A 112506-nucleotide genomic window follows, 5' to 3' on the forward strand; every position below is an offset into this window, starting at 1 on the left:
CGCCCGCCGTGTAGGCCGTGTTGAGCGGCACATAGACCATGCCCAGCCGCTGCGCCGAAAGGTAAAGCAGCACGTTCTGCGCGCTCTTTTCCACCTGCACCACGATCCGCTCTCCCGGCGCGCCGCCAAGCGCCTGCAGCCGCGCCGCCAGCTGCGCCGTGCGCGGCTCGATCTCGGCAAAGGAGAGGACGGTGCGGCCATCCTCGATCAGGAGGGGCTTGTTGCCCAGCGTGGCAGCTACGGAGAGGAAGCGGGAGAGAAAATTACCATTCATACCTATTCCCTGACCCGATCGTCCCGTTTAGGCAAGCCGGGCTTGCATCCGGCGGCAACAGGGCCATGATTTGCGCGGCATGACAGGAGCTTAAGGTGCAGGAACTCATCCCGGTCTATCTCGAGCATGATGGCACCGTCCTGACCGGCCAGGCCGCCATGCCCAAGGGCCTTGGCCCCTTCCCGGCGGTCATGGTCATGCACAACGCGCTTGGCATCGGCCCGCACGTGCGCGAGGTCGCGGGCAGGCTCAGCGCGCTCGGCTATGTCGCCGTGGCAACCGACATGTACGGCGGCGGCGCACCGGCAAGCGAATTTGCCGCGAATACCGCCGCATTCGAGCGGATCACCGGCAATCCCGACCTGCTGCGCGACCGGGTCTGCGCCTGGTTCGAGCGGGTTTCCGGCATGGTGGAGGTCGTGCCCGACCGGGTGGCCGCGATCGGCTTCTGCTTTGGCGGAACCTGCGTGCTGGAACTGGCGCGCAGCGGAGCGCCGGCACGGGCGGTGGTAAGCTATCACGGCATCCTGACGAGCGACCGGCCCATGCGCGCAGCCGCGTTCCCCGGCGCTGTCCAGGCCTGGTGCGGCGCGCAGGATCCCTATGCCCCGCTTGACCATATCGAGGGCCTGCGCGCCGAGCTGGAGGCGGCAGGAGCGAACTATACCATCACCACCTTCGGCGATGCGGCACACGGCTTCACCGATCCTGCGGCAGACAGCATGGGCCGCCCCGGCATTGCCTATAACGCCATGGCCGAACGGATCAGCTGGGCGGGCACGGTTGCCATGCTGGACTCGGTGATGAAGGCCTGAGCGCCCGGTCTCAGCCCTTCGGCTGCTGGCGCACCTGCAAGGGGCGCTGGTAGCTCACATCGCTGCGGTCGCGCGCAACCGGCTTTTCTCCCGGCGGATAGGCATCGCCCTGCCCCATGGCGGAGGGCAGAAGCTCGTACTGGCCATCGACGATGCACACGCGGTTGCGGATGCGCCATTCCCCGCCGCGCTTCTCGAAGTGATCGACATAGCGCCCGGTGGCCATGAAATGCGGCGCCTGTGCTGCGTGGGCGGTGAAAATGTAATAGGTCTCGCAGTGCGCCTCGTCGCCGGCGAGTTCGCAGGTGTGGGTGCCGACGGTGTGCTGGCAGCTCTCGAAAGCGCGCGACACGCCATGGGCATAGGCAAGGAAACCCTGCGGCCCGCCGATGAAGTGATTGTGATCGTCGATCGCTTCGGGCCAGTAGCAGGAGAGGCCCAGCTCGACATCGCAGCGATCGAGCGAACGGGCATTGCGCTCTACCACCTGGCGGATGGCATCGCGGTCCAGCAAGTCGCGCAACCGGGATTCGAGGGCGCTGTCCATCGGCATCAGTCCTTGAGAAAATCGAGCACCATCGGCGCGATCAGCGGCCATCGTTCGAAACGGCCGCGGCGGTTGGCCGGGTCTATGGGAAAAGTGGAAACGTAATTCCACTCCTGATCGTCCCACGGCGGCTCGAACATCTGCGAATTAGGCAGCAGGCGCTGCACCCATTCGCTCGTCTCGCGGGTATGCGCCATGTCGCTGCGGCCGGAGCGGAACACCTGCACCGGCATGGTCAGCCGGGCGAAATCCCCCGGCGCCATGCCCGGCACGGGGGTCTCGTCCGAATAGGCGAAGGCCTTGCCCCATTTCTGCATGGTGGCGATGTATTTCCAAGGGTCCTGCGCCAGCAGCGTCTCGCGGATGCGCGGGTTGCGCGCGATCTGGTCGGCCCAGCTGGGCAGCGAGGCCACTGCCTCCATCCCGCCCTTGGAGGCCGCCGCGATCTGGTCGCCGCAGTAGAACCATGCCAGGCCCGCCAGCCCCACCGGGCCGCCGCTGATCCACCAGATGGAAATCCTGCGCACGTTCTGCGGCATCCGCGCCGCCGCCATCAGCGAGATGCGCGAGCCTGCCGATCCGCCCACCAGGGTCACGTCGCGCAGGCCCAGTTCGCGAACCAGCCCGACCAGCGCCTCGCAATTCATCACCGATTCGCTGGGCGCGGTGAAGGCAATGTCCGATGCGCCGCAGCCGGGCCGATCCCAGAGCAGCACGCGATAGCCGTTATTGGCAAAGATCCGGCCCAGTTCCGGCACGCCCGCCGTGTCGCGCGGATAGCGCCCGCCCGGCGTAAGCACCAGCGGCGGGTCCTGCTCCGGTCCGATCAGCTCGTAATCCAGCTCCAGCCCGTCAACCGCAATGCGCGCCATCAGACAGTCGTCTCCGAAAGGATCCGGCCGCCCTGCGCCCCGCCTTCGAAGCGGCCGAGGCCGTAATCCCCCTTGATCGTGGTGCGCTGCATCGTGCGGTCCAGCGCCGGATCATGGCCGGAAACCGAATGCAGCACGCGGGTGTTGTCCCAGATCAGCATGTCGGTAGGCGACCACTTGTGGTGGTAGGAAATATCCCGCGCCAGTTCGTTGATCGTCTGGCAGACCTCCTGAAGCAGGGCATCGCCCTCGGCGTTTTCCATCCCGGCAATGCCCTCGCACATCCAGGGGGAAACGTGCAGCACCTTCTCCCCGCTCTTGCGCGTCCACACCGCCGGGTGCAGCGCGCGGGGCATCCGCGCCACATCGTCGGCAAAGCCCGGCGGCGTGGGCTTTGAGCGCAGGACGCGGAAGTTCTCGGGCAGGCCGAAACGCATCGTCTCGTACTGGACGTTGAGCGTGTAGATCACCGTCTTGTCCTCGATCCGCGCCAGCAGGTCCTTCGGGAAGGCCTTGTACAGCGCGATGCCGTCGCAGAACCCGGTCAGGCCGCCCTCGGGCACGATCTGCGTGGCGCGCAGGACGCCGGCAAAGTTCAGCTCGTCGTTATAGGCGTGATCGAAATGCCAGGGCAGCCAGTGCGACAGCTGCTTGCCGCCAATGTCCACCAGCCCGCCCGAACCGCCGGGACTGTGGATCTTCACCACGCCCGGATAGGCATCGGCATCCACCCGGCTGAGGTTCTTCACCGGATGCTCCTTGAGCGGGCCGAACACGTTGCTCAGCGCGACCTGCATGGCATCGGACGGTTCCATGCCTTCGAACACGATGACGCCATGTTCGTGAAACAGGGCGTTGATCGCATCGCGCGTGGCGGCATCTTCGGTCGCCTCCTGGGTGACACCGGCGATACGGACCCCGAAGGGCAGACCTTCCTTGAGCGGCGAAACGGCAAGCTGGGGCATGGCAATCCTCTTCCTACGGTTACGGCGACCGTATCTCTCGGAACCGATAGTGCTACCGACATAATGAAACGGTCAAGTAGCATTGCTTGCAAGGACCGAAACGAGTTCCCGCACAGGCGATAGAATGCACGTTGCGACGCAATCGCGATTGCGCCACGGCCTCTGCGGTGCGAAAATGCCTCGCATTAACGCCGAAGAGGATTTTCACGATGGCTGACGCCGATCCGAATGAACTGGCAGCATCTGCCCGGAAGTACTGGTCTTCAGAAGGATACACCGCCGGCGGCGTGATCCGTGAAGTGGACTATGCCACCCAGTCGGGCGGGCTCGATCCGATGTTCGCGGGCATCAAGATCGTCGATTGCGATACCCACATCACCGAAGCCCCCGATCTTTTCACCAGCCGCGCCCCGGCCGCACTGAAGGACAAGGTGCCTTACGTGAAGCTCGATGCCGATGGCGTCGAACGCTGGTACGTGGGTGACCGCAACTTCGGTTCGCTGGGCGGAAACGTCATCCGCAAGGACAACAACAAGCTGCTCGGCCGCCTTGCCTTCCCGACGCTCGACCAGGCCCACCCCGGCGGCCACATCATCAAGGACCGCCTGCAGGCGATGGACGACATGGGCGTTCATGCCCAGATCGCCTTCCAGAACTCGGGCGTGACCCAGGCCGGCTCGCTGATGAGCCTGGGCGATCCCGAACTCGCGCTGACCATCGTCAAGATCTACAACGATGCTTCGGCCGAAATCCAGGAAGCGTCCGGCAACCGCATCTTCAACATGATCCACCTGCCCTTCTGGGACAAGATGGAGATGGAAGCCGAACTGAAGCGCTGCATCGACATGGGCCTGAAGGGCCTGGTCCTGCCCGATACGCCCGAACGCGTCGGCGTGCCCAGCTTCATGCACGATTACTGGACCCCGGTTCTCGAAACCTGCGAAGCCACCGGCACCCCGCTGAACTTCCACCTCAATTCGGCGGTCGATCCCAATACGCTCACCTGGGAAGGCTTCCAGTTCGAACAGACCCTGTCCGTCGTCGCCACGATGTTCTCGATCGGCAACGCGGCCACCCTGGGCAACTGGATGGTTTCCGGGCGGCTTGACCAGCACCCCAAGCTGAAGATCGGCCTGATCGAAAGCGGCATGGGCTGGGTGCCCTTCGCGGTCGAGGCGCTGGAGCACCAGTTCAACGAAATGCTGCCGCGCTTCTCCAAGACGCTGACGCGCCGCCCCTGGCAGTATTTCCGCGATCACTTCATGTGCAGCTTCTGGTTCGAAAGCGTCGGGCCGAAGCTGCTGCTGGAAACCATCGGCTTCGACAACGTCATGTTCGAAACCGACTTCCCGCACCCGACCTCGCTCTATCCGGGCGTGCAGGAGCATCTCAAGGACGTCTTCGCCGATCACGGCTACGACGTGGCCAAGAAGGTGCTGCAGGAAAACCCGAGCCGGTTCTACAACCTCGGCCTCTGAGCCAAGGGCTGATCCGAAACGAAGGGGCGGCGGGAGCGATCCTGCCGCCCTTTTCGTTTGCGCCCTTTCGGGGATGCCTGGGGGCCTGTCCTACATCGCACGGGCATGAGATAAGGCGGGCCTCGATCTGCGAGACAGCCGGATGCCTGAACTCGTTTTCGCCCCGCTCTGGTCTATTCCTGCCACGCGGCGGAGCAATGCGCGGCACGGGATTTTTATTTTTCCGCGCAAAACGAGCGCCGGAATCGGTCGCAAGGTCCGGCGAAATAACGGAAATTCGATGTTTGCGCGAGGTTTACACGGTGTCAACCTTGTCAACCTCGCGATGGCATCAGGCCACGCCGCGCACCGGCTCCTCGCCGTTGAGCGTGAAACGGTGGAGCTGGCGGCCGCTGTCTGCCGGATAGGGCATGGCGCGGTGCATGGTGCCGGTGTTGTCCCAGATCAGCAGGTCGCCCATCTGCCATTCGTGGCGATAGACGAAGCGGGGCTGCGTGGCATGGGCCATCAGCCGCTGGAGCAGGTCATGGCTCTCGGCCGGATGCATGCCGACAACGTGGCTGCCCGAGGTGGAAAGCACCAGGCTCTTGCGGCCGGTCTTGTGATGCCAAACCAGCGGGTGCTCGCGGTTGGGGTAGGAATGCCACAGGGCGAACTCCTCCACCGTGCAATCGGGCTTACCGGGGAACAGCGCGGCCTGCATGGTGTGCACGACCTTGAGCGTATCGAGCCAGGCCTTCTCGTCATCGGGCAGCGCTTCGTAGGTTGCGTAGTTGCTGGTGAACTCGGTCTGCCCGCCGGTTGCGGAAAGGACGCGCGGGGTCAGGATCGTGGCGAAGGGCGGCACTTCTTCGTAAGTGCCGTCCATGTGCCACAGCAGGCTGCCGAAGAAGAACTTGGCATAGTCCGGGTTCACCTTCTCGTCGAAGGTCACCTTCTGCAGGCCCTCCTCGCCCTCCTGCTTGACGGTGCCGAGTCGCAGATCGCCCATGGTGCGGGTGAAGGCGCGCTGCTCGTCATCGGTCAGGTGCAGGCCGCGCGCGATGATCACGCCGCGCTGCACCAGCAGTTCGCGGATTGCGGGCGAAAGCGCGCCGCTGATCAGCGCTTCGCGGTCAACGAATATCTCCGATCCGGTGTGTTCGGTCAGCGGTTCGGATTTGATCGTCATGGCATCCCTCGCCTTTGTTGTGTTTATCGACTAGGGTGTATTGTCACCCAGACCGTTTCAATAATCAAGCGTCACGCATGGAAAAGCCCAGGACTGCCACCTTCAAGAGACACCGCAGCCCGGGCCGCCCGACGCGCAAGCAGGCGGAGGCGCGCAACAACGAGCTGCTGGACAAGGCGCTCGACCTGTTCCTCGAAAACGGCTTCGAACGCACGACCATCGAGGCGATCACGGCCGCCGTCGGCATGGCGAAGCGCACGGTCTATGCGCGCTATGGCGACAAGGACACGCTGTTCCGCACCGCGCTGCAACGCGCCATCGACGAATGGATCGTACCGATCGAGCGCCTGCGCGAGGCCGAGGGTGAGGACTTCGAGGCGAGCCTGCTGGAAATCGGCCGCATCCTTGTCGGCAACATCCTCAGCCGCGAGGGCCTGCGCCTCATGCGGATCACCAATGCCGAATCGATCCGCATGCCGGAAATCGGCGAACATTCACTGCGCCGCGGCACCGGCCCGACGGTCGATTACCTCGCGGACCTGTTCCACCGCCGCCTGCCGACGCGGTTCGCCAGTCCGGCCGACGCCCGGACGAGCGCCTATGCCTTCGTCCACCTTGTTGCCGGCGGGCCGGCAAACATCGTCGCCTGGGGCGTGCAGCTCAGCGAGGACGAGGTGGAGCGCCAGACCCGCAACGCCGTGCGGCTGTTCCTCCACGGCATCCTGCACTGATCCTGTCGGAGAGCAGTCGGGCCAGAACGCAACCGGCCCGCCACGCATGGGGGTGCGTGACGGGCCGGAGTTCCTCCCCAGGAACGGATGCTTACCGTCCGGCAGCGCTGCCGAGGCGGTGGTAAAGGTTCGAGAACTTCACCGATTCCGGCTTGTCCTCGATGACCTTGAGGTAGTGCAGCACGGCCTCGCGGATCAGCTTGAAGTCCTCGTTGGAAAGGACGGCGCGGGCGCGGGAAGGTTCGGCCATGATACTGCTCCTTGGCTAGAAACTACTACAGGTTATGCAGCGAACTGGTTCATCGTGTTGTGAATTCCGCCGGCCTTGAGCGCAGCTTCACCGGCGAAGTATTCCTTGTGATCGTCACCGATGTCGCTGCCCGACATGTTCTGGTGCTTCACGCAAGCGATACCCTGGCGGATTTCCGCGCGCTGGACGTTCTTGACGTAGCCCAGCATCCCGGCCTCGCCGAAGTATTCCTTCGCCAGGTTGTCGGTGCTGAGCGCCGCCGTGTGATAGGTCGGCAGGGTGATGAGGTGGTGGAAGATCCCGGCGCGAGCCGCAGCGTCACGCTGGAAGGTGCGGATCTTTTCGTCGGCTTCGGCGGCCAGTTCGGTGCCGTCATAGTCCACGCTCATCAGCTTGGCGCGGTCATAGGCGGCAACGTCGCGGCCTTCTTCAACCCAGCGATCAAACACTTGCTGGCGGAAATTAAGAGTCCAGTTGAAGCTGGGCGAATTGTTGTAGACCAACTTGGCATTGGGCACGACTTCACGGATGCGATCGACCATGCCGGCAATCTGCTCGATGTGCGGCTTCTCGGTTTCGATCCACAGCAGGTCGGCACCGTGCTGAAGCGAAGTGATGCAATCGAGCACGCAGCGGTCCTCGCCCGTACCGGTGCGGAACTGGAACAGGTTGGACGGCAGGCGCTTGGGACGCATCAGCTTGCCATCGCGGGTGATGAGCACGTCGCCATGGCCGATCTCGGTCACTTCCTCGCAGTCGAGGAAGGCGTTGTACTGATCGCCGATGTCGCCCTTCTCACGGGTATAGGCGATCTGCTTGGTGAGACCGGCGCCCAGCGAGTCGGTGCGGGCGACGATCACGCCATCGTCAACGCCCAGTTCCATGAAGGCGTAACGGACAGCGCGGATCTTGGCGAGGAAGTCCTCATGCGGGACAGTAACCTTGCCATCCTGGTGGCCGCACTGCTTTTCGTCGGAAACCTGGTTCTCGATCTGGATGCAGCAGGCACCCGCTTCGATGAACTTCTTGGCGAGCAGGTAGGTCGCCTCGGCATTGCCGAAACCGGCGTCGATATCGGCAACGATCGGAACGACGTGCGTTTCGTAGTTATCGATCGCCTGCTGCAGGCGCTGCGCCTCAACCGCGTTGCCTTCTTCGCGGGCCTTGTCCAGATCGCGGAACATCATGCCCAGTTCGCGGGCGTCAGCCTGCTTCAGGAAGGTGTACAGTTCGGCGATCAGCGCCGGAACGCTGGTCTTTTCATGCATCGACTGGTCCGGCAGCGGACCGAATTCGCTGCGCAGCGCGGCAACCATCCAGCCCGAGAGATAAAGGTAGCGGCCCTTGGTGGTGCCGAAGTGCTTCTTGATCGAAATGAGCTTCTGCTGGCCGATGAAACCGTGCCAGCAGCCCAGCGACTGGGTATAGGCAGCCGGATCCGCATCATAGGCGGCCATGTCGCGGCGCATGATCTTGGCGGTGTAGCGCGCGATGTCGAGGCCGGTGTGGAAGCGGTTCTGCAGCCGCATGCGAGCGACGGATTCGGCCTCGATGCCGTCCCAGGTCTGGCGGAAGGGTTCGATGGCGCCGGCGGCTTCGGTAATCGACTGCTGGTAGGTCACGGTGGCGGTTCCCTTTGAAAGGCGGTATGGAATTGCTGCCCGGGATATGCCGCGATTGTGCACTGCGGAATGGTCCGCAGAGTCGGTTTGTCAATCTTTACAGATTTTCATTGTAAAGATGTGCAGACATGACAAGGTGTACAATATGAGCCAGTCAAAACCCCTCTACCTCGGCCCCCGCCTGCGCCGCCTGCGCCGCGAACTGGGCCTGACGCAGCAGACCATGGCTGACGATCTTGGCATCTCGGCGAGCTACGTCGCCCTGCTTGAGCGCAACTCCCGGCCGCTGACCGCCGAACTGCTGCTTCGCCTGGCCAAGACCTACCGCCTCGACGTTGCCGATCTCGCCGGAGAGGATGCGGAGGACTATGCGCGGCGGCTGACGGACATCCTGCGTGACCCCCTGTTTGCCGATATCGACCTGCCGGGGCTGGAAATCGCCGACCTTGCGACCAGCTTTCCCGGCGTGACCGAAGCCCTGCTGCGGCTTCACGGGGCCTATGCGCGCGAACAACTGGCGCTTGCCGCCCTGCGCGAGAACGGCGGCGATGACGAGGCGGGAGACCCGGTTGGCGAGGTTCGGCGCTTCATTGCCGCCAACCGCAACTTCTTCCCCAGCCTTGATGCACGGGCCGAGGAACTGGCAGGCGAGATTGCCGAAGCCGGCGGGTCGCAGGACTGGCTGAAGCGCAAGGGCGTGCGGCTGCGCTATGTCCCGGCGCACGTCCTCGTCGATGCCGTGCGCCGGTTTGACCGGCACAACCAGCAGGTGCTGATCGCCGATACCCTGCCCGGACCGAGCCGCAAGTTCCAGGTGGCCCTGCACATTGCCTACACCGCGATGCGCGAGGATATCGCCACGCTGCTGCGGCGCGAGACCTTTGCCAGCAAGACCGGCGAAGTGCTGACCCGGCGGGCGCTGGCGGGCTATGCTGCGGCGGCCCTGCGCATGCCTTACGAACGCTTCGCCAGGGCCGCACGGGAGCGTGCCTACGATGTCGAGGCGCTGGCCAACCTGTTCGGCGCCAGTTTCGAGCAGGTTGCCCACCGGCTCACCACGCTACATCGTCCGGGAGCGGAGGGCGTGCCGTTCTTCTTCATCCGTGTCGACCCGGCGGGCAATGTCTCCAAGCGTCTTGATGGCGCCGGGTTCCCCTTTGCCGCGCACGGCGGCGGCTGCCCCTTGTGGAACGTCCATTCCGCTTTCAGCGCACCATCACAAGTGCTGACCCAGTGGCTCGAACTGCCGGATGGACAGCGCTTCTTCGCTATTGCCCGCTCGGTGACGACAGGCGGCCATTCGTGGGGCGAACTTGAGGTGCAGCATGCCGTTGCGCTCGCCTGCGCGGCGGAACACGCGCCGCAGCTGGTATATGCCCGGGGAAGCGACCCGGCATCGACCCCGGCAACCCCGATCGGCGTGACCTGCCGCATCTGCCCGCGTGCCCAATGCACGGCCCGCGCGGCGCCGCCGATCGGGCGCGAGATCATTGCCGATGACCAGCGCCGGGCCCCTGCCCCTTACGTCTTCGTTGACGATTGAAGGCGCAGCTAGCCCTTCGGCCGCATGCCCTGCGCCATCGCCAGCAGGGCATCCCGGCGCGGCATGGCGGTCATGCGCTCGAACAGGGCGCGGTAGTGCGCGTTCGGGCAAAAGGTCGGGCCGTTGGACAGGTTGTCGAGCGCCAGTGCGGCACATTCGCGGGCCGGCTGGACATTCTGCATCAGCGCCGGATCGAAGCCCTGCTTGGCCGCCGCCTCGCTCTCGGTCGCCCCGGGGGTGAGCGTCAGCACATCCACCCCTGAACCCTGCAATTCGCCCCACAGACCTTCGCCAAGCGCAACGACCAGCGCCTTGGTCGCGGCATAGGCCGTGGAGAACGGCCCGCCCATCAGCCCCTCTACCGACGAGACGAGCAGCAGGCCGCCCCGCCCCTTCGCCTTGAGCCCGGGCAGGAAGCGGTGTGCCAGCTGCATCTGCGCGTGGCAGTTGACCATCAGCATCTCGGCCATGACGGAGCGGTCGACGCCCTCGAACCAGCCCTTCGCGCCGAACCCGGCATTGCTGACGACCAGGCCGACGTCCGTTCCCTCGCAGGCTGCAAAGAGGCGCTCCGCCGCATCCGGTTGGGCCAGGTCGCTCTCGACGACCTGCACTGCAATGCCGTGTTCCGCCTCAAGTCGCTGCTTCAGTGCGGCCAGACGGTCCATCCGCCGTGCCGCCAGGACAAGATCCATGCCGCGCGCTGCCAGTTCCTCGGCAAAGCCTGTACCGATGCCAGAGCTTGCGCCGGTGACGAGGGCCACGGGGCCGTAGCGGTCGCGAAAGGGGTTCATCGGGCGCAAGGCTAACCAAATCGTGCGGCGCTGGCTATCGAACCAGCGCCGCCCGGACGATTTGGCAGGCTATGCAGCGTGCGGATCAGCGCAGCGAGACGACGTTGTCCGAAACGCGCGGATCGCGCCGGTCACCGCGGTACTGGCTGGCCATCGGCTCGTCCGTGGTCTCGACCACGGCACCATGCCCGAAGCCGTTGAACTTCGTGCGCATGGCCGCGCCATAGGCGCCGAGCATGCCGATCTCGATCCAGTCACCCGGCTGGACATCGGCCGGAAGCGCGAAGGGCCCTTCCATATAGTCCATGTCGTCGCAGGTCGGGCCGAAGAAGGCGAAGTCCTCTGCCAGCTCTTCCGCGCTGTCGCGCAGCAGCTTGACCGGGAAGCGCCAGCCGATGTGCGCTGCATCGAACAGCGCGCCATAGGCGCCTTCGTTGATGTACAGCTCTTCCCCGCGGCGCTTCTCGACCTTGACGACAAGCGAGTTGTACTCGGCGCAAAGCGCGCGGCCGGGCTCGCACCACAGTTCCGACGAGTAGGACACCGGCAGCGATTCGAAGGCGCGATGGATGGCACCGAAGAAGTCTTCCAGCGGCGGCGGTTCCATGCCCGGGTAGATCGACGGGAAGCCGCCGCCCACGTCGATGATGTCGACCGTGACCGAGGCATCGACGATGGCGACGCGAACGCGCTCCATGGCCTGGACATAGGCAAAGGGCGTCATCGCCTGGCTGCCGACATGGAAGCACACGCCCAGCCAGTCCGCCACCTGGCGCGCAGCCTGGAGCAGCGGGGCGGCATCGGCGAGATCGACGCCGAACTTGGCCGCGAGGCTGAGCTTCGAGTGCTCCGACGATACGCGCAGGCGCACACAGAGGCGCAGGTCCTCGGCCGGCGAGCCGTCTTCCTTGGCCGTCGCGGCGACGATCTTCTCCAGTTCCTCGTGCGTGTCGAGGCTGAAGGTCTTCACGCCATGGTCGAAGTAGGCCTCGCGAATGGCAGAAGCGGTCTTCACCGGGTGCATGAAGCACAGCTCTGCCTCGGGCAGGGCGGCGCGGGCCATGCGGACCTCGGCAATCGAGGCGACGTCGTAATGGGTCACGCCGGCACCCCACAGGACCTTGAGCAGGTCCGGCGAGGGGTTGGCCTTCACCGCATAGAGCGAGCGGCCCGGGAACTTCTCGACAAAGAAGCGGGCGGCGCGCGCGGCGGCGTGCGGGCGATTGATGATAACGGGTTCGTCAGGCGCGAGCGCGCGAACTACAGCCGATGCGTCAGGATAGCTGTGCAACTCAAGGGACCCCCAATAGGCCTACCGGCCAGGTAACACGAAGACGAAGCTGCCTTGCGGTTATTGGAAGTCCCCTTGGGGCAGCGGGGGTGCGCTATACGCCGCTGGATATGAACTGCAAGTGAAAATCAGTTCGCCGGTTTACCCCTCTGTCAAAGGGTCTGAATCGCTTGCATTTCCGGGCGCTTAGCCGGGGTTTTCCGCTGCGATCAGAACTCCACTTTCGGAGGCAGGGCCACGGCACTTTCCGACTCGCCGATTCGCGGCATCTCTGCTGCCTGGAATCCGAAGGCAGAGGCGAAGAGCACCGCCGGGAAGCTCTCCCGCCCGGCGTTGTAGCGCGCAACCGCGGCATTGAGCGCACGGCGCGCGGCAGCCAGCTTGTCTTCCACATCGGCCAGTTCGCCCTGTAGCGACTGGAAGTTGGCGCTGGCCTTCAGGTCGGGATAGGCCTCCGCCAGGGCAATCAGCTTGCCAAGCGCCGCCCCCAGCCCTGCCTCTGCCGCCGGATCGATGCCCCCGCCCGCTTCGGCCCGGTTGCGCGCGGCGATCACCGCGTCGAAGGTTTCCTTCTCGTGCGCGGCATAGCCTTTTACCGAGGCGACGAGGTTGGGGATCAGGTCATGCCGCTGGCGTAGCTGGGCGTCGATGTCCGCCAGCCCCTGGTTCACCGTCTGGCGCATCCCGACAAGCCGGTTATAGATGGCGATCATCATCAGCGCGAGGATGACGACAGCGGCGATGACGATCATCAAGAACATGGCAAAGTCCCCCGAATTACAGCATGATGGCTATCACAGCCGCGCAAGGACGCAAGCCGCATGATCGTTCGACCCGACCCTGACAGCCTGATGGCCGGAGAGCTGGGCCAGTGGCTGGCCACCCAGGATGGCGATCGCGCCGCTGCCCGCGCCCGCGCCGCCGCGATCCAGAAATGGGCAATCATCGCCGCCTGCGTGGTTGCCGTGCTGATCGTTCTGTTCAACGGGCAGGTTTCGGCAGCGCTCCAGGGCGGGTTTTTCGTCGGTGCGGGCGGGTTCGGCATTGCCGAATATTCGAAGCGCAAGGTTACCAACACGATAAAGGGCGGCATTAACGGCGCCATCGCCCGTTCGCTCGGCATGGAATATGCGGTCGAGGTATCGCCGGGTGGCGAGTTCGACCTTGCCCGCAGCTTCGACATGCTGCCCGGGCATGACCGGGCGAGCTTCGAAGACCTGTGGCGCGGCACCCTGGGCCAGCAGGAATTCATGCTTTACCAGGCCAGGCTTGAGGAAAAGCGCAGTTCCGGCAAGTCCTCGCACTGGGTCACGGTATTCAACGGATCGCTGATGCAGATCGGTCTTACCCGGCGCTTCCACGGCGTGACGCTGATCGAGCGGGCCGGCCGGCGGCAAAGCTTCTTCGGCCTTCTGGGCGACAAGGACGAGATCGAGCTGGGCGGCGTGCAGCTTGCCCGCATCGACCTTGTCGATCCCCGTTTCCAGGACCTGTTCGCCGTCTGGTCCAACGATCCGGTCGAGGCGCGCTACCTTGTCCATCCCGAATATGTCGAGCGCCTGCTGGCCGTAGAGGCGGCCTTTGCCGGCGAGAAAGTCCGCGCGCTGTTCATCGAGGGGCGGATGCTGATCCTGCTGGAAAGCGGCAACCTGTTCGAAAGCGGCTCGCTTGAAGCCAATCATGACCGGATGCTGCTGGAACAGACCATCGACCAGTTCGGCACCCTTGCCGACCTTGCCGTGCAACTGAACGAGCGGCCGCGCTGAGGCTTGAGGTTGACAAGGTTGACACCGTGTAAACCTCGGCGTCAACCTCGCGAGCCCGCAGGAACGCTGGGGTTTCCGGCCCGATACGGCACCGGAACGCGCGGAAAATAAATAATTCCGGGCCAGGCGCGCACCGCTTCCCCGCTGGGCGTGAAGCGGGGGCAAGCAAGGCGGGGAAGCGAAGGAGGCCATGCCCCCTTCTCTCATTTCGCGGCGATGTAGGACAGCGCCGGACAGCGCAGCCCACTCCTGCTAGCTCAGCCGGTCGCGGAAGGTTTCCCAGCCGAAGCGCTTGATGCATTCGAGCTGGTCGGTTTCGCTGTCCCACAGCCAGATCGATGGCAGTGGCACGCCGTTGAAGGTCGTGGTCTTGACCATCGAATAGTGCGCCTGGTCAAGGAAGGCGAAGCGCGCGCCCGGCTCGCACGGCACGGGCAGGCGATAGTCGCCGATTACGTCACCGGCGAGGCAGGATGGACCGCCAAGGCGCACGGCCCCGCCCTGCCCCTCATCGACGATCTCCTCGTCGAGCGGCAGTTCGCCAAGCATGGCCGGGCGATAGGGCGCCTCGATCACGTCGGGCATGTGGCAGGTGGCGGAAATGTCGGTCACGGCCACGGGCATGCCGTTGAACTGGGTGTCGAGCACTTCGCCAACGAGGATCCCGGCATCGAGCGCCACCGCCTCGCCGGGCTCGATATAGACCTGCGCCCCGGTATCCTCGGCCATGTCCCTGAGGAAATCCACCAGCTCGTCGCGCTGGTAATCGGCGCGGGTGATATGATGCCCGCCGCCAAGGTTGATCCACGAAAACTCGCCGAAATGCGGCTCGAGGAAATCGAAGACCTTGTCCCAGGTGCGGGCAAGCGGTTCGAAATCCTGCTCGCACAGGGTGTGCATGTGCAGGCCGTCGATCATCGCGACATGCTCTGCCGTCAACTGGTCGATGGGAAAGCCAAGGCGCGAATGCGGAGCGCAGGGATCATAGCGCGGCACCTCGCCCTCGGGATGCAGGGGGTTGATCCGCAGGCCGATGTCGAAATGCTGACCCGCCGCCCGTGCCGCCTCGATGATCGGCTGGAAGCGCTCGATCTGGTTGGGCGAATTGAAGATCACGTGGTCCGAATGGCGCAGGATCTCGGGAAGGTCCTCGGCCTTGTAGGCGGCGCAATAGGTCGCAATCTCGCCATCGTAGAATTCGGAGGCGAGCCGGGCTTCCCACAGGCCCGACGTGCAGACGCCATCAAGGTATTCGCCCACGATCGGCGCGACCGACCACATCGAAAAGGCCTTGAGCGCAGCCAGCACCTTCGCGCCGGACCGCTCGCCGATATCGGCCAGCACGCGCAGGTTCTCACGCAGCTTCGCGGCGTCCACCACGAAAGCGGGGCTGTCGACGCGATTGAGGTCGAAGTGGGCAAAGGCACCCGGATCGCCTGCTCTGGTTTCCATATTAAAGGTCCGATCAGTTCACGCAGAGGCGCAGAGGAAGAAAGGGAGGCGCGGAGGAGTCATTCGGGTTTGTAATCATTCACGATTCTTCGAATGCAGTCTTTCATCGTCTCTTCGGAAAAATTGAGGAGCAGCCCTACAGACTGTTTCAGCAATCTGAGATAGGTTAACACCTGCTTGGCATGGGCCTTGGCTAACCGTTCGACCGCCTTGACCTCAATCACGAGCCGTTCCTCTACGAGGATGTCTACCTTGAACGCCGGATCGTAAGTCTCGCCGTCGAAGACGGCCTTCACTTGAACCTGCCGCTCAACCTTCAGGCCCCGCTTCCTCAAGCGCCCAGCAAGTACCGACTCGTAAACAGATTCGAACAATCCAGGTCCTAATTCCCTGTGAATCGAGATGGCCTCAGCAATGGCCGCGGCGCTGAGTTCATCAATAGCAAGCACAGCCCCTCTGCGCCTCCCTTTCTTCCTCTGCGCCTCTGCGTGAACGAATCCGGGCTTTGCGATCAGAACTCCACCGGCCCCGGCAGTTCCTTGACCTGCCACGGCAGGCCATGCTTGTTGAGCATGTCCATGAACGGATCGGGGTCCATCTGCTCCATGTTGAACACGCCCTCGCCCTGCCACGCACCGGTCAGCATCATGGCCGCGCCGATCATGGCGGGGACGCCGGTGGTGTAGGAGATCGCCTGGTTGCCGGTTTCGGCATAGGCGTCCTCATGGTCGCAGATGTTGTAGATGTAGAAGGTCTTTTCGCCCGACCCGTCGAGCGCCTCGCCGGTGGCGATGTCGCCGATGTTGGTCTTGCCCTTGGTCGTCGGGCCGAGCGTTTCGGGCTTCGGCAGCACGGCGGCGAGGAATTGCAGCGGCACGATCTGCTGGCCCTGGAACTCGATCGGCTCGATGCCGATCATGCCCACGTTCTTCAGCACGGTCAGGTGGTTGATATAGGCATCGCCGAAGGTCATCCAGAAACGCGCGCGTTCCAGTTCGGGCAGGAACTTCGCGAGGCTTTCCAGCTCTTCGTGGTACATCATGTACATGTTCTTCGGGCCGACCGCGTCGAAATCGAAGGCCACCTTCTTCGACAGCGGCGGGGTTTCGACGAACTGGCCGTTTTCCCAGTGGCGGGCATTGGCGGTGACTTCGCGGATGTTGATTTCCGGGTTGAAGTTCGTCGCAAAGGCCTGCCCGTGATCGCCGCCGTTGCAATCGAGGATGTCGAGCTGGCGGATGGTCTTCAGCTTGTGCTTCTTGAGCCACATGGCGAAGACGCTGGTGACGCCCGGATCGAAGCCCGATCCCAGCAGCGCCATGATGCCGCGCTCCTTGAAGCGGTCATGCAGGTCCCACTGCCACTTGTATTCGAACTTGGCGACGTCCTTGGGCTCGTAGTTCGCGGTGTCGAGGTAATCGACGCCGGCGTTCAGGCAGGCCTCCATGATGGTGAGGTCCTGGTAAGGCAGCGCAAGGTTGACCACCAGCTTCGGCCGGATCTGTTCGATCAGCGCGGTGAGCGCGGGCACATCTTCGGCATCGATGGCATAGGTGGCCACGTCCACGCCGCAGCGCGCCTTTACCGATTCGGCAATGGCGTCGCACTTGGCAAGCGTGCGGCTGGCGAGGTGGATCTCGCTGAAAATGTCCGGGTTGAAGGCCATCTTGTGCACACAGACCGAGCTGACGCCGCCTGCGCCGATCACCAGAACCTTGCTCAAAGCCCATCTCCTATTGGGGAAAGCGAAGGGCGGTCATATAGGCTGCTGGCATGACTTCTCAAGGACAACGCAAGCCCACGGCCGAAGGCGTTGCCCGCGCCGCTGCCAAGCTGGCCGGGTTCCTGCCCGAAACGCCGCTGCTTGAACTCGATATCCGCGGCACGACGGTGTGGTGCAAGGCGGAGTGCCTGCAGCCCATAGGCGCGTTCAAGATCAGGGGGGCGTGGCATCGCCTGTCCGACCTTTCGGATGAGGAAAAGGCGCGCGGCGTGGTCGGCGTGTCGAGCGGCAACCACGCGCAGGGCGTCGCATGGGCTGCGCGGCGGCTGGGCATCCGCGCGGCGATTGTCATGCCGGTCGATGCGCCGGCGGTGAAGCTTGCCAATACCCGCACGCTGGGTGCCGAAGTGGTGCTGTACGACCGGCCCGGCGGGGAAGACCGCGATACAGTTGCCGCGCGCCTTTGCGAGGAACGGGGCGCAACGCTGGTCCATGCCTTTGCCGATCCCTGGGTGATCGAGGGACAGGGCTCCACCGGGCTGGAGCTGGCTGCACAGATGGAGCGCCGCGGGATTGGCGCGCCGACGCGGATCGTCACCCCATGCGGTGGCGGCGGGCTTGCGGCGGGCCTTGCCCTCGCCTGCCCCGATGCCGCGATCGTGCCGGTAGAGCCCGAAGGCTGGGACGACGTGTGCCGCAGCCTTGCCGCGGGCGAGATCGTGCCGGTGGCCGATCCCGCGTTCCCCACGGCCTGCGATGCCTTGCAGACACCCGCCACCCGCCCGATCAACTTCGAAGTACTGAAGGCGCGCGTTCCCTTCGGGCTATCGGTCACCCCCGCCGAAGTGCGCGCGGCGCAGCGTCTGGCCTTCGCGCAGCTGCGGCTGGTCGTCGAGCCCGGCGGCGCGGCGGCGCTGGCAGCGGCGCTGGCGGGCAAGGTCAGCCTCGACGGGCGAACGGTGATCGTGCTTTCGGGTGGCAACACCGATGCCGCCGCCTTTGCCGAGGTGCTGGCGAGCGCAGATTAGTTGCAATTGACAATCGATTGACCGGGCCGCAGTCTCCCCCGCAGAAAACAGGGGAGAAACGCGATGCAGGCTCAGATGCTTGCCCCGGCCGCCGTGCTGGTGCTGTGGTCTATCGTCATGCTGTTCTGGATGGGGGGAACCCGCTTTCCGGCAATGGCGAAAGCAGGGATCGACCTGTCGAAGGGCAAACCCGGCGGGCGCGGCCAGAACCTTGAAGGCGTGCTGCCGGATGCGGTCAACTGGAAGGCGCACAACTATGCGCACCTGATGGAGCAACCGACGCTGTTCTATGCCTCGGTCGCGATCATCGCGATCCTTGGCGCAAGCCAGCACGATGTATGGTTCGCCTGGGCCTATGTCGGCTTCCGCATCATCCATTCGCTCTGGCAGGCAACGGTCAACCGCGTCCCGGTGCGCTTTGCGCTGTTCCTGCTTTCAACCCTGTGCCTGGTGGTGCTGGCGGTGGACGCGGTGAAGCTTTCGCTGTTCAGCGGATACTGAGGAGGGGATCATGCAGCATATCGGAATGGAAATCCTCAAGCCGGTGGCCGTGCTGGCCGGGTGGACCATGATCATGTGGATCTGGATGTATGCCACCCGCCTGCCGGCCATGACCGCCGCCAAGCTCAACCCCGATGACCTGGCCAAGAACCCGACCAATTCGCTCGACGATTACCTGCCCGCGCAGATCCAGTGGAAGGCGCACAATTACAACCACCTGCACGAAGCGCCGACCGTGTTCTACGCGGTTGCGCTCGCCCTGGCCCTGATCGGACAGGGTGATGGGCTGAACGCCACGCTGGGCTGGGCCTATGTGGCGCTGCGGGTGGCCCACTCGCTGGTGCAGGCAACGGTCAACAAGGTGCTGCTGCGCTTCTCGCTCTTCGCGCTATCCAGCCTGTGCCTGATGGCGCTGGTGCTGCACCTGCTGATCGCGCTGTTCCACTAATCGCGGACGAACAGGCTGGCCAGTTCCACATGGGTGGACCAGCGGAACTGGCCGACCGGGCGCACCTCTGCCAGCCGGTAGCCGGCATCGATGAGCAGCGCGCCATCGCGCGACCAGCTTGACGGATTGCAGCTGACATAGACCACGCGGCCCACGGTGCTGTCGGCCAGCCGCTCCACCTGTTCGCGCGCACCGGCACGCGGCGGATCGAGCACCACGGCATCGAACTTGCCAAGCTCATCGGCCAGCAGCGGGTTGCGGAACAGGTCGCGGTGCATGGCAAACAGCGGCAATTGCGCCCGCTCTGCCGCCATCTTGCAGGCCAGATGGGCATCGCGCGCGGCCTCTACCGCAAGCACGCGCGATCCCTGCCGCGCCAGCGCAAAGGCGAAAGTGCCAAGGCCCGAGAACAGGTCCGCGACATTCGCCGCGCCTTCCAGCCATTCGCAGGCCGCGCCAACCAGCGCCGCCTCGCCATCGAGCGTGGCCTGAAGGAAGGCCCCGGCCGGGAATGGCACGCTGATCCCGCCCAGCTTGACCGTCACCGGCTCAGGCTCCCAGACCGCTTCGGGTCCATAGCCCTGGTCCAGCACGATGCGGGCAAGGCCCTGTTCGCGCGCGAAATCGAGCAGCAGCTCGGTCGCCGCCAGACCGTTTGCCGACAGTCCCTTGATGCCAAGGTCAATGCCCTGTTCGGTCATGGCCAGTTCGATATCGGAGGCCATGCGCGCGTGCGAATGCTTGCCCTTCGCACCGCGGCGGCCTTGCCGCGGCACCTCCTGTTCCTGCCCCAACCGGATCAGCAGCTTGCGCAAGGGGGCGAGCAACGCGACGAACTGCGGCAGCATGACGGGGCATTCGGCCAGTTCGACCACGCGGTGCGATTTCGCCTCGCGAAAGCCCAGGACGACCCGCCCGCCCGAGCTTTCCGCCCGCAGCGAGGCGCGCCGGCGCGTGTGGGGCAGCGAAAGGTGCGGCGGCGCGAAATGTTCCGCGCCCAGTTCCTGGCTGCTGGAGGCGTTGGCCACCCGCGCCTCGACAAAATCGGCCAGCGAAGGCTCGTCCAGCTGCTGCAACTGGCAGCCGCCGCACTGGCCGAAATGGCGGCAGGGCGGCGTTGCATGATGCGGCCCCGGTTCGATGCGGCCATCGGCGTGCAACAGGTCGCCCGGTGCCGTCCCCCAGGCAAAGCGACCTGACGCGGTTAAGCCATCGCCCTTGGCGGCGATGCGCAGGATCACTTCGGCGGGTTCGTTTTCGGTCTGGCTCACAGGCAGGCCGCGTAGGCGCGGCGCACGGTTTGGGCAAGCTCTGCCGCCGAGAAAGCGGGGCCGCACAGGTGCGCTGCCTCGCCATGCAGCCACAGCCCTTCGCAAGCAGCGGCAAAGGCATCGGCCCCGTTGGCAAGGCGGCTGGCGATTGCCCCGGCCAGGACATCGCCCGTGCCGGCGGTCGAAAGCCAGGCAGAAGCGCGCGGGGCAAATGCCAGGCGACCATCGGGCGCGGCAATCACCGTATCCGGCCCCTTGGCGACCACGACCATGCCCGTTGCCGCTGCAAGCCTGCGCGCGCGATCGGGCTTTGCCCCCTCGCCCGCACAGTCGAACGTGCGTTCCATCGCGGCCAGCTCGCCTTCGTGCGGGGTGGCGATTGCCGGAGCTTGGCGTTCCGACAGATGGCGTTGCGAAAGCAGCACCAGCGCATCGGCATCGATCACGGCGGGCACCGGCGTCGCCAGCACCTCCACCAGCGCCTCGATCCCGCTCGCATGGCGGCCAAGGCCCGGGCCGACCAGCAAGGCGGACCAGCGCTTGTCTGCCAGCGCCTCTGGCAAGGCGCGGGCATCGCCGACGATATCGCGCGGCAGTTGGGCAGTGCCGCCCCCCAGAAGTTTCACATAACCCGCGCCGGCACCCTGCGCCGCCTGCGCCGCCAGCAGCGCAGCCCCCGGCATTTCGCCGCCGACCACGCCCAACAGGCCCCGTCGATACTTGTGCGCGTCTGCCGCCGGAGCGCAAAGGCGCGGCTGCCTCACCAGAATTGCCGCACCTGGCACTGGCGCAACCCCGATCCCGACGAGGCGCATTGCCCCCATCATGGCGCAGGCCGGCATCAGGAAGTGCGCCTGCTTCCATGCCCCCAGCGCGATGGTCAGGTGATAATCGGGCAGGCCTGCGTTCAGAGCCGCGCCGCTGTCGCTCTCGACGCCCGAAGGCACGTCGATGGCGATGCGCATGGCATGGTCGCGGGAAAGGCGGGAAAGCAGGCCAAGGTGCTCCTCGACCAGGGGCCGGGCGAGCCCGCTGCCGAACAGGCAATCGACCAGCACCTCGCCCTTTACCGCGGCATCCGGCCCCAGCACTTCCCCGCGATAGAGCGACCGCGCATTGCGCGCGGCATCGGTGCGCGGCTCGGTCGCGGCAATGACCGTCACCGTGCCGCCACGCTCGCCGATCGCCTCGGCAATCACATAGCCATCGCCGCCGTTGTTGCCGGGGCCGCACAGCACGGTGACCGAACGCGTGCTGCCGGCCATGCGCCAGACCCATTCCGCCGCGCCGCGTCCGGCGATCTGCATCAGGGCATCGACGCTCGATCCCGCGCGGATCAGCGCTTCCTCGGCGGCGCGCATCTGCGCAACCGTCAGGACCTGGTCAGGCGCCGCTGGCATTGGCCTCTGGCGCGGCAGGGAAGCGATAGCGATCGCTTTCCACCCGCACTTCCAGTTCGCCGCCCACCCGCTCGGCGCGCACTTCCTTGTCGCCATCGGCCGTGGCGATGCGGGTGCCGCCCTCGATCAGCACGAAACGGCGAAAGCCGCCGTCCGGGTGGCGGATGATCCACACTTCGCCCAGGTCCTCGCGCGCAATCTCGCGCGTGCAGGTGCGGCCAAAGGTTTTCGCGCCCGCCAGCGCGCAGCCCACCGAATTGTCCTCGGCAACTGCCGCTTCCGCCTCGCCCGAGGCAGCGGCTGCGGCAGTGCCATCGCCGCCTGCCGAACAGGCGGCCAGCAGCACGACCGGCAGGAGGCAGGCGATACGCATCACCTGCCTACCAATCACCCCTTGGCGGGCTTCGTCAACTGCGAAACATCGCGCACCGCCCCGCGCGCCGCGCTGGTGGTGAGCGCGGCATAGGCCTGCAGCGCGGTGGAAACCTTGCGCGGACGATCCTTCGCCGGCTTCCAGCCCTTGGCATCCTGGGCCGCCCGGCGCGCTTCCAGCACTTCGTCCGACACCACAAGGTTGATCGTGCGGTTCGGAATGTCGATCTCGATCAGGTCCCCCTGCTCGACCAGCCCGATCGCCCCGCCTTCCGCCGCTTCGGGAGAGGCATGGCCGATCGACAGGCCCGAAGTGCCGCCCGAAAAGCGTCCGTCGGTGATCAGCGCGCAGGCCGCACCCAGGCCCTTCGACTTGAGGTAGCTGGTGGGGTAGAGCATTTCCTGCATGCCCGGGCCGCCCTTCGGCCCTTCATAGCGGATGACGACGACATCGCCCGTCTTGACCTGTCCGGTCAGGATGCCGGTCACCGCCGCGTCCTGGCTTTCGAACACGACTGCCGGGCCGGTGAACTTCAGGATCTTTTCATCGACGCCCGCCGTCTTCACGATGCAGCCGTCGCGCGCGATATTGCCAAACAGCACGGCCAGCCCGCCATCCTTGCTGAAGGCATGTTCGGCCGAGCGGATCACGCCGGTTTCGCGATCGGTATCGAGGCTTTCCCAGCGACGGTCCTGGCTGAAGGCGACCTGCGTGGGCACGCCGCCCGGCGCGGCGCGGAAGAATTCGCCGACCTGCGCATCATCGCTGCGGCCGATGTCCCACTTCGCCAGCGCATCGCCCAGGGTCGGGCTGTGGACCGTCGGCAGGTCGGCGTGGATCAGGCCGGCACGTTCCAGCTCGCCCAGGATCGACATGATGCCGCCAGCCCGGTGAACGTCTTCCATGTGCACGTCCGCCTTGGCCGGGGCGACCTTGGACAGGCAGGGAACCCGGCGCGAAAGGCGGTCGATGTCGGCCATGGTGAAATCCACCCCGGCTTCATGCGCGGCGGCAAGCAGGTGGAGCACGGTGTTGGTCGAACCGCCCATCGCAATATCGAGGCTCATGGCGTTCTCGAACGCCTTGAAGCTGGCGATGGAGCGCGGCAGCACGCTTTCATCTTCCTGTTCGTAATAGCGGCGGCACAGTTCCACGGCGAGGCGGCCGGCGCGCAGGAACAGCTCCTTGCGGTCGGCGTGGGTCGCCAGCACCGAACCGTTGCCGGGCAGCGACAGGCCCAGCGCCTCGGTAAGGCAGTTCATCGAATTGGCCGTGAACATGCCCGAGCACGATCCGCAGGTGGGGCAGGCAGACCGTTCGATGGTCTTCACTTCCTCGTCGCTGTAGGATTCGTCGGCTGCCGCAACCATGGCATCGACCAGGTCGAGCGCCACTTCCTTGCCGCGCAGCACCACCTTGCCGGCTTCCATCGGGCCGCCGGAAACGAAGACCACGGGGATGTTGATGCGCATCGCCGCCATCAGCATGCCGGGGGTGATCTTGTCGCAGTTGGAGATACAGACCATGGCATCAGCGCAGTGCGCGTTGACCATGTATTCCACGCTGTCGGCGATCAGGTCGCGGCTGGGCAGCGAATAGAGCATGCCGTCATGCCCCATGGCGATGCCGTCATCCACCGCGATGGTGTTGAATTCCTTGGCGACGCCGCCCGCCGCCTCGATCTCGCGGGCGACCATCTGGCCCAGGTCCTTCAGGTGGACGTGGCCGGGCACGAACTGCGTGAAGCTGTTCACCACCGCGATGATCGGCTTGCCGAAGTCCGAATCCTTCATCCCCGTGGCGCGCCACAGGCCGCGGGCGCCGGCCATGTTGCGGCCGTGGGTAGAGGTGCGGGAACGGTAAGCAGGCATGGAAGCGACTTTCTGTTATCTAACTGACATGGCTGAAAGCACGCGCTCCCTAACCCAGCGCGGGCCGCCAGTCGAAGGTAATATTTGCAACGGTTTCAGCGGCAATCAGCAACCAAGTTCGATGGCGACGCGGTTAGCGATGCGCGCCAGCCTTTCCGCCCAGATTGCCTGCCCTTGCGGGTGACATATCTGGTCCTGCCTCACCTCGACACCAAGATAGGGCCGCCCCTCCGCCTCGGCATGGCGGTTCATCGTGTAATTGAGCAGCTGGCCGGAATAGGGCTGCTGGTCGCCCACCATCAGCCCTTCTGCCTCAAGCAGCGGAATGGCGATCCGCGCGGCGCGGTCGTCCTGGTTGTAAAGCACTCCCACCTGCCAGGGCCGCGCCTCCTCGGGATGGGATGAAAGTTGCGGCGTAAAACTGTGCAGGGAAAGGATAAGTCCTGGCGGGCAATCGTCCAGAACAGTGCCCAGTGCACGGTGATAGAGGTGGAAGAAGCGCTCCAGCCGTTCGAGGTGCCCGGCATGGTCGATGGCATTGCCGGGGATCGCGTGGCCGTCGCTGGCGATGGGAATGACGCCCGGCGCGTGCTCCTCGCGGTTGACGTCGCAGACCAGGCGGCTGACCGTGCACTGGAAGGCGGCAATGCCTGCGCGCTGCGCCATCAGTTCCCCCACCTCGCGCACCCCGATGTCCACCGCGATATGCTCGTCGAGCAGCGCCGGATCCACGCCCAGCGCGATATCCGCGGGCACATGGTTTGAGGCATGGTCCGAGACCACGAAAATGCCGCCAAAGCGCGGCGTGCCGAGAAGGCGCCAGGGATCCTCCATCACCGCAGCTTCCCGCCCATCTGCCACCAGGCCGGATGATCGCGGGCAATTGCGCCGGATGCTGCCTGCATGGCGTCATCGCTGTCGAACAGGGCAAAGCAGGTGGCACCCGAGCCCGACATGCGGACTAGCCAGGCCTGCGTTTGCCGCAGCGCCGAGAGCACTTCGGCAATGGCGGGGCAAAGCCGGATCGCCGGTTCTTCCAGGTCATTGCGCCCCTGCAGTGCGATGGTGCGCAAATCGCCCTCGGGCAGCGCGCCGCAATCGACCCCCTCCCAGCCCTTGAACACCGGACCGGTCGCCAGCGGCATGCGCGGGTTGACGAGCAGAACCGGCGTTCCGGCAAGGTCGTTCGCCACTTCTTCCAGCTGCGTGCCCGTTCCGCGACCCACGCAGGCCCGCGAGCGGACGCAGGCCGGAACATCGGCGCCCAGCCTGGCCGCCCGCTCATGCCAGTCCTCGGGAAGCCCCTGCTCGCGCTCGACAAGGCGGAACACCGCCCCGGCATCGGCAGATCCGCCGCCAAGCCCCGCGGCAACCGGGAGCCGCTTTTCCAGCGTCACCGCCCAACCGGTCGGGCGAGGCAGCGCCGTCAGCGCCTTTGCAACGATATTGCCAAAGGGATCAGAAAGTTCGCCGCCAAACTCGCCAAAGCACTTCAACTCGTCAACTGCGGACCTGCGGACCGAAAGTTCGTCCCCGAAATCACAGAAGGCGAATAGCGTTTCCAGCTCGTGATAGCCATCCTCGCGCCGCCTGCGGACATGCAGCGCGAGGTTGATCTTGGCATAGGCAGTTTCGGTGAGCGCCACGCGGCGCTCACATGTTCGGGTAGTTCGGCCCGCCGCCACCTTCGGGCGCCACCCATGTGATGTTGCCGTTGGGGTCCTTGATGTCGCAGGTCTTGCAGTGGACGCAGTTCTGCGCGTTGATCTGGTACTTGGGCTGGCCGTTCTCGTCGGTCAGCCATTCGTAAACGCCGGCCGGGCAATACCGCGTCGAGGGACCGGCATAGACGGCCAGCTCGCTCGACTTCTGCAGTTCCAGATCGGCCACCTTGAGATGGCAGGGCTGTTCTTCCTCGTGGTTGGTGAACGAGAAGGAAACGCTGGTCAGGCGATCGAAGCTGATCACCCCGTCGGGCTTGGGATAGTGGATCGGCTGGTACAGGTCGGCGCGCTGCAGCGTGGTCGAATCCGCGTGATGCTTCATCGGCTTGACCAGCGGCATCTTCAGGTAGCGCAGCCACATCTCGATACCGGCCAGCACGGTGCCCAGCATGTCGCCGTTGAACTTCGCCAGGATCGGTTCGGAGTTCTGGACGAGCTGAAGTTCCTTGGCGATCCAGCTGGAACGGACGGAATCTTCGTACTCGACAAGCGAATCCTGCTCACGCCCGGCGCCAATGGCGGCGGCAATGGCCTCGCCCGCCAGGATGCCGCTCTTCATCGCGGTATGGCTGCCCTTGATACGCGGCACGTTGACGAAACCTGCCGAGCAGCCGGCAAGGACGCCGCCGGGGAACGACAAGTGCGGCACAGCCTGCCAGCCGCCTTCGTTGATCGCGCGCGCGCCATAGGAAACGCGCTTGCCGCCTTCCAGGATGCTGCGGATTTCCGGGTGCTGCTTCCAGCGCTGGAATTCCTCGAACGGGAAGACATAGGGGTTGGCATAGTCCAGCGTGGTGACGAAGCCGAGAGCGACCTGGTTGTTCGCCTGGTGGTACAGGAAGCCGCCGCCGCCCGATCCGCTTTCCGAAAGCGGCCAGCCCTGCGTGTGCAGGACGCGGCCCGGAACGTGCTTTGCGGGATCGATATCCCACAGCTCCTTGATACCGATGCCGTACTTCTGCGGCTGGCAATCACGTTCAAGATCGTACTTGGCTTTCAGCCGCTTGGTCAGATGACCTCGCGCACCTTCGCAAAAGACGGTGTACTTGGCGAGCAGGTTCATGCCGGCCATGAAATCGGGCTTGGGATTGCCTTCGCGGTCCACGCCCATGTCGCCGGTCTGCACGCCGATCACGGCGCCGTTGTCGTCGTAAAGGATTTCGGCAGCCGGGAATCCGGGGAAGATTTCCACGCCCAGTTCCTCGGCCTTGCCGGCCAGCCAGCGGCACAGGTTGCCCAGCGAACCGGTGTAATTGCCATCGTTCGACATGAAGGGTGGCATGACCATGTGCGGGATCGGCATCTTGCCGGTCGGCGTCAGCCACCAGTGCCAGTTGTCGGTCACGGGCGTTTCTGCCATCGGGCAACCGTCTTCGCGCCAGTCGGGCAGCAGCTCGTCAAGCGCCTTGGGATCCACGACCGCACCCGAAAGGATGTGCGCTCCGATCTCCGAGCCCTTTTCAAGGATACAGACCGAAAGGTCGGCATTCACCTGCTTGAGGCGGATCGCCGTTGCGAGGCCCGCCGGGCCGCCGCCAACGATCACCACGTCATAGGGCATCGATTCGCGTTCGATCATCGTAGTTTCCCGTATTTCACCCCGCATAAGGCGCGGTTTGCAGCCTTGCGCCTTGATTGCTGCGCCGAGGCAGGTCAAGGGTCAAGGCAATGCAAGGCGGCTCTCAACAGACTCTGGCAGGCGATATCGCGTCAGCAATAGCCTGGTGGCGCGACGCCGGGGTGGATTGCGCCTTCACCGACGAGCCCAATGCCTGGATCGCACCGCCCGAACCGGTGGTCGATACGCCGGCTGATAATCCGGCGAGACCAGCGGCATACGCACCTCCGCCACCGCCCCCCCTGCCCCGGATCGGCGGCGATAGCGCCGGCTGGCCGCAGGAGCTTAAGGCCTTCCGGCAATGGTGGCTGGAAGAACCCTCGCTTGACAGCGCAGAGGCGGCCGATCGCATCGTCCCGCGCGGAGCGGCAGGGGCCAGCCTGATGATCCTGGTCGAACAGCCGGATGCCCTGACACAGGGACCGCAGGCACGGCTGCTTGCCTCGATGCTCGCGGCCATGGGCAAGAGTGCTGACGAGGTTTACCTGAGCGCCGTTTTCGTGCGTCCCACGCCGGTGCCCGATTGGGCCACGCTCGAAAAGGCGGGCCTAGGCGAGCTTACCCGCCACCACGTACACCTCGCCGCGCCCGAACGGCTGATCGTGTTCGGGGGCAACATCCTGCCGCTGCTTGGCCACGACCCGGCGCAAAGCGCTCAAAGTTTACACGCTTTTAACCATGAGGGCCGGACAATCCCGCTGCTCGCGGCCCATGGCCTCGATGCGCTTGTCCGCCCGAACGCCAAGGCCGCGTTCTGGCGGCGCTGGCTGGAATGGACTGGGGACTGACCCGAGTGACGAATTTCAGGACGATATTGCTGGCCGGCGCGACGTGCCTTGGCGTTCTGGGCACCGCCATGCCCGCGCAGGCAAACAGCGCCGCGATCGAATACTTCCGTAACCGCGCAGACCGCACTGCGGTTCCCAGCCTGCTGAGCGCGGACGAGCGCAGCTATTACACCGACCTGTTCGCCGCGATCGACAAGGCGGACTGGGCGAAGGTGCAGGCGATGCTGGCGCAAAAGCCGGATGGCCCGCTGCACCTCGTCGCCAAGGCCGAATATTACCTCGACGCGAAGAGCCCGAAGATCGACCTTGCCACGCTCGATGCCTGGCTGGCGCAGGGCACCACCCTGCCCTCGGCCGAACAGATCGCCTCGCTGGCGGCGCGGCGCGGATCGGTTGCCGTGCCCCAGCTGCCCGGCGCACAGCCCTTCGTCAGCCTGCCTTCAAGCCCCAAGCGCCTGCGCCCGCGGCCGACCAATGACGGCACCATGCCGGCCTCGATCGCCGCGGGGATCGAAGCCAAGATCAAGGCCGATGATCCGGCTGGCGCGCGCGTGCTGCTCGACGGGATCGACGCCACGCTAAGCCCCAACGCGCGGGCCGAATGGCGCACCCGCATCGCCTGGTCGTTCTACATCGAGAATGACGATGCCACCGCCTATGCCCTTGCCCAGACCGCTGCCGATGGCGCGGGGCCGTGGGTTGCGGAAGGCCAGTGGACGGCCGGCCTTGCCGCCTGGCGGATGAACGATTGCCAGGGTGCCGCCGATGCCTTCAGCAAGGCTGCGGCACTGGCGGAGAACTCCGAACTGAAGAGCGCCGCCTATTACTGGCAGAGCCGCGCCCATGTTCGCTGCCGCCAGCCGGAACAGGCCTCTGCCCCGCTGCGCCTTGCCGCCACGCGCGACGAGACGCTCTACGGCATGCTCGCGGCCGAGCAGCTGGGGCTGAAGATCCCCGAAACCCACGCCGGGGCCGATTTCAGCCAGGCCGACTGGCAGAAGCTGCGCGATGTTCCCAACGTCCGCACGGCCGTGGCGCTTGCCGAAATCGGCCGCGACGGACTGGCCGACGAAGTGCTGCGCCACCAGGCGCGGATCGGCGATCCTTCGCTTTACCAGCCGCTGACCCGCCTTGCGCGCGACCTTGGCCTGCCTTCGACCCAATTGTGGATGGCCTACAACGCGCCGCGCGGCGGCCAGCCCGAGCGCGCGATCCGATATCCCACGCCCAAGTGGACCCCGGCGACTGGCTGGCGCATCGATCCGGCGCTGGTCTATGCCCATACCTTGCAGGAATCGGTATTCCGCGCCCGCGTGGTCAGCCCGGCGGGAGCCAAGGGGCTGATGCAGATCATGCCCGCCGCCGCGAGGGACCGCTCGGCCGAACTGGGCATCCCCGGAAGCTCCGCCGACTTGGAAAAGCCGCAGGTCAACCTCGCCTTCGGGCAGGCGCACTTGCAGATGCTGAAGAACCAGCCCGGCACGCAGGGCCTGCTGCCCAAGGTGATGGCGGCCTATAACGCGGGCATCCTGCCGATCTCGCGGTGGAACTCCGAGATCCGCGACAAGGGCGATCCGCTGCTGTGGATCGAATCCATCCCCTATTGGGAAACACGGGGCTATGTGAACATCGTCATGCGCAATTACTGGATGTACGAGCGGCAGGCCGGCGGCCCTTCGGAAAGCCGCATTGCGCTGACCCAGGGCCTCTGGCCCACCTTCCCCGGCCTCACCGGCAGCGAAGGGCTGCGCATGGCTTCGAACGGGGCGCTGATCCGTGGCCGTTGACCCGAGCCGGACCTTCAAGCCGGTCAACATCGCGCTGCTGACCGTTTCCGACACGCGCACCGCGGCGGACGATACATCGGGCGACCTCTTGGCGGAACGGATCAAGGCGGCGGGCCACGCCCTCGTCTTCCGCGCGATCGAGGTGGACGATGCCCAGCGCCTTGTCGCGCGGATCAGCAACTGGCTGGATGACCGTTCGGTCGATGTCATCATCACCACCGGCGGCACCGGCCTGACCGGCCGCGACGTGACGCCCGAGGCGCTCGAGCGCATCCGCACCTCGAACGAGGGCAAGGACATTCCCGGTTTCGGCGAGCTGTTCCGCTGGATTTCCTATGGCACCATCGGCACGTCCACCGTGCAGAGCCGCGCCATGGCGATTGTCGCGCGGGGCAAGTACATCTTCGCCCTGCCCGGATCGAACGGCGCGGTGAAGGATGGCTGGGACGGCATCCTTGCCGAACAGCTCGACAGCCGCAACCGGCCCTGCAACTTCGTCGAACTGATGCCCCGGCTGAAGGAAGTTTGACACGACCGGCCGCAAGGCGGTTGCGGTATCGTTCCGCTTCTGTTCTCATTATGCAATGTCCTCAACCGCTCCGATTCGCGGTCGCGGCGCGCAATTTGCCGCGGTTCCGCAGCGTTTCGGCCTTGCCGCGCGCGAGGCGGATGGCGACTGGCTGGACGAGCGCCAGGCCATTGACGGAGAGCCGCAGCGCCTGCGCACCCGGGTGACGGAGGAACGGGCCCGCTCGATCATCACCCGCAACACCTCGCCCGACATTCCCTTCGACCGCTCGATCAATGCCTATCGCGGCTGCGAGCATGGCTGCATCTATTGCTTCGCCCGCCCCAGCCACGCCTATCACGATCTCTCGCCGGGGTTGGATTTCGAGACGAAGCTGTTTGCCAAGCCCGATGCAGCCCGGCTGCTGCGCGCGGAACTGGGGCGCAAGGGGTATCGCCCCGCGCCGATTGCCATGGGGACCAATACCGATCCCTACCAGCCGATCGAAGCGCGCTTTCGCATCACGCGCGCGATCCTCGAAGTCTGCCTCGAAGCGCACCATCCGGTGACGATCACCACCAAGAGCGACCGGGTGCTGCGCGATCTGGATCTACTCTCCCAACTGGCGGCGCGGAACCTGGTTGCCGTCGGCGTTTCGGTGACGAGCCTCGATCCCCGCCTGTCCCGCCTGCTGGAACCGCGCGCCGCTGCCCCGGCGAAACGGCTGGAGGCGCTGGGCCGGCTGGTCGATGCCGGCATCCCCGCCCACGTTTCGATCGCACCTGTCATCCCCTCGATCACCGATGCCTTCATCGAGGGCATCCTTGAAGGTGCCGCGAGCCGGGGCGTGCGCTCGGCAAGCTGGATCATGCTGCGCCTGCCGCACGAAGTGGCGCCGCTGTTCCGCGAATGGCTGGACATTCACTACCCGGAGCGCGCCGGCAAGGTCATGTCCATCGTCCAGTCGGTGCGCAACGGGCGCGACAACGATCCCTCGTTCTTCAGCCGGATGAAGCCCAATGGCCCCTGGGCCGACCTGTTCCGCACCCGCTTTCGCCTCGCCTGCAAGCGGCTAGAAATGAACGCGGTGGAGCTGAAACTGGACTGCGCGCAATTCGTGCCGCCCGAAACCGGCGGGCAGCTGCGCCTGATCTAGAGAGGAACTTCGCATCGGCCGAGGCGTTGAAGCTTCCGGATTCTCCAGCGGAGCAAGCAGATGGACGATGAACGCATTACCTCGGTTTCCGACGATGGCTCGACCCATACGACCGTGACGCGCAGTTCGGGGGGCGGCTGGATGATCGGCCTTATTGCGATCCTGCTCCTGGGGGTGGCGATCTATTTCTTCGCCATTCAGTCCGACAGCACGGCAGATCGCAATCGCGCCGTAAGCGAGGCGGCGAAGGATGTCGGCGATGCCGCGCGCAACGTGGGTGATGCCGCCAAGGACGCGGCGGACGAACTCAAGAAGCAGTAACGCTCAGCCCTCGCCGTATCGCACCAGCCGGCTATCCAGCACGGCGGCGGTGCGGTGCGGCACGACCTCTTCCTTGTAATGGGGATCGGTGACCATCGCCAGGAAGGCGTTGGCGCTGGGGAAACCCATGACGAAAACGCGGTCCCATTCGAACTGCGCGGGGCCGGTGATGACCCCTTCGAACCGCCCTTCCCAGATCATGCCGCCGCCCAACGCATGGATCACCGGCACCAGCCGGGTGAAGTATTCGGCAAAGGCGCGCTCCCCACTCCAGCCCAGTGCGGCGCAGGCGTGACCTTCGGGATAGGCGGCAGATTCGCGATAGCGGATCAGGTTGAGCAACTGGATCGGCCTGTCGCGCGGCAGGGCCTTGAAAGCGGCGAAGTTCTCGCGGTCCGGGTTGACGTAGCAGGTCATGCGGTGATCACGCGACCAGCCGCAGGTGGGCGGATCCGCGCCGCGCGCTGAGCGAGATATTGCTCACCCCGTCGATCGAGGACAGGCGATCGACCAGTTCGGAATCGAGCTGGAAATCGCGGCCCAGCCGAAGGATTGGCTCCTTGCTGCCACCGGTACGCAGCACGGCCAGGACCTCGCCCGTTGCCTCGGCATGGCGCGGCAGCAGCAGGGCCAGGTCGGAGATCGCCTCCACCCGGTCCACCTCGAGCCGCAGTTCCATGCGCGCCGCCTGGCGCACTTCCGAGAGCGGCTGGGCGCTGCGCACGGTGACGCGCGGGGGCTCGTCAGGGCTTGGCGCGTCAAGTTCCACCTGCAGCAGGATGCAGGTGCCCTCGCGCGACCAGTCCACGAAGCTCTGCACAAGCGATTCCTCGAAGCACGAGGCAGAGAACTGGCCCGACGAATCGGAGAAATCGGCCATGACGAAGTCCTTGCCGCGCTTGGTCTTGCGCCGCTGCACCCCTTCCACCATCGCTGCCATGGTTGCCGCCAGCCGCCCGCCACCGGGCACCCCGCTCTGCATCAGGCTGGCATAGGTCCGCGCGCCATTGGCGCTTGCGATGGTGCGCCATTGCTCGACCGGATGGGCGGCGAAATAGAAGCCGAAGTTCTCGCGCTCCTTGGCCATCTGCTCGGCGCGCGTCCACGGCTCGACCTCGGCAAGGCGAACCGCCTGATCGGCATGGTCATCGCCGCCGAACAGCGCCGCCTGCCCCGAATTGCGGCTGCGTTCCGCCTCGTCGGCAATCGCCAGCAGCATATCGGCATTGGCCAGCACCTTGGCCCGGTTGGGCTCAAGCTCGTCAAAGGCCCCGGCGGCGGCGAGCCCTTCCAGCTGGCGACGGTTCATCGAGCCATAGGGCGCGCGGCGGAACAGGTCCTCCAGGCTGGTGAAGCGGCCATTCGCCTCGCGCTCGGCAACGATGGCGTCCATGGCCTTTTCGCCGACATTGCGGATTCCGGCCATGCCATAGCGCACGGCCAGGCCTTCATCGGTTTCATCGACCGAAAATTCGGCCTCGGACCGGTTGATGTCCGGCCCGGCCAGTTCCAGCCCGTTGCGGCGCATATCGTCGACGAACACGGCCAGCTTTTCCGACTGGTGCATGTCGAAGCACATCGAAGCGGCATAGAACTCGTGCGGGTAATGCGTCTTCATCCACGCCGTCTGGTAGGCGAGAAGCGCATAGGCGGCGGCGTGCGACTTGTTGAAGCCATAGCCGGCGAACTTGTCGATCAGGTCGAACAGTTCGTTGGCCTTGGCCTTGTCGATCCCCGACACTTCCTTGCAGCCATCGACGAAGCGCTGGCGCTGGGCATCCATTTCCGCCTGCACCTTCTTGCCCATGGCGCGGCGCAGCAGGTCGGCATCGCCAAGCGAGTAGCCGGCAAGGATCTGCGCCGCCTGCATCACCTGTTCCTGGTAGACGAAGATGCCGTAGGTTTCGGAAAGGATGCCGGCCAGCTTCTCGTGCGGGTATTCGATCTGCTCCAGCCCGTTCTTGCGGCGGCCGAACAGCGGGATGTTGTCCATCGGGCCCGGGCGATAGAGCGAGACGAGCGCGATGATGTCACCGAAATTGGTCGGCTTCACCGCGGCAAGCGTGCGTCGCATGCCTTCCGATTCCAGCTGGAACACGCCCACCGTATCGCCGCGCTGCAGCAGCTGGTAGACTTCCGCATCTTCCCAGCTGAGCGCGCCCAGATCGATGGTGATGCCGCGCCGGGCCAGGAGATCCACCGCCTTGCGCAGGACCGAAAGCGTCTTGAGGCCGAGGAAGTCGAACTTGATGAGGCCGGTATCCTCGACATATTTCATGTCGAACTGGGTAACCGGCATGTCCGAGCGCGGATCGCGATAGAGCGGGATCAGCTGCGCCAGCGGGCGATCCCCGATCACCACGCCGGCTGCGTGGGTGGAGCTGTTGCGCGGCAGGCCTTCCAGCTGCATCGCCAGGTCAACAAGGCGCTTCACCTCGTTGTCGTTATCATATTCGCGCCGGAACTCCGCCGCGCCGTTCAGGGCCCGCGGCAGGGGCCAGGGGTCGGTCGGGTGGTTGGGCACCATCTTGCACAGCCGGTCCACCTGGCCATAGCTCATCTGCAGGATGCGGCCGGTATCGCGCAGCACGGCGCGCGCCTTCATCTTGCCGAAGGTGATGATCTGCGCCACGTGATCGTGGCCGTATTTCTGCTGCACATAGCGGATCACCTCGCCGCGCCGGGTTTCGCAGAAGTCGATGTCGAAGTCCGGCATGGAAACGCGTTCCGGGTTGAGGAAGCGTTCGAACAGCAGGCCAAGCTTGAGCGGATCGAGATCGGTGATGGTCAGCGACCAGGCGACCAGCGAGCCTGCGCCCGATCCGCGCCCCGGCCCCACTGGAATGTCGTTTTCCTTGGCCCACTTGATGAAGTCGGCAACGATCAGGAAGTAGCCGGCAAAGCCCATGCCGTTGATGACATTGGTTTCGAAATCGAGCCGGTCGAAATAGGCCTGCCGTTCGGCCGGGTCCATTTCGCCATAGGGTTCCAGCCGCTTTTCCAGTCCGCGCCGCGCGTCCTCCACCAGCATGGCCGCCTCGCCTTCCTTGTCGCCGGCAAGGCTGGGCAGCAGCGCCTTGCGCTTGGGCGGCATGAAGGCGCAGCGCTGGGCAATGACCAGCGTGTTGGCAAGCCCCTCGGGCAGGTCGGCGAACAGTTCGCGCATCATCGGCTCGCTCTTCACCCAGGCTTCGCGGCTGGATCGCGGGCGGTCGGCAGCGTCGATGTGGGTCGAATTGGCGATGCACAGCATGGCATCGTGCGCGGCGTAGAAATGCGGCTCGGCATAATTTGCCGGATTGGTCGCGACGAGCGGCAGGGCGCGGGCATAGGCAAGGTCGATCAGCGCATCCTCGGCCCCTTCCTCCACCTGGTCGTTGCGGCGCGAAATCTCGATGTAGAGACGCCCGGGGAACAGGCGCTCCAGCCGCTCGCACAGGGCCTCGGCATCGTCCTTGCGCCCGTCTGCCAGCAGGCGGGCCAGCGCCCCTTCCCCGCCGCCGGTCAGGGCGATCAGGCCTTCGCCATGCCCTTCAAGGTCCGCCATGGTGACATGCGGATCGCGTTCCAGCGGCCGGTCGAGATGGGCGCGGCTGACGAGGTGGCACAGGTTGTTCCAGCCGGTTTCGTTCTGGGCGAACAGCGCCAGCCAGTCGATCGTCTTGCCATCGCCCCGGCAGACTCCCAGGAACGTGCCGATGATCGGCTGGACGCCCTGTTCCTTGCAGGCCGATGCGAAGGACATCGCGCCATAAAGCCCGTTGCGATCGCACATGGCGATGGCGGGGAAGCCGCGCTCTTTCGCCAGCTTGGCGATGGCCTTGGGATCGATGGCGCCATCGAGCATCGTGTAGCTGGAAAAGACCCGCAGCGGAACGAAGGGAGCAAAGGACGCCATGGTTTCACTATGGGCCTGCACGCTCCCGGTTCAAGGCGCAGGGAACCAAAGCCTTGGGGAAAAACTTGCATTCGCGGCGCGATGTGTTGTGATGCGCCATCGGCAAGGCCCGCGGGCCTGCTCCCCTTCAGCGAGGAGACGACGATGAACGACCTGTCCGGAACCCCCAGCAGCGGCAGTTCACTGGTTGCCCGGGCCAAGGCGATCCTGACCCGGCCCAACGAGGAATGGCCCAGGATCGCGGCCGAAAGCACGAGCATTGCCGAGGTTGCCCGGGGCTATGCCTTGCCGCTCATCCTTATCGGCCCGATCGCCAGCTTCATCGGCTTGCAGGTTTTCGGGCTGAACCTGGTGTTCACCACCTACCGCCCCAGCCTCGGCGCGGGACTGACCATCGCCATGACCAGCCTGGTCGGCGCGGTGATCGCGGTTGGCGTGCTGACGCTGGTTGCCGAGCTGCTTGCGCCCCGGTTCGATGGCGTGGCCGACCGGACGGCGGCTTTCAAGCTGGTTGCCTATTCGATGACCGCCGGTTGGGTGGCAAGCGCGCTCTCCATCATCCCCGCACTTGCCGGTATCGGCGGCCTTCTGGGGCTTTACGGGTTCTACCTGTTCTATGCCGGGGCAACGCCCATGCTGAAGGTGCCGAAGGACAAGGCGGTGATCTTCACCGTCGTTGCCGTGGTCTGCGCCATCGTGATCAACATCGTGATCAATTCGCTGACCGGCGCCCTGCTGCGCCCGCCAACGCCCACGCCTTACCTCTAGGAGGTCAGAGCAGCGCCTCGATATCGGCGGCAATCGCCGCAGGCTTGGCCGTGGGCGCATAGCGGCGCACGACCTTGCCATCGCGGCCGATGAGGAACTTGGTGAAGTTCCACTTGATCTTCCTGGTGCCAAACAGGCCCGGAGCCTCGTCCTTCAGCCAGGTGTAGAGCGGGATTTCCCCCGGCCCGTTCACCTCCACCTTGGCCATCAGCGGAAAGCTGAGGCCGAAGTTGACCTTGCAGAACTGGTCGATCTCGTCGGCCGATCCCGGCTCCTGCGCGCCGAACTGGTTGCAGGGAAAGGCGATCACCTCGAACCCGCGCTCGCCATATTTGCGCCACAGCGCCTCAAGCCCGTCATACTGCGGGGTGAAGCCGCACTTACTGGCGGTGTTGACCACCAGCAGCACCTTGCCCAGCTTGTCGGCCAGGTTCACCTCGGTGCCGTTGGGCAGGCGGGCGGAGAAATCGGCAATCGTCGTCATTCGAGCACTCCGTCATGCAGGCGGACAACGCGGTCCATGGCATAGGCCAGCCGCTCGTTATGTGTGGCAACAACCGCGGCGCTGCCATGTTCGCGCACCAGCCGGACGAATTCGGCCAGCACCTTGTCCGCCGTGCTTTCATCGAGGTTGCCGGTGGGTTCGTCAGCCAGCACCAGCGCCGGGCGATTGGCCAGCGCACGGGCCACGGCAACGCGCTGCTGCTCGCCCCCCGAAAGCTTGCTTGGGCGGTGATCGAGCCGCTCGGCCAGTCCCAGCACGCCAAGCAGTTCCTTCGCCCGCTCCTCGCACTCGGCGCGCGACTTGCCGGCGATCATCTGCGGAATCACAACGTTCTCCAGCGCCGAGAAATCGGGCAGCAGGTGGTGGAACTGGTAGACGAAGCCAAGGTGATCGCGGCGCAGCGCCGTGCGGGCATCACCATCAAGGGTGGAAGCGTCGTTGCCGGCGATGGAAATCCGGCCGCCGAAGCCGCCTTCCAGCAGCCCGATTGCCTGCAGCATGGTGGACTTGCCCGAGCCCGACGGGCCCAGCAGGGCAACGATTTCGCCCTGCCGCACTTCAAGGTCCACGCCCTTCAGCACGTCGATCCGCACCCCGCCCTGCTCGAAGCTGCGGGTCAGTTTCTCAAGGCGGACAACCGGTTCATTCATAGCGCAGCACCTGCACGGGATCGGTGCTCGCCGCGCGATATGCGGGGTAGAGCGTGGCAAGGAAGCTGAGCCCGATGGCCAGCGCGGCAATGGCGATGACTTCCATCGGATCGGTCCGGGCGGGAAGCTCGGTCAGGAAGCGGATCTTGGGGTCCCACAGCGATTGCCCGGTCACCAGTTCCAGCCCCTTCACGATGGGCTGGCGGAAGATCAGGATCAGGAAGCCCAGCACGAGGCCCGAAAGCGCGCCCACCGTGCCGACCACGGTTCCCGCCGTCACGAAGGTACGCAGCATGGATTTGCGCGTTGCCCCCATGGTGCGCATGATCGCGATATCGCGCGACTTGGTGTGGACCATCATGGCAAGCGAGGAGAGGATGTTGAACGCGGCGACGAGGACGATCAGCGAAAGCGCGAAGAACATGGCGACACGCTCAACCTGGATCGCCTCGAACAGGCCGGAATTGATCGTCTTCCAGTCCGAGACGACCGCCTGCCCTTCCAGCCGGATGGCGACGGGTTCCAGCGTTTCGGCGGCCTTGTCGGCATCCTCGGTCTTCACCTCGATCATGCCGATGGAATCGCCGGTAAGCAGCAGGGTCTGCGCATCCTGCATCGGCATGACGACAAAGCGCTCGTCATAATCGTAGATGCCGATTTCGAAGATTGCGTCGACCCGGTAGGCAATCTCGCGCGGGACGGTGCCGAAGGGCGTGGAGCGGCCCTGCGGGTTGATGATGGTGATCGTATCGCCCACCCGAGCGCCGAGGTTTTCGGCCAGACGGGCACCGATGGCGACGGCACCTGCATCCGGCACCAGCCCGGCCAGGTCGCCATCGACGACCTTGGGCTTGATCTTGGCGATGTCTTCCTGCGTGTTGCCGCGCAGCAGGATTGCCTCGACCCGTCCGTTGAAGGTGGTGAGCAGCGGCTGCTCGATCAGCGGCGAAGCCTCGGTCACGCCGGGGGTGGCCTTCACCTGCTTGAGCACGTCCTGCCAGTTTTCCAGCCGCCCGCCATAGGCCTGGACGATGGCGTGGCCATTAAGCCCGACGATCTTGTCCACCAGTTCGGCGCGAAAGCCGTTCATCACGCTCATCACCACGATCAGCAGCGCGACCGAGAGCATGACGACGATGACGCCGATCGAGGCGACCAGCGCGATCATCCGCTCTCCCTTGCCGGGCAGCATATAGCGCTTGGCGATCATCCATTCGAAGGGGGAGAGGATCAAGCTGGCACTCTTCTTCAACGGCGGGGTGTGCGGCGTTTACGGCGCTCGTCCGGCAAGGGCAATGGCGAAGGGCAAACCATGCTTGCCTTTCCCCTGCAAGCGCGTCAAAGCGGCCCCCAAGCAACGGCTGGCAAGAATCCTCATGAACATTACTCACCCGTTTCTCGACGCAGACGGCGACAAGCTGCGCGAAGAGTGCGGCATCTTCGGCGTAATCGGCTCGAAGGATGCCGCTTCGATCGTGGCGCTGGGGCTTCACGCCCTGCAGCATCGCGGACAGGAGGCCTGCGGCATCGTCAGTGTCGATGGTCCTGACTTCTATGCCCGGCGCGGCCTTGGCCACGTGGCACAGGTATTCTCCAGCCCGCAGATCTTTGCAGAGCTGCCCGGCACCATGGCATCGGGCCACGTGCGCTATTCCACAACGGGCGGACAGGGCCTGCGCAACGTGCAGCCGCTGCACGCCGACCTGGCGCGAGGCTCTTTCTCCATCGCGCACAACGGCAACATTTCCAATGCCATGGCGCTGAAGCGCGAACTGGTGAACAAGGGTTCGATCTTCCAGTCGACCAGCGATACCGAGGTGATCATCCACCTGATCGCCACCAGCCGTTACCCCACCCTGCTCGATCGTTTCGTCGATGCCCTGCGCATGGTCGAAGGCGCCTATTCGCTGATCTGCACCACGCCCAAGCGCATGGTCGCCTGCCGTGACCCGCTGGGCATCCGCCCGCTGGTGATGGGCAAGATGGGTGATGCCACGATCTTCGCCAGCGAAACGGTGGCGCTCGACGTGGTCGGCGCGGAATTCGTGCGCGAGGTCGAACCGGGCGAAATCGTCGAAGTCCGCACCGATGGCCGCGTCACCAGCCATCGCCCCTTTGGCGATCACAATGCCCGCCCCTGCATTTTCGAGCACGTCTATTTCAGCCGCCCCGATTCGATCAGTGCTGGCCGCTCGGTCTACGAAGTGCGCAAGGCCATCGGCATGGAGCTGGCCAAGGAATCCCCGGCCGAGGCGGACCTGGTCATTCCCGTGCCTGACAGCGGCGTGCCGGCTGCCATCGGCTATGCCCAGCAATCGGGCATTCCCTTCGAGCTCGGCATCATCCGCTCGCACTATGTCGGCCGCACCTTCATCCAGCCGGAAGACGGCGCGCGCCACGCCGATGTGAAGCGCAAGCACAACGCCAACCGGGCGATCATCCAGGGCAAGCGCATCGTGCTGATCGACGATTCGATCGTGCGCGGCACTACCTCGATGAAGATCGTGCAGATGATGCGCGATGCCGGTGCGGCCGAAGTGCACATGCGCGTCGCCAGCCCGCCGACGAACAACTCGTGCTTCTACGGCGTCGATACGCCGGAACGGCACAAGCTGCTCGCCGCGCGGATGGACGTCCAGGGCATGGCCGAATTCATCCATGCCGACAGCCTTGGCTTCGTTTCCATCGACGGGCTTTACCGCGCCGTGGGCGAAGCCGGCCGCGATGCCGCCTGCCCGAAGTATTGCGATGCCTGCTTCACCGGCGAATATCCCACCCGCCTGACCGACATGGCCGAGAAGGACGGGCCCGACCAGCTCTCGCTGCCGGTAGACAAGGTCGCATGAGCAAGCGGTTCGAGGGGCAGCTCGCGCTCGTCACGGGTTCCAGCCGGGGCATCGGCGCAGCCACGGCAGAGGCGCTGGCGGCAGAAGGCGCCCACGTAATCCTGACCGGGCGCGACGTGAAGGCGCTGGAAGCGGTCGAGGAACGCATCTTCGCAGCGGGCGGCAATGCCACCATCGCCCCGGTCGACCTGACCGAGCCTGACGGCATCGCCCGGCTGGCCACCGCCATTCGCGGGCGCTGGGATACGCTGGATATCCTGGTGCTCAACGCCGCCATGCTGCCGCAGCTGATGGCGGTTTCGCAGATCGAGGCGAGCGGTTTCAACAAGGCGCTGACCACCAATGTCCTGGCCCAGCAGGCGCTGATCGCCGGCTTCGATCCGATGCTGAAGAAGAGCAAGGACGCGCGGGTGATCGGCATCACCTCCACCGTCGCCACGGCCCCCCGCGCCTATTGGGGCGCCTATGCCGCCAGCAAGGCCGCGTTTGAGGTTCTGCTCGATTGCTACGGGCAGGAAGTGAAGAATATCAGCAACATCCGCGTTGCCATTGTCAACCCGGGCGCCACCCGCACGGCCATGCGCGCCAAGGCCTATCCGGGTGAGGACCCCAACACGGTCAAGCTGCCCGAAGTGGTCGCCGCACACCTGGTTGACCTGCTTGGTAAACAGTTTCCCACCTGCGCCCGCGAATCCGTTAACGCTGCTCAATAATCTCCCGGCAACCGCACTCAGGGATAATCCCTAAAGCGTTCGCTGGGGGGTCGCGTACGCTTGTGGCCGGGTTTTCCGCATGGGAATCCGGCGCTTAACGAGCCGGAGCAAGCAAATGACCACGGACTATCTCGCGCCAGACCGCTATCATATCGCATCGCAGGAAGATCGCTGCGCCCCGCGCACGCGCATCCAGATTCCGGGGTCGTTCCGGGCATCGGGCATGCGCAGCTTCAGCACGGTGGTGCATGACCTTTCGCTCGGCGGCTTCTGCTGCTCGGCCATCAACCGCCTGCATGCCGGATCGCTGTGCTGGCTCACCCTTCCCGGGCTCGAGGCCCTGCCCGCGCAGGTCGTGTGGTGGGACAACAGCCTTGCCGGCTGCGCTTTCGAAAACCTGCTGAGCCCGATCGTCCACGACAACATCCTCGCCCGGTGGCGGGGGGATTCGGTCTATCGGCCCATCCTGTAAGCTTCCAGCGCCCGGTTCCGGGCGAAGGCGTGATCCACGATCCTGTAAGGATAGCCCGAAGGTCGCACCACGGGATCGTGGATTTCGCCATCCGACAGCCGCGCCAGCTCCGGCACCCATTGCCGGATATAGCCTGCGGCGTCGAACTTGGGGCTTTGCGTCAGCGGCGCCATGATCCGCACGAACATGTTCGCATCCACCCCGCTGCCGGCCGACCATTGCCAGTTGACCGCGTTCTGCGCGTAATCGGCATCGACCAGCGTATCCCAGAACCACTCCTCGCCGCGCCGCCAGTCGATCAGCAGGTGCTTGATCAGGAAGGATGCGGCGATCATCCGCACGCGGTTATGCATCCAGCCCGTTGCCCACAGCTGCCGCATGCCGGCATCGACGATGGGATAGCCGGTGCGCCCCTGCTGCCAGGCTTTCAGCTCGGCCTCCGCCTCCGGTCCGGTGCGCCAGGCGAAGCCGTCGAATTCGCTCTTGTAGGACCGCGCGCCATAGTCAGGGAATTGCTGGACGATGTTGATGGCATAGTCGCGCCAGCCCAGTTCGCCGAGGAAGGTCTGCGTACTGCCGCCGGCATCGGCGACGCCGTGCCATACGGTTGCGGGCGAGATTTCCCCGAAATGGAGATGCGCTGAAAGGCGCGAAGTGCCTTCCATCGACGGCAGGTTGCGCCGCTCGGCATAACGGGCGGAGAAGCGGGCGAAGCGATCGAGCCGGGCGCGGGCTCCAGATTCGCCCGGTGTCCATTCCTCGCGAAAGCCGGCGGCCCAGTCGGGCCTTGTCGGCAGCAACCGCCATTCGGCCAGGTCGTCCGAAGCGGGCCAGTCCTGCGGCGCAGCGAGGCGCGCAGGCGCAGGCAGGGGCGCGGGCGGCGGCATCCGCTCGCTGAGCGCCCGCCAGAACGGCGTGTAAATCTTGAACGGAGTGCCGCTGCCGGTCAGCACCGAGCCGGGCGGTGCGAGGTAATTGCCGTGATGCAGGCGCAGGTCCAGGATCTTGGCCACGGCCCGTTCGGCATTGCGCCACCAGGGTTCGTGATGATGAAGCGCATGAACCTTGCGCGCGCCGGTTTCTGCGGCAAGCGCGCCCAGTATGTCCTCGCACCGCCCCCGCCGCAGGACCAGTCGCGAGCCCATGGCTTGCAAGTCTGCATCGAGTCTGGCGAGCGAGTGATGGAGCCACCAGCGCGAGGCCCCGCCCATGGCCCTGTGCCTGGGGGTCTCGTCGTCGAGCACATAGACCGGAATGACCGGCGCGCCGCTGGCAGCGGCGGCATGGAAGGCGGGCTGGTCGGCAAGGCGCAAGTCGCGGCGCAGCCACACGAGGATCGGGGCAATCATGACCCCGCCCGCATCGCACTGCGGTGCTGCCGCAACAATCTGTCCTTTGGGTCGTGAGCCTTAGCGCGTCGCAAGCGGCAGGCACTTCACCTGCGGCAGCGAGACCGAGAACTGCCCGCGCGCGCGCCGGTCGTAGAAGCGCGCATCGCGCAGCACGACCGAGCCATCCTCGCCCCGCTCGGCAAAGGGCGCGCGCGTCCAGAACAGGAAGGCCGCCGATTGCGATCCGCTGCTGGCAAGTTGCCGCGCGTCCGGCCAGGCGCAGAAATCGCGCGTCAGCGGAGCCAGGCCCGCCGCGCCATTTGCCGTAGTGACTTGCGACCACTGAAAGGCTTCACCCGCCAGCCCTTGCCGCGTCCAGAAGGCAACGGGCACGGGGTTGGCGATCACCTGCGCGCCCTCCCCGGCGATTGCCTGGAACCGGCGCTCTGCCGCAGATGTGATCGCGGCATTCAGGCCCACATAGCCTGCCATGACCACCAGCGCCGCCCGCGCGGGCCCCGTCCAGTTGCCACCCGCCCGCTCGCGCCGCCGCGAAAGCCAGACGGCAAGGCCAAGCAGCGCCCAGAGCCAGATGTCGATGATGAACAGGATGTCGCCGTGGAACCAGCGGCTCGAAAAGGGTTCGAGCAGGCGGATGCCATAGACGTTGAACCAGTCGAACAGCGGGTGGCTGAGACAACCGACAAGCGCGAGCGCATAGAGCCACCCGAACCTGACCGGCAGCCTTCCCTCCGGCCGCTTTCCCCGCCCGGCCTGCCAGCGATCAAAGCCCCAGAGCAGGCCGGCAAGGAGCAGCGGCAGCAGCAGCATGGCCGGCGGCCCGTGAGTGATCCCGCGCCGGAAGCCCAGGTGCTCGGTACCGTCCAGCCAGAAGAAGCAGGCGGCATCGATATCGGGAATGTTCGCGCCGATGATCAGCGCCGGCATGGCCAGACCGGTGCGGCGCTTGAGCCCGGCCTGGCCCAGCGCGGCACCGATCAGCGAATGGGTGAGATTGTCCACCGGCGCAGGCCGCGGAAAATCAGCCCTCGACCGTCCAGGTCTGCCCCTTGGCGAGCAGCTTGGCGAGATTCGCCTCCTTGCCTGCCGTCAGCTTGGCGTCCTGTTCCAGCACCGATTCCTCGTAGGTTGGCGCGGGATCGTCGTAGATCACGCCAAGCGCCATGGGGAACGGGCCGAACGGCATCTCGACCAGCATGTGCGCGATCGAGCGGTTGGTGACGTCGTGAACGATCACGCCCGCCGCCTGCCAATCGCCGTCAACGACATCGACCACCTTCAGCGTCAGCTTTTCAGCGTCGAGGGCAATACCCTTTGCGCCCTTGTCGAACAGCATCGGCTCGCCATTCTGGAGCCAGAGCTGCTGCGCCTCGGCACCCTTGGGGGCGGCGAAGTCTTCGAAGCGGTCCTTGTTGTAGACGATGCAGTTCTGGAAGATCTCGACGAAGGCCGCGCCCTTGTGGGCATGGGCCGCCTTGAGCACTTCGGGCAGGTGCTTCGACACGTCGAAACCGCGTGCCACGAAGCGGCCGCCCGCACCGAGCGCGAAGGCGCAGGGCAGCGCCGGCCGGTCAACCGAGCCGCCCGGCGTGGTCGGGCTCGACGTGCCGAGGCGGCTGGTGGGCGAATACTGGCCCTTGGTCAGGCCGTAGATCTCGTTGTTGAACAGCATGATCTGCGTGTTCAGGTTGCGACGGATCACGTGCATCGTGTGGTTGCCGCCGATCGACATGCCGTCGCCGTCGCCCGTTACCAGCCAGACGTCGAGGTTCGGGTTGGCCAGCTTGATGCCGGTCGCGAAGGCCGGGGCACGACCATGGATCGTGTGGAAGCCATAGGCCGACATGTAATAGGGGAAGCGGCTGGAGCAGCCGATGCCCGAAACGAACACGGTCTGCGCCGGATCGGCCCCGAGCTCCACCATGGTGCGCTGCACCGCCTTGAGGATCGCATAGTCACCGCAGCCCGGGCACCAGCGGACTTCCTGGTCCGATTCCCAGTCCTTGATCGTGCGCTTGGCGATAGGGGTCATGTCGTTCACGCCAGGGCTCCTTCGATAGCGGCCTCAAGTTCGGCGATGGTAAAGGGTTGCCCGCTGGTCTTGGTCACGGGGCGGGCATCGACCAGATACTGGTCGCGCAGCACGGTCTTGAACTGGCCGGTGTTCATCTCCGGCACCAGGACCTTGTCATAGGACCTGAGCAGCTCGCCCAGGTTCTCGGGCATCGGCCAGATGTGGCGGACGTGGATGTGCGCAACGTCCAGCCCCTTTGCGATGGAGCGGCGCACGGCCTGATGGATCGGCCCGTAGGTCGAACCCCAGCCGACCACGGCCAGCTTGCCGCCGGCCTTGCCCAGCGTGACTTCCTGCGGCGGAATGTCCTGCGCCAGGCCATCGACCTTGGCCTTGCGGGCATCGGTCTGGAGCTGGTGGGTGGCGGGCGAGTAATCGAGGTTGCCGGTATCCGGCGCCTTCTCGATGCCGCCGATGCGGTGCATCAGGCCTTCGGTGCCCGGCTTGATCCACGGACGGACGCCGCGCGCATCGCGCTTGTAGGGCAGCACCTTGCCTTCGGGGCCGTTGGCTTCACCCAGGAACTTGACCGGGAACGGCGCGAAGGTTGCCGGATCGGGCACCTTCCACGGCTCGGCGGCGTTGGCGATATAGCCATCAGTCAGCAGCATGACCGGGGTCATGTATTGCACGGCAATCCGCACCGCCTCTATCGCGCAGTCAAAGCAGTCCGAGGGCGAGCGGGCAGCAATCACCGGCATCGGCGCATCGCCGTTGCGGCCATAGACCGCCTGGTAAAGGTCGCTCTGCTCGGTCTTGGTGGGAAGGCCCGTCGAAGGCCCGCCGCGCTGCGAATTGACGATGACGAGCGGCAGCTCGGTCATGATGGCAAGGCCCATCGCCTCGCCCTTCAACGCGATGCCCGGGCCCGAGGACGAGGTGACGCCCAGCTGGCCGGCATAAGATGCGCCGATGGCCGAACAGATCGCGGCGATCTCGTCTTCCGCCTGGAAGGTGGTGACGCCGAATTCCTTGAGCTTGGCCAGGTTGTGCAGGATCGAGCTGGCCGGTGTGATCGGATAGCCGCCGAAGAACATGTGCAGACCGGCAAGCTGCGCGCCCGCGACAAGGCCATAGGCGATCGAATCCGCGCCGGTGACCGTGCGGTAGAGGCCCGGCTGCGAGGGAACGGGATCGAGGTGCAGCTTCTTGATCTGCCCGCCGATTTCCGCCGTTTCGCCATAGGCGTGGCCAGCGTTGAGCGCGGCGATGTTGGCATCGGCAAGCACCGGGTTCTTGGCGAACTTGTCCTTCAGCCACTGCACCAGCGGCGCGCGGTCACGGTCGAACATCCACAGGGCCAGGCCCAGCGTCCACATGTTCTTGCAACGCAGCGCTTCCTTGTTGCCAAGGCCGAAGGGCTTCACCGATTCCAGCGTCAGGGCCGAAATGTCGAAGGCCAGGACCTGCCACTTCGACAGGCTGCCATCCTCGAGCGGCGAGACTTCGTACTTCGCCTTTTCAAGGTTGCGCTTGGTGAACTCGCCCGTGTCCGCGATGATCAGGCCACCGGGCTTGAGCGCGCCGACATTGGTCTTCAGCGCGGCCGGGTTCATCGCCACCAGCACGTCCGGCTGGTCGCCCGCAGTATCGATAGAGGTCGATCCGAAATTGATCTGGAAGGCCGAAACGCCGAACAGCGTGCCCTGCGGCGCGCGGATTTCTGCCGGGAAGTCCGGGAAAGTGGCAAGGTCGTTGCCCGCCAGCGCGGTAGACAGGGTGAACTGCCCGCCGGTCAACTGCATGCCATCGCCGGAGTCACCGGCGAAACGCACCACCACTGCTTCGGGATTTGCCGCGCCGGGTGCGCTGCCCTGATTGTCGCTATCGGCCAGAACTGTCGCCATTTTCTTCCTCTGCCGGCGGATAGAGTGCCGCCTTGGCCCCTGATATATGCTCTCCCGCCCGGCGCTGCACGACAGAAAATCTGTTGGCGGCCAAAGCGCGCACCTGCAAACGCCTGCAAACCGCTCTAGTCAAGCGGGGATTGCCTGCCTAACGGTGGATCGCCAGAGCGTTCCGCCTCACCGGCAAGCCCCGGAGATATTGCAATGTCTGACTTTTCCGCCCTTCCCTATCGCCCCTGCGTCGGGGTGATGCTGGTCAATCCCGAGGGCAATGTTTTTGTTGGCAAGCGCATCGATACGCGCGGCCAGCCCGACGAGGGCGGCGTTTACTGGCAGATGCCGCAGGGCGGGATCGACGATGGCGAGAACCTGCACGAGGCGGCCCTGCGCGAACTGTGGGAAGAAACCGGCGTCGCGCAGCAGCACGTGGACCTGCTTGCCCAGACGCGCGAGGAACTGCTTTACGACCTGCCAGACGAACTGCTCGGCAAGCTGTGGGGCGGGCGCTATCGCGGGCAGCGCCAGCACTGGGTGCTGGGTCGCTTTACCGGGCAGGACGAACACATCCGGCTCGACGCGCACGATCCGGCCGAATTCTGCGAGTGGAAGTGGCTTCAGCCCGACCTGCTTCCCGAAGTGATCGTGCCGTTCAAGCGCAGCGTCTATCAGGCCGTGCTGGACGAGTTCCGCGGCCTGTTCTGATGCAACCCCAGCCCTCGGGCTGACGGATCAGTTCTCGCTGACTTCGGGATTGGGGGTAACCGCGTCTGCGGTTACCACGCGCGGGGTCGGCCCCTTGGCGATGGCTGCGGAAAGCTGCGTGGCCTGCGCGCAGTTCTTGCCGCACAGCCCTTGCAGGCGGGTAAGGTTGCGCCGCGCCTTTTCCACCGCGCCCTTTTCCACCAGGGCAACGCCTTCGCCGGCAATGGCATCGAGGTTCTGCGGATCGTTGACCAGCGCCTTGCGGTAATAGTGCAGCGCCTTGCCCTGAAGCCCCTGGCGACGGGTCGCCTCGGCAAGATCGAGCGTCAGCAGCACGCTGCCGGGCTGGATGGTCAGCGCCGCTTCATAGGCGTCGATTGCGGCGTTGATATCCCCCGCTTCAAGCGCGGCCCGGCCCTGTGCCTGCAAGGCGGCGGCGCGCGGCTCCAGCACTTGCGGCGGCGCCGAATAGAGCACGCTCGAAGTGAGTGTCAGGGCCAGCGAAAGGGCCAGCGCGGCGGGCGTATAGCGCATCAGGGTCTCCCCAAGGGTGTGCCGGTGTCTGGGCTCAGCCGTGGTCATTTGCGGGGAAGCTAGCATGGCGAAAATAAACTGGCGATGAAAAATCCGTCCGTCCCGTCATGCGCCGGCGTCAGCCGCAGGCCCGGTCCGCGCGGGCGGCCGGCGGGAAGCGCGGGCAACTGGGCGCGCCAGCCGGGATGCTCCGCAAGGAAGGCACCCACCTGCGCCGCGCCTTCGCCATCGAGCAGCGAACAGGTGACGTAGACGAGCCGGCCACCGGGGCGCACCAGCTTTGCCCCCGCAGCCAGCAGGCGGGCCTGCAAGGCCATCAGCCGGTCCAGCTCGCGCGCGGTCAGCCGCCAGCGCGCTTCGGGATTGCGGCGCCAGGTGCCGGTTCCGGAACAGGGCGCATCGACCAGCACGGCATCGGCGCGGCGCTGCCAGCTGTCGAGCGAGGCAAGCTCGCGCCCCGGATCGAGCAACTGGGTGGTGATGATGCTAGCCCCCGCGCGCTCGGCCCTTGGAGCAAGTTGCGACAGGCGGCGGCGATCCGCATCGCAGGCCAGGATTTCGCCCAGGTTGTCCATCGCGGCCGCCAGCGAGAGCGATTTGCCCCCCGCCCCGGCGCAGAGATCGACGATCCGTTCGCCCGGCCTTGCCTGCACCGCCTCGCAGGCGAGCTGCGATCCGGCATCCTGCACCTCTATCGCGCCGGTCTGGAAGGCCTCCCACTGGTCGATCGGGGTGCCGGACGGGAAACGCAGCCCGTTTGGCGCGAGCGATGGCTCGCCCGCTTCCGGCAGGCTGAGCCGGCCCGCCTTCAGCGTGTTGATCCGCACATCGAGCGGCGCGCGATCGAGAAGCGCGGCAATCTCGCCCTCATCAAGGCCGGATGCGGTGAATTCCGAGACCAGCCACTTCGGCGCGGCACCTCCGGCCGCCACCGGCTCGCCCGGTTCCACCGGCGCGGGTGCGTGGCTCGAACCATCGAACAGCGCGGCGATGGCCGGATCGCCCTGCGCCAGCCGCAGCATGGCCGCACGACCGGTTTGCGGAACTTCGCCGCAGGCCCGTATTGCGGCGTAAACCAGCTCGCGCACGGCGCGGCGGTCCTTGCTTCCGGCAAAGCGGCGGGTGCGGAACCAGTCACCGACGATCCGGTCTGCCGGGGCACCGTTGCTGCGGGCAGCGGCAATCACCAGGTCGAGGATCTCGATCGCCGCCTGAACCCTTGCGGCGGGCGCCATCCCGCTCAGCCCGCCTTGTAGTTCGGCGCCTCGCGCGTGATGGTCACGTCATGGACGTGGCTTTCGCGCAGGCCCGCGCCCGTGATGCGGACGAACTGGGCCTTGGTGCGCAGGTCGTCGATGGTGGCGGAACCGGTGTAGCCCATGGCCGCCTTGATGCCGCCGACCAGCTGGTGGATTACGTCCTTGGCCGGCCCCTTGTAGGGGACCTGGCCCTCGATGCCTTCGGGCACCAGCTTCATCTGGTCCTTGATGTCGCCCTGGAAATAGCGGTCGGCCGAACCGCGGCCCATGGCCCCGACAGAGCCCATACCGCGGTACGACTTGTAGGCGCGGCCCTGGTACAGGAAGGTTTCGCCCGGCGCTTCCTCGGTGCCGGCGAGCATCGAGCCGACCATGATCGAGCTTGCGCCCGCCGCCAGTGCCTTGGCCGCATCGCCAGAGGTGCGCAGGCCGCCATCGGCGATCACCGGCACGCCCGACTTGTTGGCTTCCTCGCAGGCATCCATGATCGCGGTGAGCTGCGGCACGCCGACGCCTGCAACGATGCGCGTGGTGCAGATCGAGCCCGGCCCGATGCCCACCTTGACCGCATCGGCACCGGCATCGATCAGCGCGCGCGCCGCTTCGCCCGTGGCGATGTTGCCGGCGATCACCTGGGCCGAATTGGACAGCTTCTTCACCCGTTCAACCGCGCGGGCCACGTCCTTGTTATGGCCGTGGGCGGTATCGATGATGACAACGTCGCATTCGGCGGCCAGCAGCGCCTCGGTGCGTTCGAAGCCCTTGTCGCCCACCGTGGTCGCGGCGGCAACGCGCAGGCGGCCGCTCTCGTCCTTGGTGGCGTTGGGATAGGTCACGGCCTTTTCGATATCCTTCACCGTGATCAGGCCGACGCAGTGGAAGGCATCGTCGACCACCAGCAGCTTTTCGATCCGGCGCTGGTGCAGCAGGCGCATGGCATCCGCCTGGCTCGTGCCGGTCTTCACCGTCGCCAGGTTTTCGTGCGTCATCAGTTCGCGCACCGGCTGGTTCGGGTTCTGGGCAAAGCGGACATCGCGGTTGGTCAGGATGCCCACCAGCTTGCCGCCTGCTTCGACCACGGGGATGCCGCTGATGCGGTTGGCCTGCATGATCGCCTGCGCCTCGCCCAGCGTGGCGTCGGGGGCGACGGTGATGGGGTTGACCACCATGCCGCTTTCGAAACGCTTCACCGCGCGCACGGCGGCGACCTGTTCCTCAACCGTCAGGTTGCGATGGAGCACGCCGATGCCGCCCAGCTGCGCCATGACGATTGCCATGTCGGCCTCGGTCACGGTGTCCATGGCAGAGGAGACCACCGGGATGTTGAGCGCGATCGACCGCGTGAGCCGCGAGCGGGTATCGGCCATCGATGGCAGGATGTCTGACTCGGCCGGACGCAGCAACACGTCGTCAAAGGTAAGACCGAGGGGAATGTCGAGATTTGCCACTTTTACCGTCCGCTGGGAGATTCGTGGCGGCCCATGTAACCAAGGGGGGCGGTTTGGGCTAGTCCCCCTTTTGATGCGCTATTTTTCGAGCCACTCCACCCACGCCCCGTGCGCGTGGGCCTCGCCCAGCAGTGTTTCGCTCGCACCCCCCGGCCAATGGCGGCAGCGCAGTTCGTGGCGGAAGGTCGCCCGGTTGGTTTCGACCGTCACCCAGGCCAGCGGGCGTGAAGGGCTCGCGGCTGCTCCCGCCGCTGCCATGGCCGCCTCGATCCGGGCGCGGCCCTCGGGCGGGACGTATTGCCAGACGATCGAATGGAACAGGACGCGGGTGACGCCTTCCGGCTGCGGCGCAGCGAGGCGCTGCTCCACCCAGTCGGTCGCATCCATCCGGGCGACTTTCGGCGGCTTGTGGCGTGCCAGGGCGATTGCGGCATCGATCCGTTGCAGGCGGAACGGCGTGTCCGGCCAGACATAGCTTTTCAGCCGCAGCGCCGCCTGCGGATCGGTAAGGTCGATCGGCTGGACGTCGCAGCCTGCAATGGCCACGATCTCCACCTGGGCAGCAGGCGGCGGCGGACCGCGCCACTCGGGGCAGATCTGCATCGGCGATGCCGCATCGCCCGCCCTCACCCCGCCAAGGTTGAAGCCGAAGCGCTCCATCATGGTATTGATCCCCGCGCTTGAGCCGATCTCGTTCAGTTCGAAACGCGGGCCCAGCCGGGATGAAAGCCACATAAGCTGCGCCATGATCCCGGCAGAGCGCCCGGCCTCGTTAGTCTGCGGCGGACCGGCGAACCAGCCGGCAAGCTCGCCATCGTGATCGCGCACAATGGCCTGCACGGTGCGGTCGATTTCCGCCTGGTCGCTCAGCGCGCCCGAATAGATCGGCCCCAGGCGCGAGTCCCGGCCGGTCAGGTGCAGGTAATGAAAACCGCCCGCCAGCCGCAGCGGCATGGCATCTTCAAGGCTGAGGCCCGGCCAGTGGCGCATCCGTTGGCCCACCTGCGTATCGCCGTGCAGCAGGGGAATGAAGCCCCGGATCAGCCGCCCGGTACACGGCGCGCTGTTCCTTTCGGCGTGACCGGCCTGCCATTCCAGCGCGCGCAGGACATTCGCCTCGTCCATCGCGATCTCTTCATGGCCTGCCATATGTTGCCCTTTCGCGCTGCTCGCCCTAAGGCGCGCGCCATGTCGAAGCCTTTGACCTTTGCCGTGCCCAAGGGGCGCATCCTTGACGAGGCGCTGCCGCTCATGGCGCGTGCCGGAGTGGTGCCCGAGGCGGAGTTCCATGACAAGAACAGCCGCGCGCTTTCCTTCGCCTGCGAACAGGCAGACATGCGGATCATCCGCGTGCGCGCATTCGACGTGGCAACCTTCGTTGCCCACGGCGCAGCGCAGGCCGGTATCGTCGGTTCGGACGTGGTGGAAGAATTCGCTTTTTCAGATCTTTACGCGCCGGTCGATCTCGACATCGGCCATTGCCGCCTGTCGGTCGCCGAACCGGTGGGCCAGAAGGACGGCGGCCCGGTCAGCCACCTGCGCGTCGCCAGCAAGTATCCCAACCTCACCCGCCGCCACTTCGAGGGCATGGGCATCCAGGCCGAGGTGGTGAAGCTCAACGGCGCCATGGAACTGGCTCCGGGGCTCGGCCTTGCCAGCCGGATCGTCGATCTCGTTTCCACGGGCCGCACGCTCAAGGACAACGGGCTTGAGGAAACCAGCGTGATCCTGCCCGTTTCCGCGCGCCTCATCGTCAACCGCGCGGCGCTCAAGACCGATCCGCGCGTCGGGGCGCTGGTCGATGCCTTCCGGGCCGCGATGGGCGCGAAGGACGCTGCCTGATGCTGCGGCTGAACACGCGCGAGGCCGGGTTCGAGCAGGCCTTCCGGCGGCTGGTGAATGACCGGCGCGAAAGCGACGACGATGTTGCGCGCGACGTGCAGATCATCCTCGACGATGTCCGCAACCGCGGCGACGAGGCCGTGGCCGAACTGACCGAGCGTTTCGATGGCCACGCGCTGGCCACGGACGGGGACTGGCAGATTTCGGCCGACGCCTGCCGCGCGGCCTTCGACGAATTGCAGCCAGACCTGCGCGCCGCGCTGGAAATGGCGGCCAAGCGCGTGCGTGCCTATCACGAGGCGCAGCTTCCGGCCGACCGTGACGAGACCGACAAGCACGGCGTGCGGCTGGGGGCAAAGTGGCGTCCGGTCGATGCGGCGGGGCTTTACGTGCCGGGTGGCCGCGCCGCCTATCCCTCGTCGCTGCTGATGAACGCCATTCCCGCCAAGGTTGCCGGGGTTGAGCGGCTGGTTGTCGTCACGCCCACGCCCAAGGGGCAGGTCAATTCGCTGGTCCTTGCCGCAGCGCACCTTGCCGGCGTGGACGAGGTCTGGCGCATCGGCGGTGCCCAGGCGGTTGGCGCACTGGCCTATGGCACGCGCCGCATCCGCCCGGTGGACGTCGTCACCGGTCCGGGCAACGCCTGGGTGGCCGAAGCCAAGCGCCAGCTTTACGGCGTTGTCGGCATCGACATGGTGGCCGGCCCCAGCGAAATCCTCGTCATTGCCGATGGCCGCAACAATCCCGACTGGATCGCTGCAGACCTGCTCAGCCAGGCGGAACACGATCCCGCCGCGCAATCGATCCTGATCACCGACGATCCCGTCTTCGCCGATACCGTGGCAGACCGGGTGGGCGTGGAACTGGCCATGCTGCCCACCGCCCGCACGGCAAGCGAAAGCTGGAAGTCGCACGGCGTGATCATCGAGGTGGCAAGCCTTGATGAAGCCCCGGCGCTGGCCAATGCGCTTGCCGCCGAACATGTCGAGATCGCCACCGACGATCCCGAAGCCCTGTTTTCGCAGATTCGCCATGCCGGGTCCGTGTTCCTCGGCCGCTACACGCCCGAGGCCGTGGGCGACTATGTTGCCGGGCCGAACCACGTGCTGCCCACCGGCCGCCGTGCGCGCTTCTCGTCCGGGCTTTCCGTGCTCGACTTCATGAAACGCACCAGCTTCATCCAGTGCGATGCGAAGTCGCTGGCAAAGATCGGCCATGCCGCCATCGCCCTCGCCGATGCCGAGGGTCTTCCCGCGCACGCGCGCTCCATCGAAGTGAGGCTCGGAATATGAGCAAGTCCCGTTCCGCAGCCCGCCTTGCCGCGGTGCAGGCCCTGTACCAGCACGCCATGGAAGGCACCCGCCTGCCGCGCCTGCTCGACGAATTCCATCGCCACCGGCTGGGCGCCGAGATCGAGGACGTGCAGTTCGCCGATGCCGAGGTCGCCTTCTTCGATGACGTGGTCGGCGGCGTGATCGCCCGCCACGAGGAAATCGACGGCCTGCTGCAACCGCGCCTCGCCGAGGGCTGGTCGCTGGAGCGGCTGGACAAGACCATGCTGCAGATCCTGCGCGCGGCGACATACGAGCTGATCGCCCGCGCCGATGTGCCGACCGGCAGCGTGATCAGCGAATACCTCGACGTCGCTCACGCCTTCTTCGATGCCCGCGACGCCAAGTTCGCCAATGGCGTCCTCGATGCCGTGGCAAAGGCGGTCCGCTGACCGGCGAGCTCGCCTTCATCGAAGCCTTGCGGGCGCTTGCCGTCCATCCCGGTGCGCGCGGGCTTGATGACGATGCTGCCGTGATCGAGATTGGCGGGGAGGCCCTGGTGCTGACCCACGATGCCATGGTCGAAGGGGTGCACTTCCTGCCCGGCCAGGACCCGGCGGACATCGCCTGGAAGCTTGTCGCAACCAATGTCTCGGATCTTGCCGCCAAGGGGGCAAGACCGTTGGGCGTGCTGCTGGGCTATCAGCTTGGCGCCGACGACATGCGCTTTCTCGGCGGCCTGAAAGACGCCCTCGATCACTACGGTGCGGCCCTGCTGGGCGGCGATACGGTGGGTGGCAAGGGGCCGCAGGCATTGGGCCTGACGGCGATCGGCGTGGCCAGCGTCCGGCCGGTCCCTTCCCGGTCCGGCGCGCGTCCCGGGCATGGCCTGTGGCTGACGGGCCGGCTGGGCGCAGCCATGCTGGGTCTGGAGGCGCTCAGGGCCGGAGGCGGCGACAGCGCCGCCTATCGCCGTCCGCAGGCGCGCCTTGCCGAAGGTCTTGCCCTTGCCCCGCAGGTCAGCGCCATGATGGATGTTTCGGACGGCCTGCTGCTCGATGCGCGGCGGCTGGCGAAGGCATCGCAAGTCACCCTGCGGATCGACAGCCAAGCCGTTCCCGTCGCCACCCCCGCTGACCGGCGCATGGAAGCCCTGCGCTGGGGCGACGATTACGAGCTGCTGTTCACCCTTCCCCCTGGCGTGGAGCCAGCCGCCCCCGCCACCTGCATCGGCACGGTCGGCGAAGCGGGCGACAATCCGGTGCTGCTCGACGGTAAACCCCTCTCGTCCGGCGATATCGGTGGCTTCACGCATTCCGAGGGATAATGCGGTTAATGCCACTTGCGCCTTGGCCAAGGCCACACTAGCCCTCTCTCCGGGTGACTCCGAAAAAATACAGCGGGGCGCTTTCGAGAGGAAATCTTAAAGGAGGGGCAGTCACGTGAGTCTAGTCACGATAGCCATTATCCTGGGGCTGGTAGCCGTCGTTTACGGCGCTTTCACCAGCAGCCAGGTGCTCGGCGCTTCAGCCGGCAACGAAAAGATGCAGGAAATTGCCGCGGCGATCCAGGAAGGCGCACAAGCCTACCTGAAGCGCCAGTACACCACCATCGCCATCGTCGGCGTCGTGGTTGCGGTGATCATTGCCATGACGCTGGGCGGAATTTCCGCTGCCGGCTTTGCTATCGGCGCAGTGCTTTCGGGCGTTGCGGGCTTCATCGGGATGAACATCTCGGTGCGCTCGAACGTGCGCACGGCGGCTGCGGCGCAAACCGGGCTGCAGCAGGGACTGACCCTCGCCTTCCGCGCGGGTGCCATCACCGGCATGCTCGTGGCGGGCCTCGCGCTCCTCGCGATCGCGGTGTTCTACTGGTACCTGACCGGGCCTGCGGGCTATTCGGTGGGCGGTGAAGACCGCACCGTGGTCGATGGCCTTGTCGCCCTCGCCTTCGGCGCATCGCTGATCTCGATCTTCGCGCGTCTGGGCGGCGGCATCTTCACCAAGGCCGCTGACGTCGGCGCCGACCTTGTCGGCAAGGTCGAAGCCGGCATCCCCGAAGACGATCCACGCAACCCCGCCGTGATCGCCGACAACGTGGGCGACAACGTGGGCGACTGTGCCGGCATGGCTGCCGACCTGTTCGAAACCTACGTCGTCACCGTCGGCGCCACCATGGTGCTCACCGCGCTGCTGCTGAAGGGCGTGGGGGCACAGCTCGAAGCGCTGATGGCTCTGCCGCTGCTCATCGGCGGCGTCTGCATCGTCACTTCGATCATCGGCACCTACTTCGTCCGCCTCGGCGGTTCGAAGAACATCATGGGCGCCATGTACAAGGGCTTCCTGGTCACTGCCGTGCTGTCCGTACCCGCCATCTGGTGGGCCATCGGCCACGCGCTGGGTGGCATGGAAACGGCTATCGGCGATACCGGCATCACCGGTCGCACGCTGTTCTACTGCTCGCTGCTGGGCCTGGTAATCACCGGCGTGATCATCTGGATCACCGAATACTACACCGGCACCAACTACCGCCCGGTGAAGTCCATCGCCAAGGCATCGGTTACCGGGCACGGCACCAACGTGATCCAGGGCCTCGCCATCAGCCTTGAGGCAACCGCCCTTCCGACCGTCGTGATCTGCGCAGGCATCATCGTTGCCTACCAGCTCGCCGGCCTGATCGGCATCGCCTACGGCGCCACCGCCATGCTGGCGCTGGCCGGCATGGTCGTTGCGCTCGACGCCTATGGCCCGGTGACGGACAATGCCGGCGGCATTGCCGAAATGGCCGGCCTCGACGATTCGGTCCGTGAAAAGACCGACGCGCTCGATGCCGTGGGCAACACCACCAAGGCCGTGACCAAGGGTTACGCCATCGGTTCGGCCGGCCTTGCCGCACTGGTGCTGTTCGCTGCCTACACCACCGATCTTCGCGAGTTCTTCCCGAACCTGAAGGTCGATTTCAGCCTTGAAAATCCGTACGTCATCGTCGGTCTGCTGCTGGGTGCATTGCTGCCCAACCTGTTCGGTTCGATGGGCATGACGGCCGTCGGCCGCGCGGCCGGCGACGTGGTGATCGACGTTCGCGACCAGTTCAAGAACAACCCGGGCATCATGACCTTCGAGTCCAAGCCCGACTATGCGCGCACGGTGGACCTCGTCACCAAGGCGGCGATCAAGGAAATGATCATTCCTTCGCTGCTGCCGGTGCTGGCTCCGATCGCGGTGTACTACATCGTCACCTGGGTGGCGGGAGACCAGGCCGCGGGCTTTGCCGCGCTGGGCGCCCTGCTGCTTGGCGTCATCGTCGGCGGCCTGTTCATCGCCGTTTCGATGACCTCGGGCGGCGGCGCATGGGACAACGCCAAGAAGTACATCGAAGACGGCAACCACGGCGGCAAGGGCTCTGACGCCCACAAGGCCGCTGTGACGGGCGATACGGTGGGCGATCCCTACAAGGATACCGCCGGTCCGGCCGTGAACCCGATGATCAAGATCACCAACATCGTCGCGCTGCTGCTGCTCGCGGCGCTGGCGGCTCACTGATCCTAACTTCCGCTTCGGCGGGACTGCAAGGGCCCCGTCCGGTTCGCCGGGCGGGGCTTTTGCTTGGGGGCCTTACCGGCGCGCCAGAGCGAGGAAGGCCGCCGCATCCATCGGCTCGGCACCCAGGAACCCTTGCCAGCTGGCACAGCCCTCGGCCTCCACCGCAGCACGCTGGGCGGCGGTTTCGATCCCCTCGGCGGTAACTTCAAGGTCGAGCGCACCGGCCATGGCGACAATGCCGCGCAGCACGGCAAGATCGCGCGGGTCCTCGGCGATCCCCTCCACCATGGCGCGGTCCAGCTTGAGCTTCTGCAACGGCAGCAGCTTCAGGTAGCGGAAATTGCAGAAGCCCGCGCCGAAATCGTCAAGCGCCACTGCCACCCCCGCCCCCACCAGACGGCCCAGCGAGCGGCGGGCAAGTCCGATATCGCCCAGCAATGCCTGCTCCGTCACCTCAAGCACCAGCCGCGAAGGCGCAAGGCCGCTCGCCGCGACAATCGCGCCCAGCTGTTCGGGATAAACTTCTGCGGCAAGATCGGCTGCGGTGACGTTGACCGACAGGCTCAGCCGCTCGGGCCATTGCGCCGCCAGCGAACAGGCCTTGGCGGCAATATGGCGCGATAGCTGGGCAACATGGTCGGCGCGCTCGGCAATGGCGAACAGCGCCCCCGCCCCGATCCGGCCGACCTGCGGGTGCCGCCACCGGGCCAAGGCTTCCGCCCCTGTCAGTTCGTCGCCCGGCAGGGCGAACTGGGGCTGGAACAGGATTTCGATCTCGTCCCGGTCGATAGCCTTCAACAAGTCCGCCTCAAGCCGCGCGACGCTCAGCCCCTTGCGGTTCACCGCACCGTCGACCCAGCCGATCCGCCGCGCCGTCTTGCGCGCCAAGGCGGCCTGCGCCTGCCCCAGCCGGTCGAGCACCGAGACGGCGTCTTCCTCACGCACCGCCCTTAGCAGGGCTATGCGCGGGTACAGGCGCAGATCCTCTCCCAGCGCGGCGATGGGGCGCGAAATCGATTCGGCGAGTCCCTCGGCAAGCAAGGCCCAGCGCTCGCGGCTGCAGGCCTCGCGCGCGGCGATCAGGAAGCTGCCCCCGCCCATGCGCGCCGAGAACCAGGGCGAATCAAGCTCGTCCCCCGCATACTGGACGATCCGGCCGGCCACTTCGGCAAGCGCACCATCCCCCACCGAGCTTCCCCAGGCGAGATTGATCGTATCGAGCCGGGTGATCACCAGCAGCAGGGCATGCACCGGCCCGTCGGCAAGCCAGTTCTCCAGCCGCCTTCGTGCCGCATCCGGGCCCATCAACCCGGTGAGCGCATCCCGCTCCGCTTGCGCCGGTACTACCATCATCAACCGCTTAACCCCGATGGGTTGCGAAATGTTCAACCTGAAGCGATTCGTTGCCAAAGCGCCGCCCGCCCGATACGAGGCGCGAACCATGGCCAAGGACATGAAGCTCGCGCTGGTCGTTTCCGACACGGCAAAGGCGCAGGAAGGCGCTGCCGCCCTGCGCAATGCGCACGATTGGGTGCGCCCTGACAAGGCCGATGCCCTTGTCGTCCTGGGTGGTGACGGCTTCATGCTGCACGTGTTGCACCGCATGCTCGATCATGGCCGGCTGGCTCCGGTCTACGGCATTAACCTTGGCACCGTCGGCTTCCTGATGAACCGCAGCCGCAGCACCCGCCCGATTGCCGAACGCGTCGCGCGTGCGCGCGAGGTGGCCGTGGTGCCGCTGGAAATGCGGGCAGTCACCAATACGGGCCGCGAGCACCGCTATTACGCGATCAACGAGGTATCGCTGCTGCGCGAAACCCGCCAGACCGCCAAGCTGGAAGTGAAGGTCAACGGCAAGGTCCGCATGGCCAAACTGGCAGGCGATGGCGTGCTGGTTGCCACGCCTGCCGGATCGACGGCCTACAACCTTTCCGCCAACGGACCGATTCTCCCGCTTGGCTCGGGAATGCTGGCGCTTACCCCGCTCAGTCCCTTCCGTCCGCGCCGCTGGAAAGGCGCGATCCTGCCCGATAGCGCCGAAGTGTGTTTCTGCGTCCGCGAATCCGACAAGCGCCCCGTCGCGGCGGTTGCGGACCAGAAGGAAGTGCGAAACGTTGCCGAAGTGCACATTTCCGTGGCCCGCGCCCACCAGCTCACCCTGTTGTTCGATCCGGGGAAGTCGCTGGAAGAGAGGATTTTCGCAGAACAGTTCCAGGTGTGAAGTTACCCTGTTGCCAAACGTTCCAGCGCTGCTATAGGCGCACCCCTGCACCGGCTTTCACCGCTTTTGGCCGGTTGTGTTCCCCGATAGCTCAGCGGTAGAGCACTCGACTGTTAATCGAGCGGCCGTTGGTTCGAATCCAACTCGGGGAGCCACTTCTTCCAACATTGCGGCGTTACGACGGGCTCAGTTTCCTGAACCGGGATTCCTGTGCGCCTCGTTCGAAATAGCGAAACAACATTCGCCTTTTCGATCTTTTCTGGACAGTCCCCCCCCAGCCGTGGCAATCCTGCGCGCTTAGGGAGACAGCCATGGCCGAAACGTCGAAAGTCCAGCCCGTCACGGGGACCGACCTTACCCTCAAGGGAGAGGAGCACGTTCGCGTCTATCGCGAAACCAACGGCGAAACGGGCCATATCTGGAACGGCGTGACCACGCTGCTGCTGACCTTCACGGGGCGCAAGAGCGGGCAGCAGCGGACCATCGCGATCATCTATACCCAGGTGGGCGATTCGCCGGTGATCATCGCCAGCAAGGGCGGCTGGCCTACGCACCCGCAGTGGTACCTGAACCTGCTCGAAAACCCGGACTGCGAAGTGCAGATCAAGGACCGCGTGTTCAAGGCGCGCGCGCGCACCGCCGAATCGCCCGAGCGCGAGGCGATCTGGGCGGAGTGCGTGAAAAACTGGCCGAACTACGACGTGTATCAGTCACGCACCGACCGGCAAATTCCGGTCGTGGTGCTCGATCCCGTCTGAAGCCCGGCAGGGCGGCCCGTTCAGGCCGCCGCGCCGTGGCAGTGCTTGTACTTCTGGCCTGAACCGCATGGGCAAGGCGCATTGCGCGACAGGCCGAGCGCGGCATAGGGATCCTTGTCCAGAGCCGCCGTATCCGCCGTAGGCGCAGCCGTGCCCAGCGTGGCGAGCATGGCTTCCGAACCAACCGTCTGCGATGCGGGATCGCCCGATGCGGTAAACGGATCGATATGTCCGGTCAGGAAGTCGGGCAGTTCGGGCAGCTCGGGCGGCGGCGCGAACTGAAGCTGGCTGGTGGAAAGGATGCGCGTCACGTCCTCACGGATCGCTTCCAGCATCTTCTCGAACAGGCCGAAGGCTTCGCGCTTGTATTCGTTGATCGGCTGCTTCTGCGCATAGGCGCGCAGGAACACCACCTGGCGCAGCGCATCGAGCGTGGCGAGGTGTTCCTTCCAGTAATGGTCAAGCCGCTCCAGAAGGACGCTCTTTTCCACCTGGCGCCAGATTTCCTGGTTGTCCGCCATCTTGGCGTCCATCACCTCGTCGGCCAGGCGCGCCACGCGTTCCTCGATATCCTCGGGGTCAATGCCATCCTCGGCGATCCAGTCCTGCACCGGCACTTCGATGCCCAGCACGTCGGACAGGCGCTGCTTCAGGCCCTCGACGTCCCACTGCTCGGGGTAGGAACCGGGAGGACAGGCTTCGCCGACCAGCGAATTGACCGTATCGTGGCGCATGTCGACGACGACATCGTCGATCGCCTCGGCATCCATGATGTCGGCGCGCTGTTCGTAGATGACCTTGCGCTGGTCGTTCATCACGTCATCGTATTCGACGACCTGCTTGCGGATATCGTAGTTGCGCGCCTCAACCTTCTTCTGCGCGGTCTCGATCGCCTTCGACAGCCACTTGGAACCGATCGCCTCGCCATCGGCGAGGTTCGAATTCATCATCCGGCTGAAGAGCGTGTCAGGGCCGAAGATGCGCAGCAGGTCGTCCTCAAGGCAGAGGTAGAACTTCGACATGCCGGGGTCGCCCTGGCGGCCCGAACGACCGCGCAGCTGGTTGTCGATGCGGCGGCTTTCGTGGCGTTCGGTGCCGATCACGCACAGGCCGCCGGCATTGAGCACGGCTTCCTTTTCAGCCGCGACCTCGGCCTTGATCCGATCGATTTCGGAGTCGCGCTTTGCCCCTTCGGGCAGGTCGCGCAGCTCGTCCTCGATCCGGAATTCGACATTGCCGCCAAGCTGGATGTCGGTGCCGCGACCGGCCATGTTGGTGGCCACTGTCACCGCGCCGAGCCGTCCGGCCTGGGCAACGATATGGGCTTCCATCTCGTGGAAGCGCGCGTTGAGCACGGCGTGCTTGACGCCTTCCTTGGTCAGGTAATCGGAGAGCAGCTCGCTCTTTTCGATCGAGACCGTGCCGACCAGCACCGGCTGGCCGCTTTCGCTGCGCTCGCGGATCAGCTTCGCGATGGCCGCGAACTTGTCGTCCGTGTTCTTGTAGAACTCGTCCTCCTCGTCGATGCGCTTGACCGGGATGTTCGTCGGAATGGTGACGACGTTCATCTTGTAAATGTCGAAGAACTCGGCCGCTTCGGTTGCCGCGGTGCCGGTCATGCCGCCCAGCTTGGGGTACATGCGGAAATAGTTCTGGAAGGTGATCGAGGCCATGGTCTGGTTCTCGGGCTCGATCTGCACGCCTTCCTTGGCTTCGACCGCCTGGTGCAGGCCGTTCGACCAGCGGCGGCCTTCCATCTTGCGGCCGGTGAACTCGTCGATGATCACCACCTTGCCGCCTTCGACCACGTAGTCGATGTCGCGCTTGAACATGACCACGGCCTTGAGCGCCTGGTCGAGATGGTGGACAACCTGCGTGTTTTCCACATCGAACAGGTTCGAGCCGACCAGCAGGCCGGCGGCCTCAAGCTCGCGCTCGGCCCATTCGACACCATCCTCGGTGAGGGTGATGTTCTTGGTCTTCTCGTCCTTTTCGTAATGCTCTTCGGACAGGCGCTTCACGACGGCGTCGACGGCAACGTAAAGGTCGCTCTTGTCGTCGGTCGGGCCGGAAATGATCAGCGGCGTGCGCGCCTCGTCGATCAGGATCGAGTCCACTTCATCGACGATGGCGAAGTTGAACGGGCGGTGCACCATCTGCGACCGCTCGTGCTTCATGTTGTCGCGCAGGTAATCGAAGCCCAACTCGTTGTTGGTCGCGTAGGTGATGTCGGAGTTGTAGGCCTCGCGCCGTTCCTCTTCCTGCAGGTTCGGAACGATGATGCCGACGGTGAGGCCGAGGAAACGGTAGATCTGCCCCATCCATTCCGCGTCGCGGCGGGCGAGGTAATCGTTGACGGTGACAACGTGGACGCCCTTGCCCTCGATGGCGTTGAGATAGACCGCCAGGGTGGCCACCAGCGTCTTGCCCTCGCCCGTGCGCATCTCGGCAATTTCGCCGCGATGGAGCACGATGCCGCCGATCATCTGCACATCGAAGTGGCGCATGCCGAGCACGCGCTTCGATGCCTCGCGCACCGTGGCGAAGGCTTCGGGCAGGATATCGTCAAGGCTCTTGCCCTCGGCCAGCAGGCCGCGGAACTTGTCGGTCTGGGCACGCAGTTCATCATCGCTGAGCGCTTCGAGCGTCGGCTCGAAGGCGTTGATCTGCCGCACGATCTTGTCGAGCGACTTGACGTAACGGTCATTGGACGAACCGAAAATGCGCTTGGCGAGTGCGCCGATCATAGGAAATTCCTGATTTAACTGGAGGCGCAACAAGGCGCGGAGATGCAACGGGATTGCGGGAATCGCAGGGGCGCACACGCGCCCCGCCGGAAGCGGTCAGGCTTCAGTAAGGGCAGCTATTCCAGCGCGCGATCGACGCGCAGTTGCACCGAAGGGATATAGACCGGGCGCTTGCGGCTGGATTGCGGAAATGAGCAATCGCGATCCCGGCGTTCGGGGCGGACCTGTGCCGCCACACCCGGCAGGGCCTGGGCGGCGAGCGCCTGGGCCTGCGTGCGAGGACCGGCGACAGCGCCGATCTGTTCGCTGCCGATGCCGCAAATCCGCGCCTGCGCTGGCGCAGTCTGCGCGACGAGCCCGAGCAGGGCAAGGAAGGCGAGGATGATACGCTTCATCGGTTCGTCCTAGATAAGCGTTTGACCGGGCAAGGTCCAGTCCTATTGCCCGGTTAGTCCCCTGCCGCCTTGCCGGGCTTTGCGGTCGGCTGGGACAGTTGCTCGACCGTGGTCGTGTCGGTCATGCGGACAAGGGCGCGCACGATCTGGCCGTTCGCAGCAGCATAGCCGCGCTCGAAGCGTCGCGGGCAATCGTTGGTATTCACCTTGAGCACCTCTGCCAGCGGCCCGGTGACGCTCGTCACCCGGCAGTCGCTGATTGTGCCGTCCGTCTCGACAATCGCCTCGGTCACGCGGGTTCCGGATACCGGCCAGGCCCCTGCCGGACGCAAGGCCCGCACCGTCGCCGGCCTTTCACCCGTTTGGTCGGGCGCGTTGGCTATCGTTATGGTCAGGCTGCGGATCACGCGCAGGGCCGGTTTACCCGCCACCTGCCCGCGGAAATAGTCCGGCCGGTCTCCGCCGCAATCGCCGGGTCCCTTTTCGTAAAAATCCCCCTTGGCGGAGATGACCCTGCAATTTTTGCGCAGCCCGAAATTGTCGACATCGAAGGTTTCGGTGAAGGACCCCGGCGGTGGCGGCATGTACACGGGAATCACCCAGCGCACCGCGTTCCAGTACGTGCCGACCGTGGGGTTGCCCGCCTCGTCCCTGGCGGGATCGAACCGGGCACGGCGCGTGACCAGGTTGCAGGTGGTGGCATCGAGCGCCGCGGAACCGCTCGTCGCCATGATTTCGCACTGGGTCACACGGCCATCGGTACCGACGATCAACCGAAAGCGCGCTACCCCCGAAACCTCTTCACGCAGCGCTTCGGCAGGATAGTCGACCGATGTAACCCAGTAGGCGGGGTTGCCTTTCGGCCGGACAGGCCGCGCATAGGGCGAAGGCGGCGGCGGTGCCGGGGCCAGGATGGGCGGGGCGACCGGCATGACGCGGGGAAACTCGGTGGGAATCGGAACCGGCTCCTGCCCGGCGCTTGCCGTGCCGGCGGCGGATATTCCTGCAAGCGCTGCGGCCCAGAAGTATCGCATTCAGATTCCCCCGAAATTTCTCTCCGCCACGGTGCTAGCACAGCACGGACGAAGGGCAATACTTGCCCACCTAGCCAAGCATCAATAAGGGCAAGGGTCATGTCGGAAACCACCTCTCCCCTCGCCTCGCCCTTCCCTGCCATGCCGCCGGTCGATGGCGTCACGCTGCGCGTCGCGCGCGCAGGCTACAAGGACTGGGGCCGCTGCGACCTGACCTTTGCAGAACTGGCCGAAGGAACGGCCGTGGCCGGGGTGTTCACCCGCAACGTCTGCTGTTCCAGCGAGGTCGAACTGGGGCGCGAGCAGGTGAAGGCAGGCCGCGCCCGCGCGCTGGTCGTCAATGCCGGCAATTCGAACGCCTTCACCGGCTATCGCGGACGCGAGGCGGTGGAACAGATCATCGAGCAGGTGGCGGATCGCCTCGAATGCACGATGGCGGAGGTCTTCGTCTCCTCCACCGGCGTGATCGGCGTGCCACTGCCCAAGGACAAGGCCCGCGCCGGTGTCGCCGCCGCGCTGGAGGCCGAGCCTTGCGGCTGGGAAGACGCCGCCCGCGCAATCGGCACAACCGATACCTTCACCAAGGGCGCCATGGCGCAGGCCGTGGTCGATGGCCGCACCGTAACGCTGTGCGCCATCATCAAAGGCAGCGGCATGATCGCGCCCGATATGGCGACCATGCTTGGCTACATCTTCACCGATTGCGCCATCGCGCCGGGCTATCTGCAGGAACTGCTCAGCGCCGCCAATGCGCGCACGTTCAGCTGCATCACCGTCGATGGCGATACCTCGACCAGCGATACGGTGCTGGCCTTTGCCACCGGCAAGGCCGGCAACCAGCAGATCAACTGCGCCGGCTGCCCCGGGGCCGATGCCTTTGCCGCTGCGCTTGAGGACGTCTGCCGCCAGCTGGCCCATCTCGTCGTCAAGGATGGCGAAGGCGCGCAGAAGTTCATCCAGATCGCGGTTACCGGCGCGGTGAGCGACGAAAGCGCCCGCAAGGTCGGCCTGGCCATTGCCAACTCCCCGCTGGTCAAGACCGCGATTGCCGGCGAGGACGCCAATTGGGGCCGGGTCGTGATGGCGGTGGGCAAGGCCGGCGAACCGGCCGACCGCGACAAGCTGTCGATCGGCTTCGGCGGCACCTGGGCCGCGCGCGACGGGCTGCCGCGCGCCGACTATGACGAGGCCCCGGTGGCCGAGCATCTCAAAGGCCGGGAGGTGACCATTCAGGTCGATCTGGGCCTTGGCGAAGGCCGCGCCACCGTGTGGACCTGCGACCTGACTCACGGCTACATCTCGATCAACGCGGACTACCGCAGTTGAGCAAGGTCCTCACCCGCGACGTCCACGCGCTGATGCGGCGCGCCAGCGAGCAGGCGATCCTGCCGCGCTACCAGTCGCTTGCCGCGCACGAAGTGGATGCCAAGGCGGCTGACGATGTCGTCACCGTCGCCGATCACGAGGCTGAGGCGATCCTTAGCGAGGGACTGGCGCGGCTGCTGCCCGAAGCGGCGATCGTCGGCGAGGAAGCCTGCCACGCCGATCCGGCGCTGATGGACCGCTTGTCGGATGACCTTTGCTGGATCGTCGATCCGCTTGACGGGACCAACAATTTCGCTGCCGGCAAGCCGCCCTTCGGCGTGCTCGTCGCCCTGGCGGAACGCGGCGAAACGATTGCCGGATGGATCTACGATTGCCTCACCGGTCGTTTCTGCCACGCGCAACTCGGCAAGGGCGCCTATGTCGATGGCGAGCGCATCTTTGCCCGTTCCAGCGGGGAAAGCCCGCCGATTGCCGCGATCTCGCTGGTCTTTGCCGACCCGGCCCGGCGCGAGGCGCTGAAGACGGGGATTGCCCCGCACTACACCTGCGTCGACATTCCGCGCTGCGCCGCCGAACAATGGCCGCGACTGGCGCTCGGCATCAACGATGTTTCGATTTTCGAGCGCACGCTGGCCTGGGACCATGCCGCAGGCGTGCTGCTGCTCAATGAAGCGGGCGGCAAGGCTGCGCGCCCGGATGGCCGGCCCTATCGGGTGGACGAGCACCTGCTGCCCGGCCTGCTCGGTGCCTCCAGCGAAGCGCTGTGGGACGAACTGGCCGGGCGCATGGCCGGTCTTTAAAGGACGCTTTCCAGCCAGCCCTTGATCTGGCTCTTCGGTGCGGCGCCCAGCTTGTGAGCGACGACTTCGCCGTTCTTGATCAGCACCATCAGCGGGATCGACTGCACGCCGAACTTCGCGGCCGTATCGGTGTTCTCCATGATGTCGACCTTGGCGATCTTCACCTGGTCGGCCATTTCCTCGGAGATTTCCTCAAGGCTCGGTCCGATCATCTTGCAGGGGCCGCACCAGTCCGCCCAGAAATCGACAAGTACCGGCTTGTCGGACTTGAGGACATCGGCTTCGAAGCTGGCGTCGGTGACGGCGATGGTGGGCATGAAAAGAGACTCCTGATCTGTTTAGGCCAATCTAGGCACTCGGCGTAACGGTGCAACCGCCAAGTGCCGAAAGGATTACTCGACCGTGGACAAGCCCGGCTTGTGCCGTTCAAGCAGCTCTGCCGGAAGCTCGATCAGCATCGGCACCGCAGTGTAGAGCAATGCCGCCTCGACCCGGCGACCGGGGAACGAAACCTCCAGTGCGGCCGCATAGGCCGCCATCTGGCGCACGATTGCGCGCGGCACTTCCTCAAGCGAGCGTGGCGGGCGGCGGGCGGTCTTGAAATCGACCAGCCGCAGGCGCTCCGGCTCGACGAGCAGGCGGTCAATGGTTCCGGCCACGACCTGATCGCCCACCAGCGCGGCAATCGGCACTTCGGCAAGCGCATCCGGCGCGAACAGACCAGCCCAGTCCGCATTCGCCAGCACGCCCGTGGCCGCGCCCGCCATTTCCCGGCGCAGTGCCTCATCGAGGTCTGCGGCATGGCGGGCCAGCCAGCGCAGGGCGGCAGGCTCGCGGTCGGCCTCGGCGAGTTCGGGCAGGCGTTCCAGGAGCTTGTGGATCAGCACCCCGCGCCGCGCAGCATCGATGCCGCTGCCCGGAGGCCACGGCGGATCGGCGGCCGTTTCCTCGCCCAGCGAACTCGGCGCCAGCGGACGCGGCGGGCGCGGCTCGGCTGCGGCGGGCCGTTCGGCCCAGGGCGGAAGCAGGGACAGCTCGCAGATCTGCGCAATGGTGCCTGTTTCCGGCGGCATGGCGGGCAGGCTGCCGAATTCGCGCCGCTTGTGCCAGATATCGTCCGCATATTCGCAGGCATCGCCCATCACCTCGGCCAGCCGGGCATACCAGCTGTCCTCAGCGGGAGCATCCTCGCGCGATCCCAGGGCACCGGTTACGAACAGCGCCTCTTCCGCGCGGGTCATGGCGACATAGAGCAGCCGCCAGTGTTCCTCCATCTCCTCGGCCTTGGCCCTGGTCTCTTCATCGAGCAGGCGACCAAGCTTTTCCTCCTTGCGCAGCGGCGGCAAGGGAATGCGCGGCGGCTGGATCAGGCCGCCGGAAGCCTCGCCCAGCGGATCCGATAGCTCGAGCGGCGTCCCCATGCCCCTTGCCGGATTATCGGCAGCATCGGCCAGGATCACGATGGGCGCCTGCAGGCCTTTCGAGCCATGGACGGTCATCACCCGCACCAGCCCCCCAGCGCCTTCGGCCTCGCGCTTCAGTTCGCCATCGCCGGCATCGAACCAGTGGAGAAAGCCGACAAGGCTGGGCACGTCGGTCATCGAATAGGCATGCGCCGCATTGACCAGTTCGTCGATCGGATCATTCGCCTCGCGCCCCAGCCGCGCGACCAGCCGTTCGCGCGCCGCCCAAGGGCCAACCAGCAGCCATTGCAGCAGGGCCTGCGGCGTTTCGTAGTCCGCCCTGTTCAGCAATTGCAGCAATTGCGAAACCGCCGCCTGTACGCCGGGATCGCGCGAGACACGCAGGTGTCGCCACAGCCGCACACCATCATCGCGATAGCCGTGCTCCAGAAGCTGCTCCTGGCTCCAGCCCACCAGCGGCGAGACGAGAAGCGCGGCAAGGTTCAGGTCATCGAGCGGCTGCACGGCAAAGCGCAGCGCGGCGACAAGGTCCTTCACCGCCAGCGGCGCGCCAAGCCGCAGCCGGTCAACGCCGGCCACCGGCACGCCGGCGGCATGGAGCCGCGCCACGATCAGCCCGGCAAGTTCCTTGCGCTTGCGCACCAGAACCATGACATCACCCGCCTGCGCGCGGCGCTTGCCACCCTTCTCAAGCGGGAAGCCATCGCGCAGCCAGGACTTCACCTGCCGCGCGATCCGGTCTGCCAGCTGGCGGTCGGGCCGGGCAAGCCAGGTCTCCTCGCCCTCGTCCGCATCGCCATTGTCATTGGCAAAGTCGGGCTCTTCGGCATCGCTGCTTTCCATGCCGACCGGCTGCCAGAGCGTGACGATCCCATTGCGATCCTGGCCGACATGCTCCTCGGGCAGGTCCTTGAGCCCGAAGCGGTCATGCCCGATATGCGCGATGGCGCGATCGACGAATTCCAGGATGGGCCTGGCCGTGCGGAACGACTGGCCGAGCCCCAGGTCTTTCAATTCGCGCACCTCGCGGGGATCCCTCAGGCTGACCACATTGCCCGCCGCGCCTTCAAGGTATCGGCGGACGCGCTCCTTCGCGCGTTCGAAGTTTTCCGGACTGGTGCCCTGGAACCGGAAGATCGCCTGCTTGTAATCGCCGACCACGAACAGGGTTCGCATCCGGTCGCCATGCTGGCCAAGGCCAGAGAAGAAATCCCCGGTCAGCGCATCGATGATTTCCCATTGCGCGGCGTTGGTATCCTGCGCCTCGTCGATCAGCACGTGGTCGAAGCGGCGGTCCAGCTTGTAGCGAATCCAGTCAGCCACATCCTGGCGGTTGAGCAGGTCGGCGGCGCGGCGGATCTGGTCGTCGAAATCGATCAGCCCTTCGCGCGTCTTTGCCTCTTCCCAGGCATGGGAAAAGGCGCGCCCGAGCGTGAGCGCGGGGATGAGGTAATCGGCCACAGCGAGCAAAGTGCGTTGCTCTCGGATCGCGGCAATCGAGGAGGCCACGCGCACGATGTAATCGGCATAGTCCGGGTCCTGCTTGCAGATGTTGGCAAGCTGTTTGGGCGATCCATCCTTGTTAAGGATAAGACCCGCCATGTCCTCCAGCGTCTCGTAGCGCGCAGAAGGTGATCGAGGCAGCCAGGTAGCGATGCCGGTCGCTCCGTCCTGCCCGGTCTTTGACTTCCAGCCACCAAGGATTCGGGCGCAGGCGCGCAGCGATTCAACATCGAAAGCCTCGTCACTGCACAGGTCCGCCAGCTTTTCCTCGCTGGCATCCTCGTCCAGCCCCAGCAGGCGCAGCACGCGGGGGCGCAGGTCTCCCACTTCCCACGATCCCGGCCCGAACCATGCCGAACGGGCAGAGGCGCAGCGCAGGAGAAAGCGTTCCACATCCTCGCTGCCCTTCATGCGGATCGCCAGCGTGGCGAGGGCATCGAGGAACGCATCGTCGCCGCGCTCCTCCGCCTCGATCAGCAGGCGCGAAAGGACTTCGCGCAGCAGCAGCAGGCGGTCCCGGTCTTCCATCGGGCGGGTGCCGGGGGAAAGTCCGGCCTCCTCGGGAAAGCCGGCCAGCAACCATTGCGAAAAGGCGTGAATCGTATCGATCCTGAGCCCGCCGCCCGGGCAATCGAGCACCGAGGCGAACAGCGTGCGCGCCCGGTCGCGCGATGCCGGATCGCAGGGCGCGCCGATATTGCCGAGTTCCTTGAACAGGTCCGTGTCCGGCATCCGCACCCAGTCTGCCAGCACCTCGTTGACACGCACGGCCATTTCCGCCGCGCCCGCCTTGGTGAAGGTCAGGCACAGCAATTGCGAAGGGCTGACATCCTCCTGCAACAGCAGGCGCAGCACACGCGCCGAAAGCACCTGCGTCTTGCCGGTGCCGGCCGAGGCGGAAAGCCAGACCGTGTCGGCGGGATCGACCGCCCGCATCTGGTTGCCGACCAGCGGGAAAACCTTGCTCACTTCCCGCCCTCCTCGCGGCCCTGCCATTCATCCAGCCGCATCAGCTGGTCGTAATCGGCATAGCCCGGCACGGCGGGGTTGAGCCGGGCGGTGAAGGGTTCGCTGCCCTTGATCCAGCGATCGATGGCATCGGTCAGGAACCGCTCGGTTTCCGGCAGGAAGTCCTCGCGCGGGATGCCGGACTTCTTCCGGCCTTCGAGAACGGGCTCAGACATTACGCCGAAGCCATTGGCGCTGCCCTTGTCCTTTTGCAGCGACCAGTATTCGAAGCGGGTCGGTTCTCCGGCCACGCCTTCAAACGCGCCGTCCCGCGCCATGAGGCCGATCAGGCCGAGCTGGAGGGCAAAGCCGTTCTGCACCATCGATCCCGAAGGCGCGCCGCCCGTCTTGTAATCGACCACGGCCAGCGTGCCATCGGCCAGGGCGTCGATCCGGTCGGCACGGCCCTTGATCTTCACGCCCTTGAAGGTGATGTGCCCCTTGACCTCGCTGGCCAGCACACGGCGCCCTTCCGCCGATTGCGCGGCAATCCGGGCCTCGATCCATTCGAGCCCGGCAATGAGCCGCGGCCACCACAGCCCGCGCACCAGAGGATGGGCGCTCATCTTTGCCAGCTCTTCATCGGCAATGGCGAGCAGCGATCCGCCCTGCTTGTGCCAGCGTTCAAGGATCGCGTGGACCGCCGTTCCCTTCCAGGCCGCCGTGGGTTCTGCATCCAGCGCGTCAAGCGAACGCAGCCGCAGGATGTCGCTGGCAAAAAACTGGTAGGGATCGCCGCGCAGCCGGTCGAGCCCGGTCACGGCGATCGGCACGTCGCGTTGCGCAGCGGAAGGCATGGGCTGCGGGCGCGGGTGCGGCGGGGTGGAGGCAGGCTCAGTCAGCCGCCGGGCAAGGTCCGGGGTGCGGGTATCGAGATGGCGCTCCAGCAGGTCCGCCCCCAACATGGCCCGCACGCGCAGGACAAAGCGCGAAGGGATTGCCGGTCCGGCAGCATCGCGCCGGGCATAGCTCAGGACCACTTCCGGCGCGCCGAGTGCGGCGGCAAGGTCGTGCGCGGCAAGTCCGATGCGAAAATCCGCGCCGGGAACGCCAAGTGCGCGCAGCACGGGCGGGGCCAGCAGGGCATCGGGCGACGGCGATGCCGGCCAGGTGCCCTCGGTCAGCCCGCCGCAGATGACGAGGTCGGCGCGGCTCATGCGGGCTTCGATCAGGCCATAGACGGCTACGCGCGGGTGCCCGCCCCAGGGCTTGCGAACGGCAATCCGCTCCATGGCGTCGCGCAGCGCGGTGGCAAGGCCTTCGCGTTCGATGCGCGTCCCATTCGCCCGCGCAGCATCGCGCAGATCTTCGACAAAGGCCGAGAGAGAGCGTCCATCGGCCTCGCCCCAGATGCGCCCGCCGCTGATCGCTTCGCCTGCCTCGATCATGGCATCGAGCACGCCGGCGAGCGACAGTTCGTCCCCGCCATCAAGCAGCGGCGACAGCAAGGCCTCGACCGCGCTCCACCAGCCGGCGATGCCCTTGTCATGCGCCTCGCGCCGTTCCACCAGCGCCCGCAGCGGCGCAAGCCCCGGCCCCGGCCTTGGCCCGCGCAGGGCAAGGTCAAGCGCGCGGACATGATCAAGCCAGTCAGCGCGGCCATAGGCCTCGCCAGCATAGGGGTGGCCCAGCAGGGCGAGCAGCGGAACCGGCGCGGCATCGTTTGCCGCCACTTCGGCCAGTTGCAGGAACAGCCGGCCCGCCGGGGTCAGCGGCAGCGGCTCACCCGCCGTATCGTCGGCATCGATCTGCCAGCGGCCAAGATGGGCGATCACCCGCGCGGCCAGCGCCCGGTCCGGCGTGATGAAGGCAACGCGTTTTTCCGCGGTCTCCAGCGCCTCGCGGATGCGCAGGGCGATGGCCTGGGCCTCATGCCCCGGATGATCGCTGACCATCAGCTGCACGCCGGCCAGCCGCCGCTGGTCTGCCGCAAGGCTGACCCAGCGGGCCGAAGCGGCCGGCGGCAGGAACAGGTTGGAGATGGCCTTGCTGCGTTCCGGCGGGGCCGCCGCCATGCCCGCACGGTGCCAGGGCTGCACTTCCCCGCGCTGCACGCCCATGCGATTGAGCAGCAGCTTGAGGTGGTATTGCGGATGCGTCACCGTATCATCGGGCGCAAAGGGGGCATCGCCCGGTGCGTCGCCCACACCGGCCCGCCCAAGCGCATCCCACGTTTCGGCATCGAGCGAGAGATCAAGATCGGGCAGGATCACCGCCCCGCGCGGCAGTTCGCTCACCACCCGCAGCAAGCGCGCGAGCGAAGGCGAGGCGCTCGTCACGCCAGCGGCCACGATCGGCGTTGCCGGCGGCAGATCGCGCCAGCGCTGCGCTGCATGGTCGAACAGGCGATTGCGCCGCGCCGGGGCATCGAGCCGGCCCGCAGCGTTCAGTTCGGCAAGCCACCGCGCCTGGACGCGGGCAAAGGTCAGCGTCGACTGCCGCCAGTGTTCGGCCAGTTCGCCGACCACTTCGATCACCCGCGGCGCCAGCAGCTCTTCAGGGCCAATGCCCTCGACCAGCAGGCGATCCATCGTGCGCCCCAGTTCGAAAGCCTGACGCAGCAGGGCCGGCCCCTTGGGCGCGCGTTCACCCAGTTCATCGGCAAGGATCTGCGCCAGCCGCAGCCAGCGATGGCTTGGCTCCACGGCGGGATCGATCTCGTCCCCCGCGCCCAGCGGATCGAGCAGGGGCCCGAGCGTTTCATCGATATCGAGATCGCCCACTGCCGCCATGCGCGGCAGCAGCAGGCCGCGCCGGTCCTGCTCGCCCGAAAGGCGGACAAAGGCCTCGGTCACGGTGCGGATGGCGCGCTGGCTGGGCAGCAGCAGGGTCAGCCGGGCAAGGCCAAGGTCACCCTCGCCATAACGCGGCAACAGGCCGGCGACGAGCGCATCGGCAAAGCCGCGATGGGCTGCGATGGAATAAACCTTTGGGCCGTGGCCGCCATCCGCCCGGTCCGCCGCCTGTGCCTCAGCCGCCATAGCCAAGCGCCGCCTCGGTCATGCCGATGGCCTCGGGATAGCCGACATCGAACCACTGGCCTTCGTGGACCAGCCCGAAACACCGACCCGCGGCGATCGCCCGGTCCCAGAACACGTTGGTCGAGAACACGGCTTCGGGCGCATCGACGATCAGGCGCTTGGACAGCATCTGCACCCCGGTCCAGACATAGGGACGCGCCCGCTTGCCGCCCTCGCGCGAGAGGCGGCCCTGCTCGTCGAGATCGAAATCGCCGGTCCCCTGCGTGTTGCCGGCCCGCTCGAAAGGCACCACCAGCATGAGCACGTCCATGCGATCGCCGTCCCACATGTCTGCCATGCGGCGAAAGGCATTGTCGCCGCTGTCAGTCCACCAGTTATCGGCGTTGACGCAAATAAAGGGATCGCCCGCGATCATGTCCCTGGCCTGGACAAGCCCGCCCCCGGTATCGAGCAGCAGGGCGCGCTCATCCGAAACGGTCACCGCGAAATCGCCGGCGTGGGCGGCCAGGTGCGCCTCGATCTGGTCGGCCATGTAGTGGACGTTGACGACGATCCGGCCGACCCCGGCATTGCGCAGGTGGACCAGCACGTGATCGAGCAGGGTCGTCCCGGCAACGCGCACCAGCGGCTTCGGGCGGTCCTTGGTCAGCGGCATCATCCGCGTGCCCTTGCCCGCGGCCATGATCATCGCCGTTTCCGGCACGGCTTTCATACCTGCCATTCGCCGCCCAGCGCCTCGCGCAGGTCTGCCGGGATATTGGCCTCGAACCACCGTGCCACGGGACCGAGCGCGGGGTGCTTCAGGTCACGTTCGAGAAGCGCCCAGACGCGCGGGATCAGCGAAAGATAGCGCGGCTTGCCGTCGCGCTTCCACAGCCGAACGAAAATGCCGACGATCTTGGCATTCCGCTGCGCGCCGAGGCGGGCATAGTCAGCCAGGAAATCCTCGCGCTTGCCGGAATGGTCGGCAAGGTAGCGTTCCAGCATCTTGGCTTCGAGTTCGGCGGAAACGTCGCGCCGCGCATCCTGCAACAGCGATACGAGGTCGTAAGCCGGGTGACCAATCAGCGCGTCCTGGAAATCGAGCAGGCCCTGATCGGCAAGGTTGCCCAGAAGCATGATGTTCTCGGCATGGTAATCGCGCAGCACCGTTACACCGGGGCGCTGGTTGGGCAGCAGCGGGCGCAGAACCTCTTCCCAGGCCCCCGCATAGCCGCGGCTGTCGACATAGAGGTTGCGCGCAGGCACGTACCAGTCAACCAGCAATTGCGCCTCGCGCTGGTACTCGGCCAGGCCATAGTCAAGGAACGGCCCCGGCGGCAGGCGGTGCAGATCCTTCAGCGCATCGACCGCGCCGGCGTAGACCTCTTCCTCGTCCGCCGGCCAGTCATCAAGATAGTCGCGCATGCGGACTGTGCCGAAGTCTTCCAGCAACACCAGCCCGCGCTCGGGCTCGGCGTGAAGGATGCGCGGCGCGCGCATGCCGTTGTGATCGAGCCAGCGCGCAGCGCGCAGGAACGGACCGGGATCCTCGTTCGGCGGCGGAGCATCCATCAGCATCGCCGTCTCCTCGCCCCGGCGGATGCGGAAATAACGCCGGAAGGAGGCATCGCCCGGCAACGGTTCAACCACGGCATTCGGCCAGCCGGCAGCGGCGAGGAAGGCATCGAGGCCTTCGGGCAGGGTCACGTCCATGACAGCCGCCCTAGCCAATCCGGCCCGGGACTTACAATGGCAACCCGCCCCATTTCCGCAGATTCCAACATGATGGAAAGACAGGCGGATTCACGCCCGAAGCCGCCCGCATGTTCCGGCCATTCGGCGATCAGGGCCGCACCCTGGCGGTAATCGTCCAGCCCCAGTTCTTCCACCTCGCGCGGATCGTCCAGCCGGTAGAAATCGGCATGGACCAGCGGCAGGCGCACCGCCGGCGGATCGTAGGTCTCGATAATGGCAAAGCTGGGCGAAGGCACCTCGCCCCCATGGCCAAGGGCGGCGATGATAGCCCGGGCCAGCGTGGTCTTGCCCGCACCCAGCCCGCCGGAAAGCGCCACGACATCGCCGGGCCGCAGGGCTTCGGCAATCGAAGCGCCAAGCCGCTGCATCGCGGCAAGGTCTGGCAGCGCGATGTTCAAGGCAGTTCGACCAGCGCCGCCGTGCCCTGTCCGGGCTCGGAGATCAGTTCCAGGCTGCCGCCGTGCGCCGCGATGAGCTGGCGGGCAAGCGGCAGGCCAAGGCCCTGCCGGCGCTCCAGAACGGCACCCTGCGGGCCGACCTTCACCCCGCCCAGGGCGCGGGCAAGCGCGGCGGAATCCATGCCCGGTCCGTTGTCCGATATGACAACGCGGGCATGACCGTTCCTGAGGCGCGACAGTTCGACGAGAATGCGCCCGCCCTTGGGCGTGGCGGAAATGGCATTGTCGAGCAGGTGGCCGATCGCCCGGCCAAGGCGGCGGCGATCCCCCTGCACCCGTCCGGCGCCCTTGTCGCCGCGCAGATCAAGCGAGAGCCCGCCCTGCCGCAGCTTCTCGGCCCGTTCCTCCACCACCCGGGTAACGAAGGGCAGCAGGTCGATCTCCTCCATGGCCAGCGGCAGCAGCCCGGCCTCGCTTTGCGACAGGTCGAGCACTGATTCGATCTGGTCGCCCAGCCGGGCAACCGAATCGAGGATATCGCCGACATATTCGCGGCCCTGCTCGTTCAATTCGCCGCCGATCCCGGCCTGCAGCAGCTCGGCAAAGCCGCCGATGGCATTCAGCGGATTGCGGAATTCATAGGACATGGAGGCCAGGAAACGCGTTTTCACCGCATCGGCCTCAAGCAGTGCGGCATTGCGTTCGCGCAGGGCTTCCTCGGCCTTCTGGCTGTCGGTGATGTCCAGCACGGTCAGCAGGCCATTGCCATCGGGCAGCGGCACGCCGGCATATTCCAGCGTCCGTCCATCGGCGATCTGGACGCGCCCGCTCGTCTGGCGGCGATCGAGCGTCGCGGCGCGAACCACCTCGCCCACGGCCTTGGCCTGAACCGGCTTCTTCAGCCGTGCGCCGATGCGTTCGAGCAGGACCTCGATCTTGGGGTGGGTATCAAGGAATTCGCTGTCCAGCCCCCAGTCGGCGGCGAAGCGGCGGTTCCATTGCTGCATGCGGCCGTCGGGCTGGAACACGGCAATCGATTCGAACAGGCTGTCGAATGTGGCGGTGCGGGTGCGCAGCAGCGTGTCGCGCGCCGAGGAAAGCTGGAGCTGTTCGGTGCGGTCCTCGACGATCAGCAGCAGGCCTCCGTCCGGCATCGGATGGGCAACCACGCGCAGGTGCGTTCCATCTGCCAGGGGCCAGGCTTCTTCCTGCGCTTCCCCGGCGTGGAACCAGCCCGCCTTCTCCTTGCGCCAGGCGGGAAAATCACGTGCTTCGGGAACCCTGCCGCCATCGTGCGCCATGTCCAGCAGCCGCTCGAACGGCGGCGGATCGAGCAGGACGGTGGGCTTGAGGCCGAAGATGCGCTGGAAGGGCTGGTTGGCGAAGGTCAGGTTATGGCGCGCATCGAACTGGGCCACGCCTGCCGAAAGCTGATCGAGCAGCGAGCGCTGCGCCCGGCGGAAGGCATCGAAGGAGCGGGACAGCTCCTCCATCTCCTCGACATCGACGGCATAGCCGGCCACACCATCCTCACCCAGCGGCAGGTCGGAAACCTTGAGCGCGCGCCGCTGCCCGCCGATCGTTGCGGCAACCATGCGTTCGATCGGACGCTTGCGCTGCAAGGCCTGGAGCGCCACCTGCGCCGCGCTCAGCCCGTCAACCGCCTCGACCAGTTCGGTTCCCGCCTCGGCAACCTCGGCGGCATCCTCGCCGCCCACCGCTGCCACGTAGGCGCGGTTGACCAGCCGCAGCCGGCCTTCGCGCGATCGGAACCACATGGGCATCGGCGCGGCTTCGATCAGGCCCACCAGCGCGGCAAAATCCTCCCGCGCTCGGGTTGCTTCAGTGCGCAGCTGGACCAGCTCGCTTTCGCTTTCGGAAAAGTCGAAGATCCACACCAGCGCCGCGCCGCCGGGAGAAACCTGCGGGTCAGCCAGCACACCGCGCAGGGCCAGGCTGCGCATCGAACCTTGCGGTGTCGCGACAAGGCGGAATGGCGCGCCCGTCTTCTGCGTGCGCAGAACCGCGTCGTTGAGCGCCTGCAGGGTTTCGGTGGTAAGGCCCGCACCGTCCTGCGACAGTTCTGTGAGGAACTGCGGCACGGCATCGATGCCCAGCCAGGAGGCCAGTTTCGGCGCAGCTTCGATCCGCCCATCGGTGCGGACCAGCAGCGGGATGGCCGGGCTTTCCTCAACCATTTTGGCAAGTCGCCGCGCGCCGCGCTGCCCGGCCTCGGCCCGCTTCAGCCGCCGGCGCGCCGCCAGCACCGCCCAGGCCGCCGCCAGCGTCCATGCCGCCAGCAGCAGTCCGATCAGCACCAGCGCGGTCGGATTGAGCACCATGGCTCCATCGCTAAGATGCCCGCGCGGCGATTACAACCGGGCGGGCATCCAAAGCTGTGATTTGACCTTGCGGCCGGATCAGTAGCGGTAGTGATCCGGCTTGAACGGACCGCTCACCGGCACGCCGATGTAATCGGCCTGCTTCTGGCTGAGCCGGGTAAGCTTCACGCCCAGCTTTTCGAGGTGCAGCGCCGCCACCTTTTCATCGAGGTGCTTGGGCAGCACGTAGACTTCGTTCTTGTACTGCGCGCTCTTGGTGAACAGTTCGATCTGCGCCAGCGTCTGGTTGGTGAAGCTGGAGGACATGACGAAGCTGGGGTGGCCGGTGGCGCAGCCCAGGTTCACCAGGCGGCCCTTGGCAAGCATGATGATCTGCTTGCCGTCCGGGAATTCGACAAGATCGGTGCCCGGCTTCACTTCGGTCCACTTGAAGTTCTGCAGGCCGGCGACCTGGATCTCGCTGTCGAAGTGGCCGATATTGCAGACGATCGACATCGGCTTCATCGCGCGCATGTGATCGACGGTGATCACGCCTTCGTTGCCGGTGGCGGTGACGAAGATGTCGCAGCGCTGCACGGCCTCTTCCATGGTGACGACTTCATAGCCTTCCATGGCGGCCTGCAGGGCGCAGATCGGGTCGATCTCGGTAACCATCACGCGGGCGCCGCCCTGGCGCAGCGAAGCGGCCGAGCCCTTGCCGACATCGCCGAAGCCGGCAACGCAGGCGACCTTGCCGGCGAGCATCACGTCGGTGGCGCGGCGGATCGCATCGACCAGCGATTCCTTGCAGCCATAGAGGTTGTCGAACTTCGACTTGGTGACCGAATCGTTCACGTTGATCGCCGGGAACGGCAGCTTTCCGTCCTTGGCGATCTGGTAAAGGCGATGGACGCCGGTGGTGGTCTCTTCCGAAACGCCCTTGATATGGGCGACCGACATGGTGAGATAGCCGGGCTTGCGGGCCAGAAATTCCTTGAGCGCGCGGCAGAACTCGACCTCTTCCTCGTTGGTCGGCTCGAACAGCGTCTCGCCCGCCTCGACGCGCGCGCCCCACAGCGCGAACATGGTGGCATCGCCGCCATCGTCGAGGATCATGTTGGCGGTGCGGCCGGTGCCATCGTCCCAGTCAAAGATCGAGCCGACATAGTCCCAGTATTCGGCAAGGCTTTCGCCCTTCACCGCGAACACGGGGATGCCGCGCGCGGCGATGGCGGCGGCGGCGTGATCCTGCGTCGAATAGATGTTGCAGGTGGCCCAGCGCACGTCCGCACCCAGTGCGACCAGCGTTTCGATCAGCACGGCGGTCTGGATGGTCATGTGCAGCGAGCCGGTGATGCGCGCACCCTTGAGCGGCTGGGTCGGGCCGAATTCCTCGCGCAGCGCCATCAGGCCGGGCATTTCGGTTTCGGCAATCGCGATTTCCGCGCGGCCGAAGTCGGCAAGGCCGATGTCGGCGATCACATAGTCGTTCTGGGCGCTGGACACTGGGTCATCTCCTGAATGCGGGGCGCCGACAGCAAAGGGCGGTGCCATTTAATGGACCCGCCCTTAGCCGCTCGCTTCAGGAATATAAAGATGTCTTTATATGTATAATGCCTCAGCGGCGCGCCCAGGCGAGTTGCGCGCTGCTGCCTTCGCTGGAAAGCAGCTGGTCGGCCGCTTCCACCAGGGCATCGGGCCCGCGCATCTTCGCCAGGCTTTTCGCCACGATCTTCAGGTCCGCGCAGCCAAGCCACGGGTGCCCCTGCCCGTACTGGTTGGCCATGGCAGTGCTCATCCGGTCAAGCGCGCGGTTCGCCCCGGTAATGCCGTAGCGCCCGACCATCCCGTCGCGCAGCTGGGTGGCGGCATCGTTCAGCGTATCCATGTGCGCCGCCTCAAAGGCCTGGAAATCGGCCTGGAAATTGTCCGCCCCCATGCGGCAGCGCAATCCCGTGACCATCAGCATGATGTTCAGGCGCCGCAGTTTTTCCGCATCTCCGCTGCCGGCTGCCTGTGATGGCGTACCCATGACCAGCCCCCCGGCTGCCAGGCACAATGCCGCCTTCTTCCATATCGATTGCATGACCCCGTACTCCCTCAAAGCAGTGGTTCCGTCCCGGAGAAAGCATGGTCGCCCATCGGGTTTACCCGGCGTTGAAAGAGCGCGGTAAAGCGGAATTTACCACGAATGGCATGTTGCGATTCACTCGCAACCCGTCCTATTGCATTCGCGTTACGGCCAATTCCGGCCCCTTTTCGAGAGGACTAGCGACATGACCATCGCACAAGGCGAAACCCTTCCCGACGTGAAGCTCACCAAGGTCGGAGCCGAAGGCCCCGAGCCGGTCCAGACCGGTGACTACTTCAAGGGCCGCAAGGTTGCCCTGTTCTCGGTTCCGGGTGCTTTCACCCCCACCTGCTCGGCCAAGCACCTGCCGGGCTTCGTGGAAAAGGCCGCCGAACTGAAGGCCAAGGGCATCGACGAGATCGCCTGCACCGCGGTGAACGATGCCTTCGTCATGGGCGCCTGGGCTGCGCGCGATGGTGGCCCGGAAGTCACCATGCTGGCTGACGGCAATGGCGATTTCGCGCAGGCACTTGGCCTGACCATGGACGGTTCGGGATTCGGCCTTGGCCAGCGCGGCAGCCGCTGGTCGGCCATCGTCAACGATGGCGTGGTCGAACAGCTGAACGTCGAAGGCCCGGGCGAGTTCAAGGTGAGCTCGGCCGAGCACATGCTCGAACAGCTCTGAGGCTGTTGCCATGTGGGGACAGCTGGCAATCAAGGCCGTGGTTTCCGGCCTGATCGTGGCAGCTGCCTCCGAGGTGGCGCGGCGCAATCCCGGATGGGGCGGCCTTGTCGCCTCGTTGCCGCTCACCTCGATGCTCGCGCTGCTCTGGCTGTGGCGCGACAGCCCGGACCCGGCGCGCGCCGCGGATTTCCTTATGGGATCGACGCTTTACGTCATCGCATCGCTGCCCGCCTTCGTTGCCATGGCGCTGCTGCTCCGCCGGGGAGCGGGCATCGTACCTGCGGTGATTGCCGGAGCCCTGCTTGCCATTGCCGGCTATGTGCTCTTGGGCTGGATCGGCCGCCGTTGGGGTTGGCCGGTATGAGTCAATGGTCCAGCACAGCTACCCCGACCCGAAGACAGCCCTGCTGATAACCATCGCCGCGCTCTCCTCGGTCATCCTCGTCACGCTCGATTCGACCATCGCGACAATCGCGCTGACCCGCATCCAGTCCAACCTTGCCGCCAGCCCCGAACAGATCACCTGGGTGCTGACCAGCTACCTGATTGCCGCCGCCGTGATGACGCCGCTGGCCGGATGGCTGGCCGATCGCTTCGGCCGCATCCGCACCATGCGCGCCTCGGTGTTCTTCTTCACGCTCAGTTCGCTGGGCTGCGGCCTTGCCCCGAATCTCGAGCTTCTCACCCTGTTCCGCTTCATCCAGGGCGCCGCCGGGGCAAGCCTCGTGCCGCTGAGCCAGGTGCTGCTGATCGACATCTGGCCGCCGGAAAAGCACGGTACCGCGATATCGGCTTTCGGCATCGGCACCCTGCTAGGCCCGATGATGGGCCCGACGCTGGGGGCATGGCTGATCGAATACATTTCCTGGCGCTGGATCTTCCTGATCAACGTGCCGATCGGGATACTGGCGCTGCTGGGCTTCACGATCTTTGCCGCCGATCATGACAAGCCGCGCGACGTGCGGTTCGACATGCGCGGCTTCATCTATGTATCCATCGCCCTTACCGCCTTCCAGCTGATGCTCGATCGCGGCCAGTTGCTGGACTGGTTCTCTTCCACCGAAGTGGCGATCGAAGGCGCGATTGCCCTGCTGTTCGGCTACTTCGCGGTGGTCCACATCCTCACCACCAAGGATCCCTTCATCAAGCCGGACATCTTCCGCGACTGGAACTTTGCCCTGGGGACCGCGATCATGGCGGGGATCGGCATCTTCATGGTCGGCGCCATTCCCATCATCACCACCATGATGCAGCAGCTGTTCGGCTATCCGGTGATGCTGACCGGCCTGGTCTCCCTGCCGCGCGCCATCGGCAACATCATCACGGTGATGATCGCCGGGCAGCTCGTCGGCAAGGTCGACGCGCGCATCCTGATGATTACAGGCCTGAGCGGTGTCGTCGCCGGTTTCTGGGTGCTTAGCGGCGTAAGCCTGGAAACCGACAGCACAACACTGGCGCTGGTATCCTTCGTGCAGGGCCTGGGATCAGGGCTGATCTTCCTGCCGCTGATGCTGCTGGTGTTCACCACCCTGCCCGAGAAGTACAAGAACGAAGGCGCGACGCTGACTGCGCTGATGCGGAACCTTGGCGGCGCGGTGGGCATCTCGATGATCCAGACCATGACCCTGCGCGACCTTGCGGCATCGCAGGCCCGCCTTTCGGAGAATGTCCGCCCGGAAAATCCGGTGGTCGGCTGGCGACATGGCGAGGTGGACTTCACCGCCCCGCTCGATGTTGCAGCGCAGATGGGGCAAGTCGGGCGGCAGGCGATGATGCTGGCCTACCATCACACCTACCAGCTGATGTTCGTACTATCGCTGTCGATGATCGTCATCTGCCTGATGATGAAGCAGAAGCGCGCGGATACCGGGCCGGCGCATACCGGCCCGATCCTGATCGACTGAACGGCAGCGAAGCCGGGCTTAATAGCCCATCAGGCTCAGCACTTCCTTGCGGCTGCGCGAATCTTCGAGGAACGAGCCGAGCAGGCGGCTGGTGACCATGCCGACGCCCGGAGTCTTCACGCCGCGCCCGGTCATGCAGCCGTGCTGCGCCTCGATCACCACGGCAACGCCATGCGGCTGCAGGTTGTCCCAGATACACTGGGCAACCTCTGCCGTCAGGCGCTCCTGGATCTGCAGGCGCTGGGCAAAGCCGTGCAGCACGCGGGCGAGCTTGGAAATGCCGACAACGCGGTCGCGCGGCAGATAGGCGATGGCCGCCTTGCCGGTGATCGGTGCCATGTGGTGTTCGCAGTGCGACTGGAAGGGAATGTCCTTCAGCAGCACCAGTTCGTTATAGCCGCCCACTTCCTCGAACTGGCGCGACAGGTGCCGGGCCGGATCTTCGCCATAGCCCTGGCAATATTCCTTCCACGCGCGGGCAACGCGCGCCGGAGTATCGAGCAGGCCCTCGCGCTGCGGATCATCGCCCGACCAGCGGATCAGCGTGCGGATCGCCTCCTGCACCTCGTCGGGGACGATCAGCTTGCCGTTTTCGTCAAAGGCTTCGTCGTGGTCGTGGCCGCAGGCCATGGGGCACTTCTCCTCACTTCGGCCGGCGCAGCAGGCTGCCCAGCCGGAACAGGCCACGCCGGTGGCCGATGGGTTCAAACAGCTCTCCCGGCCTTTCGGGATCGAGAAGCGCCGTATCGGCGATCGCTTTTTCGGTTTCGCTCAAGGGCCGCAAGTGAAAACGTTCAAGCCGCTTACCCTTTTTCGCCTCGGCGTCGTCGATGCGGGCCTCGATCATCGCGGTCATGGAGCCATGTTTCTCCACCAGGCGCCCGATATGCTCGGGCTCCATGCCGCAATGTTCGGCAATCAGCCGGTGCCGGATGCGGCGAATGGCGCTGCGCACTTCATCGCGGTCGTTGGCGGGCCGCGCACAGTCGATGAATACGTCTGCTTCGGTATCGAGGCCCATCGAACGGTTGTTCATGTTCGCCGAACCGATCCGCAGGATCTCGTCATCAACGATCATCAGCTTCGAATGGACGTAGATCGGCGTGCCTGCCGTGGTGACGGGGATGAAGATACGGAACCGGTTTTGCGGATCACGCTCGGCAATCGCATGGAGCAACCGCACCCGTGCCCCGTCCATCGCCGTCTGCTCAAGCCACCCGTCCGCGCTCTTGGGGTTGATCAGCACCACCTCGGGCGGGTCCGGCTGCGACAGCCGCTCGGCCAGCGCCTCGGCCACCTTGCGCGAGGCGAAGTACTGGCTTTCGGCATAGATGAACCGCCGGGCCCGACGGATGTGCTCGGCGAACAGGTGCTCGATCTCGGTGATCTCGGGCGTCCCCGCCCATGCCGCCTGGGTGCGCGCGATGCCCAGTTCGACGTCGCGGAATTCGGCGCGCAGCTTTTTCGGCCAGGGGCTTTCGTGCTGAGGCAGGCAGGGTTCCATCTCCCCGCCGCCGGCGCGGCTCCAGCGCATCCGGCCCAGCTCGCCAAGGCTGGCGGCGGCATCGCCCTCGACCAGCAGGGTAATGTCATGCCACGGCCCGTAAGGCTTGCGCCGGGGCCCCATGCGCCGGGGGTCCTCCTCGATATGTTCGGGCGTGTCCCAGCGCTGGGTGGTCATGTCGATGCCGCCGCAAACAGCGAACCGGTCATCGATCACAACGATCTTCTGGTGATGGCTGCACCCCAGCGGATGGGCGGAATCGAACTTGAAATCGATCGCCGGGTGCGCCCACCAGCGGATCAGGTCCAGCACCATCGACCCGCGGAAAATGAACTTGAACGCGCCGAAATTCCATTTCAGCACGCGGACCTGCAGCCCGCGACGGCGGTTGACCAGCCAGACGACGAAGGCCCCCAGCCGCGCCGGCTGGACCGTGCGGTCCGGCCTGTTCCACCAGCGCCTGCCCGGCCCCAACCTGACACGCGTGTCGAAATCCCAGCCGATCAGGTGGATGCGCTGGCGCGCCTGCAGCATGGCATCCTGCATGACCGTGAAATAGGCTGCCGCGTCGATCACCACATGCGCGCGCTGCGCCATGGCGAAACGCCAGGTGCCGGGGGCAACCCCTTGCGCCATGTCTGCATCCTGGTTTCCGGCGCTGGTCATGGCCCGGACATCTCCCGCAAGCAGCCTCCTACATCGGGTGCGCCCGGCCGTTTCGCAAGCAGGTTGATTGGTCAGGACAATTGCTTGACAAAAGCGGGGCAATGTCTGATCCAGAATAGATCAGATTTTGAACTGGTTTAGCGGCCCACCAGCCCATCTTCACCGCGTGACCGGCACCCGGCGCGCTCCATCAGAGAGGAAAGTCCCCCATGCTTCGCACCATCATGATCGCCGGCCTGCTCGCCTCGGCTTCGGTACCCGCCATGGCCGCCGAAGCGGCTGCCTATACCACTGCGGAAACCAGCATCGGCACGCTGCTTGACGATCCCGCCGCCAAGGCCATTCTCGAAAAGCACCTGCCGGGCATGGCCGGCAACGCCCAGATCGACATGGCCCGCGGCATGACGCTGAAGCAGGTCCAGGGCTTCGCACCCGACCAGTTCAGCGATGAACTGCTCGCCAAGATCGACGCCGATCTCGCGAAGCTTCCCGCCAAGAAGTAAGCGCTCCGCAGCGCCAGCAAAGCGCCCGGCCTGCCCCACGGCAAGCCGGGCGTTCTGCTATCTGCGTTCCGCGCCGATCGCCTCGGGCGCAAGATAGCGCGTGGCGGAGATGCCGCCATCGACGGCAATGGTCTGGCCGTTGACCATGGCGGCCTCCTCACCGGCCAGGAAGGCCACCATGTTGGCCACATCCTGCGTCGAGCATTCCCGCTGCAACGGCGTCAGTTCGTGGTTGGTGCGGCGGAAGAAATCGAGATCCCAGTAAGCATCGGTCATCTCGGTGCGGACCACGGTGGGCGCGACGTAATTGGACCGCACGCCCCTTGGCCCGTATTCCGCTGCCATGGTCTGCATCAGCCCGATCTGCCCGGCCTTGACCGTGGAATAGGCGCCGCCGCCCGGAGTGCCGTACAGCCCCCAGGTGGACCCGATGAACACGATGGAGCCGCCTTCTCCCATCTGCGCCAGCGCCTCGCGGCAGAGACGGAACGGCGCGCGCAGCGATATGCCCAGCACTTCATCGAGCATCGCGTCGGTCGTCGCATGGACCGGGCCGAAGTTGAACGATCCGGCATTGTTCACCAGCACGTCCAGCCTGCCGAAAGCTGCGATTGCTGCATTAACAATGGCCCTCGGCGCCTCATCGGCGGTGATGTCTGCGGCGTGGAAGGCAAAGTCCACCGCAGCGCCCAGTGAATCCTCCAGCGCCTGCAACTTTGCCGCATTGCGCCCGGTGCCCAGCACCCGGAAGCCGCTTTCCCCCAGCCTGCGGACGATGGCCTCGCCAATTCCGCCTGCTGCGCCGGTGACGATGGCTACCTTGCCTGTGGTCACGTCTGTCTCCCCTCAGGTCCGGCCGTGGCGCTGGTTGCCCGAGCGCTCGGCAATGTCGTTGGCGGCGATGAAGCCGAAGGTCATGGCCGGGCCGATGGTGCCGCCGGCCCCGGGATAGCAGTCGCCGAAGGGATTTCCCGCGCAGTTGCCGGCAGCATAAAGCCCCTCGATCGGCTTGCCCTTCACATCGATCACCCGCGCGCGGGCGTCGGTCCGCAGGCCGCCCTTGGTGCCAAGGTCGCCGTTGTTGATCGGCACGGCGTAGAACGGCGGCTTGTCGATCGGCCCAAGGTTGGGATTGGGCGTGACGGTGGGATCGCCAAAGAACTGGTCATAGATATTGCCGCCGCGCCCGAATTCCGGATCGACCCCGCTGCGCGCATAGGCGTTCATGTTGCTGACGGTCTTGCTGAGCGCATCGACCGGGACATGGATCTTGCGGGCGAGTTCCTCGATCGTATCGGCACGGAAGATGTAATGGTCCCACCAGTCGGCAGGCACCTTGTGCTCGGGCGTATGGGCCCAGGGCATCAGACCGCCGGCGCTGAACTTGGCACGGAACTTGGCATCGAAAACCAGCCAGCACGGGCAGTTCGCACCGGTCTTCAGGTGATCGTCCACCATGGCCTGCCCGAAGCTGTCATAGCCTGTCGCCTCGTCGACAAAGCGCACGCCATTGCGGTTGACGCAGACCGACCAGGGGCGGCCGACATCGAAGGCCGCCTGGTGGATCTCGTGGAAATTGGATGCCTTGGGCATCGGCAGCGTCATGGTGGGGATCCACCAGCCCTCGCCCACATGCTCGACATCCGCGCCCAGCTTTTCCGCCGCGATCAGCGCTTCGCCGCGGTTGCCGTCCTCGGGCGAAGAGGAATGCCGCGTCAGCCCGGGAACGGGGAAGAAGCGGTCGCGCAGTTCCTGGTTCCATTCGAACCCGCCGGCAGCCAGGACAACGCCGTGCCGCGCATGGATCGTGTAATGCCGCCCGAAGTTCGATACCTCCACCCCGCTGACAGCGCCCGAGGGATCGATGACCAGGTTTTCCAGCCGGGTTTCGGTGCGAAGCTCCACCCCGGCCCTGAACACCGCCTCATAGGTGGCGCCCATCAGCGCTGCGCCCTGTGTGAAGCGCCGGTCCCGTGCGCTCACCCTGCGCGTGCCGCGATCCATCCAGTAGCGGCGGATGATGTTCGCTGCGACCCTGCGCCAGCCCTTCTGCTGCATCATCAGGGCAAAGGTTTCAACAAGATCCATCGAATAGCGGTGAAACAGCTTGAAGCGGTTGAACTGCTCTCGCATCAGCGGATAGCGATTATCGCCAAGCCGCCGGCCGTCATAGGTCGGCACGATCAGCGAACGGTCGGACCGCGCACCGGGCTTGTCGGGAAAGTAATCCGGCCAGGGCGAAACCATCAGCTCCACCCCGCTCTCTTTCAGGTAGTGCGCCATGCGGGGGGCCTGGTCGACATAGGCAGCCAGCTTCTCCGGATTGACCGGCCCGGAAGTGACGCTGGCAAGGTAATCCATCACCTGCTCGCGGCTGTCGTCCCCCTCGCCCAGCCCGTGGTTGGGGATCCACATCACGCCGCCCGAGGTCGCGCTGGTGCCGCCGAACTTGCAGGCCTTCTCGACAATCAGCACCGAGAGTCCCTGCTCGGCAGAGCGCAGGGCGGCCATGCCTCCTGCCGCGCCGGATCCCACCACCACGACATCGAAAGTCTCGCCAACTGACACGCCATTCTCCCCGGCTTTGCGTCCAGCCTTATTCCCCGCGCCTCGCCCCGGCGAAATGACCGCCGCGGCAGGACAAATTGCTTGCGCGCGCGCCTGCCAGCAACCACGCATTGCGCGAGCCCCGTTTCGAAGCCAAAGCCGGACACCGATGAGCGAACCTGCCTATATCCCTGCCGCCAGTGTGGCGGACCTGCCCCCCGGCGCGAAGAAGGCCGTGACCCTGAACGGGCAGGAAGTGCTGCTGTGCCACAATGGCGAGCGCGTCTTTGCCGTCAGCAACATCTGCAGCCATGCCGAAGAACGGCTCGAATGCGGACGGATGCGCGGCGGCTGGATCGCCTGCCCGATCCACGGCGCGCGTTTCGATCTGGAAACGGGCGAGGCGATGAACCCGCCGGCGACGCTGCCGATCAAGACCTATCCGGTGCGGATCGCGGGCGACACGATCGAAATCGCCATCTGATCCGCCGCCGGGCGCGCTTCCCTGCCCGGGCCATACCGCAGGGGAGTCGCTTGGGCGATATTCCCCAAAGTGCTCTTTTCGCCGCGCCTGCGGCAAGGCATTAGGCACGGCGTGACTGACCAAGCATCCCCTGACACGCTGCGCAGCGAACTGCGCAGCTGGCTCGCCGCCAACAAGCCGCAAGGCTGGCGTGACATCACCGATCACAAGGCCTTTGCCGACAGCCAGAAACAATGGTTCCTGAAGCTGGTCGAGGCGGGCTATGCGATTCCGCACTGGCCCAAGGAATGGCCGGGCGGTGGGCGCAGCCTGGCCGAACAGAAGGTCATCTACGAGGAAATGGCCGCGGCCGACACGCCGCGCCTGCTGCTCTCTTTCATTTCCACCTACCACGCCTATGCCACGCTGCATGAATGCGCGAACGATGAGCAGAAGACGCGCTACCTGCCCGGCATCCTGAAGGGTGAAACCTGGTGCCAGGGCTTTTCCGAGCCCGGCGCGGGATCCGACCTTGCGGCGATCAAGTGCAAGGCCGAACGCGACTCGCGCCCGGATGGCGATGTCTATGTGGTCAACGGCCAGAAGATCTGGTCGACCATGGCGCAATATGCCGACATGTGCCTGCTGCTGGTGCGCACCTCGTCCGAAGGTGCCAAGCAAGCCGGCATTACCTACCTGCTGATGGACATGAAGAGCCCCGGCGTCACGGTCCGCCCGATCGAACAGATCCAGGGCGACGAGGAATTCGCCGAAATCTTCCTCGACAACGTCGAGGTTCCGGTTTCGCAGCGCGTCGGCGAAGAGGGTGCAGGCTGGGCCGTGGCGCAGGCCACGCTGGCGTCCGAACGCGGCCTGACCCTGCTCGAACTGTCCAACCGCATGCGCGGTGCGCTTTCGCGCGTTGCCGAACTGATCCGTGAGCATGGCCACGCCGAAGATCGCGGCATCCTGCGCGATTTCGGTGCGCTGGTGACGCAGGTCGATGCCGCTTCGGCCCTGGCCGACCGGTTCCTCGAAAACCGCATTGCCGGGATTGAGCGCGTGGGCGACGCCTCCATCGTCAAGAACGCCTACAGCCGGGCGCTGCGCGCCTATTCGCTGCTGGGCGTGCGCCTGGGCGGCATGGCCGAGCAATACCGCGCACCGATCACCTTCGGTGACCTGAACACCGGCAACTGGATGGCCGATTTCATGAACTCCTACGCCTGGACCATCGCCGGCGGCAGCGAGGAAGTGCAGCGCAACATCATCGCCGAACGCATGCTGGGAATGCCGCGCGAACCGAAGGGGTGGGTACTGTGATCGAACTTTCGGAACTGCGCGATTCCGCGGCAAAGGCCTTTCCCGCCGGATCGATCCTGCCGAACCGCGAGGAAAGCTGGCAGTTGGCCTCGGAAATGGGCTGGCTGCTGGTCGACCTGCCGGAAGACCTGGGCGGGCTGGGCCTTGGCCGTGCCGCCGGGGCCGCGATCATCCAGGAACTCGGCAAGGTGCTTTGCACCGCGCCGCTGGTTCCGGCCCTGCTGGCGCTGCGCGGCATTGCCGGCGCGCCCGATTTCGATGGCAAGGCGCAGCTCGTCGAACGCATCTGCGGCGGGGAATACGTGCCGCTGAACATGCTGCCCGGCTCTGTGCGCGCGGCCCCGGACGGTTCGCTTTCCGGCCTGGTCCCGGGCCTGTTCGAAGCCGACATGGCCAGCACCGTTCTGGTCGGCAGCGATGATGGCTATCGCCTGATCCCCCTCGATGCGGAAGGTGTGACCCTGGTCGAACGCCCCCTGTGGGACGAAAGCCGCCGGATCTTCGACCTTGTCCTTGCCGGCGTCCCCGCTTCTGCTGCCACGCTTGTCGCCGATGGCGAAGCTGCCGCTGCGCTGCACGACGAGATCGCCCGCAGCGCAATGCTCTATGTCGCGGCTGACAGCCTTGGTGGGGCAGCCGCCACCTTCGACCTGACGGTCGAATACCTGAAGATGCGCAAGCAGTTTGACCGGCCGCTGGCAATGTTCCAGGCGCTCAAGCACCGCTGCGCCGATCTCAAGATCGCACTGACCGTTGCCGAAGCGCTGTTCGAAACGCGCGCAGCCGCAGCCGATACCGCTTCGGTCGTCGAACTTGGCGCGATGAAGGGTCATGCGACCGATACCTTCCGGCTTATCGTGGAGGACGCGATCCAGCTGCACGGCGGCATCGGCCTGACGCAGGAATATCCGGTTCACCACTACATGAAGCGGGCAATGCTGAACCTGCAGCTGTGCGGCAGCCTTGACCGTTTGCAGGAAGTGACCGGCCGGGCCGCTCTCGCCGCCTACGCCTGATCGCCGGGTCCGTCGCCCTGCCCCGCGCCTGCGATCAAGGCGCGTGCGGGGCGATCCGCGTCTGTCTGCCGCATTGACAAGCCGATGCAGACACGCAGGCTTGCACGGGCAAGGAGAGCGTGGATGAAAGCGGCATATATTACCGAAGGCGAAGGCATTGATGCGATCGCGGTGAAGGCGGTGGACGTTGCTCCGCCTGCCCCCGGAGAGGCGCAGGTACGGCTGCATTGCGCCACGATCAATTTCCGCGACCTGATCGTTGCAAAGGGCCTGCTGATTCCCTCGATGGGCGGCATCACCGGCGGCGGCCCGCGCATCCCCATGTCCTGCGCCACCGGCGTCGTTACCGCAGTGGGCGAAGGCGTGAGCAGGGTGAAACCGGGCGACCGCGTCAGCCCGATCTTTGCGCAGAGCTGGCTGCACGGCCGCGAACCGTCGATGGACATGCTGGGCGGCATGGCCGATGGCGTGGCCCGGCAACTCGCCAATTTCAGCGCCGAAGGCCTAGTCCACGTGCCTGACGAGCTTGGCGATCTTGAGGCGGCCACTTTCGCCTGCGCCGGGCTGACGGCCTGGAACGCCCTATTCCTCGACCGGCCGCTGCAACCCGGCGAATGGGTGCTTTGCCACGGCACCGGCGGGGTAAGCCTGGCGGCGATGCAGTTCGCCAAGGCGCATGGGGCGCATGTCATCCTCACCTCCTCCTCCGATGCCAAGCTGCGGCGTGGCAAGGCGCTGGGCGCGGACGTGGTGCTCAACTACCGCAGCGATCCGGACTGGGCGGCCAAGGCCCGCGCCGCCTCGGGCGGGGTACATATCGTTGTCGACGTGGCCGGGGCCAAGCAGCTTGACGCCAACCTCCAGACGCTTGCCCCGGATGGCATGATCGCGGCCATCGGCATGCTGGAAAGCGAGTTTTCCTGGGCGCGCATCGGCAGCACCCAGGCGCGGATCGTGCCGATCAACGTCGGCAACCGCGATGAGCACGAAGCCATGATCGCCTTCTGCGTGAAGCATGGCGTGCGGCCGGTGGTCGATGTCGTCTACGATCTCGATCGGATCCGCGATGCCTTCCGCCACGCCGAGAGCGGACGGTTTTTCGGAAAGGTTGGCATCAACCTGCTTTGACGCCTATCTGGAAACAATGGCGGAGCGGCAGACCTTTATCATCCATACCTTCACCATGGCATCGGACCTCAACGAGGACCGGATCCGGCTGCACGCAGTTGATCCGGCTGGCCAGTTCCAGGCAATTTTCCTGACGCGCCGCCTGGCGGATCGCTTCGTTCCGGTTCTGGCGGAGCGCGCGGAAAAGGCGGTGTCGGGGCCGATCCCTGGCGACCTGGTCCTGTCCATCGAGCAGGAGCGGCTGCGCATGGAGCGTGACAGCAACCCGCAACCGCCTGTGGAAGCCGTGCCCGATGCCCTGCCCTGGCTGTGCACGACCATCCACATGAGCGACAATCCGCAAGGCGGCGTGCAGATCGATTTCACCGACGAGCGATCAATCGACGCCTATCTCGGCCTTGACGAGCAATCGCTGCGCGCCATGCTCGACGTGTTCCTGATTACTTACCGCAACCTGGGCTGGAGCGAAGACGCCTTCCCCGACTGGGTCCGCTCGCGCGGAGAGGCCCAGCCGGTGCAGCGCGGCGCGCTCAACTGATCACAGCGAGTTGTCGACGCCCGCCGCGTGCTTGGCGGCAATGTAGCCGAAGGTCATCGACGGGCCGACGCTCGCCCCGGCACCCGGATAGACGCCGCCCATGATCGATGCCGTGGAAACGCCGCAGGCATAGAGGCCGGGGATCGGCTCGCCATCGGCCTTCAGCACACGCGCCTTGGCATCGATGATGGCACCGCCATAGGTCGAAACATCGCTCGGGATGATGTTGATGGCGAAGAACGGTCCCTTGTCGATGCGGCCCAGCGACGGGTTGGGCTGGTTGAACGGATCGCCCAGCCACTTGTCGTATTCGCGCCCGCCGCGGCCGAAATCCTCGTCCACGCCCTTGTCGACAAAGCCGTTCCAGCGCTCGATCGTGGCCTTCAGCACCGCCGGGTCGACCGAGATCTGCGCTGCCAGTTCCTCGATCGTGTTGCCCACCTTGAGGTAGCCGGCATCGACCAGCGCCTTGCGCTGCTCCGCGGTCTTCTGCCACTTGCCGTGCAGCTTGTAGTTCTCAAGGTAATTCTGGTCGAACACCGCCCAGCTGGGCACGGCGGGAACGGTGCGGTTGCGTTCGATCATGCGCTGGCAATACAGTTCGTAGGAGCCGCCTTCGTTCAGGTAGCGCACGCCGCTGTGGTCAACCAGGATCGCGCCCGGCTTGCCGGTGATGCCCTGCCCGCCGGGCTTGACGAAGTCCTTCTCGAAGCCCGGCGTCAGCGACGACTGGTAGCCGACCATCTGGTCCATCTGCGCCATGACGCCGCCAAGTTCCTCGATCTTGCCGAACAGGTCGCCGGTATCGCCCATCGGCACGTTCGACCATTCGGCCTTGGTGCCGGGCATGTACTTGTCGCGCATCGCCTGGTTCTGGGCAAAGCCGCCCGCGTTCACCAGCACGCCGAGGTTGGCGCCGATGCGGCGCGTCTTGCCATCGATCTCGGCAACGACGCCGACAACCTTGCCGCCCTCGACGATGAAGTCCTTCACCGGAGAGTTAACCCGGATGTCCACGCCGGTGGCAAGGGCTGCCTTGAGCATCCGCCCCTGCAGGGCCGCGCCGGAGCTGGTGTAGTTCCGGCCCGTGATCTTGGCCATGACCACGCGCACCGCAATCTTGGCGAACAGCCACTTGTAGGCCCAGCTCTTGTGCGCGTAGTTCAGCACCTTCATGCCGTCCTCCAGCTTCGCCGGGAAAGGCGCGCAGCCGGGGGCGAGCTTGTCCTTCCATTCGCCCAGCTCGTTGGTGTTGAAGTACTTGGCGGTGACGCAGCGGGTGGTCTTGCAGCCGCCCGGCAGGTCGTCATAGTAATCCGGCCAGAAATCGGTCGCCCGTTCCATCGTCACGCCCTGGCCGACGATGAAATCCAGCATCTTGGGAGATTCGTTGACATAGGCCACGCGCTTTTCGTGGCTGGTGCCGGGCGCATCAGTACCTTCGTTGGTGACTGCATCGAGATAGGTGATCGCCTTCTGCGGGCTTTCGTCCGCATCGGTCATGAAGCGGTTGTTGGGAATCCACATGACGCCACCCGACTTGGCCGTGGTGCCGCCGACAACCGGCATCTTTTCAAGGATCACGGCGGTCTTGCCTGCCTTGCGCATGACCATGGCCGAACTCATCGAACCGGCACCGCTGCCGACAACCACCCAGTCGAAAGTTTCGTCGAAACCGGACATTGCAATTCCTCTCCTTGAATGGCGCGCAATTGAGCCCGGAAGCCAGCCGCGATCAAGGGTGGATCGCCACCATATCGCAGGGGCGCGCACCGAGGCGGATTGCGACCACCGTATCGGCTGCTAGACAAGCGGCATGAGCAACCTTCCCACTTTCAGCACCGTCCAACTCGTCCGCAAGGGGCGCCGCCTCGACGTGGCGCTCAACCGCCCCGACGCGATGAACGCGGTCAATCTCGAGCTGCATGACGAACTGGCAGAGGCACTGCAGTTCGCCCGCGTTGACAAGGGTTCGGACCTTGTCGTGCTGACGGGCGCAGGCCGCGCCTTTTCCGCCGGCGGCGATCTCGACCACATCCTGCGCAACGCCCAGACGCCCAGCCTGTTTGATCACGAGGCGGAAGTTGCCAAGCGCATCGTCTATACCCTGCTCGACATCGAAAAGCCGGTGATCTGCCGCCTCAATGGCCACGCCGTGGGCCTGGGCGCGACGCTGGCGCTGTTTGCCGACGTCATCTTCGCCTCGGAAAAGGCCAAGATCGGCGATCCGCACGTCCACCTCGGCCTGGTGGCGGGTGATGGCGGCGCGGTGATCTGGGCAGCGCGGATCGGGCTTGGCCGGGCCAAGGAATACCTGCTGTCGGGCGATCTGCTCACGGCGCAGAAGGCGGCAGAGATCGGCCTGGTCAACCATTGCCTGCCGGCCGAAGAGCTGGACGGTGCGGTCGATGCGTTCTGCGACAAGCTGCTTGCCGGTGCGCAATATGCCATCCGCGCCACCAAGGTGCTGACCAACATGGAACTGAAGCGCGTCGCCCATTCCGTTATGGAAGCAGGCATTGCCATGGAATCGGTCAGCGTGCGCAGCGCCGATCACCTGGAAGGGGTGATGGCCCTGCGCGAAAAGCGGGCTCCGAAGTTCGGGGGCTGATCGCCCCCGCCCCTCTTCAGCCTTCGACGCGTTCGCCGAATTCCTCGAAAATCACGGTGTAGGAACTGGGATTGTCCGCCGCGTCGCTGGGCGTGCGGGGGCTGGCAGCGAAGGCACCCAGCGTGGCGCGCAGGTCATCGGTTTCGATATCGTAGACGGCCAGGTACTTCTTGCCGAGGCCCGAGGGATCCTGCAGCGGCACGGCCATGCGATAACGCTGCGCGCCGACAACGCCCGGTGTGGCGCAGACCTCGGGCAAGTGGACGTTCTGGTACCACTCGTTGAATTCGTCTTCGCGCCCTTCGACGGGGTTGGTCAGGGCGATCATCTTGTAGCGGGGCATGGTTGGTCCTCTCTCCGGGTTTGCCGGCGAGATTAACCGGCATCCCCCGATCGGCAAGGCGGCGCGGCAAGGCCCAGGCTTGTTCCCGCCGACGCGATGCTTGCTCCGGCGGTGTCCGGTCAGTCTGCGGGGAAGCCTTCAGCCTGTCCCTGCCCCGGATCGTTATCGGCATGGCCGCGAAACTCGCGCGGGTTCATGTTGAAAACCCGCTTGAACATGCGGCTGAAATGCGCCGGGCTCTTGAAGCCGACGCCATAGGCGATCTCGCTGATCGAAATGTCGCGCGGGTCGGTGGATGACAGCCACGACTTCGCCTTCTCCAGCCGCTGCTCCCACACCAGCTCGGAAAAGCTCGTGCCCTTCAACCGCAGCAGGAACGAAAGATAGCGCGGCGAAATGCCGCAACCGCGCGCCACCATCGCGGTGGAAAGCTGGGGGTCCGACAGGTGCACCTCGATAAAGCGCAGGACCTCGTCCAGCCGCCGGTCGGCGATGGTCTGGCGCGTGGCAAGCCCTTCGCTGTCCGCCTTCACCGCATTGCCGATGATGTGCAGCGCGCAATCGACCAGCGCGCGGGCGCTTTCGGCGGCGAGATTGCCGTCATCGTCGAACACGTCGGTGAACAGGTTTTCGGCAATGGCCAGTTCCGGCCGCTCCACGTGCATGAACAGTCCGGTATCGAAGTCGCGGGCGATGTGGGCGCGCAGGATGTGCGTGGGGACGGTAACGTGCAGCGTCTCGTTGACGCCTTCCTCGTCGGTGTTGCACTCGATCAGGAAGGGCGACATCGAACGGGTGATGGCAAAATCGCCGGGATGGGCCACCTTGTTGCCGCACTGGTTGGACAGGCCCAGGCTGCCCCGCTTGACGAACCACAGCACCGAAAGATCGGTTGCGTCCTCGCGGATGTGCTGTCGGGTGCGGCGGAAATAGCTCTTCGGGCTGGAGCTAAGGCGGATGATGGAAATAGGCCCGACCGACTTGCGCTCCGCCTTGACCTCGACCGATGGGCCTTCGTCCAGCCAGTAATCGCCCAGATAGTATTCCTGCGACCGTTCGCCGCGAAACAGCTTCTGGCAATCGCTGACGTTGCGCCGGTCTATCGAAAACAGGGTTTCTGCCACGCGTCCTCTCCCAAAGGCTTGCTGCGTCCTAGCCCTTGCGGCCCTTCATCGAGAGGCGCCATTCGGGCGGGTAATTGAGATCGTGATTCTTCACGACCTTGCCGATGCCCTCCTGGAAGGTGGAATCCTTGCCCAGGTTCACGTCATCGCCGCCATCGTCCTTCATCAGCGGCAACATGGCTTCGAGCCAGCCGGTAAGCAGGCTGCCGAAATATTCGCCGCGATACTGCTTGTAGGCCTCGATGAAGGTCTTCTGCGCCACCACCACGTCTGTCGGCCGGGTGATCGAGCAGGCATGGGCGTATTTCGCCGTCTCTGCCTCAAGCCGGTCACGCGGAACGACCGAGTTGACGAAGCCGCCGCGCAGCATCTCGTCTGCGGTGAACGGACGCCCGGTGAACAGCATCTCGGAAAAGCGGCGCAGGCCCACCGTTTCCAGCCATTGCCACATGCGCGGGCCCCAACCGGCGTAGCGGAACGATGGATGGCCGAACAGGGCATCGTCGGCAGAAACGATCAGGTCGCAATCGGCGCACTGGTAGAAGTGCCAGCCATAGCAATAGCCCTTGGCCTCGATGATCGAGATCTTCTTGAACTCCTGCAAGGGCCGGTTGCCCGAGCGCGCCTTGGCATAATAGTCCGTCAGGCCGTGCAGGTAGCGGAACGAACCTGCCGGGGGATACTTCACTTCCGGATCGTCGATCTCAAGGTCTACCAGGAAGCCGTCGCCGGGCTGCGGATTGAGGTAAAGGTCGCCATGCTCGTCAAGGTCGCCGCCGGAACCGAAGTGATCGCCCATGCCGCGGATCACCAGCACCTTCACGTCATCGTCGATATTGGCCTTGTGCACCAGCTCGCCAAAGCGGGCGCGCATGCCGATGGTGGCGGTGTTGTGCTTGTCTACCCGGTCCAGCGTGATCGTGGCGATCTTCGTCGCCTTGTCCTTTTCGTAGCGGACGTGCTGTTCGGCAGCGGCCTTGTGCGCGGCGATGGTCTTGAGCTCGTACATCTGCGGCAGGCTCCCTCTCTCTGACGCGAAGGTGTGCCACAGCGGCGGGTCGATCCACCTGCAATGCGCGCAAGCTGGTCGATAGCAGGCGCGATAGTGGTTGGAATCGGTCCGCAACCTGATAGCCTGCCCGCTTCGGGAGATAGGCCCCGCAACCATGGCAAGCGAACCCTTCTTCAGCCTTGACGGACCGCTCGACGTGTCCCCCGCCAGCGGCCAGGTGCGCGCGGCGAACTTCGCCGGCTTCGCGCAGCTTGCGCGCACCATGGGCCGCGATGCGCGCGGGATCGTGGAGCGGCACGGGATGGAGGCGCGCGTGCTTTCCGATCCGGAAAGCCACATCGCAGCCCAGCAGCTGGCCGACGTGTTCGAATATTGCAGCGCCGCCTTCGACGACAGCCTGTTCGGCCTGCACTTTGCGCAGAACCAGGATCCGGACGTCTTCGGCTGCATCACCGCCCTTGCCCGCGCCGCGCCCGACGTTCGCACCGCGCTGGGCGCATTTGTCGAGTACATGCCGGTGGTCCATTCGCCCGACAGCGAGGTGCTGCTGATCGAAGGGGCGGAAACCGCGGAGTTCTGCTGGCAGGTCAACACCGATCTCGGCGTCAATGACCAGGCGCATTACCAGGCGGCGATGCTCAACGTGAAGCTGCTGCAAATGCTGGGCGGGCCGCAGTTCCGCCCGACATGGATCAGCCTTTCGGCAGAGCCGCGCGCCGCCGACATTCCCGAGATGGAGCGCCTGCTGGGCTGCCGCGTCCACCCGCGCAGTCGCCGCAATTCGGTGGCCTTCCCGATCCATACGCTCGACCAGCCCGTGCCCACCGCGAACCGCCTGCTATATCGCCTGCTCGGCGGATACCTTGAGCGGGTGCGCGATACGCAGAAGGTGGGTCTGGCGGAAAAGGCCGCAAGCTACATTCGCGGAGCCCTGCCGATGGGCAATTGCTCGATCGAGCGCTGCGCCGCCAAGCTGGGCCTTTCGGTGCGGACCCTGCAAGGCAGGCTGGCCGAACAGGGCCTGCGGTTCTCCGAAATGGTCGAGCACCAGCGTGAGGCCATGGCGCGCGACCTGCTGAAGGCCAGCAACCTTTCGCTCGACGAAATCGCCGAGCGGCTCGGCTATGGCGAACAGACCAGCTTCGGCCGGGCTTTCAAGCGGTGGACCGGGATGACGCCGCAGGCCTTCAGGCAGGCCGCCTAGGCCATTTCCAGCACGACGCGCCCTGCTGCCTTGCCCGAAAAGGCCAGTTCCATCGCCGCGACATAGTCCTCCAGCGGGAAGCGCGCGGCAATGGCGGGGTGGAAGTGCCCCTCGCCTGCCAGTTCCATCACCTTCACCCGGTTGGCGGCAGCCTCTTCAGGCCGCGCCAGCGCATGGCCGCGCATTTGCACGCCGACCAGGCTGGCGCATTTGAGCAGCGGCAGGTTCGTCTTCAGCGCCGTGAGGCCACCCGTGAAGCCAATAACCAGGTGCCGCCCACCATAGCCGAGGGTGCGGAAGGCAAGATCGGTCGCATCGCCGCCAACGGGGTCGAAAACGATGTCGATGTCCTTGCCGCCATTGGCCGCCTTTACCTGTTCGCGCCAATCCTCGGCACCGGTCTGCACCACGGCGTCCGCGCCGCCCGCCCGCGCGGCCGCCTGCTTTTCCGGGCTGGATGCAGAGGCGATGACGTGCAGGCCAAGGTACTTGCCCACTTCCACGGCGGCAAAGCCGGTTCCCCCGGCAGCGCCGAGCACCAGCAGGCTCTCCCCCGGCCTGGCCGCCGCCCGGTCAACCAGCGCGTGCCACGCGGTCTGGTAATTCACCGGGAACACGGCTGCTTCGGCAAAATCCATGCCTTCGGGCACCTTGCTGACATTGGCGGCATTGAACAGGCCAGCCTCTGCAAAAGTGTTGCCAAGGCTCGATCCGAAGACCCGGTCACCAACGGCCAGGGCGCTGACGCCCGCTCCCACCGCCTCCACCACGCCTGCGTATTCGCTGCCGGGAACGTAGGGCAGCGGCGGCTTGAACTGGTATTCCCCGCGCGCGGTCAGCACGTCGACAAACGAGACCCCCGCCGCCTTGATTGCCACCCGCACCTGTCCTTCGCCCGGCGCGCCGGGATCGTGTTCGGCAAGGCGATAGCTTTCGGGCGGCCCGAACTGGTCGGCGGTGACCGCGCGGGGCATCAGTGCTGGCCCCCGTCGCAGCGGACCAGCGCCGCCGTGACATTGACCGAGGACGGGCTGGCAAGGAACAGGGCGGCCGTGATGATATCCGAAGGATCGGCCGCCACGCCGCGCGGCGTCGGGATCGGCCCCTCGCCCTTGTCGGGCCAGGCCTGGACGATATCGGTCTTGAACGCGCCGGGCGAGAGCGTGTTCACCCGAACGTGCGGGGCATATTCGTGCGCAAGGCTGACCGACATCGCGTTCAGCGCCGCCTTCGACGAGCCATAAGGCACGACCTGCGGCAGCGGCATCAGCGAACCGGAGGATGTGACGTTGATGATGCAGCCGCCGCCAGCGTCATACATGCGCTTGCCCACCTGGGACGCCAGTCGGAACGGCCCCTTGAAGTTGAGGTTCACGACCGAATCGAACATCGCCTCGGTCACCTCGTGGCTGGGCGAGCGCGGGCTCATGCCGGCGTTATTCACAAGGATATCCACACGCCCGAAAGCGGCATAGGCTTCCTCGATCAGCCGGTCGCATTCGGGCCACTTGCCGACATGGGCCGAGATGGCGAGAGCCCTGACGCCAAGCGCGCGGCACTCTTCGGCCACGGCTTCGCAGTTTTCCAGCTTGCGGCTGGCGATGATGACATCGGCACCCCGCTCAGCGAAGGCCTTGACCATCTGGTAGCCCAGCCCGCGCGAACCGCCGGTGACGAGCGCGACCTTGCCGGTGAAATCAAATAACGGGTCCATCATTCTGCGCTTTCATAATCGGGATAACGGGCAATCGCCGCGGCTCTGCGGGTGGGGATATGTTCGGAGGGGAACAGGCCTTCAGCAGGCTTCGCCTTCTTCAGGTGCGAACGAGCGATCTGGCTGCGATGCACGTCGGTCGGGCCATCAGCAAAGGCCAGCGCCATGTGCCCGGCGTACCAGCTGGAGAGCGGCAGTTCGAGGCTGATGCCCAGCGATCCGTGCAGCTCGAGCGCGCGGCCGACAATGTCGTGATAGACTTGCGCCATCGCCACCTTGCACATGCCGATATGATTGCGGGCCGCGCCGTGCGGCATCCGCCCGGCCTCGATCTCGTCGATGATCCACGCGGTTTTCAGCACCATCAGGCGAAACTGTTCGAGCTGGATGATCGAATCGGCGATCTTGCCCTGAACGAACTGGTGATCGCCCAGCATCCGGCCCTTGGTGCGGCGCGAGACGGCGCGTTCGAGCATCATGTCGATCGCCCGCTGGCAAATGCCGACGGTGCGCATGGCGTGGTGGATGCGCCCGCCGCCAAGCCGCGCCTGCGCCACCTTGAAGCCCTCGCCCGGATTGCCGAGCATGTAGTCCAGCGGCACGCGGCACTGGTCGTAGCGGACATAGCAGGACTGGCCATCATCGATAGATTCGCCCGTGCCGGCGATGCCGGTATTGCGGATCACTTCGAAGCCGGGGGTCTCGGTCGGCACGATGAACATGCTCATCCGCTCGGTCAGCCTGGCTTCCGGATCGGTGACCGCGATGACAAGGCAGAACTTGGCGTAGCGGGCGTTGGAGGAGAACCACTTCTCGCCCTCGATCACCCATTCGTCGCCATCGCGCGTCGCCTTGCAGGTGAATTCGCCCGGGTCCGCCCCGCCCTGCGGCTCGGTCATCGAGAAGCACGAGACGATCTCGCCCGCCATCAGCGGATCGAGGTACTTGCGCTTCTGCTCCTCGGTGCCGAACAGGGCGAGGATTTCGGCATTGCCGGTGTCAGGCGCAGCGGTGCCGAAGATCGTCGGGGCCCACTGCGAACGGCCAAGGATCTCGTTCATCAGCGCCAGCTTGACCTGGCCATAGCCCGGCCCGCCAAGGTTCGGCCCAAGGTGGCAGGCCCACAGGCCCTGCGCCTTGACCTGATCCTGCAACGGCTTCAGGTGCCGGCGCGAAGGCTTGTGCGTGGTGTCGTAGGTAAAGGTCGGCCCCGGCCACAGCAGGTCCATGGTCTGGCATTCGTCCTCGACGAACTTGCGCATCCAGTCGAGCTTGGCCTGGAATTCGGGTTCTACGGAAAAGTCGATCATTTGATCCTCCGGATCTGGGCCGCCGTCTCACGGAAGCAGTTTTCGGAAATGCGGGCGAAAAAGCGGCCAACGTCCTTGGGCAGGTGACCGGCCTCGGCGGCGGCGACCTTGTATTCGAGCAGGCAGCCCGACTTGAACTTGGCGAGCACCGAGATGTACTCGAAATCGCTGTAATCGCGGCCCGTGCCGGCGCAGTAATAGCGCGCAAGCTCCTGCTTGGTCGGGAACAGGTTCGGGTCCTGCAAGGCGGTGGGGAACTCCTTGCCCGGATCGTCCTCGTCGCGCATGCCGCCGGTGAACCAGCCGATGTCGATCATCGGGTCGCCGATGGTCGAAAGCTCCCAGTCGATCATCGCGGCAAGCCTGGGCGGCGGGCCGTGGCGGAACATCATGTTGGGCGTGCCGACATCGCCGTGAATGATGCCGGTGGATTCCTTCGCCGGAACATTGGCGCGCAGCCATTCCTCGGTCTCGGCAAAGCCTTCGAAATGCCGGGCTTCATAGCCGGCATACTTCTCGGGATAGCTCTTGAGCTGGCCGACCCAGCGATCGACCTGCCGCTCGAGGAACTTGCCCGGCTTGCCATAGTCGCCAAGGCCGATCGCCTCGTGATCGACATTGGCCAGCGCGATCAGCCCGTCGACGATGGCGAAGGGAATGCCGTAGATATAAGGCATCCGGTCAAACGGCGGCTCGTTGTGGATCTTCTCGTTCCGCAGGTTCGGCGCCCAGCCGTTGACCTTTTCCATCACATAGAAGCGGCCGCCGACAATGTCGGGATCATCGCAAACGCCGTAGCAGTGGGGGTGCGGCACGTCGGTCTGGTTCAGCGCGGTCAGGATGCGTGCTTCGCGCAGCACGCCCTTTTCAGAACCCGGCGGCGGCACGGCGGGCGGCCGCCGCATCACCATGTCCTGCTCGCCCCGGTTAAGCGTCAGGACCACGTTGGACGTGCCACCCGACAGGATGTTCGTCTGCAGCGGTCCCTTGCCCAGTTCGGGCACGTGGGCATCGAGCCATTCGGTCAGCGGACCGATGGGCGCAAGTTCGTCCAGGTTATGCTCGATGCCCGCCATGGGTTACTTCGCCTCCATCATTGATTTCGCCATGGCCAGGATCGTATCGAGATCGCCCTGCGCCGAAGGAATGGCCCTGCGGAACGTCGCGTAGCCGTGGATGACGCCTTGCGCCTCGTAGTAGTTGACCGGCACCCCGGCCTGGAGAAGCTTGGCGGCAAAGGCACGCCCGCCATCGCGCAGCGGATCGAGCGAAGCGGTTGCCAGCACGGTGGGCGGCAGGCCGCGCAGGTCATTCAACAGGGCGGAATGGCGCGGGCTCTTGAGCTTGGCGCCATAGGCCTTGCCGTAATAGTCCATGTCGGCCTTGGGCAGGCCGTAATTGCCGGTCGAGAACTGCGTCATCGACGGATAGGGCCGCGATGCATCGGTCATCGGGTAAAGCGGGATCATCATGCGCACCGGCACGGCGGCCGGCTTGTCGCGCAGGGCAATCGCGGTGAGCAGGGTAAGCGTTCCGCCGGCGCTGTCGCCGGAAAGGATCAGGCTGTCCGCCTGCCGGCCCAGCTGCGCACCATTGGCGGCGATCCAGCGCGCCGCAGCCTCTGCATCATCGGGAGCGGCAGGCCACTTGTGCTCGGGCGCAAGGCGATATTCCACCGAGACAACAGGCACATCCAGCTTGCGCGCCATTTCCGCAGCCAGCGCGGCATGGGTACCGACGCTGCCGACGACGAAGCCGCCGCCGTGGTAGAACACCAGCACGGGGCCCGGGCCGCGATCGGCGCGCGCATCGAACAGGCGCAGGCTCATCGGACCGGCCGGTCCCTGCATGGTCAGCATGCGATCAACCGCAATCGTGCCGATCGGCGCATCGAGCGTGCCCATCATCTGGGCCATGACCTGCGCCGGGATCTTGCGGACCTGGGCGATGAAGGCATCGTTCATCTGTGGCCGCGGGTTCTTGGCCATGGTATCGAGATAGGCCTGCACATCGGGGCGCACATAGGGGGCCGAGGCGCTGGCCGTGGCAGCGGGCTTGGCCAGCACCGGCACAGCGGTGGCAGAGGCCAGGCCCAAGGCCAGGGCGGCAAAAATCGGCTTGCGCAGGATGGAGCGTTTCATCGGCGGTTCCTCTCGTCGGTCAGTCGCTATCGCCGGCGGTCACGGCCCCTTGCCGCAACTGCGCCTCGATCTGCCGACGGAAGGCTCGCAAGCCGCGCGTCAATTCGCAAGCGCCTGCAAGATCTATATCCTGCGAGAGCGCTTGAGCGATGGCATCGGCGCTTCTGTCTGCCTGCCGTTTCATGGCCACGCCGGCCTCGGTCGGCACCAGCAGCGGCGCGCGCTTGTGATCGGGGTTGGGCCGCGTCTCGATCAGTCCGGCATCGACGAGCGCATTGGCGGCGCGCTGCACGATCTGCCGCGCCACGCCCAGCGACCGGCCGATCTGCGAAACCGTCGGCGGTCGGTCCGCCTCTACCACTGCGTTGAGCGCGAGCATTTCGGAATCGCCCAGATCGACGGTTCGCCGCGCCTCGGCAAATACGCTTTTCAGCCGGCCGGCGAGCCGATGGACTTCGTCCACCAGCGCGATCAGCTCCGGCCGCGAATCGAATTTGCCGTCATTCATGTAACGATCGTGTCATTTTGACATGATCGTGTCAAATGGAGGTGTCAGGCCCTCAGCTTGGACAGGAAGGCAAAGCCCTTGGCCGCTGCCTCCATGCGCGGGATCGCGAAGGGCGGTTCCTGCTCCACATAGAAGTGCTCCACCCCGGCAGCACGGGCTGCGGGTAGCACGCGTGCCCAGTCCATCTTGCCCGAGCCGACCTCGGTGGGTTCCATCGACAGGTGGAAGTTGGTCTTGGTGCTGGCCTTCACATCCTTGACGTGCATCCAGCGGCAGCGGCCCGCATGCTTGCGGAAGAAAGCCACCGGATCGAGTCCGGCAGCGACGATCCAGCCAACATCCACTTCGAAGTGGACCAGCCCGGGGTCGGTTTCCGCGGCAAGGATGTCCCAGCCGGTCGTGCCCTCAACCGGGGCGAATTCGATGTTGTGGTTGTGATAGCCGACAAGGATGCCGAACGGCCGCAGCGCAGCCGCGCGTTCGTTGAGCACTGCCGCCGCCTTTTGCCAGTGCGCCTTGCCGGCCGCCGCGAAGGACCGGCCGATGGCAGCCTGCATCGTTTCACCCTGCTGCGGGCGGAAATTGGGCGGGAAAGGTGCAATCGGCGCCACGCCCTGGAAAATGCCGAGCGCACCGAGATCATCGGCAATGCGCTGCGGCTCGCTCAGCATGGAAAAACCGCTGCCCCCGGGCATGCCCTGCAAAGGCAGGTGAATCGCGCTGAAGCGGAGCCCGGCGCGGTCTGCAGCGGCCTTGAGTTCCGCGGGCTTCCTGCCAAGCAGGCTGGGCAGTTCAAGATCGCGGTAACCGATGGAGGCCAGCTTGGCGAGCACACCATCAAGGTCCTTCGCCGGCTCATCGCCCAGGGTGTAGATCTGCAGGCCGATCGGCTTGCCGATGCGATCGAAGAAGCTCCGCTTTCCTGCGGCGAGCGCACTACCGCCGAGCATCAGGGCTGCTGCACCCGACGCGAATCCACCAAGAAGGGCGCGGCGGCCCACTGCATTCGGCTGACCTTCAAGTTGCACGTTGCCCTCCCGACCTGTAATTGGTCAGGACAATTGCCGAACAGCAGAGGCCAGCGCAAGCGCTAGTTCGCTACATCACCACTTCGATCAGCGCCGGGCCGCTTTCAGCGCAGGACCGGACCATGGCGGCGTGGAAATCCTCTGCCGTGTCAACTTTCACGCCCGGCACCCCCATACCGCGCGCCAGCGAGACGAAATCCAGCGTCGGCCGGTCGATCTCCATCATCTCGGCCGCGCGCGGACCGGGCGTGCCGAAACCCATGTTGGCATATTCCGCTTCGAGGATCTTGTACTTGCGATTGGCGAAGACAACCGTCGTTACGTCCAGCCCTTCGCGGGCATGGGTCCACAGCGATTGCAGCGTGTACATCATCGAACCATCGCCTTCGAGGCAGAACACCCGCCGCCCCGGGGAGGCCATGGCGGCGCCGGTGGCAACCGGGGTACCAAAGCCGATCGAGCCGCCCATGTTCTGCAAGGTATCGTGCGGCAGGGCGCCACAGGTCAGCGCCATGCTGGTGCGCCCGCTGGTGAGCGATTCATCCACCAGGATGCAGTGCTCGGGCATTGCCGCTGCCAGGGCGTGGGCAATGGACGTGGGGTCTATCGCGCCCTGCGGCACCGGGGTCTCGATGCGTTCCTGCCAGGGCACCGCGGCCTGGCGCGCGCCCAGCGCATCGGCCAGCATTTCCAGCGCCATTGTGCCGTCCTCGCCCGGCAGCGCGAGCGAATGGAGCTGCGCCTCGGGGTGCTTCAACTGGCTTGGCAGGCCGGGATAGGCGAAGAAGGCAATCGGCTCGCCCGTTTCCACCGTCACGATGTGGCGAAACGGCTGGAGGTATTCCAGCGCAGCGGCAACGAAATAGGGAATACGCTCAAGCGTCACCCGCCCCGCCCCGCGTTCGATGCGGTTGGTGAAGAACTGGGTGGCGATGCGGCATCCGGTGGCGCTGGCGATCCGGCCGGCCAGCTCGGGTCCGCGACCCCGGCAGGCCCTGTCGGCAAGCACCAGCAGGACCGGACCGTCAGCCTTGCGGATCATCCGGGCGACATGATCCACCCGCTCTGCCGGCGGTGCCGCGCGCTCCGGCTGGCGACGCGGGAACTGCGGCACCTGTCCGGCATCGCCCCAGGATGCATCGCCCGGCAGCACCAGCGTGGCGATCTCTCCCGCGCGCGCCGCCTCGATCGCCTGCAGCGCGTCGTGCGCCAGGGTGTGGGCACCGTCCGTGGTTCGCAACCAGTGGCTGAGCGGACGCGCCAGCCCTTCCAGATCGGAGGTGAGCGGCGCGTCGTATTTCAGGTGGGAGGTCACGTGATCGCCGATCACGTTGACCATGCCCGAGCCGGCGCGGCGGGCGTTGTGGATATTGGCAAGGCCGTTGGCGAGGCCCGGGCCAAGGTGCAGCAAGGTTGCCGCCGGGCTTTCCTTCATGCGGAAATAGCCGTCCGCCGCCCCGGTTGCGACACCTTCGAACAGGCACAGCACGCTCTTCATCGCCGGATTGTCGAGCGCCGAAAGGAAGTGCATTTCCGAGGTGCCCGGATTGGCGAAGCAGGTATCGACCCCCTGGCCAAGCAGCGTGGAGACAAGGGCTTCTGCGCCGTTCATCGGAAAATCCGTTTCAATTGGAACCATTGCCGGTCTTAGCGGGGGTTCGCCCATTCCATCAAGCGGGTCTGCGGCGCTGTTCGTCGATCAGGCAGCGTTCACGCAGAAAATGTATCGGTCAGTTACAAAAAACTGATTGTTTCAAACCGCCCATCCGGGCCATCAGGCTGCCGAACGAATTAGGAGGGTTTCATGACCTACAGGAAGATCATCGCCGTGGCTGCGGCCACCATCGCCCTCGGTGGCGCGGCTTCGGTCGTTGCCGCTCCCAAGGATACGATTGCCGCGCGGCAGGCCAACTTCAAGCTGATCGGCAAGTCGTTCAAGGGCATCAACGATGAAGTCCGCAAGCCGGCCGGAGATATCAATGCGGTTCGCGGTCATGCCAATGCCCTGGCGCAGGCAGCCTCGAAGGTAGGTGGCCACTTCCCCAGGGGCACCGGGCCCGAAGCCGGCGTGAAGACCTCTGCCCTGCCCGCAATCTGGCAGAAGCAGGCCGATTTCAAGGGCTGGACCGCCAAGCTGGTCGATGCCTCGAACAAGATGAACGCAGCCGCCAGGTCCGGCAACATGGCGCAGGTGAAGGCCGCCATCCCCGGCGTAGGCTCCACCTGCAAAGGCTGCCATGACAGCTTCAAGGCCAAGGACTGATGGAAACCGCGCTGCGCAAGACCCGGCTATGGGACCTGCCGATCCGGCTGGTCCACTGGTCGTTCGTCGCCCTGTTGCCGCTGATGTGGTGGACGGGCGAGGAGCATGATGTCGATCTGCACAAGACGCTGGGCTATGTCTTCCTGGCGCTGGTGCTCTTCCGCATCCTGTGGGGCTTCGTGGGCTCTTCCAACGCGCGGTTTTCGCAGTTCGTGAAGGGGCCGGGCGCGGTCGCGTCCTACCTTCGCAAGTCCTTCGGTGGTGGCGAGGTCGAGCCCCATGCCGGCCACAATCCCGCCGGCGGGTGGAGCGTGGTGCTGCTGCTGCTGCTGCTTGCCGCCCAGGTGGGCATCGGCCTGTTCGCGCAGGATACGGACGGCATCGAATCCGGCCCGCTCGCCTATCTTGTCAGCTACGAGACGGCAGACGCCATGCGCGAACGCCACGAACTGGTGTTCAACCTGATCGTCGCCTTCGTCGTGATTCACGTGGCTGCGGTACTCTGGTACGGGCTGGTCAAGAAGGACCGGCTTGTCCCGCCGATGATCACCGGATCGCGCGACCTGCCGGAATCGGTCGATGCCCCGGTGCTCGCGCCCTTGTGGAAGGCGCTGATCGTCCTTGCCATTGCCGCCGCCTTCTCGTGGTGGATATCCAAGGGCGCGCCGACCAGCTGGGAAGCGCTTACCGCCCCGCCCCCGGCGGACATGTCGGAATACATGTAACCGCAAAATCCGGCTGTCTGGCGCGCTGGCACACTTGCCAATGCGCGCCGTTCAGCTAGTGGACAGGCCAATTGCGCAATTGGTTCACAAAACGAATTGTCCTGGAGTCGATGTCCCCCATGCGTATCCGTCTTGCTGCTGTCTCGCTCGCCCTTCTCGCTGGCGCCACCGCCGTTCCGCTGGCCGCACAGTCGGCAGATCCTGGCGAGACGGTGTTCAACATGCGCTGCAAGGCGTGCCACGTGCTGACCCCGGGCGGCGCTCCGGGCCCGCTCGCTCCGAACCTGCGCGGCGTCGTCGGGCGCAAGGCGGCGTCGACCGCCTACAAGGCCTATTCCCCGGCTCTGAAGGCCTCGAAGCTAACCTGGAACGCTGCCACACTCGACAAGTACATTGCCGCCCCGGCCAAGACCGTGCCCGGCACCAGGATGGTCATGGCCGTGGCCGATGCGAACCAGCGCAAGGCGCTGATCGCCTGGCTCACCCGCCAGCGCTGATCTGCCCTCCTCCGGCCCGGCCCCATCAGGCCGGGTCGCACTCAGCGATATTGGGCAAGTCGAGCTATCAGAGCGTTCCGCCAATGAACTGATCGGCCGCAACGGCTTCGAGCAGCGGCCTCGGATTTGCTCCATGTGCGGGAATTCGCGAAGAGCATTCCGCTTTCGGCCGCATTTGACGGCAACGTCAAGGCTGCGAGCACCAACAATTTCCATTCCGCGCGCAAAGGCGCCGCTTTCGCGGGCTGCCTGGAACTCTCTCTGAATGTGCAGAATTTGTGGCGGTGGGAGAGAGGCTGGAATCGAACTCTCTCTGCAAACTAAACCATTGATTATGAGATAATAGATGTGAGTTCGAGTCCCGCTCAGAGCGATTGGCAAACGTTGGATTCGTACAGGTCCTCAACACTGGAGAAAATCAGCCATCTTGAAATGTCTGTCCCCGGCCAGCAGCCTCTCGCGGTTCTTGGTGAAGACTGTCACATTCCAGATCGGCGCATCCATCGTCAGTCCGACGAACCAGCAGAAGAGCAGATTGTACTCCCTCTGCACCATCGTCTGACGTGAAAATCCGTCTCAATAGAATCAATATTCAGCTATTTATAGTGTCCGCCGCACGCAATCGCGCCGCACTTGACCGGGCCGTTGCGTTTGATGTGCTATTCGGGCAACGTCTCGAGCGCTGTATACGTGGACGTCCAAGGCAAATGCAAAACCAAATCCACTTTATCTCAGGCCTTCCGCGCTCGGGATCGACCTTACTGGCGGGAGTCCTGCTTCAAAATCCTCGCTTCCACGCTGGCATGACCAGTCCCGTCGGCTCCATGTACCGAGCTCTTGAGGAATCGATGAGCAGGAAAAATGAAGCTGCTGTCTTTATTTCAGACCAGCAGCGCGAAAACATTCTGCGAGGCCTATTCTCAAGCTATTACAACGAGATGTCGCATAAAGAAGTCATATTTGATACGAACAGGATTTGGTGCACCAAGCTTCCGGCGCTGTCGAGACTTTTCCCAGAAGCGCGCGTCATATGTTGCGTTCGCTCAATCAGTTGGATCATTGATTCGATTGAGAAGCTGGCACGGCAGAACGCCTTTGAACTGTCCGGTCTATTTGGATTTGATGCGAGCAGCACAGTTTACACTAGAGTGAACAGCATTGCTAAAAGCTCCGGCCTCGTGGGCTATGCCTTGGATGCGCTGCGTGAAGCTTACTATGGTGCCGAATCTAGCCGCATTATGCTTCTCGAGTATGATGACCTTTGCCGAAACCCAGAAGCGTCGATAGCGCAACTTTATGATTTCATCGGGCAGCCCCGGTTCAAGCATGATTTCGATAATGTCGAATACGAAGCAGACAATTTCGATCTTCAGCTGGGAGCCAAGGGTCTGCACACAATTCGCCGAAAGGTCGAATGGATTGAGCGTCCCACAATCCTTCCACCCGACCTATTTCAGCGCTTCCAAAATGACATGTTTTGGCGCCGAGCGTAGAGTTAAACGCACCAGATGCGAGGTAACGTCACTGTGCAGCGCCACTCTTCCGTCGCCGAGGTTTAGGTCGCGATGATGGCTTGGTTGGAAGTTGGAAAGCAAGATAATCGGTCTGCCACAAAGACCGGAACAAATCCCTGATGAAGCGGGTGGTGTCGGCAATTACTGGAACTTTCTGCAGGGCATCGCTCGCTTGCAGACTGATTTCAGCAATCGACCGCTTCCCATCAATTAAATTTAGCACCGCTGCCTGCGCCGGACCCAAGCCGCGCTTCCAATTGGGCTTGTAGATTTCTTGGCCATTAAAGCCACAACGGTAACGATAATGCGGGATGTAGCCGGTGTAGTCGCCGCTCTCAAAGCCCACGGCATAGGATTTCACCGGACGGTCGGGACGACATGCTGTGAAGAAGTGGCAGGCGTTGCGGTGATTGATCCGCTCCATGACCGACCATTGCTCAATGTCTGACAGATCAGCGACGGCATTGTAAAATGCGCTCTGTTGACCTTGGGGCGGGTAGTAGGATGTTTTTTGAAACAGATCCTGGAATACGAGGCCTGCTGAAGACGTAAGCTCAAGGCAATCCTTGACGGTATAGCTTCGATCCCGGCCATGAAGAAAAGTGTCAACAAGCCCGGCGTCGTACTGTAAGTCAGGAGCGAGCGAGAGATAGCTGCGTAGCGGATGATCTTGTGGCAATATCTTCAGCGCTTCTCTCACCATGACGAGTGAGGGCTCGCTCTGCCCGAGCCCCATCTCCCGGAACACCGACTGGAGCATTTCTACGCCGCCTCTCCCGAAGCGAGCATAGAGCATGATTGCTGCGACCCCGTCAGGGCGCAGACATGATGCCAATGCGGACATGCCCTTTTCGGGGGAAGCTAGGTGGTGGAGAACGCCCGTCGAGATGATCAGATCAAAATCCTGCCCCAACAGCTTCACGTCCTCAATGGGCAGTTGGTGTAGCTCGAGGTTCTCAAGGGAATGTTTGGCTTTGAGATAGGCGTGATGATCGAGAGATGGCTGGCTCACATCGATCGCTACAACCTTGGACTTCGGATTATTGAAGGCGATGATCGCTGCCTGGTTGGTCCCGCACCCAGCTACCAAGATATCAAGCTCGGGATTGTAATCCCTGTCTGGCCAGAAAAGGCGGTGGGCGTGGCTGGGATCGAACCACTGCCAGTTGTTTTCTGCCCACACGGAAATGTCCAGAATCGGCTGCGGATACATCCACCGCGCGTATTGCTGCGACACGATGTCAGAGGTCGGGTTGCTTTTCATCTGCACTCCTAAGGAACAGCATGATGGTAAAGATGTAAGGCTTTGCGCGAGAAGCCAAAAATAAAAGGGCTCGGGATTTCTCCCGAGCCCGTTTTTATTCGTGTCGCAATCAGAAGCCGACTTTGAAGCCAACCATGATCGTGTACTCAGCCGGGTTTCCGTAGTTGTACTGGCTGACATAGCCATCCAGCGTGAATGCGCTGTTTTCAGTTACAAACGCACTCAGCCCAGCAGAACCATTCACGCGAGTTTCGCGGGGCTTAATCCCGCTAGCATAGGATGACGACCCGAAATCTCCACGCAGCGTAAAACGATCAAGATCATAGGAGAAGTCATGCTCCAACCCAGCGCCAAGACGATAGGCTAGAGTTGGCGTGAAAGTACCATTCAGCCTGATGCCGGCAACGCCCGACGTTTGCTTGGCCGTGAAGCGATC

Annotated in this window: 106 protein-coding genes, 1 tRNA gene and 1 pseudogene (2 of these 108 running past the window's edge); 43 read left to right on the top strand and 65 right to left on the bottom strand. The window is 65.2% G+C overall.

The window, feature by feature from the left end:
• Positions 1 to 274 carry the 5' portion of an AMP-binding protein gene (locus tag C0V78_RS04435; protein ID WP_101796613.1) on the bottom strand. It extends 1226 nt beyond the left edge of the window, so 274 of the gene's 1500 nt are visible here — the first part of the coding sequence; its start codon is at positions 272 to 274; the stop codon falls past the left edge of the window.
• Positions 275 to 369: 95 nt separating this feature from the next.
• Between C0V78_RS04435 and C0V78_RS04440 the strand changes: the two genes are divergently transcribed.
• Positions 370 to 1089 (top strand): dienelactone hydrolase family protein, encoded by a 720-nt coding sequence (locus tag C0V78_RS04440; RefSeq protein ID WP_101796614.1) that lies wholly within the window; start codon positions 370 to 372, stop codon positions 1087 to 1089.
• 10 nt (positions 1090 to 1099) lie between these two features.
• On the opposite strand, the gene C0V78_RS04445 is transcribed toward C0V78_RS04440, so the two are convergent.
• The 3 genes from C0V78_RS04445 to C0V78_RS04455 are packed head-to-tail and all read right to left on the bottom strand — an operon-like array spanning position 1100 to position 3473.
• Positions 1100 to 1636 (bottom strand): nuclear transport factor 2 family protein, encoded by a 537-nt coding sequence (locus C0V78_RS04445; protein ID WP_158241462.1) that lies wholly within the window; start codon positions 1634 to 1636, stop codon positions 1100 to 1102.
• 5 nt (positions 1637 to 1641) lie between these two features.
• Positions 1642 to 2508, bottom strand: coding sequence for an alpha/beta fold hydrolase (locus tag C0V78_RS04450; protein ID WP_101796616.1), 867 nt, complete (start codon positions 2506 to 2508; stop codon positions 1642 to 1644).
• Complete coding sequence (locus C0V78_RS04455) at positions 2508 to 3473, bottom strand: TauD/TfdA family dioxygenase (RefSeq protein WP_101796617.1); 966 nt, start codon at positions 3471 to 3473, stop codon at positions 2508 to 2510. Before C0V78_RS04455 ends, C0V78_RS04450 begins: the two co-directional genes overlap by 1 nt.
• Positions 3474 to 3682: 209 nt before the next feature.
• Between C0V78_RS04455 and C0V78_RS04460 the strand changes: the two genes are divergently transcribed.
• The gene (locus C0V78_RS04460) at positions 3683 to 4951 is read left to right on the top strand and encodes an amidohydrolase family protein (RefSeq protein WP_101796618.1); all 1269 of its coding nucleotides are present in this window, start codon (positions 3683 to 3685) and stop codon (positions 4949 to 4951) included.
• A gap of 331 nt (positions 4952 to 5282) precedes the next feature.
• Here C0V78_RS04460 and C0V78_RS04465 read toward each other — a convergent pair whose 3' ends face one another.
• Positions 5283 to 6122, bottom strand: coding sequence for a TauD/TfdA family dioxygenase (locus tag C0V78_RS04465; protein ID WP_101796619.1), 840 nt, complete (start codon positions 6120 to 6122; stop codon positions 5283 to 5285).
• A gap of 77 nt (positions 6123 to 6199) precedes the next feature.
• Between C0V78_RS04465 and C0V78_RS04470 the strand changes: the two genes are divergently transcribed.
• Complete coding sequence (locus tag C0V78_RS04470) at positions 6200 to 6853, top strand: TetR/AcrR family transcriptional regulator (protein WP_101796620.1); 654 nt, start codon at positions 6200 to 6202, stop codon at positions 6851 to 6853.
• A 91-nt stretch (positions 6854 to 6944) separates the two neighbouring features.
• Here the strand turns inward: C0V78_RS04470 and C0V78_RS15005 are convergent, their stop codons facing one another.
• Positions 6945 to 7103 carry a hypothetical protein gene (locus C0V78_RS15005; protein WP_173843334.1) on the bottom strand — a complete coding sequence of 53 codons (159 nt, stop codon included), beginning with the start codon at positions 7101 to 7103 and terminating at the stop codon, positions 6945 to 6947.
• 32 nt (positions 7104 to 7135) lie between these two features.
• Positions 7136 to 8725: an isocitrate lyase gene (locus C0V78_RS04475; RefSeq protein WP_101796621.1), complete on the bottom strand. Its 1590-nt coding sequence runs from the start codon at positions 8723 to 8725 to the stop codon at positions 7136 to 7138.
• 145 nt (positions 8726 to 8870) lie between these two features.
• Here C0V78_RS04475 and C0V78_RS04480 point away from each other — a divergent pair, with 145 nt between their 5' ends.
• On the top strand, positions 8871 to 10268 hold the full coding sequence (locus C0V78_RS04480) for a short-chain fatty acyl-CoA regulator family protein (protein ID WP_101796622.1): 1398 nt from the start codon (positions 8871 to 8873) through the stop codon (positions 10266 to 10268).
• A gap of 8 nt (positions 10269 to 10276) precedes the next feature.
• Here C0V78_RS04480 and C0V78_RS04485 read toward each other — a convergent pair whose 3' ends face one another.
• The 3 genes from C0V78_RS04485 to C0V78_RS04495 all read right to left on the bottom strand — a co-directional run bounded on the left by C0V78_RS04485 (position 10277) and on the right by C0V78_RS04495 (position 13114).
• Entirely contained in the window at positions 10277 to 11062 is a 786-nt protein-coding gene (locus C0V78_RS04485) for an SDR family oxidoreductase (RefSeq protein WP_101796623.1), read from the bottom strand.
• A gap of 85 nt (positions 11063 to 11147) precedes the next feature.
• Positions 11148 to 12353: a type III PLP-dependent enzyme gene (locus C0V78_RS04490; protein ID WP_101796624.1), complete on the bottom strand. Its 1206-nt coding sequence runs from the start codon at positions 12351 to 12353 to the stop codon at positions 11148 to 11150.
• A gap of 209 nt (positions 12354 to 12562) precedes the next feature.
• A complete protein-coding gene (locus tag C0V78_RS04495) occupies positions 12563 to 13114 on the bottom strand; it encodes a LemA family protein (protein WP_101796625.1) in 552 nt (183 codons plus the stop codon).
• 60 nt (positions 13115 to 13174) lie between these two features.
• On the opposite strand from C0V78_RS04495, the gene C0V78_RS04500 reads away from it, so the two are divergent.
• The gene (locus C0V78_RS04500; RefSeq protein WP_101796626.1) at positions 13175 to 14119 is read left to right on the top strand and encodes a DUF3137 domain-containing protein; all 945 of its coding nucleotides are present in this window, start codon (positions 13175 to 13177) and stop codon (positions 14117 to 14119) included.
• 252 nt (positions 14120 to 14371) lie between these two features.
• Here the strand turns inward: C0V78_RS04500 and C0V78_RS04505 are convergent, their stop codons facing one another.
• The 3 genes from C0V78_RS04505 to C0V78_RS04515 all read right to left on the bottom strand — a co-directional run bounded on the left by C0V78_RS04505 (position 14372) and on the right by C0V78_RS04515 (position 17294).
• Entirely contained in the window at positions 14372 to 15571 is a 1200-nt protein-coding gene (locus tag C0V78_RS04505; RefSeq protein WP_101796627.1) for a carboxynorspermidine decarboxylase, read from the bottom strand.
• 59 nt (positions 15572 to 15630) lie between these two features.
• A complete protein-coding gene (locus tag C0V78_RS04510) occupies positions 15631 to 16020 on the bottom strand; it encodes a GxxExxY protein (protein ID WP_101796628.1) in 390 nt (129 codons plus the stop codon).
• A 62-nt stretch (positions 16021 to 16082) separates the two neighbouring features.
• Positions 16083 to 17294: a saccharopine dehydrogenase family protein gene (locus tag C0V78_RS04515; RefSeq protein ID WP_101796629.1), complete on the bottom strand. Its 1212-nt coding sequence runs from the start codon at positions 17292 to 17294 to the stop codon at positions 16083 to 16085.
• 50 nt (positions 17295 to 17344) lie between these two features.
• Here C0V78_RS04515 and C0V78_RS04520 point away from each other — a divergent pair, with 50 nt between their 5' ends.
• The 3 genes from C0V78_RS04520 to C0V78_RS04530 all read left to right on the top strand — a co-directional run bounded on the left by C0V78_RS04520 (position 17345) and on the right by C0V78_RS04530 (position 19271).
• Positions 17345 to 18322 carry a threonine/serine dehydratase gene (locus C0V78_RS04520; protein WP_101796630.1) on the top strand — a complete coding sequence of 326 codons (978 nt, stop codon included), beginning with the start codon at positions 17345 to 17347 and terminating at the stop codon, positions 18320 to 18322.
• A gap of 63 nt (positions 18323 to 18385) precedes the next feature.
• Positions 18386 to 18823, top strand: coding sequence for an MAPEG family protein (locus tag C0V78_RS04525; protein ID WP_101796631.1), 438 nt, complete (start codon positions 18386 to 18388; stop codon positions 18821 to 18823).
• A 10-nt stretch (positions 18824 to 18833) separates the two neighbouring features.
• Positions 18834 to 19271 (top strand): MAPEG family protein, encoded by a 438-nt coding sequence (locus C0V78_RS04530; RefSeq protein ID WP_254049818.1) that lies wholly within the window; start codon positions 18834 to 18836, stop codon positions 19269 to 19271.
• Here the strand turns inward: C0V78_RS04530 and C0V78_RS14850 are convergent.
• From C0V78_RS14850 to C0V78_RS04565, 7 genes are all read right to left on the bottom strand, one after another.
• Positions 19268 to 20542, bottom strand: a complete 1275-nt coding sequence (locus tag C0V78_RS14850) for a class I SAM-dependent RNA methyltransferase (protein ID WP_101796632.1) — start codon at positions 20540 to 20542, stop codon at positions 19268 to 19270. The genes C0V78_RS04530 and C0V78_RS14850 overlap by 4 nt on opposite strands.
• Positions 20539 to 21942 carry an NAD(P)H-hydrate dehydratase gene (locus tag C0V78_RS04540; protein ID WP_101796633.1) on the bottom strand — a complete coding sequence of 468 codons (1404 nt, stop codon included), beginning with the start codon at positions 21940 to 21942 and terminating at the stop codon, positions 20539 to 20541. The genes C0V78_RS14850 and C0V78_RS04540 overlap by 4 nt, the downstream gene beginning before the upstream one ends.
• Positions 21926 to 22315, bottom strand: a complete 390-nt coding sequence (locus C0V78_RS04545; protein WP_101796634.1) for a hypothetical protein — start codon at positions 22313 to 22315, stop codon at positions 21926 to 21928. Before C0V78_RS04545 ends, C0V78_RS04540 begins: the two co-directional genes overlap by 17 nt.
• A 14-nt stretch (positions 22316 to 22329) precedes the next feature.
• On the bottom strand, positions 22330 to 24186 hold the full coding sequence (ilvD, locus tag C0V78_RS04550) for a dihydroxy-acid dehydratase (protein WP_101796635.1): 1857 nt from the start codon (positions 24184 to 24186) through the stop codon (positions 22330 to 22332).
• 105 nt (positions 24187 to 24291) lie between these two features.
• Positions 24292 to 25020: an N-formylglutamate amidohydrolase gene (locus tag C0V78_RS04555; protein WP_101798197.1), complete on the bottom strand. Its 729-nt coding sequence runs from the start codon at positions 25018 to 25020 to the stop codon at positions 24292 to 24294.
• The gene (locus C0V78_RS04560) at positions 25020 to 25832 is read right to left on the bottom strand and encodes a 4-(cytidine 5'-diphospho)-2-C-methyl-D-erythritol kinase (protein ID WP_101796636.1); all 813 of its coding nucleotides are present in this window, start codon (positions 25830 to 25832) and stop codon (positions 25020 to 25022) included. The genes C0V78_RS04555 and C0V78_RS04560 overlap by 1 nt, the downstream gene beginning before the upstream one ends.
• Before the next feature lie 7 nt (positions 25833 to 25839).
• Complete coding sequence (locus C0V78_RS04565; protein ID WP_101796637.1) at positions 25840 to 27489, bottom strand: electron transfer flavoprotein-ubiquinone oxidoreductase; 1650 nt, start codon at positions 27487 to 27489, stop codon at positions 25840 to 25842.
• An 89-nt stretch (positions 27490 to 27578) separates the two neighbouring features.
• Between C0V78_RS04565 and C0V78_RS04570 the strand changes: the two genes are divergently transcribed.
• The 5 genes from C0V78_RS04570 to C0V78_RS04590 all read left to right on the top strand — a co-directional run bounded on the left by C0V78_RS04570 (position 27579) and on the right by C0V78_RS04590 (position 32088).
• Positions 27579 to 28316, top strand: coding sequence for a hypothetical protein (locus C0V78_RS04570; protein WP_101796638.1), 738 nt, complete (start codon positions 27579 to 27581; stop codon positions 28314 to 28316).
• Between the two features lie 68 nt (positions 28317 to 28384).
• Positions 28385 to 30103 (top strand): lytic transglycosylase domain-containing protein, encoded by a 1719-nt coding sequence (locus C0V78_RS04575; protein ID WP_254049927.1) that lies wholly within the window; start codon positions 28385 to 28387, stop codon positions 30101 to 30103.
• Positions 30093 to 30632, top strand: a complete 540-nt coding sequence (gene moaB, locus C0V78_RS04580; RefSeq protein WP_101796640.1) for a molybdenum cofactor biosynthesis protein B — start codon at positions 30093 to 30095, stop codon at positions 30630 to 30632. The genes C0V78_RS04575 and moaB overlap by 11 nt, the downstream gene beginning before the upstream one ends.
• Positions 30633 to 30687: 55 nt before the next feature.
• On the top strand, positions 30688 to 31767 hold the full coding sequence (locus C0V78_RS04585) for a PA0069 family radical SAM protein (RefSeq protein ID WP_101796641.1): 1080 nt from the start codon (positions 30688 to 30690) through the stop codon (positions 31765 to 31767).
• A 60-nt stretch (positions 31768 to 31827) separates the two neighbouring features.
• On the top strand, positions 31828 to 32088 hold the full coding sequence (locus C0V78_RS04590; protein ID WP_101796642.1) for a hypothetical protein: 261 nt from the start codon (positions 31828 to 31830) through the stop codon (positions 32086 to 32088).
• Between the two features lie 3 nt (positions 32089 to 32091).
• Here C0V78_RS04590 and C0V78_RS04595 read toward each other — a convergent pair whose 3' ends face one another.
• Both C0V78_RS04595 and dnaE read right to left on the bottom strand, forming a co-directional pair.
• Positions 32092 to 32505, bottom strand: coding sequence for a DUF1330 domain-containing protein (locus C0V78_RS04595; protein WP_101796643.1), 414 nt, complete (start codon positions 32503 to 32505; stop codon positions 32092 to 32094).
• A gap of 7 nt (positions 32506 to 32512) precedes the next feature.
• Positions 32513 to 35986 (bottom strand): DNA polymerase III subunit alpha, encoded by a 3474-nt coding sequence (gene dnaE, locus C0V78_RS04600; protein ID WP_101796644.1) that lies wholly within the window; start codon positions 35984 to 35986, stop codon positions 32513 to 32515.
• A gap of 144 nt (positions 35987 to 36130) precedes the next feature.
• Between dnaE and C0V78_RS04605 the strand changes: the two genes are divergently transcribed.
• Positions 36131 to 36754: a Yip1 family protein gene (locus tag C0V78_RS04605; protein ID WP_158241463.1), complete on the top strand. Its 624-nt coding sequence runs from the start codon at positions 36131 to 36133 to the stop codon at positions 36752 to 36754.
• A gap of 4 nt (positions 36755 to 36758) precedes the next feature.
• Here C0V78_RS04605 and C0V78_RS04610 read toward each other — a convergent pair whose 3' ends face one another.
• From C0V78_RS04610 to C0V78_RS04620, 3 genes are read right to left on the bottom strand one after another with little or no spacing between them, the layout of a single operon-like run.
• On the bottom strand, positions 36759 to 37238 hold the full coding sequence (locus tag C0V78_RS04610) for a glutathione peroxidase (RefSeq protein WP_101796646.1): 480 nt from the start codon (positions 37236 to 37238) through the stop codon (positions 36759 to 36761).
• Positions 37235 to 37909, bottom strand: coding sequence for an ABC transporter ATP-binding protein (locus C0V78_RS04615; RefSeq protein ID WP_101796647.1), 675 nt, complete (start codon positions 37907 to 37909; stop codon positions 37235 to 37237). The genes C0V78_RS04610 and C0V78_RS04615 overlap by 4 nt, the downstream gene beginning before the upstream one ends.
• Positions 37902 to 39143: a lipoprotein-releasing ABC transporter permease subunit gene (locus C0V78_RS04620; RefSeq protein ID WP_101798198.1), complete on the bottom strand. Its 1242-nt coding sequence runs from the start codon at positions 39141 to 39143 to the stop codon at positions 37902 to 37904. Before C0V78_RS04620 ends, C0V78_RS04615 begins: the two co-directional genes overlap by 8 nt.
• 142 nt (positions 39144 to 39285) lie before the next feature.
• On the opposite strand from C0V78_RS04620, the gene purF reads away from it, so the two are divergent.
• The 3 genes from purF to C0V78_RS04635 all read left to right on the top strand — a co-directional run bounded on the left by purF (position 39286) and on the right by C0V78_RS04635 (position 41940).
• Positions 39286 to 40755: an amidophosphoribosyltransferase gene (gene purF / locus C0V78_RS04625; RefSeq protein ID WP_101796648.1), complete on the top strand. Its 1470-nt coding sequence runs from the start codon at positions 39286 to 39288 to the stop codon at positions 40753 to 40755.
• The gene (locus C0V78_RS04630) at positions 40752 to 41468 is read left to right on the top strand and encodes an SDR family NAD(P)-dependent oxidoreductase (RefSeq protein WP_101796649.1); all 717 of its coding nucleotides are present in this window, start codon (positions 40752 to 40754) and stop codon (positions 41466 to 41468) included. The genes purF and C0V78_RS04630 overlap by 4 nt, the downstream gene beginning before the upstream one ends.
• A 115-nt stretch (positions 41469 to 41583) precedes the next feature.
• Entirely contained in the window at positions 41584 to 41940 is a 357-nt protein-coding gene (locus C0V78_RS04635; RefSeq protein WP_101796650.1) for a PilZ domain-containing protein, read from the top strand.
• Here the strand turns inward: C0V78_RS04635 and C0V78_RS04640 are convergent.
• From C0V78_RS04640 to C0V78_RS04655, 4 genes are read right to left on the bottom strand one after another with little or no spacing between them, the layout of a single operon-like run.
• Positions 41922 to 43289 (bottom strand): deoxyribodipyrimidine photo-lyase, encoded by a 1368-nt coding sequence (locus C0V78_RS04640; RefSeq protein WP_101796651.1) that lies wholly within the window; start codon positions 43287 to 43289, stop codon positions 41922 to 41924. The genes C0V78_RS04635 and C0V78_RS04640 overlap by 19 nt on opposite strands.
• A gap of 60 nt (positions 43290 to 43349) precedes the next feature.
• Positions 43350 to 44294 (bottom strand): metal-dependent hydrolase, encoded by a 945-nt coding sequence (locus tag C0V78_RS04645; RefSeq protein ID WP_101796652.1) that lies wholly within the window; start codon positions 44292 to 44294, stop codon positions 43350 to 43352.
• 19 nt (positions 44295 to 44313) lie between these two features.
• Positions 44314 to 45333 (bottom strand): 2-oxoacid:ferredoxin oxidoreductase subunit beta, encoded by a 1020-nt coding sequence (locus C0V78_RS04650; protein WP_101796653.1) that lies wholly within the window; start codon positions 45331 to 45333, stop codon positions 44314 to 44316.
• Positions 45330 to 47213: a 2-oxoacid:acceptor oxidoreductase subunit alpha gene (locus tag C0V78_RS04655; protein ID WP_101796654.1), complete on the bottom strand. Its 1884-nt coding sequence runs from the start codon at positions 47211 to 47213 to the stop codon at positions 45330 to 45332. The genes C0V78_RS04650 and C0V78_RS04655 overlap by 4 nt, the downstream gene beginning before the upstream one ends.
• A 204-nt stretch (positions 47214 to 47417) precedes the next feature.
• Between C0V78_RS04655 and C0V78_RS04660 the strand changes: the two genes are divergently transcribed.
• Positions 47418 to 47915, top strand: a complete 498-nt coding sequence (locus C0V78_RS04660) for an RNA pyrophosphohydrolase (protein ID WP_101796655.1) — start codon at positions 47418 to 47420, stop codon at positions 47913 to 47915.
• A gap of 27 nt (positions 47916 to 47942) precedes the next feature.
• On the opposite strand, the gene C0V78_RS04665 is transcribed toward C0V78_RS04660, so the two are convergent.
• The 4 genes from C0V78_RS04665 to C0V78_RS04680 all read right to left on the bottom strand — a co-directional run bounded on the left by C0V78_RS04665 (position 47943) and on the right by C0V78_RS04680 (position 52305).
• Positions 47943 to 48449: a tetratricopeptide repeat protein gene (locus C0V78_RS04665; protein WP_144039834.1), complete on the bottom strand. Its 507-nt coding sequence runs from the start codon at positions 48447 to 48449 to the stop codon at positions 47943 to 47945.
• 59 nt (positions 48450 to 48508) lie between these two features.
• Entirely contained in the window at positions 48509 to 49684 is a 1176-nt protein-coding gene (locus C0V78_RS04670) for an RsmB/NOP family class I SAM-dependent RNA methyltransferase (protein WP_101796657.1), read from the bottom strand.
• A gap of 5 nt (positions 49685 to 49689) precedes the next feature.
• Positions 49690 to 51156: an IMP dehydrogenase gene (gene guaB, locus C0V78_RS04675; protein WP_101796658.1), complete on the bottom strand. Its 1467-nt coding sequence runs from the start codon at positions 51154 to 51156 to the stop codon at positions 49690 to 49692.
• Between the two features lie 78 nt (positions 51157 to 51234).
• Complete coding sequence (locus C0V78_RS04680) at positions 51235 to 52305, bottom strand: DUF2332 domain-containing protein (RefSeq protein ID WP_254049819.1); 1071 nt, start codon at positions 52303 to 52305, stop codon at positions 51235 to 51237.
• A 39-nt stretch (positions 52306 to 52344) separates the two neighbouring features.
• On the opposite strand from C0V78_RS04680, the gene hisG reads away from it, so the two are divergent.
• The 5 genes from hisG (at position 52345) to C0V78_RS04705 (ending at position 57811) form a co-directional block, all read left to right on the top strand.
• On the top strand, positions 52345 to 52998 hold the full coding sequence (gene hisG / locus C0V78_RS04685; RefSeq protein ID WP_101796659.1) for an ATP phosphoribosyltransferase: 654 nt from the start codon (positions 52345 to 52347) through the stop codon (positions 52996 to 52998).
• Complete coding sequence (gene hisD, locus C0V78_RS04690; RefSeq protein WP_101796660.1) at positions 52998 to 54290, top strand: histidinol dehydrogenase; 1293 nt, start codon at positions 52998 to 53000, stop codon at positions 54288 to 54290. The genes hisG and hisD overlap by 1 nt, the downstream gene beginning before the upstream one ends.
• Positions 54287 to 54721, top strand: coding sequence for a transcription antitermination factor NusB (gene nusB / locus C0V78_RS04695; RefSeq protein WP_101796661.1), 435 nt, complete (start codon positions 54287 to 54289; stop codon positions 54719 to 54721). The genes hisD and nusB overlap by 4 nt, the downstream gene beginning before the upstream one ends.
• Entirely contained in the window at positions 54718 to 55596 is an 879-nt protein-coding gene (gene thiL, locus C0V78_RS04700) for a thiamine-phosphate kinase (protein ID WP_101796662.1), read from the top strand. Before nusB ends, thiL begins: the two co-directional genes overlap by 4 nt.
• A gap of 115 nt (positions 55597 to 55711) precedes the next feature.
• The gene (locus C0V78_RS04705) at positions 55712 to 57811 is read left to right on the top strand and encodes a sodium-translocating pyrophosphatase (protein ID WP_101796663.1); all 2100 of its coding nucleotides are present in this window, start codon (positions 55712 to 55714) and stop codon (positions 57809 to 57811) included.
• Positions 57812 to 57883: 72 nt separating this feature from the next.
• Here C0V78_RS04705 and C0V78_RS04710 read toward each other — a convergent pair whose 3' ends face one another.
• On the bottom strand, positions 57884 to 59164 hold the full coding sequence (locus C0V78_RS04710; protein WP_101796664.1) for a bifunctional diguanylate cyclase/phosphodiesterase: 1281 nt from the start codon (positions 59162 to 59164) through the stop codon (positions 57884 to 57886).
• 88 nt (positions 59165 to 59252) lie between these two features.
• Between C0V78_RS04710 and C0V78_RS04715 the strand changes: the two genes are divergently transcribed.
• The 3 genes from C0V78_RS04715 (at position 59253) to C0V78_RS04725 (ending at position 60790) form a co-directional block, all read left to right on the top strand.
• The gene (locus C0V78_RS04715; RefSeq protein ID WP_101798200.1) at positions 59253 to 60032 is read left to right on the top strand and encodes an NAD kinase; all 780 of its coding nucleotides are present in this window, start codon (positions 59253 to 59255) and stop codon (positions 60030 to 60032) included.
• A gap of 80 nt (positions 60033 to 60112) precedes the next feature.
• Positions 60113 to 60187: transfer RNA gene (locus C0V78_RS04720), tRNA-Asn, on the top strand.
• Between the two features lie 156 nt (positions 60188 to 60343).
• The gene (locus tag C0V78_RS04725; protein ID WP_101796665.1) at positions 60344 to 60790 is read left to right on the top strand and encodes a nitroreductase family deazaflavin-dependent oxidoreductase; all 447 of its coding nucleotides are present in this window, start codon (positions 60344 to 60346) and stop codon (positions 60788 to 60790) included.
• 20 nt (positions 60791 to 60810) lie between these two features.
• Here C0V78_RS04725 and secA read toward each other — a convergent pair whose 3' ends face one another.
• From secA to C0V78_RS04740, 3 genes are all read right to left on the bottom strand, one after another.
• Positions 60811 to 63537, bottom strand: a complete 2727-nt coding sequence (gene secA / locus C0V78_RS04730) for a preprotein translocase subunit SecA (RefSeq protein WP_101796666.1) — start codon at positions 63535 to 63537, stop codon at positions 60811 to 60813.
• Between the two features lie 116 nt (positions 63538 to 63653).
• Entirely contained in the window at positions 63654 to 63932 is a 279-nt protein-coding gene (locus C0V78_RS04735; protein ID WP_101796667.1) for a hypothetical protein, read from the bottom strand.
• Between the two features lie 53 nt (positions 63933 to 63985).
• On the bottom strand, positions 63986 to 64966 hold the full coding sequence (locus tag C0V78_RS04740) for an energy transducer TonB (protein WP_101796668.1): 981 nt from the start codon (positions 64964 to 64966) through the stop codon (positions 63986 to 63988).
• A 99-nt stretch (positions 64967 to 65065) separates the two neighbouring features.
• Between C0V78_RS04740 and argJ the strand changes: the two genes are divergently transcribed.
• Positions 65066 to 66292, top strand: a complete 1227-nt coding sequence (argJ, locus tag C0V78_RS04745) for a bifunctional glutamate N-acetyltransferase/amino-acid acetyltransferase ArgJ (RefSeq protein ID WP_101796669.1) — start codon at positions 65066 to 65068, stop codon at positions 66290 to 66292.
• A 32-nt stretch (positions 66293 to 66324) separates the two neighbouring features.
• A complete protein-coding gene (locus tag C0V78_RS04750) occupies positions 66325 to 67092 on the top strand; it encodes an inositol monophosphatase family protein (protein ID WP_101798201.1) in 768 nt (255 codons plus the stop codon).
• On the opposite strand, the gene trxA is transcribed toward C0V78_RS04750, so the two are convergent.
• The 9 genes from trxA to C0V78_RS04795 form a co-directional block, all read right to left on the bottom strand.
• Positions 67089 to 67409 carry a thioredoxin gene (gene trxA, locus C0V78_RS04755; protein WP_101796670.1) on the bottom strand — a complete coding sequence of 107 codons (321 nt, stop codon included), beginning with the start codon at positions 67407 to 67409 and terminating at the stop codon, positions 67089 to 67091. The genes C0V78_RS04750 and trxA overlap by 4 nt on opposite strands.
• Positions 67410 to 67484: 75 nt before the next feature.
• The gene (addA, locus tag C0V78_RS04760) at positions 67485 to 71015 is read right to left on the bottom strand and encodes a double-strand break repair helicase AddA (protein WP_101796671.1); all 3531 of its coding nucleotides are present in this window, start codon (positions 71013 to 71015) and stop codon (positions 67485 to 67487) included.
• The gene (gene addB / locus C0V78_RS04765) at positions 70985 to 74008 is read right to left on the bottom strand and encodes a double-strand break repair protein AddB (protein ID WP_101796672.1); all 3024 of its coding nucleotides are present in this window, start codon (positions 74006 to 74008) and stop codon (positions 70985 to 70987) included. Before addB ends, addA begins: the two co-directional genes overlap by 31 nt.
• The gene (locus tag C0V78_RS04770; RefSeq protein ID WP_371514419.1) at positions 73998 to 74729 is read right to left on the bottom strand and encodes a nucleotidyltransferase family protein; all 732 of its coding nucleotides are present in this window, start codon (positions 74727 to 74729) and stop codon (positions 73998 to 74000) included. Before C0V78_RS04770 ends, addB begins: the two co-directional genes overlap by 11 nt.
• The gene (locus C0V78_RS04775; protein WP_101796674.1) at positions 74717 to 75703 is read right to left on the bottom strand and encodes an aminoglycoside phosphotransferase family protein; all 987 of its coding nucleotides are present in this window, start codon (positions 75701 to 75703) and stop codon (positions 74717 to 74719) included. Before C0V78_RS04775 ends, C0V78_RS04770 begins: the two co-directional genes overlap by 13 nt.
• Complete coding sequence (tsaE, locus tag C0V78_RS04780) at positions 75694 to 76143, bottom strand: tRNA (adenosine(37)-N6)-threonylcarbamoyltransferase complex ATPase subunit type 1 TsaE (protein ID WP_101796675.1); 450 nt, start codon at positions 76141 to 76143, stop codon at positions 75694 to 75696. Before tsaE ends, C0V78_RS04775 begins: the two co-directional genes overlap by 10 nt.
• Positions 76140 to 78485: a PAS domain-containing sensor histidine kinase gene (locus C0V78_RS04785; RefSeq protein ID WP_101796676.1), complete on the bottom strand. Its 2346-nt coding sequence runs from the start codon at positions 78483 to 78485 to the stop codon at positions 76140 to 76142. Before C0V78_RS04785 ends, tsaE begins: the two co-directional genes overlap by 4 nt.
• Positions 78486 to 78563: 78 nt before the next feature.
• Positions 78564 to 79970, bottom strand: coding sequence for an adenosylhomocysteinase (gene ahcY, locus C0V78_RS04790; RefSeq protein WP_101796677.1), 1407 nt, complete (start codon positions 79968 to 79970; stop codon positions 78564 to 78566).
• 112 nt (positions 79971 to 80082) lie between these two features.
• Positions 80083 to 80550 (bottom strand): S-adenosyl-L-homocysteine hydrolase, encoded by a 468-nt coding sequence (locus tag C0V78_RS04795; RefSeq protein WP_101796678.1) that lies wholly within the window; start codon positions 80548 to 80550, stop codon positions 80083 to 80085.
• A gap of 190 nt (positions 80551 to 80740) precedes the next feature.
• On the opposite strand from C0V78_RS04795, the gene C0V78_RS04800 reads away from it, so the two are divergent.
• Genes C0V78_RS04800 through C0V78_RS04810 form a run of 3 tightly spaced genes read left to right on the top strand, consistent with a single transcriptional unit; the run spans position 80741 to position 83124 of the window.
• Entirely contained in the window at positions 80741 to 81220 is a 480-nt protein-coding gene (locus C0V78_RS04800; RefSeq protein ID WP_101796679.1) for a peroxiredoxin, read from the top strand.
• A 10-nt stretch (positions 81221 to 81230) separates the two neighbouring features.
• A complete protein-coding gene (locus C0V78_RS04805) occupies positions 81231 to 81584 on the top strand; it encodes a DUF3147 family protein (protein WP_101796680.1) in 354 nt (117 codons plus the stop codon).
• A 4-nt stretch (positions 81585 to 81588) separates the two neighbouring features.
• Complete coding sequence (locus tag C0V78_RS04810) at positions 81589 to 83124, top strand: DHA2 family efflux MFS transporter permease subunit (protein WP_158241464.1); 1536 nt, start codon at positions 81589 to 81591, stop codon at positions 83122 to 83124.
• An 18-nt stretch (positions 83125 to 83142) separates the two neighbouring features.
• On the opposite strand, the gene folE is transcribed toward C0V78_RS04810, so the two are convergent.
• Together folE and C0V78_RS04820 are read right to left on the bottom strand one after the other, a co-directional pair.
• Entirely contained in the window at positions 83143 to 83754 is a 612-nt protein-coding gene (folE, locus tag C0V78_RS04815; protein WP_101796682.1) for a GTP cyclohydrolase I FolE, read from the bottom strand.
• 13 nt (positions 83755 to 83767) lie between these two features.
• A complete protein-coding gene (locus C0V78_RS04820; protein WP_101796683.1) occupies positions 83768 to 85294 on the bottom strand; it encodes a phospholipase D-like domain-containing protein in 1527 nt (508 codons plus the stop codon).
• A 209-nt stretch (positions 85295 to 85503) separates the two neighbouring features.
• On the opposite strand from C0V78_RS04820, the gene C0V78_RS04825 reads away from it, so the two are divergent.
• Positions 85504 to 85797 carry a hypothetical protein gene (locus C0V78_RS04825; RefSeq protein WP_254049822.1) on the top strand — a complete coding sequence of 98 codons (294 nt, stop codon included), beginning with the start codon at positions 85504 to 85506 and terminating at the stop codon, positions 85795 to 85797.
• A 57-nt stretch (positions 85798 to 85854) separates the two neighbouring features.
• Here C0V78_RS04825 and C0V78_RS04830 read toward each other — a convergent pair whose 3' ends face one another.
• Complete coding sequence (locus C0V78_RS04830) at positions 85855 to 86631, bottom strand: SDR family NAD(P)-dependent oxidoreductase (protein WP_101796684.1); 777 nt, start codon at positions 86629 to 86631, stop codon at positions 85855 to 85857.
• 12 nt (positions 86632 to 86643) lie between these two features.
• Positions 86644 to 88365, bottom strand: a complete 1722-nt coding sequence (locus C0V78_RS04835) for an FAD-dependent oxidoreductase (RefSeq protein WP_256385665.1) — start codon at positions 88363 to 88365, stop codon at positions 86644 to 86646.
• Between the two features lie 148 nt (positions 88366 to 88513).
• On the opposite strand from C0V78_RS04835, the gene C0V78_RS04840 reads away from it, so the two are divergent.
• The 5 genes from C0V78_RS04840 (at position 88514) to C0V78_RS04860 (ending at position 92812) form a co-directional block, all read left to right on the top strand.
• On the top strand, positions 88514 to 88828 hold the full coding sequence (locus C0V78_RS04840) for a non-heme iron oxygenase ferredoxin subunit (protein WP_101796686.1): 315 nt from the start codon (positions 88514 to 88516) through the stop codon (positions 88826 to 88828).
• Positions 88829 to 88939: 111 nt separating this feature from the next.
• Complete coding sequence (locus C0V78_RS04845; protein WP_101796687.1) at positions 88940 to 90130, top strand: acyl-CoA dehydrogenase family protein; 1191 nt, start codon at positions 88940 to 88942, stop codon at positions 90128 to 90130.
• Positions 90127 to 91146 carry an acyl-CoA dehydrogenase family protein gene (locus C0V78_RS04850; protein WP_101796688.1) on the top strand — a complete coding sequence of 340 codons (1020 nt, stop codon included), beginning with the start codon at positions 90127 to 90129 and terminating at the stop codon, positions 91144 to 91146. The genes C0V78_RS04845 and C0V78_RS04850 overlap by 4 nt, the downstream gene beginning before the upstream one ends.
• Positions 91147 to 91269: 123 nt before the next feature.
• Positions 91270 to 92274, top strand: coding sequence for an NAD(P)-dependent alcohol dehydrogenase (locus tag C0V78_RS04855; RefSeq protein ID WP_101796689.1), 1005 nt, complete (start codon positions 91270 to 91272; stop codon positions 92272 to 92274).
• A gap of 16 nt (positions 92275 to 92290) precedes the next feature.
• Positions 92291 to 92812: a hypothetical protein gene (locus C0V78_RS04860; protein ID WP_101796690.1), complete on the top strand. Its 522-nt coding sequence runs from the start codon at positions 92291 to 92293 to the stop codon at positions 92810 to 92812.
• Here the strand turns inward: C0V78_RS04860 and C0V78_RS04865 are convergent, their stop codons facing one another.
• Positions 92813 to 94495, bottom strand: coding sequence for an FAD-dependent oxidoreductase (locus tag C0V78_RS04865; RefSeq protein WP_101796691.1), 1683 nt, complete (start codon positions 94493 to 94495; stop codon positions 92813 to 92815).
• 133 nt (positions 94496 to 94628) lie between these two features.
• Between C0V78_RS04865 and C0V78_RS04870 the strand changes: the two genes are divergently transcribed.
• Positions 94629 to 95423, top strand: coding sequence for an enoyl-CoA hydratase/isomerase family protein (locus C0V78_RS04870; RefSeq protein WP_101796692.1), 795 nt, complete (start codon positions 94629 to 94631; stop codon positions 95421 to 95423).
• 16 nt (positions 95424 to 95439) lie between these two features.
• Here the strand turns inward: C0V78_RS04870 and C0V78_RS04875 are convergent, their stop codons facing one another.
• The 3 genes from C0V78_RS04875 to C0V78_RS04885 form a co-directional block, all read right to left on the bottom strand.
• A complete protein-coding gene (locus tag C0V78_RS04875; RefSeq protein ID WP_101796693.1) occupies positions 95440 to 95766 on the bottom strand; it encodes a DUF4286 family protein in 327 nt (108 codons plus the stop codon).
• A gap of 119 nt (positions 95767 to 95885) precedes the next feature.
• On the bottom strand, positions 95886 to 96890 hold the full coding sequence (locus C0V78_RS04880; protein ID WP_101796694.1) for an AraC family transcriptional regulator: 1005 nt from the start codon (positions 96888 to 96890) through the stop codon (positions 95886 to 95888).
• Positions 96891 to 96918: 28 nt separating this feature from the next.
• Positions 96919 to 97899 carry an enoyl-CoA hydratase/isomerase family protein gene (locus tag C0V78_RS04885; RefSeq protein ID WP_101796695.1) on the bottom strand — a complete coding sequence of 327 codons (981 nt, stop codon included), beginning with the start codon at positions 97897 to 97899 and terminating at the stop codon, positions 96919 to 96921.
• Between the two features lie 157 nt (positions 97900 to 98056).
• Between C0V78_RS04885 and C0V78_RS04890 the strand changes: the two genes are divergently transcribed.
• Positions 98057 to 99106, top strand: coding sequence for an AraC family transcriptional regulator (locus C0V78_RS04890; protein ID WP_101798203.1), 1050 nt, complete (start codon positions 98057 to 98059; stop codon positions 99104 to 99106).
• Here C0V78_RS04890 and C0V78_RS04895 read toward each other — a convergent pair.
• The 8 genes from C0V78_RS04895 to C0V78_RS04930 form a co-directional block, all read right to left on the bottom strand.
• A complete protein-coding gene (locus tag C0V78_RS04895; RefSeq protein WP_101796696.1) occupies positions 99103 to 100080 on the bottom strand; it encodes an NADPH:quinone oxidoreductase family protein in 978 nt (325 codons plus the stop codon). The two genes, C0V78_RS04890 and C0V78_RS04895, sit on opposite strands and share 4 nt — an antisense overlap.
• The gene (locus C0V78_RS04900; RefSeq protein WP_101796697.1) at positions 100080 to 100820 is read right to left on the bottom strand and encodes an SDR family NAD(P)-dependent oxidoreductase; all 741 of its coding nucleotides are present in this window, start codon (positions 100818 to 100820) and stop codon (positions 100080 to 100082) included. Before C0V78_RS04900 ends, C0V78_RS04895 begins: the two co-directional genes overlap by 1 nt.
• Positions 100820 to 102130 (bottom strand): acyl-CoA dehydrogenase family protein, encoded by a 1311-nt coding sequence (locus C0V78_RS04905; protein ID WP_101796698.1) that lies wholly within the window; start codon positions 102128 to 102130, stop codon positions 100820 to 100822. The genes C0V78_RS04900 and C0V78_RS04905 overlap by 1 nt, the downstream gene beginning before the upstream one ends.
• Positions 102127 to 103206, bottom strand: coding sequence for a phosphotransferase family protein (locus C0V78_RS04910; RefSeq protein WP_254049823.1), 1080 nt, complete (start codon positions 103204 to 103206; stop codon positions 102127 to 102129). Before C0V78_RS04910 ends, C0V78_RS04905 begins: the two co-directional genes overlap by 4 nt.
• A 3-nt stretch (positions 103207 to 103209) precedes the next feature.
• Positions 103210 to 104271, bottom strand: a complete 1062-nt coding sequence (locus C0V78_RS04915) for an alpha/beta hydrolase fold domain-containing protein (RefSeq protein WP_101796699.1) — start codon at positions 104269 to 104271, stop codon at positions 103210 to 103212.
• Positions 104272 to 104290: 19 nt separating this feature from the next.
• Positions 104291 to 104779: a MarR family winged helix-turn-helix transcriptional regulator gene (locus tag C0V78_RS04920; protein WP_101796700.1), complete on the bottom strand. Its 489-nt coding sequence runs from the start codon at positions 104777 to 104779 to the stop codon at positions 104291 to 104293.
• Positions 104780 to 104823: 44 nt separating this feature from the next.
• A complete protein-coding gene (locus C0V78_RS04925; protein ID WP_101798205.1) occupies positions 104824 to 105729 on the bottom strand; it encodes a sugar phosphate isomerase/epimerase in 906 nt (301 codons plus the stop codon).
• 148 nt (positions 105730 to 105877) lie between these two features.
• Entirely contained in the window at positions 105878 to 107419 is a 1542-nt protein-coding gene (locus tag C0V78_RS04930) for an acetolactate synthase large subunit (RefSeq protein ID WP_101796701.1), read from the bottom strand.
• A gap of 192 nt (positions 107420 to 107611) precedes the next feature.
• Here C0V78_RS04930 and C0V78_RS04935 point away from each other — a divergent pair, with 192 nt between their 5' ends.
• The 3 genes from C0V78_RS04935 (at position 107612) to C0V78_RS04945 (ending at position 109292) form a co-directional block, all read left to right on the top strand.
• Positions 107612 to 108070 carry a cytochrome c gene (locus C0V78_RS04935; RefSeq protein ID WP_101796702.1) on the top strand — a complete coding sequence of 153 codons (459 nt, stop codon included), beginning with the start codon at positions 107612 to 107614 and terminating at the stop codon, positions 108068 to 108070.
• Positions 108070 to 108795 carry a cytochrome b/b6 domain-containing protein gene (locus tag C0V78_RS04940; protein WP_101796703.1) on the top strand — a complete coding sequence of 242 codons (726 nt, stop codon included), beginning with the start codon at positions 108070 to 108072 and terminating at the stop codon, positions 108793 to 108795. The genes C0V78_RS04935 and C0V78_RS04940 overlap by 1 nt, the downstream gene beginning before the upstream one ends.
• A gap of 119 nt (positions 108796 to 108914) precedes the next feature.
• Complete coding sequence (locus tag C0V78_RS04945) at positions 108915 to 109292, top strand: cytochrome c family protein (protein WP_101796704.1); 378 nt, start codon at positions 108915 to 108917, stop codon at positions 109290 to 109292.
• Positions 109293 to 109730: 438 nt separating this feature from the next.
• Here C0V78_RS04945 and C0V78_RS04950 read toward each other — a convergent pair.
• Positions 109731 to 109856: pseudogene (locus tag C0V78_RS04950) on the bottom strand (transposase); the annotation flags it as partial.
• Here C0V78_RS04950 and C0V78_RS04955 point away from each other — a divergent pair.
• Positions 109856 to 110785 carry a sulfotransferase gene (locus C0V78_RS04955; protein ID WP_216822156.1) on the top strand — a complete coding sequence of 310 codons (930 nt, stop codon included), beginning with the start codon at positions 109856 to 109858 and terminating at the stop codon, positions 110783 to 110785. The pseudogene C0V78_RS04950 and the gene C0V78_RS04955 sit on opposite strands and share 1 nt — an antisense overlap.
• Positions 110786 to 110813: 28 nt before the next feature.
• Here the strand turns inward: C0V78_RS04955 and C0V78_RS04960 are convergent, their stop codons facing one another.
• Both C0V78_RS04960 and C0V78_RS15220 read right to left on the bottom strand, forming a co-directional pair.
• Positions 110814 to 112070 carry a bifunctional 2-polyprenyl-6-hydroxyphenol methylase/3-demethylubiquinol 3-O-methyltransferase UbiG gene (locus tag C0V78_RS04960; RefSeq protein ID WP_101796706.1) on the bottom strand — a complete coding sequence of 419 codons (1257 nt, stop codon included), beginning with the start codon at positions 112068 to 112070 and terminating at the stop codon, positions 110814 to 110816.
• A 109-nt stretch (positions 112071 to 112179) separates the two neighbouring features.
• Positions 112180 to 112506: the end of an autotransporter outer membrane beta-barrel domain-containing protein gene (locus C0V78_RS15220; protein ID WP_158241465.1), read on the bottom strand. 2328 nt of this gene lie beyond the right edge of the window; the window shows 327 of its 2655 coding nt (coding positions 2329–2655); the start codon falls outside the window, past its right edge; the stop codon is at positions 112180 to 112182.

Origin of the sequence: Novosphingobium sp. TH158 (assembly GCF_002855555.1) — a bacterium.
Classification (GTDB): Bacteria; Pseudomonadota; Alphaproteobacteria; order Sphingomonadales; family Sphingomonadaceae; genus Novosphingobium.

Excerpts from the sequence above, each read along its gene's own strand:
- C0V78_RS04925 (WP_101798205.1), bottom strand. The coding sequence starts at position 105,729 with ATGCTCGGCGGTAGTGCGCTCGCCGCAGGAAAGCGGAGCTTCTTCGAT.
- folE (WP_101796682.1), bottom strand. The coding sequence starts at position 83,754 with ATGGCCTGCGGCCACGACCACGACGAAGCCTTTGACGAAAACGGCAAG.
- C0V78_RS04890 (WP_101798203.1), top strand. The coding sequence starts at position 98,057 with ATGGCAAGCGAACCCTTCTTCAGCCTTGACGGACCGCTCGACGTGTCC.
- C0V78_RS04740 (WP_101796668.1), bottom strand. The coding sequence starts at position 64,966 with ATGCGATACTTCTGGGCCGCAGCGCTTGCAGGAATATCCGCCGCCGGC.
- C0V78_RS04900 (WP_101796697.1), bottom strand. The coding sequence starts at position 100,820 with ATGGACCCGTTATTTGATTTCACCGGCAAGGTCGCGCTCGTCACCGGC.
- C0V78_RS04940 (WP_101796703.1), top strand. The coding sequence starts at position 108,070 with ATGGAAACCGCGCTGCGCAAGACCCGGCTATGGGACCTGCCGATCCGG.
- C0V78_RS04870 (WP_101796692.1), top strand. The coding sequence starts at position 94,629 with ATGAGCAACCTTCCCACTTTCAGCACCGTCCAACTCGTCCGCAAGGGG.
- C0V78_RS04820 (WP_101796683.1), bottom strand. The coding sequence starts at position 85,294 with ATGACCAGCGCCGGAAACCAGGATGCAGACATGGCGCAAGGGGTTGCC.
- C0V78_RS04680 (WP_254049819.1), bottom strand. The coding sequence starts at position 52,305 with ATGGCAGGCCATGAAGAGATCGCGATGGACGAGGCGAATGTCCTGCGC.
- C0V78_RS04935 (WP_101796702.1), top strand. The coding sequence starts at position 107,612 with ATGACCTACAGGAAGATCATCGCCGTGGCTGCGGCCACCATCGCCCTC.
- C0V78_RS04960 (WP_101796706.1), bottom strand. The coding sequence starts at position 112,070 with ATGAAAAGCAACCCGACCTCTGACATCGTGTCGCAGCAATACGCGCGG.
- C0V78_RS04540 (WP_101796633.1), bottom strand. The coding sequence starts at position 21,942 with ATGCCAGCGGCGCCTGACCAGGTCCTGACGGTTGCGCAGATGCGCGCC.
- C0V78_RS04450 (WP_101796616.1), bottom strand. The coding sequence starts at position 2,508 with ATGGCGCGCATTGCGGTTGACGGGCTGGAGCTGGATTACGAGCTGATC.
- C0V78_RS04525 (WP_101796631.1), top strand. The coding sequence starts at position 18,386 with ATGCAGGCTCAGATGCTTGCCCCGGCCGCCGTGCTGGTGCTGTGGTCT.
- ilvD (WP_101796635.1), bottom strand. The coding sequence starts at position 24,186 with ATGCCTGCTTACCGTTCCCGCACCTCTACCCACGGCCGCAACATGGCC.
- C0V78_RS04610 (WP_101796646.1), bottom strand. The coding sequence starts at position 37,238 with ATGACGACGATTGCCGATTTCTCCGCCCGCCTGCCCAACGGCACCGAG.
- C0V78_RS04910 (WP_254049823.1), bottom strand. The coding sequence starts at position 103,206 with ATGGCGGGCATCGAGCATAACCTGGACGAACTTGCGCCCATCGGTCCG.
- C0V78_RS04770 (WP_371514419.1), bottom strand. The coding sequence starts at position 74,729 with ATGGCAGGTATGAAAGCCGTGCCGGAAACGGCGATGATCATGGCCGCG.
- hisD (WP_101796660.1), top strand. The coding sequence starts at position 52,998 with ATGCTGCGGCTGAACACGCGCGAGGCCGGGTTCGAGCAGGCCTTCCGG.
- C0V78_RS04495 (WP_101796625.1), bottom strand. The coding sequence starts at position 13,114 with ATGTTCTTGATGATCGTCATCGCCGCTGTCGTCATCCTCGCGCTGATG.
- addA (WP_101796671.1), bottom strand. The coding sequence starts at position 71,015 with ATGGCAGGGCCGCGAGGAGGGCGGGAAGTGAGCAAGGTTTTCCCGCTG.
- C0V78_RS15005 (WP_173843334.1), bottom strand. The coding sequence starts at position 7,103 with ATGGCCGAACCTTCCCGCGCCCGCGCCGTCCTTTCCAACGAGGACTTC.
- secA (WP_101796666.1), bottom strand. The coding sequence starts at position 63,537 with ATGATCGGCGCACTCGCCAAGCGCATTTTCGGTTCGTCCAATGACCGT.
- C0V78_RS04725 (WP_101796665.1), top strand. The coding sequence starts at position 60,344 with ATGGCCGAAACGTCGAAAGTCCAGCCCGTCACGGGGACCGACCTTACC.
- argJ (WP_101796669.1), top strand. The coding sequence starts at position 65,066 with ATGTCGGAAACCACCTCTCCCCTCGCCTCGCCCTTCCCTGCCATGCCG.
- C0V78_RS04945 (WP_101796704.1), top strand. The coding sequence starts at position 108,915 with ATGCGTATCCGTCTTGCTGCTGTCTCGCTCGCCCTTCTCGCTGGCGCC.
- purF (WP_101796648.1), top strand. The coding sequence starts at position 39,286 with ATGAACATTACTCACCCGTTTCTCGACGCAGACGGCGACAAGCTGCGC.
- C0V78_RS04565 (WP_101796637.1), bottom strand. The coding sequence starts at position 27,489 with ATGATCGAACGCGAATCGATGCCCTATGACGTGGTGATCGTTGGCGGC.
- C0V78_RS04875 (WP_101796693.1), bottom strand. The coding sequence starts at position 95,766 with ATGCCCCGCTACAAGATGATCGCCCTGACCAACCCCGTCGAAGGGCGC.
- C0V78_RS04895 (WP_101796696.1), bottom strand. The coding sequence starts at position 100,080 with ATGCCCCGCGCGGTCACCGCCGACCAGTTCGGGCCGCCCGAAAGCTAT.
- C0V78_RS04555 (WP_101798197.1), bottom strand. The coding sequence starts at position 25,020 with ATGGAGGATCCCTGGCGCCTTCTCGGCACGCCGCGCTTTGGCGGCATT.
- C0V78_RS04855 (WP_101796689.1), top strand. The coding sequence starts at position 91,270 with ATGAAAGCGGCATATATTACCGAAGGCGAAGGCATTGATGCGATCGCG.
- C0V78_RS04640 (WP_101796651.1), bottom strand. The coding sequence starts at position 43,289 with ATGATTGCCCCGATCCTCGTGTGGCTGCGCCGCGACTTGCGCCTTGCC.
- C0V78_RS04445 (WP_158241462.1), bottom strand. The coding sequence starts at position 1,636 with ATGGACAGCGCCCTCGAATCCCGGTTGCGCGACTTGCTGGACCGCGAT.
- C0V78_RS04585 (WP_101796641.1), top strand. The coding sequence starts at position 30,688 with ATGTCCTCAACCGCTCCGATTCGCGGTCGCGGCGCGCAATTTGCCGCG.
- hisG (WP_101796659.1), top strand. The coding sequence starts at position 52,345 with ATGTCGAAGCCTTTGACCTTTGCCGTGCCCAAGGGGCGCATCCTTGAC.
- C0V78_RS04660 (WP_101796655.1), top strand. The coding sequence starts at position 47,418 with ATGTCTGACTTTTCCGCCCTTCCCTATCGCCCCTGCGTCGGGGTGATG.
- C0V78_RS04605 (WP_158241463.1), top strand. The coding sequence starts at position 36,131 with ATGAACGACCTGTCCGGAACCCCCAGCAGCGGCAGTTCACTGGTTGCC.
- C0V78_RS04630 (WP_101796649.1), top strand. The coding sequence starts at position 40,752 with ATGAGCAAGCGGTTCGAGGGGCAGCTCGCGCTCGTCACGGGTTCCAGC.
- C0V78_RS04665 (WP_144039834.1), bottom strand. The coding sequence starts at position 48,449 with ATGCGCTATACGCCCGCCGCGCTGGCCCTTTCGCTGGCCCTGACACTC.
- C0V78_RS04865 (WP_101796691.1), bottom strand. The coding sequence starts at position 94,495 with ATGTCCGGTTTCGACGAAACTTTCGACTGGGTGGTTGTCGGCAGCGGT.
- C0V78_RS04500 (WP_101796626.1), top strand. The coding sequence starts at position 13,175 with ATGATCGTTCGACCCGACCCTGACAGCCTGATGGCCGGAGAGCTGGGC.
- C0V78_RS04455 (WP_101796617.1), bottom strand. The coding sequence starts at position 3,473 with ATGCCCCAGCTTGCCGTTTCGCCGCTCAAGGAAGGTCTGCCCTTCGGG.
- C0V78_RS04670 (WP_101796657.1), bottom strand. The coding sequence starts at position 49,684 with ATGGCGCCCGCCGCAAGGGTTCAGGCGGCGATCGAGATCCTCGACCTG.
- C0V78_RS04635 (WP_101796650.1), top strand. The coding sequence starts at position 41,584 with ATGACCACGGACTATCTCGCGCCAGACCGCTATCATATCGCATCGCAG.
- C0V78_RS04750 (WP_101798201.1), top strand. The coding sequence starts at position 66,325 with ATGCGGCGCGCCAGCGAGCAGGCGATCCTGCCGCGCTACCAGTCGCTT.
- C0V78_RS04795 (WP_101796678.1), bottom strand. The coding sequence starts at position 80,550 with ATGCAATCGATATGGAAGAAGGCGGCATTGTGCCTGGCAGCCGGGGGG.
- C0V78_RS04465 (WP_101796619.1), bottom strand. The coding sequence starts at position 6,122 with ATGACGATCAAATCCGAACCGCTGACCGAACACACCGGATCGGAGATA.
- C0V78_RS04805 (WP_101796680.1), top strand. The coding sequence starts at position 81,231 with ATGTGGGGACAGCTGGCAATCAAGGCCGTGGTTTCCGGCCTGATCGTG.
- C0V78_RS04530 (WP_254049818.1), top strand. The coding sequence starts at position 18,834 with ATGCAGCATATCGGAATGGAAATCCTCAAGCCGGTGGCCGTGCTGGCC.
- C0V78_RS04860 (WP_101796690.1), top strand. The coding sequence starts at position 92,291 with ATGGCGGAGCGGCAGACCTTTATCATCCATACCTTCACCATGGCATCG.
- C0V78_RS04715 (WP_101798200.1), top strand. The coding sequence starts at position 59,253 with ATGGCCAAGGACATGAAGCTCGCGCTGGTCGTTTCCGACACGGCAAAG.
- C0V78_RS04735 (WP_101796667.1), bottom strand. The coding sequence starts at position 63,932 with ATGAAGCGTATCATCCTCGCCTTCCTTGCCCTGCTCGGGCTCGTCGCG.
- C0V78_RS04905 (WP_101796698.1), bottom strand. The coding sequence starts at position 102,130 with ATGATCGACTTTTCCGTAGAACCCGAATTCCAGGCCAAGCTCGACTGG.
- C0V78_RS04785 (WP_101796676.1), bottom strand. The coding sequence starts at position 78,485 with ATGGTGCTCAATCCGACCGCGCTGGTGCTGATCGGACTGCTGCTGGCG.
- C0V78_RS04775 (WP_101796674.1), bottom strand. The coding sequence starts at position 75,703 with ATGGACGTGACCCTGCCCGAAGGCCTCGATGCCTTCCTCGCCGCTGCC.
- C0V78_RS04480 (WP_101796622.1), top strand. The coding sequence starts at position 8,871 with ATGAGCCAGTCAAAACCCCTCTACCTCGGCCCCCGCCTGCGCCGCCTG.
- C0V78_RS04520 (WP_101796630.1), top strand. The coding sequence starts at position 17,345 with ATGACTTCTCAAGGACAACGCAAGCCCACGGCCGAAGGCGTTGCCCGC.
- C0V78_RS04840 (WP_101796686.1), top strand. The coding sequence starts at position 88,514 with ATGAGCGAACCTGCCTATATCCCTGCCGCCAGTGTGGCGGACCTGCCC.
- C0V78_RS04825 (WP_254049822.1), top strand. The coding sequence starts at position 85,504 with ATGCTTCGCACCATCATGATCGCCGGCCTGCTCGCCTCGGCTTCGGTA.
- C0V78_RS04710 (WP_101796664.1), bottom strand. The coding sequence starts at position 59,164 with ATGATGGTAGTACCGGCGCAAGCGGAGCGGGATGCGCTCACCGGGTTG.
- C0V78_RS04915 (WP_101796699.1), bottom strand. The coding sequence starts at position 104,271 with ATGAAACGCTCCATCCTGCGCAAGCCGATTTTTGCCGCCCTGGCCTTG.
- C0V78_RS04810 (WP_158241464.1), top strand. The coding sequence starts at position 81,589 with ATGGTCCAGCACAGCTACCCCGACCCGAAGACAGCCCTGCTGATAACC.
- C0V78_RS04655 (WP_101796654.1), bottom strand. The coding sequence starts at position 47,213 with ATGGCGACAGTTCTGGCCGATAGCGACAATCAGGGCAGCGCACCCGGC.
- C0V78_RS04470 (WP_101796620.1), top strand. The coding sequence starts at position 6,200 with ATGGAAAAGCCCAGGACTGCCACCTTCAAGAGACACCGCAGCCCGGGC.
- C0V78_RS04920 (WP_101796700.1), bottom strand. The coding sequence starts at position 104,779 with ATGAATGACGGCAAATTCGATTCGCGGCCGGAGCTGATCGCGCTGGTG.
- C0V78_RS04505 (WP_101796627.1), bottom strand. The coding sequence starts at position 15,571 with ATGGAAACCAGAGCAGGCGATCCGGGTGCCTTTGCCCACTTCGACCTC.
- dnaE (WP_101796644.1), bottom strand. The coding sequence starts at position 35,986 with ATGGCGTCCTTTGCTCCCTTCGTTCCGCTGCGGGTCTTTTCCAGCTAC.
- C0V78_RS04590 (WP_101796642.1), top strand. The coding sequence starts at position 31,828 with ATGGACGATGAACGCATTACCTCGGTTTCCGACGATGGCTCGACCCAT.
- C0V78_RS04460 (WP_101796618.1), top strand. The coding sequence starts at position 3,683 with ATGGCTGACGCCGATCCGAATGAACTGGCAGCATCTGCCCGGAAGTAC.
- C0V78_RS04615 (WP_101796647.1), bottom strand. The coding sequence starts at position 37,909 with ATGAATGAACCGGTTGTCCGCCTTGAGAAACTGACCCGCAGCTTCGAG.
- addB (WP_101796672.1), bottom strand. The coding sequence starts at position 74,008 with ATGGCGGCTGAGGCACAGGCGGCGGACCGGGCGGATGGCGGCCACGGC.
- C0V78_RS04885 (WP_101796695.1), bottom strand. The coding sequence starts at position 97,899 with ATGTACGAGCTCAAGACCATCGCCGCGCACAAGGCCGCTGCCGAACAG.
- C0V78_RS04930 (WP_101796701.1), bottom strand. The coding sequence starts at position 107,419 with ATGAACGGCGCAGAAGCCCTTGTCTCCACGCTGCTTGGCCAGGGGGTC.
- C0V78_RS04575 (WP_254049927.1), top strand. The coding sequence starts at position 28,385 with ATGCCCGCGCAGGCAAACAGCGCCGCGATCGAATACTTCCGTAACCGC.
- C0V78_RS04595 (WP_101796643.1), bottom strand. The coding sequence starts at position 32,505 with ATGACCTGCTACGTCAACCCGGACCGCGAGAACTTCGCCGCTTTCAAG.
- C0V78_RS04485 (WP_101796623.1), bottom strand. The coding sequence starts at position 11,062 with ATGAACCCCTTTCGCGACCGCTACGGCCCCGTGGCCCTCGTCACCGGC.
- C0V78_RS04800 (WP_101796679.1), top strand. The coding sequence starts at position 80,741 with ATGACCATCGCACAAGGCGAAACCCTTCCCGACGTGAAGCTCACCAAG.
- nusB (WP_101796661.1), top strand. The coding sequence starts at position 54,287 with ATGAGCAAGTCCCGTTCCGCAGCCCGCCTTGCCGCGGTGCAGGCCCTG.
- C0V78_RS04545 (WP_101796634.1), bottom strand. The coding sequence starts at position 22,315 with ATGCGTATCGCCTGCCTCCTGCCGGTCGTGCTGCTGGCCGCCTGTTCG.
- C0V78_RS04570 (WP_101796638.1), top strand. The coding sequence starts at position 27,579 with ATGCAAGGCGGCTCTCAACAGACTCTGGCAGGCGATATCGCGTCAGCA.
- trxA (WP_101796670.1), bottom strand. The coding sequence starts at position 67,409 with ATGCCCACCATCGCCGTCACCGACGCCAGCTTCGAAGCCGATGTCCTC.